A 111,931-nucleotide genomic window follows, 5' to 3' on the forward strand; every position below is an offset into this window, starting at 1 on the left:
GCTGCTCGCCGACGGGCCGCGCGGCGTGCTGGTCACCCTCGGCGCGGCCGGCAGCCTGGTGGTGACCGGGGCGGGCGCGGAGCGGGTGCCCGCGCTGAAGACGGAGGTCGCCGACACCACGGGCTGCGGCGACGCGTACTGCGCCGGCTTCCTCACCGGCCTGCTGCACGGCCGCGACGTGACGGACGCCGCCCGCTGGGGCACGGCCGCCGCCGCCCGCGTCGCCACCGGCCTCGGCTCCGACGCCGGCCTCACCGACCTCGACTCCACCCTCGCCCTCCTCTCCTAGCCCCCTTGAGGACCCCTCCATGACTTCAGACGCCGTCCTGCGGCAGCGCGCCGCCAAAGTCGTCCCCGGCGGCATGTACGGCCACCTCAACGCGGCCATCTTCGCCCCCGGCTACCCCCAGTTCTTCGAGCGCGGCGAAGGCTGCCGGCAGTGGGACGTGGACGGCCGCGGCTACATCGACTTCATGTGCAGCTGGGGCCCGGTGGTGCTGGGCCACCGGCACCCGCGCGTCGAGGAGGCCGCCGCCCGCCAGGCCGCGCTCGGCGACTGCCTCAACGGCCCCGGCGAGATCATGGTCGAGCTGGCGGAGCTGCTGGTGGACACCGTGCCGAGCGCCGACTGGGCGATGTTCTCCAAGAACGGCACGGACGCCACCACCCAGGCCCTCATGGTCGCCAGGGCCGCCACCGGCCGCACGAAGGTGCTGATGGCGCACGGCGCCTACCACGGGGCCGACCCCTGGTGCACGCCCTCCCCGGCGGGCACGACGCCCAGCGAGCGGGCGGACCTGGTCGAGTTCACCTACAACTCGCTGGAGTCCCTGGAGGCCGCCGCGGCCACCGTCGAGGGCGACGTGGCGGCGATCATCGTCACGCCCTTCAAGCACGACTCGTTCGAGGACCAGGAGCTGGTGGAGCCCGCCTTCGCGCGGGGCGCCAGGGCGCTGGCGGACCGGCTCGGGGCGGCCCTGGTGATCGACGACGTGCGGGCAGGCTTCCGGATCGACCTGCGCGGGTCCTGGGAGCCGTACGGGGTGCGGCCCGACCTGACCGCCTGGTCGAAAGCGATGGCCAACGGCTACCCGATCGCCGCCGTCACCGGGACCGACGCGCTGCGCGGCGCCGCCCAGACGCTCTACTCCACCGGCTCGTTCTGGTTCTCGGCGGTCGCGATGGCCGCCGCCAAGGCCACCATCGAGACGCTGCGCGACGAGGACGGCATCGCCGCCATGGAACGGGCGGGCACGCAGCTCAGGGAGGGCCTGTACGCCCAGGCCAAGGCGCACGGCTTCACCGTCGACCAGACCGGCCCGGTGACGATCCCGTGGCTCAGCTTCGACGGCGACGCCGACCTGTCGGTGGCGATGCACTGGAGCGCCGCCTGCCTGCGCCACGGCGTCTACCTGCACCCCTGGCACAACTGGTTCATGTCGGCGGCCCACACCGAGGCCGACGTGGCGGCCGCCCTGGAGGGCACGGACCGCGCGTTCGCGGAGACCCGCGCCCACTTCGGCTGAGGGCGCGCCGAGGCGGTACCGAGGCCCCACCGAGGCCGCACCGAGGCCGCGCCCGCCGTCCCCGTTCGTGGCGGGGACGCGGGCGCCCCCGCTCCCGAAAGCTCCTTCCGTCCGGCCGTTCCTGTACGGGGCCCGGCTTGATTGGAGGATTACGGCGAATAGCCTGTAACTATGAGGAAGCGGACATGATCAACTGGGTGGGGTTCGTGCCCGCGGCCCTCATGGTGTCGTTGATCCCCGGGGCCAACCAGCTGCTCGGCCTGCGCAACGCCGTGCGGCACGGCGCCCTGTACGCGCTGGCCGGGGTGCTCGGCCGGCTGGCCGCGTTCGTGATCTTCATCGGGCTGGTGGTGGCCGGGTTCGGGACGATGCTGGCCACCTCCTCCACCGCGCTGACGGTGCTCAAGTGGTTCGGCGTCGCCTATCTCGCGTGGATCGGCATCGCCACCCTGCGGCGGGCGGCCAGGGAGCCGGTCGCGCAGGCCGAGCTGGGGCGGGCCGCGGACAGGGGTGTGTGGCCGGTGGTGGCCGGCGAGTTCGGGGTGGCGATCAGCAACCCGAAGGCGATGCTGCTGTTCGCCGCCCTGCTGCCCCAGTTCACCGGCGGGCCCGCCGCGGACCTCGACGGGCAGCTCGCCCTGCTCGGCGCGGCCTACCTGCTCGTCGAGCTGGTCGTGGGGCTCGGCTACATCGGGCTGGGCAGCCGCATCGGCGCGACCGGCCTGCCGGCCAGGACCCGGCGCCGGGTCGATCTCGGCACCGGCGCCTGCTTCCTGGGCCTGGCCGGGCTGCTCGCCGCCGACGACCTCGGCTGAGCCGCCTCCGGCCGCCGTCTGGGGGACGGCGGCCGGGCGGCCTGAGAAACGGCGGCCGGGCGGCCTGAGGAACGGCGGCCGGGCGGCCTGAGGAACGGCGGCCGGGCGGCCTGAGGAACGGCGGCCGGGCGGCCTGAGGCGGGCTCGACGACGGCCGCTCAGCGTCCGGGCGGCTCCGGCGGCGCGTCCGAGGCGCGGCGGCCGGACTCGGAGGCGGCCCAGGTGAAGACGCCCTTGGCCATGAGCGAGAGCTCGTTCGCCGCCCGGGCCGAGAAGACCTCCGCGCGGACGCGGTGCACGCCCGCGTCGTCGGGAGCCGCCAGGGCGGCCAGCTCCGCCAGATGCCCGGCCAGCCGCTCGTCGCCGTCGGACAGGGCCTTCAGCGCGGCGTCCGCGAGGGCCCCGGGACCGCCCGCCAGCCCGGCCACGGATCTGGCCAGCACCGCCTCGGGCGCCGGTTTGAGATGGGCGGGGTTGCCGTCGTACCAGCCGCCGTAGAGCCGCCACAGATTGCGTACGACGAACTCCGGCTCGTCATACCGCGCCCGGAGGTAGGGCCGGTCGGACAGGTGCGCCGGCGGGCGTACCGCGTGCACGATCTCGTCGAGCCGCGCGCCCGCGTTGAGCAGGCCGAGCGTCTGCGTGACGAGCGAGTCCAGCCACTCGGCCGTCTCCAGCAGCGCCTGCCGGATGCGGTCGCGGCCGAAGATCGGGGCGCCATGGCCGGGCAGCATGATCTCGGCGTCCATGGCCGCCATCCGGCGCAGGGCGTGCACCCATTCCCGGGGGTAACGCTGCGCCTTCTGCGGGTTGCCGCAGTTGGGCGTCACCCAGATGAACAGGTCGCCGGGCAGCAGCAGGCGGTGCTCGGGCACGTACCCGATGGTCGCGTCGTCCGTCTCGCCCTTGGCGTGGGACAGGTCGAAGGTGAGCGCGCCGCGCCGCACGGTGAGCGTGTCGGTGTAGGTGACGTCGGGGTGGCGGTAGGCGGTCGGCCAGCGCAGGCCGGGCGCCTGGAACTGGCGCTGGTTGATCACCGCGTTGTAGCCGCTGGTCAGCAGGTACCGCTCGAAGCGGTCGCCGACCGCCCGGTGGGCGTAGACGGTGGCGCGCGGGCCCTCCTCCTCGAACGGCCCGGTGCCGAAGACGTGGTCGATGTGGCCGTGCGAGTAGAAGGCGGTGGTGAGCGGCGCCCGGGACCAGGCGCGGACGTCCTGGTGCAGCCGGCCGGCGGAGAAGGGGCTGCTGGTGTCGAAGAGCAGCAGCTCGCCCTCCGTCTCGAAGACGATCACGTTGCCGAACCCCGGCCACCAGCCCAACCCGTCGGTGATCGTGACGACGCCCTCGTCCTCCAGGCCGGCGTCGGCGATGCTGTCGTCGGACTCCCCGAGCCACACCCGCTCCGCGTACTCCTCAATCATGTGCCCACTCTGCTTCTAGAATCTCGTTCCAGCAAGTCATCACGGCAAGGTCACGTCTCGATCGCACCCCCTTGACGCGCGTCGGAGCCCCTCCGTACGTTGCGGGGCAAACGTTTAGGAAACTTTCCTAATCTAGGAGCCCTCATGACCCACCCGGGTGAGATCACGCGGCGTCAGCTCTTAAGGCGGATCGGTATGACCGCGCTCGCCGCCGGCCCCGGCGCGGGCGTGCTGAGCGCCTGCGCCACCGCCGGCACGGGCGGAGGCGAGCCGGCGGCCACGCCGTCCACCTCGCTCCCGGCCTCGGCGGACCCGCGCAACCCGTTCGGCGTGGACGCCAAGAAGGCGCTGGAAGTGGTCATCTTCAGCGGCGCGTACGGCGACGCGTACGCCAAGGAGGTGCACGAGGCGCTCTACAAGCAGGCCTTCCCCGGCGTCACCGTCACCCACACCGCCACCCAGGAGATCGGCACGCTGCTGCGCCCGCGCCTGGTCGGCGGCGACGCGCCCGACGTGATCAACAACTCCGGCCCCAAGTCGATGGACCTGGCCGCGCTGGCCGCCGAGGGCCACCTCGCCGACCTGACCCCGCTGTTCGACGCGCCATCGGTCGACGACCCCGCCAAGAAGGTGCGCGACACCGTCACGCCGGCCGTGCTCGCCAACGCCCTGGTCACGGGCAAGAACCTGGTGCTGAACTACACCGTCTCCCACCGGGCGCTCTGGTACAACGCCAAGCTGTTCGCCGCCAAGGGCTGGAAGGTGCCGGCGACCTGGCAGGAGTTCACGGCGCTGGGGGAGACGGCCAAGAAGGAGGGCATCCTGCTCTTCGCCTACCCCGGGCAGAAGGGGCCGTACTACCAGCTCTGGAACGTGCTCTACACCGCCGCCAAGATCGGCGGCAACCAGGTCATCCTCGACATCGACAACCTGGTGGACAACGCCTGGACCGCCGAGCCGATGCAGCGGGCGGTCACCGTCTGGGTGGACGTCCAGACGAAATACGGCGACAAGGCGTACTTCGGCCTCGACCACACCCAGACCCAGATCAAGCAGCTCCAGAACAAGGTGCTGTTCTATCCCGTGGGCTCCTGGATCGAGAACGAGATGGTCAAGGACATCCCGGACGACTTCGAGTACGCCATCGCCCCCATCCCCGAGGTCACCGGCGCCGACAAGATGCCGTACGGCGCCATCCAGGTGGGCGTGGGCGAGAACTTCGTGGTCGCCGCCAAGGGCGAGAACCCGCAGGGCGGCCTGGAGTACCTGCGCATCATGCTCTCCAAGGAGGGCGCGCGCCGCTTCACGGAGAAGACCAAGAACGTCACCGTCGTCAACGGCGCCGCCGAGGGCGTGGACCTGCCCGCCGGCCTCCTGAGCGCGGCCAGGGCCCAGGACAAGGCGGGCCAGAACATCATCACCGAGGCGCGCTTCGAGGGCTGGTACAAGGAGCTGTTCGACTACGGCACCGAGCAGATCAACGTGGTGATGGCCGGCCGGATCACACCCGCCGAGTTCTGCGCCCGGATGCAGAAGAAGGCCGACGACGTCAAGAAGGACGACGCGATCACCAAGCAGACGCGGAGCCAGTAGCCGATGGAGCGGTTGCGCAAGTACGGGTTCGTCGCCGGGTTCCTGGCCGTCCCCCTCACGCTCTACACGGTCTTCGTGATCAGCCCCTACGCCCAGGCGTTCCAGCTCTCGCTGACGAGCTGGAACGGCTACAGCTCGATCGTGCGGTACGTGGGGCTGGACAACTTCGGCCGGCTGTTCGGTGACGAGGTCTTCTGGCGGGCCCTGCGCAACCACGGCATCCTGCTGCTGGCGCTGCCGCTCACCACGATCGTCATCGCGCTGTTCCTCGCCTTCCTGCTCAACCTCGGCGGCGGCACGCGCGGGGCCGGCATGCGCGGCGTCTGGGGGTCGGGGTTCTACCGGGTGGTGTTCTTCTTCCCCCAGGTCCTGGCCGTGGCCGTGGTCGGGGTGCTGTTCCAGGCCGTCTACCGGCCCGACGAGGACGGCGTCATCAACGGCGTGCTGGCCCGGTTCGGCGTCGCGCCGGTCGGCTGGCTCACCGAGCCGGACCTCGCCCTGTGGTCGATCATCGCGGTGATGGTCTGGCAGGCGGTCGGCTTCTACGTGGTGCTGTTCTCGGCGGGCATGGCGGCCATCCCCAAGGACTACTTCGAGGCCGCCGCCCTGGACGGCGCCAACCGCGTCCGGCTGTTCTTCTCGATCACGCTGCCGCTGCTGCGCGACACCGTCCAGGTCGGCTGGATCTACCTGGGCATCGCGGCCTTCGACGGGTTCGCGCTCATCCAGGTGCTGGCGGGGGAGAAGGGCGAGCCCGACGGGGCCACCACCATCCTGCCGATCACCATCTACAACACCGCCTTCTCCTACCAGAAGGTCGGGTACGCGTCCGCGATGGGCGTGGCGCTGTTCTTCCTCACCGTGACGTTCGCGGTGCTGACGTTGCGTACGACCAGGCGCGAGAGGGTGGAGCTGTAGAGATGGCCCCGCGGACAACGGCCCCCCGGCGCATGGACCGGCCCCGGCCGGGCGTGCTGAGCGGGCTCTCCCACGTGGCGCTGGCGGTCTGGGCCCTGCTGATCATCGTGCCGCTGCTGTGGACGTTCCTCGCCTCGTTCAAGAACAACACCGAGATCTTCGGCGACCCGCTGCAACTGCCGGGGGCGTTGCGGCTGGACTCCTGGGGCCGGGCCTGGGACAAGGCGCACATCGGGCAGTACATGCTCAACACCGTCATCGTCGTCTTCTTCGGCACGGCGGGCACCATGCTCTTCGGGTCGATGGCGGCGTACGTGCTGGCGCGCTACCGCTTCGTCGGCAGCAGGCTCGTCTACTACTACTTCGTGGCCGGCCTGGCCTTCCCGGTCTTCCTGGCGCTCGGGCCGCTGTTCTTCGTGGTCAGGCAGTTCGGGCTGCTCAACTCGCACGTGGGGCTGGTGCTGGTCTACATCGCGTACTCGCTGCCGTTCACGGTGTTCTTCCTGGCGGCCTTCTTCCGCACGCTGCCGGCGGCCGTCGCCGAGGCGGCCCTGATCGACGGCGCCTCGCACACCCGCACGTTCTTCCAGATCATGGTGCCGATGGCCAGGCCCGGCCTGGTCAGCATCACGATCTTCAACGTGCTCGGGCAGTGGAACCAGTATCTCCTGCCCCTCGTCCTCCTCGCCGGGGCCCCGGACAAGTGGGTGCTCACCCAGGGCATCGCCCGGATCTCCACCATGGCCGGCTATGAGGCGGACTGGCCGGGCCTGTTCGCGGCCCTGTCCATCACCATCCTCCCCGTCATGGTCGTCTACATCATCTTCCAGCGGCAGATCCAGTCGGGCCTCGGCTCCGGCGCCCTGAAGTGACCTTGCGTCGTCCGGCCCGGCTCCCGGCGGGGGCGCGGGGAAACGGGACACCCCAGGATGCGATGACCGTACGTATCGGGGCGGTCACTCGTTAGAGTGGGTGACCTCTCGGAGTCCTCATGCCGGAGGGACTCCAACCGTGGGGGGTCTCATGCGCGTGCCCGCATCTCTGCTCGTCCTTCTGACCGCGCTGGCCGGAGGCTGCGCCGGCCCGCCGGCCCCGGTCCAGAACGTCAAGACCGCGCCCGACGAGACGATCAATCTCCACTCCGCCGGGGAGTTCACTGAGGGCGACACCGCGGCCATCGCCCACGACCGCAAGCTCGCCCCTCAGGGCGCGCAGGCCAGCGTCACCGTCGAGTCGGGCCGCGGGGAGACCCGCACCTCGCTGGTCGTGGAGGGCCTGCTGCCCGACCGCCGCTACGGCTCCCACCTGCACGCCAAGCCCTGCGGCAAGAAGCCGGCCGACTCGGGCCCGCACTACCAGCACCACCCGGGCCAGATCAATCCGCAGAGCGAGGTCTGGCTCGACTTCACCACCGACGGCGAGGGCGTGGGCCGCTCCAGCGCCCGCCAGAACTGGGTGCTGGAGCGTGACAAGCTGCCCGGCTCGCTCGTCATCCACGCCAAGCCCACCGTCACCTCCGGCCCCCAGGCTGGCCAGGCCGGCGACCGCGTCGCCTGCCTGACCCTGAAAGAGGACGCCTGAGACCCCACGCCGTCCCGCCGGCGGCCAGGACCTCCCGCCTGGGGGCGGTCCTGGCCGGGCGGGAGAGCAGGGTCAGGCGTGCCCGGCGGGGATGGCGCCGAGCCGGCCCGCCTTGAAGTCCTCGAACGCCTGCACCAGCTCCGCCTTCGTGGAGACGGCCAACTGCCCGCCGTGCAGCGGGCGCCGCTCCTCGCCCACGGTCCCGCGCTGGCGGTCATCCACTGCGTGTCGCCGTTGGTGATCGTCCCGCCGCCGCCGTTGGAGTCGAGGTGGTGCATCACGCCGTCGATCATGTACGTGACGGCCTCGAAGCCGCGGTGCGGATGCCAGGGCGTCCCCTTGGGCTCGCCCGCCGCGTAGTCGACCTCGCCCATCTGGTCATCATCACGAACGGGTCGAGGTACTCGGGCTTGATGGCGGCCGGCGCCCGGCGCACCGGGAAGCCCTCGCCCTCGAAGCCGCTCGGCGCGGTCTCGACGGCGAGCACCTTGCGACCCGGCGTCCCGGCCGCCGGCTCGGGCAGGCGGGGGAGGGTGAGCGGGTTCTCAACGGTCACGGCGGGCATGTCGCGCTCCTTGCAGCGGAATCTGCCCGCCACAACCCGATTTATTTTCAACTATTCCACCCGCTGAAACGAACCAGGCCCACCGGCCCGGCAGGCCGGGCGGCGGAGCGGGAGCGGGCGGCTCATTCCCCGTGGTAGAGCCGATCGAGGTCCACGAGCTGGATCCGGCCGCCGCTCCCGTCCGCGGCCTCCCGGAGCGGCGGCATGAAGCCCGCGCCGCTGAACAACGTGATGACGTTCGGCGCCCGGCCCTGGGCCCGCAGCACCGCCGCGATCCGCTCCATCCGTTCGAGGTGGGCCATGCCGATCGTGTCGCCCCACTTCGCCTCGCCGATGGCCAGGACCTCGCCGTCGGCGCCCATGGAGACGAGGTCCACCTCGTGGCCGGTCCGGGAGCCGGTGTCGTGCACCACCCCGGACAGCACCTGCACGGCCATGCCGCCGAGCGTTTCGTCGGCGGCGAAGGAATGCGCCCAGGTCCTGCACATGTGCTCGAAGACCGGTCCCGCCACGGCGCTGCGGAAGCGCGGTTGCGCGGCCTCCCACAGGCGGGCGGTCCGGCCCGGCCGCACCTGTTCGAGCTGGGCGTACACCGGCCTCATGACCGAGTGGTAGAAGCGGACCAGCGGCTCGGTGATGCGGTAGGCCGAGCGGTTGCGCCGGAACGCGTCCGGCTCGACGGTCAGCAGCCCGGCGTCGGCCAGGACGGTCAGGTGGTGGGAGATGTCGGTCGCCTTGCGCTCGATCCTGCTCGCGATGGAGCCCCGGGTGCAGTTGCCTTCCGCGACCGCGGCCAGGACCGTGTGGTAGAGCCCGGTGTTGGTGAGCGTCGGATCCTCCGCCAGCAGGGCTCTGACCTCGCGGAACAGCGGGCTGGCGGGGCTGAGGACGTGCTCGATGACCCAGTCGTCGAAGTCCTCCCGCCGTGCCGGGGCGGCTCCGCGCAGGAACTCCGACTTGTACGCGAGCGTCCCTCCCACGATCAGGTACACCATCGCGGCGAGCCGGAGATCGTCCAGCCCCCAGAACTCGCGCGCCGCGCGATAGTCGAACGTCGGCACGATCAGCTCCAGGGAAGCCCGGCCACGCAGCGGGGCGCTGCCCATCAGGAGATTACCCATGAAGGAGATCGACGAGCCGCACAGCAAGATCCGCGCCCTGGACTCGACCCGTTCCCTTCGCCTGGGCGACAGGGCCCGCTGCACCAGCGACGGCAGCTCCGGCGTCCCGTGCACCAGGTAGGGGAACTCGTCGATGACCACGGGCACCGGACGCTCGGCGCCGAGCGAGAGCAGCGCGTCGATGGCGTCCTCCCAGTGCGCGAAGCGGATGCTCCCGGGCGAGCCGACGTGGCGTGCCACGGCGTCGCCGAGCTGTCTGAGCGCCTCCTGGCGGGGCACGGCCTCCGTCGCGGAGTAGGAGAAGCCGCCGGTGGCCTCGCACAGGGCCTCCAGCAGGAACGTCTTCCCCTGCCGTCGCCGCCCTGACACGACGCCGAGGCTCGCCCCGGGCTCCTCGTCCGAGGCGAACCGCGTGAGCTGCGCCCACTCCCAGGTGCGGTCGAACATGTCCGCGGGCTTCGGATACGGCATGAGGTGGCCTCCTTTTAGGAGTGCAATTATAAGAAGTGCACTCCTAAAAGGGGTGGGATCTCGTGGGGACGGCAGGTCATGGGTGGTGGCCCCGGCCTGGGGCGGCCTGACCGGGGCGGGGCCAGCGATCGCGGTAGGCCAGGCGGCGGAGCAGGAGTTCGGCCGGGCCGCGGTGGCCGATCCGGCGCATCAGGTCGGCGAGGGAGAGCGACAGCAGCCAGGTGGCCGCCGCCACGGCCGTCGCGCCGGCCAGGCCGAGGTCGTCCTGCAGCCCCAGCCCGTACGGGAAGAAGACCAGCACGAACACGACCGACTGGAAGAGGTAGAGGCTCATCGACCGCCGGCCGAGCGCCTCGACCATGGTCGTGAGCCGGGCGCGCCGCCGGGCCGCGCGGATCGAGACGAGGGCGAGCAGGGCCGCCAGGCCGATGCCGCCGGCGTAGCCGGTGAGGGGCTGCGCCAGCACCGCCGCCCACAGCGCCGCCGGGGACGGCCGCGCCCACAGGCCGGTCTGGACGAGCGCGGCCGGCACGGAGCCGGCGACGGACACCACGGTGGTGATCACGGTGACGCGGATCAGGAGGGCGCGGTGGCGTACGGGCTCCTCCAGGAAGCGGCGGCGCGCCGCCCACATGCCCAGCGCCACCCCGGGCACCACCCCGACCAGGCCCACGGCCAGCACGAACGGCCAGGCGGCGAGCCGCCCGGCGAACAGCTCGCCGAAGCCCTGCCCGCCCGCGGCGATCCCGCCCGCCGTGTACGTCGAGACGCCCCGCGACATCGCGAACCACATGCCCGTCGCGACGGCGGCGGTGGCGGGCACCAGGGTGAGCCCCGCCGTCCACAGCAGGGCGGCGTCACGGCGCCGCAGCAGGCCGGTCAGCAGGACGGCGGCCAGGCCGTACACGGCCAGGATGTCGATCGGCACCAGCAGCGCCGTGTGCGCGAACCCGATGGCCATCAGCCACCACCCGCGCCGGCGCAGCAGCCTGCGCGCGCCCGGCCAGTCGCCGCCCGAGCGGTCGAGCCGCCGGTCGAGCAGCTGCACCAGCGCGTAGCCGAACAGGAAGGCGAACATCGGCCGCGCGTGGTTGTTGACGAAGAGCAGGTGGAAGACGTCGGTGACCGTGTTGAGCAGCGCGGGGCCGCGATCGACGTCGGTCACGAACAGCGGCGCGTGCGCGAACGCGATGGTCAGCAGCATCGTGCCCCGGGCGAGGTCCGGAGCCAGCGCCCGCCCGTCCGGGCGGGCGGCGGGGGCGGCGGCGGGCGTCCTGGCCGGCGCCGCGATCGACGTGGTCATTGTGCGTCCTTCCCGAGTCCGGGTATGTCAGCCGGCGGCCTCCGCGCCCCTGGCCGCGTGCACGATCTTGCGCAGCGCCGTGGCCACCGGCTCGACGGGCTGCGACAGCTGCTCGACGCGCTCGCGGTAGCGGTGCACCTCGCGCTCGCCCGGCACGCCCTTGACCTCGGCCGCCACGGCCAGCGCCGCCAGGACGCGCACGTCCTGGTCGAGCCGTGCGACCGGCCGGCCGCTGCGGACGGCCCTGCTCACCTGCTCGGCGAGCCGGCGCGACAGGTACGCCTTGCGCAGCGTGATCCGCTCGACCGGGAACCCCAGGAACCGGTGCCGCTCCACCCGGATCACCCGCTCGGCCGCCAGCTCGTGGCGGACCACGCGGACGGCCTTCGCGCGGTCCTTGCCCACCCAGTGCCGCCACGAGCGGGGCGGCGACGTGGCGATCTGCTTCCAGACGATCGCCCGCAGCGACCCGGGCGGGGCGCCGGACGGGGCGGCCAGCGCCCGCGCCTTGCCCGCGTCGTCGGCCAGGCTGCCGGCCAGCAGCAGCTCGGCCAGGGCCGCCGCGCGCAGCAGGTAGCCCAGCGTGCCCCGGCCGGCCTGCCGCCCCTTGCGCAGGTCGAAGGCCAGCAGGAAGGCCGAGCGCGCCAGCGGGTCAGCCTGCTTCACTCGCGTCTCCATCCGCCCGCTCCCGTTCTTCTTCCTCGTCGTCTTCAGGGGTCTTGCGCGGCCTGCCGCGCGGGCGCATCCGCCCCACCCCGTCGGGCAGCCGCCCGGCCTCCGACAGCGCCCTGCGCAGCAGGAACTCGATCTGGGAGTTCGTGCTGCGCAGCTCGTCCGACGCCCATCTGGCCAGCGCGTCGTGCACCACCGGGTCGAGCCGCAGCAGGATCTTCTTCCGCTCCACGGTGATTACTGGTAGAGCGTGCCGGCGTTGACGACGGGCTGCGTGTCACGGTCGCCCACCAGCACCACGAGCAGGTTGCTGACCATGGCCGCCTTGCGCTCCTCGTCGAGCTCCACCACGTCGTGCTCGGCCAGCTTCTCCAGGGCCATCTCGACCATGCCGACCGCGCCCTCGACGATCCGCTGCCGGGCCGCCACGACCGCGCCCGCCTGCTGGCGGCGGAGCATCGCGTGGGCGATCTCGGGCGCGTAGGCCAGGTGGATGATGCGCGACTCGATGACCTTCACCCCGGCGGAGGCCACCCGGGCGCCGATCTCGTTGGACAGCTTCTCGTTGATCTCGTCGGCGTTGTCGCGCAGCGACAGCCGCGGCTCGCCGTGGGCGTCGTAGGGGTAGCTGCCGGCGATGTGCCGCACGGCCGTCTCGGCCTGGATGGCGACGAACTCCACGAAGTCGTCCACCTCGAACACGGCCTGCGCGGTGTCCTGCACCTGCCAGACCACCACGGTCGCGATCTGGATCGGGTTGCCGTCGGCGTCGTTGACCTTGGTCACGTCGGTCTCGTGGTTGCGGATCCTCGTGGAGACCCGCCGCCGCACGGTGATCGGGTTGACCCACTGGAAGCCGGGGGTGCGCAGGGTGCCGACGTAGCGGCCGAGGAGCTGCACGACCCTGGCCTCGCCCGGCGCGACCGCCGTGAGACCGAAGAGCATGACGAAGCCGGTCAGCCCCACCAGGCAGCCCGCGAGGAGCAGCCACCCGCCCGCCTGCCCGCCCCCCGAGGCGAGCACCGCGATGCCGGCGATGATGCCCGCGATCCCGGCCAGGATCAGCAGCGTCGACACGCCCAGCATCGTGAACCCGCCGGCCGCCTTGACCGGGCGCTCGTGGGTGTGCGGCGCGGGCATGTCCACGACGGTGCCCTCAAGCGCGACCCCGCCCGAAGTGTTCGCCATCGTCCCTTCCCTTCTCCGTGTGTGACTTCACCTTGCTAGCAACGTGATATCACTTTTCCGGCGGCATGGAAAGGCCGCGCACGCCACGGGTGCGTGCGCGGCCATGCCGTACGGGGGTCGGGACGGGGCTGCGGGGCGGCGGGGCTGGGACGGGGCCGCCGGGGGCGGCCCCGTGGCGTCCGTACAGCCTGAGGTTGGGCGGCGAGCTCGCCTCCAGGTACGCGGGCAGCCCCGCCCCGTCGGCCCGCGCGAGCCCCCGGCGCAGCAGGACGGAGCCGAGCCCCTGTCCCTGGCGGTCCGGCCGCACGCCCAGGAACTGCAGGTACCAGTGCGCGCGGTCGCCCGGGTGCCGGGCCGCCGTGATCTCCAGGAACGTCCTCAGCCGCGCCGGCAGGTACGGCGGCGGCGCCTCACCGTCCGAGCCGTCGCCCGGGATCACGGGGAGCCAGACGGCGGCCGCGGTGTCGTCCAGGACGTCGAGCCCGCCGGCCGCGTCCGACTCCGCGACCACGGACTCGAACAGCGGGGCGGCGACGGCCGGTGAGAGCCAGGTCATGACGGGGTCGGCGGCGAAGGCGGCGGTGAGCACGCGCACGGCCCGCTCCCGGACCTCGTGCTCCGACACCCCTCCATCAGCGCCGGCGGCCGAGCCGGAGTCCAGGCCGGGACCCGAAGCAGAGCCGGCGGCCGAGCCGGAGTCCAGGCCGGGACCCGAAGCAGAGCCGGGGCCCGGGCCGGGGGACGCCGTTCCGGTGCTCATTCCGCGCCCTCCATCTGCGGCATCGGCGCCTCCGCCGCCGCGGCGGCGGCGTTCTCCAGGAGGCGGCGGCGCTCGTCGGGGCCGACGTAGCGGCCGGCGGCGACGACCGCGTGGATGCGCCGGGTGTTCGTGATGTCGGCCAGCGGGTCCGCGTCCAGCACGACCAGGTCGGCCAGCTTGCCCGCCGCGACCGAGCCGGAGGTGCGCTCGCGGCCGAGGAACCTGGCGGGTTCGAGCGTGGCCGCCCGGAGGGCGCGCAGCGGCGTCAGCCCCGAGCCGACCAGGAACTCCAGCTCCTCGTGCAACGCGAAGCCCGGGAACAGGCCGGGGGTCACCGCGTCCGTGCCGGCCAGCAGCCGCACGCCCGCCTCGTCCATCGCGGCCACCGCCGCCCGCCGGTGCTCGAACAGCGTGCGCCGCCGGGCCTCCTCCTCGGAGCTGCGCCCCCCGCCGTAGAAGATCTGGTCACGGACGAACGACCACATGCCGGGCGTGTCCGGCGTCATGTACGTCAGGCGCTCGTCGTCCAGCCGCATCCACTCCGGCAGGTCCACGGTCGCGTGCATGACGAGCGTCGGGCAGTAGGCCACGTCCTCGGCGACCATGCGCTCGAACAACGACGCCGCCGAGGCCGCGCTGTAGCGGCTCACCGACTCCCACTCGACGGCGTTGACCTGCCGGAACCAGTCCGCGTAGTAGAAGCCGGGCTGCGGCGAGATCCGCGCCATCGCCGCCTCCATCCGCTCCACGTCGCCGGAGGTGGCCGGCCACAGGCCGTGGACGTGCTCGAAGGAGCGCTGGCCCGCGCCGATCTGCTCCCGCAGCGGCACCAGGTCGGAGCGGTGGCCGACCACGGTCATGTCCTGCCTGGCCGCCTCCTCCAGCAGCGCGAAGTAGGGCTCCCTGGCCAGCCGGGAGTACACCTTCACGAAGTCCGCGCCGCCGTCCTTCGTCTCGTGCACCGCGCGCCGGGCCTCCTCCGCGGTCGCGGCCCGGATGATCGGCGCGTCCGTGGGGATGTCCTCCCACAGGGCGGGGGAGCCGTCCACGATCGGCCCGGCGATGACCGAGCGCGGCCCGAGCATCTCGCCGGACGACGTGCGCCGCCGCCACTCGTGCAGCAGCGGCTTGCCCCACATCTCGCGGACCGTGGTCACGCCGTTGGCAATGTAGAGCGCGGGGAAGTGCCGCTCGTCGTCCACCCCCGACTCGCTGTGCACGTGCATGTCGGTCAGCCCGGGGATCACGTACCGGCCGGTCAGGTCGTGGACGCGGGCGCCGGGCGGGATCACGACCAGGGACGCGGGGCCCACTTCGGCGATCGTGCCGCCGGAGACGAGCACGGTCTGGTCGGGCAGGGACGGCCCCCCGTCGACGTCGATCACGGTGACATGGGTGAGAGCCAGGGCTCTGTCGTCGGAAATCATGTCTACACCGTATGGACGGGCGCACCGGTGGGCCCGTGATGCCAGCACACTTCCTCGACCGTACTGCTGGCAGGGCCTCCCGCGCCCGGGCGCGGGAACGGAGCGCCCTCCTCCGCACTAGTACAGTACGGCGCATGGAAGAGGACGACGACGGCGGACGGCCGGCCCGGCGCGTGGTCGCCGAGCTGCGCAGGAGGATCGCCGAGGGCCGGCTGCGCCCCGGCGACCGGGTGCCCTCGACCCGGCAGATCGTGCGCGACTTCGGCGTCGCCATGGCCACCGCGAGCCGGGCGCTGGCCCTGCTGCGCGCCGAGGGCCTGATCGTGACGACTCCGGGCTCGGGCAGCGTGGTCCGGGCCCCCGAGCCGCGCGCCCCGCGGCTGACGCCCCGCGAGCTGACGCGTACGCGGGTCGTCGCGACCGCCATCGCGATCGCCGACCAGGAGGGCATCGAGGCGGTCTCCATGCGCGGCCTGGCCGGCCGGCTGGGCGTGACGCCCATGTCGCTCTACCACCACGTCGCCGGCCGCGACGAGCTGGAGCTCCTGATGATCCGCACGGTGTTCCGCGCCGAGCCGCTGGCCGGCGTCGCCCCCGAGGGGTGGCGCGAGCAGCTGGAGGAGGTCTACCGGCTGCAGTGGCGCCTCTACCGCCGCCACCCGTGGCTGGCCGAGCTGCTGTCGCTGACGCGGCCGCCCCTCGTGCCCGAGGCGATGGACCACAGCGAGCGCACCCTCCGGGCGCTGGCCGAGCTGGGCCTGGCGCGTGACGAGCGCAGGCGCGCGGCCCTCGCCCTGCCCGCGCTCGTCCGCGGCCTCGCCCTGACGGCCGTGGGCGAGCTGCGCGCCATGCGCGAGACCAGCATGCGCACGACCGAGTGGTGGGCGGCGATGGAGGGGGAGGTGGTGCAGCAGTTCAGGTCGGGCCGCTTCCCCTATCTCGCGGCCGTGGAGCAGACCGTGGCCACCGACGACCTGGACGAGCTGTTCGAGCACTCCTTCATGCGCTACCTCGACGGCCTCACCCTGCTCGCCGGGGCTCAGCCGTGCGAATAGACCACGATCGACACCGCGATGTACTGCACCAGGTACGCGGCGATGGTGAAGGCGTGGAAGACCTCGTGGAAGCCGAACCAGCGGGGCGAGGGGTCGGGGCGGCGCAGGCCGTACACGACGGCGCCGGCGGAGTAGAAGACGCCGCCGACGGCCACCAGCACGACGGCGGCCACGCCCGCGCCTTCGAGGAGCTGCGGCATGACGAAGACCGCGGTCCAGCCCAGGGCCAGGTAGAGGACCGTGTAGAGCCAGCGGGGGGCGTTCATCCAGAACACCCGGAACAACACGCCGGAGAGGGCGCCGCCCCAGATGACCGAGAGCACCGCCACCCTGGGCGCCCCGTCGAGCGCCAGCAGGGCGAACGGGGTGTAGGTGCCGGCGATGATCAGGTAGATGTTCGCGTGGTCGGCGCGGCGCAGGAGCTCGGCCAGCCGGGGGCCGAGCGTGCTGCGGTGGTAGGTGGCCGAGATGCCGAACAGCAGGGCCGACGTGATGGCGTAGACAGCGGAGGCAAGCCGTGCCTGCAAGGTGGGGCCGAGCGCCACGAGCACGAACCCGGCGATCAACGTCACAGGTAGTGCTCCGGTGTGCAACCAGCCTCGCAGTCTGGGCTTGACGGCGATGGTCGTCATGAAACCTACGGTACCGTAGGTTAGGGCAAAGAGGTCAGAGGCCACTGAAGAAGCGGGCGGCGATGGGGACGGCCGCCGAGCGGCCGGAGCCGCCGTTCCGGACGAAGACGCAGAAGGCCAGATCGTCGCGGTAGCCGATGAACCAGCCGTGCGAGGTCTGGCCGTCCACCTCCGCCGTGCCGGTCTTCCCGGCCACCCCCTCCGGCAGCCCCGCCCCGCTCGCGGTCCCGTGGTCCACCACGGCCGCCATCATGTCCCTGAGCGCCGCGGTGACCCCCTCGTCCATCGGGACGTCCTTGTGCGGGACGCCGTCGATGGCGCGTACCTGCTCCTCCGACAGCAGCCGGGGCGAGCGCCAGGTGCCGCTCTGGACGGCGGCGGCCAGCGCGGCCATGCACAGCGGGGTGGTGACCACCTCGCCCTGGCCGATGGAGTTGAGGGCGAGCAGGTCCAGGTCGTCGGTGTCGGGGACGGCGCCGCAGCTGCCGCCGATGCCGGTGGCGTAGGACCGGCCGAAGCCCCACTCGTCCGCCGCCGCGCGCAGCTCGTCCATGGTCAGCTTGGTGGTGGCCTGCTCGATGAACGTGGTGTTGCAGGAGTGGGCGAACGCGTCGGTGAAGCTCACGGTGCCGTGGTCCGCGTCGTCGGCGTTGTGGTAGGAGGCGTGGAACGGAATCTGGTACGAGGCGGGGCAGGCGAGCTGCGCGGTCGGGTCGAGCCCGCTCTTGAGCAGCGCCGCCGCGGTGATCACCTTGAAGACCGAGCCGGGCGCGAACACGTCGCGCACGGCGCTGTAGTTCCCGCCGAGCCGGTCGGCCAGGGCGAGGATCTCGCCGGTGCTCGGCCGGATGACGATGATCGCCGAGTCCTCCGTCCCGTCCAGGGAGCGGGCGGCGGCGGCCTGCACCGGCCGCGACAGCGTGGTGCGCTCGACGTGGGCCTCGGGCTCGCGCGTCAGCAGCGCCTTGTCCGGTTGCCCCGGCACCTTGGACAGCAGCACCCAGCCGCGGTGGACCTGCTCGAACTCGGGCTTGAGCGGGTTCAGGTACGCCTCGGCGTAGCTGTCGTTCGGGATCCTGGCGCCCTCGCGGGTGACCAGCTCGACCCGCGACGACTTGGTCTCCCCGAGCTCCAGCGTGCCGCCGTCCTTGAGCAGCGGGTGCAGGGTCTCGGGGCTCCACAGGACCTTCCACGCCCGCTCGCGCACGGCCAGCCGCAGCGTGCTGCCGAACGGCCACTCGCCGAACTCGGCGAGCACGCGCACCCCGCTGAACGCCACCTCGGCGGTTCCGTCGCCCGTGCTCTTCACCGGGCCGGGGGTGAGCCGGAGGGCCTCGACGTGCAGCTCCTCGCTCAGCTCCCGGTGCCGGGCGATGAAGTCGGACGGCGGCCGGTCCACCAGCCGCGCCATCTCCATCAGGTCGCCCTCGCGCCAGGAGTCGAAGTACGCGGCGGCCGTCTGCGCGGCGCTGCCCTTGACCCGGTTGGCCGCCACGACGGCGAAAGCACCCGCCCCGACTACCGCGGCGACCGCGATAACGAGCACAATCAGCCTTCTCCGTCGCATACGGTTTCTCCCGGGGAGGGGATCAGAGGTGGCACGTGGACAGCGGGAACCGATGCCTGGCAGTTACCCGGTGACGTTCGGCGAGGTCGAACTTCTCCGGGACCTGGACAGGCAGGACGGCTGGGTGCTGTCCAAAGATGGCGTACCTCAGTCGTACATAGATCTACAAGACCCGACATTTCTGGAATTTGAGTATGTACGACTCATGGCGGATGTGATCGACCTTTTGCCAGACGGGCCGCTGAGCTGCGTGCACGTGGGCGGCGGCGCCTGCACCATCCCCCGCTACGTCTCCGCCACCCGCTCCGGCTCCCGGCACATCGTCATCGAGCCCGACGGCCTGCTGGTCAACCTGGTCCGCGAGCAGCTCGACCTGCGCTCGGTGCCCCGCCTGAAGGTCATCGTCGCCGGCGGCCGGGAGGGCACGGCCAAGGTGTGGGACGAGACGGCCGACCTCGTCGTCCTCGACGCCTTCACCGGGGCGACGATGCCGGTGGAGCTGGCGACGACGGAGTACATGGGCGACATCGCCCGCATCCTGCGCCCCGACGGCACCCTGCTGATCAACCTCGCCGACGGCAAGGGCCTGGCCTTCGCCAAACGCCTCCTCGCCACGGTGACCGGCACCTTCCGGCACGTGGCGCTGCTGGCGGAGCCGGGCATCATGCGGGGCCGCCGCTTCGGCAACCTGATCGTGGCGGCCTCCCGTACGGGCCTGCCGGTGGACCTGCTGACCCGGCGGGCGGCCGGCGGCCTGACGCAGGCGAGATGCGTGTACGGGGAGGCGCTGACGAACTTCATCGCCGGCGCGGCGCCCATCCAGGACGGCGACCCGGTCATGGCCCCTGTGCCACCACCGGCCGTCTTCGGCTGACCCCACTCGCCCACCCCAATCCCATGTACCGGGTGGGCCTTTGGGACCCCGCCCCGAAAAGGGCTTCGCGGCGGGGCGCCTGGCCGCTGGAAACTCACCTCGAAGGGGTCTCGCGGTCGGCTTGGGCTGTGCTGGTTCGGGTCCCGCTTGCCTTGCGTGACACACCCCTTGACTCCGGGCGTTGTTGAGCTGACCATCGAGTGGTCTGCAACACTCTGCAACAGTGAGGGGCCGATGGTGAAGATCACTCTCGTGGCAGGAGACCCCGACTCGCAGCCCCAAGGGTCCCCCACGCTCTACAAGACCGACCGTGGGTCATGGCTCGTACAGGGATGGGTCGTCACCGACCCGGACGCGCTCCGGGAGATGAACATCCCCGAGGGCGAGGCCGCGGTCGAGATTCCGGACAGGCTCGTTCCCTTCTTTCGCGAAGGCGAGTGATGGGACTCTCGTACGAGCAGTTCAATGCGCTCTTCACGCAATTCGACCGGTCCGCCATCCACTTGGAGATGCGGGACTCCTACGGCACCGAGGTCGAGCTCCCGCACATGGCGAAGTGGGCGGTCGGCGAGCCGGATGACCTCGAATGGCTGCGCGACTGGTGCGACCTGGTGCGCGACGGCACCGAAGCCGGGAAGACGTTCAAGCGCGCCCACGTCGTCTCCGAGCCGCTGAGCGACTATCAGCGCTGGTCGCACAGCGTCATGCAGCCGCACCTCAACGCCGGCTGCGAGGTGCGCTGGGTGCCGCGACGGCTGGTCTCTTCCATCGCCTTTCCGGGCAACGACTTCTGGTTGTTCGACAGCCGCCTGGTGGTGTTCCACCACTATGCGGGCAACGGCCGGAACATCGACTTCACCACCTCGACCGATGCTCACGACGTGCGCCTGTGCATGTCGGCGTTCGAGGCGGTCTGGGGGCTGGGCATCCCGCACGCCGAGTACAAGCCGTCCTGAACGGCGAGAAGATCGTTCAGTGACCAGCTCGGCGCAGCAGGCGCGGCAAGCCTTCGGTGAACGTCTACGAGAGATCCGCTTGGCCGCGGGTCTCTCGGGACGGCAGCTCGCAGTGGCAGTCGGGATCCATTTCACCAAGGTCAGCCGCGTGGAGCATGGCAGGCAGACCCCCACGGATGCCGAGATCCGCGCATGGTGCTCCGCCTGCGACGCCAAGGACGAAGCGCCCGGTCTGATCTCCCAGGCGCGGCAGGTCGATTCGCTCTACCGCGAATGGCGCAGGCAGGCGCGTACGGGCCTGCGCCGGCTCCAGGAGGACATGGCGACGCTCTACGACCGCACCAGGCTGTTCCGCGTCCACGAGCATTGGAGCATCCCCGGCCTGCTGCAAACAGCCGCGTACTCGATCGCGAGCATGGCCTACTGGGCTCAGCTCCTCGACCTCCCCGACGATCGTGAAGAGGCGACCGCGGCCCGACTGACCCGCCAGCGCATCCTCCGGGAGGGCGATCACCGGTTCGTGTTCCTGCTCGCCGAGCAGACCTTGAGAACCCGTGTCTGCTCAGCCGAGGCCATGCTTGAGCAGCTCGACCGGGTCATGGCGGCCATCGCCCTGCCCAATGTGTCGATCGGGATCATCCCCGCGGAGGCCGGCCTGGGAGCCCACACGCAAACCGCCTTCTGGATCTTTGATGAGCGTCTCGTCAAGGTCGAGACGCTGACGGCAGCGCTCGACATCTCCCGGCCTGAGGAGGTGCACATCTACCTGACCGTCTTCGAGCAGATGGCACGGGCCGCCGTCTATGGCGATGCGGCGCGGTCGCTGATCCTGCGGGCGCGGGACGGAATTCTGCAACAACCTGAAACATCGTAGAGCGAAGCGCTTCGGCCGTTCTACCGTTCCGTACATGGACAGTCACGGGTCCGGTCCTCCGATGCGAGCGTCCTCTCCGTTGCCGGGCAGGGGCGCGACCGCGAGCAGGCCGGCCGGGTTCGACACCGTGAGTGGATGAGCGGATGGCGACAGCACCGCATGTCCGCGTGGCGCATGGCGATGAGCAAGGGGAGCGGTTCGTGCCTGATCAGAGCGGTTATGACCCGTCCTGGATCGACGACAAGGAGCCGGTCACCGTGCAGGACATCCGGCTGTTGCATCAGCAGGCGCTGGATGCCGGTTGCGATCCGGACGCCCTGAGGCGGGGCTTGGAGGCCGCGGTCCGGGAGGCGGGCGGGATGGAGGGGCTTGCGCGCCGGTGGACGCATCGCAACGAGATGCGCCGCCTGCTGGGTGAGTTCAGGGCGCAGATCCGCCGTTACCGCCGGCCGCCTGCGGATCGGGCCGGGACGGACGACGACAGGCAGCGGCTCCGCGACCTGGTGGCCCGCTATCCGGACCTGGCCCGCGAGGCTCTCGGCGGCGGCGAGGTCCCTCCGACCGGAGGGCCGGGTGGTCCCGCCCATGCGGTGTGGCGGGTCACCTGCGCGGACGGCCCGGTGTTGGAACAGTCCGCCGGGCCACCGGCCCCACCCTGTGGAGGAAAGAAGGGTGGGGCCACCGAGCGCCGCCCCCGGAGGGCTTGGGTCGCGCCGCGGGACTTCGACCGGTCCTGGCGCTCGCTGCGACCGGGCCGTACGCACTCCGGGGGCGGCGCCCTGCGGCCGCAGGAGAGCAGCGGGCGCGGGCGCGCACGCGTGCCGGGGACGGGATCGCCGATATTTGACCTGCTGCTGGTCTGTTCGAGGGCACAGGACGGAAAGGCAGACCAGCATGGGGGAATTGTCTCGGACGTGGTGGCTGCTGCTCATACGCGGCCTGCTGGCCATCGTCTTCGGCGTGCTGGCCCTCATCTGGCCCGGGATCACGCTGCTCGCGCTGGTGGCCTTCTTCGGCGCGTACGCCCTCGTCAGCGGGCTGTTCGCGCTCTTCGCCGGGTTCCGGCACGGGACCCGGTCGAGAGCCTGGCTGATCGTCTCCGGGATCATCGGGATCCTGGCCGGCATCGTGGCGCTCGTCTGGCCGGGCATCACCTCCCTGGCGCTGCTCTACGTCGTGGCCCTCTGGGCGATCTTCACCGGCGTGTCCGAGATCGTGGCCGGGATCGAGCTGCGCAAGGTCATCGACAACGAGTGGCTGTTCATCATCGGTGGCGCGCTGTCGGTGATCTTCGGCGTGCTGCTGCTCCTCTGGCCGGGCGCGGGCATGCTGAGCCTCGTCTGGCTGATCGGCGCCTTCGCGATCCTGTACGGCATCGCCATGATTGCCTTGTCGCTACGCGTGAAGAACTTCACTCCGGGTGCAGGCGTGCCGTAAATTTTGTATATGTACCGGCGTTCTGCGAGAGGAACGTCAGGCCCGACCCTCTGTGGAGGCGCCATGGACGTACACACCCGCCTTGCCCGCCACCTGCTCGTCGACGGTTACCGTCTCGTGCTCGACCTGGAGCTCAGCCACGGATCGTGGCTCGTCGACGCCCGTGACGGGCGACGCTACCTGGACTTCTACACCTTCTTCGCCTCGGCCCCGCTGGGCGTGAACCCGCCCTTCGACCCCGACTTCGTCCGGCTGCTGGGCCAGGTGGCGCGTAACAAGCCGGCCAACCCCGACATCTACACCGAGCACCTGGCCGACTTCGTCGACACCTTCGTCCGCGTGCTCGGCGACCCCGAGCTGCCGCACCTGTTCTTCGTCGAGGGCGGCGCCCTGGCCGTCGAGAACGCGCTCAAGACCGCCTTCGACTGGAAGAGCCGGCGCAACGAGGCCGCCGGCCGCTCCCGCGACCTGGGCACCAAGGTCATGCACCTGACCCGGGCCTTCCACGGCCGCAGCGGCTACACGCTGAGCCTGACCAACACCGAGCCGGGCAAGACCGACCGCTTCCCCAAGTTCGACTGGCCCAGGATCGACGTGCCCGCCATCCACCTCGGCGACGTCGAGGCCGCCGAGGAGCGGGCGCTGGCCCAGGCCAGGGCGGCGTTCGAGCGCGATCCGTACGACATCGCCTGCTTCATCGCCGAGCCCATCCAGGGCGAGGGCGGCGACAACCACATGCGGCCCGGGTTCCTGCGGGCCATGCAGGACCTGTGCCACCGCTACGACGCCCTGTTCATCCTCGACGAGGTGCAGACCGGCGGCGGCACGACCGGGAGCGCGTGGGCCTACCAGCAGCTCGGCCTGCAGCCGGACGTGGTGGCCTTCGCCAAGAAGGTGCAGGTGGGCGGGATCATGGCGGGCCGCAGGGTGGACCAGGTGCCCGACAACGTCTTCCGGCAGAGCGGCCGGATCAACTCCACCTGGGGCGGCGGGCTGGTGGACATGGTGCGCAGCCGCGGCATCCTGGAGATCATCGAGCGCGAGGGGCTGATCGAGCGCGCCGCGACCATGGGCGACGTGCTGCTCGAACGCCTGTCGAAGCTGGAGGCCGAGCGCCCCGGGGTGGTCTCGAACGTGCGCGGCCGCGGCCTGATGTGCGCCTTCGACCTGCCCGACCAGGCCGCCCGTGACGCGCTGGTGACGCGGCTCAGGGAGGAGCACGGCGTCCTGGTGCTGCCGTGCGGCCCCCGGTCCGTACGCCTGCGGCCCGCCCTGAACATCCCCGACGCCGACCTGGACCTCGGCCTGGCCGCGCTCTCGGCGGCGCTGGAGACCCCGGAGCCCTGACCCCGGGGAACCCTCGGGCGGTCTACTGCGTGACGCTGGCCCTGCTGCGGTGGGGGCCGGCGTACCGCCAGAAGAAGTTGAGCAGGACGCTGACCCGGTTGCGCCCGCCCAGCAGGTAGGCCACGTGAATGAAGATCCACACCAGCCAGGCGGGCAGCCCGCGCATGGTCAGGCCGTTCTCGAGCTGCAGCACCGCCTCCGCCTTGCCCACCGTGGCCATGATCCCCGGATCGCGGTACGCGAACGGTCGCACCGGCCGGCCCTTGGCCGCAGCCGCGATCTGCCGGCCCACGTGCTTGCCCATCTGGATCGCCGGCTGGGCGAGCTGGGGCGGCGCGTGGGGCGGCCCGGCCAGGTCGCCGGCGACGAAGATCTCGGGATGCCCCGGCACGGTCAGCGCCTCCGTGACCGTGACCCGCCCGCCCTTGCCCTGCTCCAGGCCCCACGAGGCCACCTCGGGCGGCGCGGTGACGCCCAGCGCCCACACGGTGACGTCGCTGGGCAGCCGGGTGCCGTCGGACAGCACCACGGCGTCCGGCTCGACGGAGGCCACGGTGGAGCCCAGCCGCAGGCGCACGCCCCGCTTGCGCAACGCCTCCGCCGCCGCGTCGCGCAGCCGGGGCTTGTACGGCGCCAGCACGTAGTCGAACCGCTCCACCAGCGTCACGCTCGTCCGGTCGGCCCGGATCTCGGGATGCGTCAGCGGGATCGTGTGGCGGCGCAGCTCGGCCAGCGTGCCGGCCATCTCGACCCCGGTCGCCCCCGCGCCCACCACGACGACGTGCGTGCTCTCGCGCCGCCCGGTCGCGGTGTCCTCCAGGTAGTGCTGCAACCGCCGCCGCAGCCCGGCCGCGTCGCCCAGCGAGTAGATCGGCAGCGCGTTCTCCGGCGCGCCGGGCACCTTGAGCCAGTTGGTGGTCACGCCGGTGGCCAGCACCAGGTAGTCGTACTCCAGCGCGCCGCCGTCCTCGAACTCCACCCGCCGCTCCTGCGGCAGCACCTTGCTCAGCGCCGTACGCCGCGCCCGCACGTTGGGCCACTTCGCCGCATAGGCCCTGATCGGGTATGACACGTCAGAGGTGCCCATCCCGGCCGTGGCGACCTGGTAGAGGAGGGGCTGGAAGGTCGCGTACGGGTTGCGGTCGACCAGCGTCACCAGCGCGCCGCTCCTGGCCAGCTCTCGTGTGGCGGCCAGCCCGGCGAAGCCCGCACCCACGACGACGACCCGCGATCTTTGCACCATGACAAGTCCTTCCCCTTCGACAGTGTCATGGATGCCTATGGCACCACCAGCTTCTCTTAAACCATCCCTGCGGCAGGCCCTGCCCGGGGTAGGGGCGGTTAGCGTGACCCGGGGAAGGAGATCGCCACATGTCTCAGCAGGTGACCACCATCGAACGCCTCGGCCGCCGGATCGCCCAGCGGCGCGAGACGCTGGGCCTCACGCAGGAGGAGCTGGCGCGACGCTCCGGGGTCGAGGCCGGCTACCTCGCCTGCCTTGAGGGCGGTCCCGGCCTGCCGGTGCGCGACGCGCTCGCCCGGCTCGCCGAGGCCCTGGAGACGACCGTGGAGGGACTGCTCGGCGAGGTCGCCGAGACCCCCTCCGGAGCCGGCCCGGCCTCGCCCCACCCGGACCTCGTCGCCCTCGACGAGGCGGAGTGCCGGCACCTGCTGGAGCCCGGCGGCGTGGGCCGGATCGCCTTCGTGGGCCGGTACGGGCCGACCGTGCTGCCGGTGAACTTCCGGATGAGCGAGGGCGCGATCGTCTTCCGCACGGAGCCGGGCGGGTCGACCGACGAGGATCTGCGCACGGGGATGCAGGACGTGGAGTACAAGGTGGCCTTCGAGGTCGACCGTATCGAGGAGCTGACCCGGGGCGGGTGGAGCGTCCTGGCGCAGGGCTCGCTGCACCACGTCACCGAGGAGGACGAGCGCGCCTCCGCCGCCGCCACCGGGGTGGAGCCCTGGGTGGGCGGGCAGCGCGAGCAGTACCTCAAGATCGTCCCCACCCGCCTGACGGGCCGGCGCATCAAGCCCGGCTGACGCCCCGCGACCCGGGCGTGCCGCGATCCTCCCCGGGCCTGGGCCCGGGCGTGCCGCAGGCCCTCCTCGGGTCCGCCTGGACGGCGGGGGAGGAGGGCGTGAGCGGTGACACCGATCGCGGCGGTCAGCGTGGAGCCGGCCGGGGCGGTTATTGGCGGCGGGACAGCCACAGCCCGATGGCCGTGACCCTGGAGTCCACGCCGAGCTTGGCATAGATCCGGTTGACGTGGTTCTTGACTGTCTTCTCGCTGAGAAACAGTCGCTGCGCGATCTGCCCGTTGGACTGACCTGTGGCGATCAGGTCCATGACCTCGGCCTCGCGCTTGCTCAGTGACGTGATCACGCTATGGATAGCTGCGTCGTCGACTCTCATCCGGCCTCCGGGGGCGCGCAGACGGTCAGATCGCCGATGGCCCCCGTGCTGCCGGCGTTAGCGTTAGACAGCGAGCATAACCCGCATTGTCATGTTTTGGGGCCACTTGCGCCGGAGAAAACGGCAGCCGGCCAGAAACCCGCAATCCCCGAGAACCCCGCGCCCCGGGCGATCGGCGGCGGAACCACCCCGGCAGCGACCGTGGAAGCACAGGGCAGAGGCGGCGGAGGCGCGCCGGCCGGGAAGCGGCGGCGGCAGGAGCGGAAGCGGAAGCGCATCGACCGGGAAGCGGCAGCGGCGGCCGAAGCGCGCCGGCCGGGAAGCGGCGGCGCTGGTGGAACGGCGGCGGTGGTGGAACGGAAGCGGCGACGGCGGGAAAAGGCGGTGGCCGGGGAAACGACAACGGCCGGTCCCGAAGGACCGGCCGCTCGCCCTGGGGTGAGTGAAGGGACTTGAACCCTCGACATCCAGGACCACAACCTGGCGCTCTGCCAACTGAGCTACACCCACCATGGCCACCCACTGCGTGGTGGCACAGGAAAAGTGTAGCGGGATTCGGGAGTCTTTACGCCACTCGATTAGCCGCTGACACGCTCGGCGAGGGCTCGCGCGGTCGTCGAATCGGGCCCGGGCTGGCCCACGAAGACCGCCGCGCGGTAGTAGCGCAGCTCCCTGATGCTCTCCGTGATGTCCGCCAAAGCCCGGTGTCCGCCCTGCTTTTCCGGCGCGGCGAAGTAGACCCGTGGGTACCACCGGCGCACCAGCTCCTTGATCGACGAGACGTCGATCATCCGGTAATGCAGATAACCATCCACCCCGGGCATGTCGCGCGCGATGAACGTGCGATCGGTGCCGATCGAGTTGCCGCACAGCGGCGCCTTCTTCGGCTCGGGCACGTGGCGGCGGATGTAGTCGAGCACGAGCGACTCCGCCTCCGCCAGCGTCACGCCGCCGGGCAGCTCGGGCAGCAGCCCGGAGGCCGTGTGCATCTCGCGCACGACCTGCGACATCTGCTCCAGCGACTCCGGCGGCGGCTTGATGACCACGTCGACGCCCTCGTCCAGTTGGTTGAGCTCGCTGTCGGTGATGACGCACGCCACCTCGACGAGCGCGTCGCGACTCAGGTCGAGCCCGGTCATCTCGCAGTCGATCCAGACCAGCAAGTCACTCATACGATCTCCTCGCCCAGCGGCTCGGAGCAATCCGCCCGCTTGTTACCCTCCCAGCCTAGTGCCACCGGTCAGGCGGGCTTGAGCGAGCCGAGAACCTTGCCGACCACGTCGGTGCCCAGATTGTCGGGCACGGAGACGTACACGACCGCCGGGCGCTGCCCGTCACCGCGATCCATGAGCACGATCGCCCCGTTCTCCTTCTTCCACTTGTAGCCGTTCTGCTCGGAGATCTTGGTGAAGTCGAGCTCGAACTGCAGCACCCACCCGTCCCGGTCGCCGATCTTCATGGCCTTGTCCTCGACGATCCTGCTGCCGTGGGCGGGCGAGTAGTACTGGGTGGAGAACTGCAGGAACATCGTCTTGGCCGTGTCGCTCATGCTGGAGACCCCGGTGTAGGGGTAGAGCTCGTTGAGCTCGCCGGTGTAGACGTTGCCGACCCAGTCGGACTCGCCCTCGTAGTTCTCGTGCGAGGTGGCGCCCACGGCGGCCGTCCACTGCTGCTCGGCCACGTTGCCGTTGTTGACCGAACGGGGCTCGGGCACCGTCCAGTCCTCGGGCACCTCGAAGGAGACGCCGGCCTTCGGGTCGGTGACGCGGCCGCCGGCCGGCTGAGGGAACGGGGGCAGGGTGGGCATCGGCTGCCGGGAGGGCGGGCCCTGCGAGGGCGGCTCCTGAGTGGGCGGCTGCCGCGGCTCGAAGGTGTCGGCCGGCATCGGCCGCGCGGCGGTGTCGCCGCCGCCCCTGTTGACGAAGACGAGCCCGGCCACCACGATCAGCGCGATCACGACCAGCGCCGCCAGCCCGCCGAACACCCAGGGCATCGGGTTGCTCTGCTTGGGCGGTGGCGGCGGCGCGTATCCGAACCCGGGCCCGGACGGCTGCGCGCCGCTCCACTGCGGCTGCGGCGCGGGCCCCGGAGGCGTGGAGCCGCCCGGTCCGCCCGGGCCGCCCGGCCCGCCGGGCGCCGTGGTCGTGGTGGGCGTGGTGGGTGCGCCGTAGGCCCCCTGCCCGGAGGTGGGCGAGCCGTACTGGAGCGTGGGGTTCGCCGGGGTCACCGGCCAGCCGGGGCCGGTCGGCGGCTGGGGCTGGGGGCCAGCGGACGACCGCTGGGTCGGGGGCTGTGCCTGGGCCGGCCCCTGCTCCTGCGCGTGGGTGGCGTCCGTCCACTGGGTGCCGTCCCACCAGCGGAGCTGGGGCTCTCCGTAGGGGTCTGGGTACCAGCCCGCGGGGGTCTGCGTGGTCATGGTCGCCAGATTAGTAAGAACCGCTTTGAGATGCATTGCCGACGAGTGATCAAGGACCACCCGGCGCCCCTGCCGGGCCGCCGCCCGGCGGGCCGGCGTGTGTCCGCCCGGTCAGCACTTGTACGTGAAGCTGGCCTTGTCCGTGCGCACCGGCCCCGGCGCGACGATGCGGAGCGTGGCGGTGGCCTTGACGCTGCTCCTGCCCTCCAGCGTCCACCGCAGCGGCACCGTGTACGACGTCTGGTTCTCCTTCGTACGCAGCGTCCCCTTGACGACCTCCTTGTCCAGGTTCTTGCGCCATTCGTAGACGATCTCCCCGGCCGCCCCGTTGGTGACGACGGTCCCCGTGATCTGGACGGCGCTGCCGCAGCCCTGCGTCTTCTTCGGCGCCACCACGTTGATCGACTTGACCGCCAGCTCCGGCGCGTTCCCCAGCCGGAACCAGGCCAGGATCGCCCCCGCCATGATCACGGCGAAGACGGCGGTGGCCAGCACCGTGCGCCGTCGCCGCGCCCGCGAGGCCCTGGCCTGCCGCCCGCCGGGGCGGTGCACGGTGGCGGCCTCCTCGCGCCCGGCCCGCCAGATGCGCTCGGCCGGCGTCTCGGCTCTCGGCTCGGCCGCGCCGATCCCGGGCCCGAAGTGCGCGGGAGCCTGCCCCGCCCCCTGCCCGGCCCCATATGCCGCGGCCTGACCCGCCCCCTGACCGGCGCCCTGTCCCGGGACCGTCCCCGCCGTGTGGCCGGGCACGTGCAGGAGCGTGACGATGTCGCCCTCGTCGCGGGCCGGCGCCGGGGCCGGCGGCCGCCCGTACGACGGGGACTGCGCGAACGCCGACCGGCCGCGCGCCGCCACCGCGAGCCCGTCCCTGCTGATCCGGCCGCCGGGCAGCCGCCCGCGCTCGTTGACCAGCAGGTCCCGCGCCGGCCCCAGGCCCAGCGTGCCCGCGGTCGCCGCGGCCCGCTCGAACAGCTCGGCCGCCTCCGGCGAGCCGCCGCCGAAGGAGGCGGCCAGGCCGCGCGCCAGCGAGGCCCAGCCCGCCGCGTCGCGCTCGCGCGGGGAGACCCGGGCGCGGATGGCGTCCGACAGGCCGCGCTCCGACAGCAGCGAGACGCCCTCGGCGGTGATCACCACGGTGCCCGGGTGCACCGAGCCGTGCGTGACCCCGGCCGCGTGCAGCGCCAGCAGCGTCTGAGCGGTCTCCACCAGCAGGGACGCCGCCGCGCCCGGCTCGACGGGCCCGGCCGCCAGCAGGTCGGCCAGGGTGGGGCTGACCGCCTGCGCGGTGAGCAGCCACACCTGGTCGCCGGCCGCGACCACGTCCGCCACCGGGATCAGGCCGGTCAGCCCGGCCAGCACCAGCCGCTGGTCGGTCATGACCGCCTGCACGACGCGCTCGCGCACGCCGGGCAGGCCGATGAGCTTGGGGTCGAACAGCAGCGCGCCCGCCCTGCGGCCGTCGGGCGAGATGGCGTCGATCCAGTTGCCGAGTTCGGTCATCCAGGTGTGTTCGGTGAGCCGGAATCCGGCGATATCGGGTGAAGGGTTGTTCATCGCCGTTGCCCCCCGGCGCGTCTTAGCGCTTCCTTCTGTGGCGGCCCGCCATGCGGCGTCTCACCGCCAGTGTGACCGGAAGCGCGCCCGTCGTCACCAGGCCGAGCGCGAGCAGTGCGCCGGCGGCGTCGGCCCCCGACGCCTCCCCGCCCGTGCGGCCCGGCCCGGCGACGGTGAGGGTGGGCTGCTCCTCGCCTCCGGTACGGGTCGGCTCACCCGCGGTCAGGGTGGGATCCTGGCTGCCGCCCGGCCCCTCGCCCGTGGGAGTCTCGGAGGGCGGGTCGGTGGGGGCGGGCCTGGGCCGCGTCGGGGCGACGGTCGGCGCCGCGGTCGTGGGCGTGGCCGACGGCGCGGGCCTGTCACGCTTCGCCTCGTCCACGTTGCCGCTCAGCTCGGGGTCGGCCGACGGCGTCGGCGTGGGCGTCCTGGACGTGACCGGCTTCCGGGTTCTGGGCGGCGTACGCACCGGGCGGGGCGTGGCGCTCCTGGTGGGCCGCGCGGTCGTCGGCGCGGCGGACGGGGGCGCCGCGGTCGGGGGAGCCGCGGTGGCCGGCTCGTCCGTCGGGGTGGGCTCCGGCGTGGTCTCGTCCAGGGTGGGCGGCGGCTCCTCCGCCGGCTCCTCCGTGACCTCCTCCGGCTCGGGCGTGGCGGGCTCGGTGGGCTCGGTGGCGGTGGGCGAGACCTCGCTGGTCTGCGCCTGCAGCACCGGCTCGTCGGAGCCGGAGGTCAGGACCAGCACGGTCGCGGCGACCAGCACGCCGACGCCCACGACGGCGACCGCGATCTTGGCGGGCAGCTTGCGCAGCAGCCGGGCCGGCTCGCCCAGGCGGGTCCGGGCGAGCGAGGTCGTCGTCCGGGCCGGCTCCTCCAGCGCGCTCGGGAACAGCAGCACCAGCAGGCCCGCCAGCGCGGCCAGCCGGCGGCGCCCGCGCTCCTCCCAGTCCTCGCCGTACGCCTCGGCCGCGACGGCCTCCAGCTCGGTCAGGAACGCCTCCGCCGACGGCGGCCGGCCGGCCGGCTCCTTGGCCAGGCCGCGCTCGACCAGGCCGCGCAGCGGCTCGGGCACCTCCTCGACGGGCGGCGGCGCGGTCTGGTGCTGCCGGGCCAGCGCCGCCATGTTGGCCGCCCGGTACGGGCGCGTGCCCGTCAGGCACTCGAAGAACACGACCGTGGCCGCGTACACGTCGGTCGCGGGCCCGGCCGGCGCGCCCGACCACTGCTCGGGCGCCATGTACGGCGGCGTGCCCGCCGCATCGGCCTCCTCCCCGGCCCTGACCGCGATGCCGAAGTCCACGAGCTTGCTGGTGCCGTCGCCGCGCACCATGACGTTCTCGGGCTTGAAGTCGCGGTGCACGACGCCGATCGCGTGGGCCGAGGCCAGGCCCCGCAGCGAGCCCTTGAGCACGGTCAGCGCCGCCTCCGGCCCGGTCGGCCCCTCGGAGCGCAGCAGCTCGCGCAGCGACACGCCGTTGACCAGCTCCATGACGATGGCCGCGCCCCGGCCGGTCTCGACATAGTCGATCAGCCGGGCGTGGTACTGGCTCTGCAGCGTGGCCAATAACCGCGCCTCGTGCCTGAACCGGGCCACGAACCCGACGTCCGACCTCAGCTCGTCACTGAGGTACTTGATCGCCACCTCGGCGCCGTCGTGATCGCGCCTGGCCAGGACCACCCGACCGGCCGCACCTGAGCCCAGCTCGCGGACCTCGGTGTAGCCGGGGACCCCCCATGGCCCATCACCGTACATAACGGTCTCCTCTGGAGTTCCTTGGGCCCCCACCCTCATCAAACGGTCCGTAGCTTAACCAGAGGGCACCGCTTTCCCGCTACAGATGTCGCTAGATGCGGATAAATGTCACTCAATGGTGCCAGGCGCGTCGGGGTTCTCCGTCCCGCGCGGCGTCTCCCGCGGCGTCTCCCGAGGTGTCTCCCGGGGTGTCTCCCGCGGTGTCTGCTTGGGAGGCTTGGGAGACTCCTTGGGCGTCACCTTCGGGGCCGGCGTCGGGGTCCGGGTCTCCTCGGGAGGGTCGGTGGGCGGGCACGCGGCCGTCGAGCCGCCGCGTGCGGCCCCGCCGCTCGCCGCCGCCGGGTTCGTGGCGGCCGTCACCGACCACCGCGAGCCGCAGGGCAGTTTGGCCCGCAGGGTGAAGGTCCGGGTGTAGGAGGTGCCGCCCGACAGGGTGACGGTACGGGTGTCGCCCGCGCCGCCCGCCGAGAGCCGGACGGTGAGGCGTACCGGGCCGGTGTTCCCCGTCGTCACGGTCACCGGCGCGCTCAGCCCGCCGTCGGTGCCCACCCGGCCGACCGAGACCCGCAGCACGCGCGGCGGGCAGGGGGTCGTGGCGCGCGCGGTCGCGGTCCTGCCGCCCGCCGTCACCTGCGCCGACAGCGCCGCGCCGCAGGAACGGGAGCCGAAGGCGTGGGTGAAGGCCCGGCCGTAGGAGGTGCGTCCGGACAACGTCGCCGTACGGGTGGCGACCGGGTCACCGTCGACCGCGAACCGCACCCGTACCGGGATCTCGCCGGTGCCGCTCGCGGAGACCAGCACCCTGGCGGTGGCGGCGCGGGCCGGCGCGGCGGGCACGGAGAGCCGCACCCCCAGCCCGAGCACGGCCGCGGCCGGCGCCGTGGTGGGCGGCCTCGTGGTCGGAGGCCGGGTGGTGGGCGGCCGCGTCGTCGGAGGCGCCGTGGTGGGCGGCACGGTGGTCGGAGGCGCCGTGGTCGGCGGCGCGGTGGTCGGCGGCCGCGTCGTGGGCGGCAGCGTGGTCGGTGGCCGGGTGGTCGGCGGTGCCGTGGTGGGCGGTCGCGTCGTGGGCGGCTGCGAGGTCGGTGGCCGGGTGGTCGGCGGCGTCGTGGTGGGTGGGCCTGTCGTGGGCGGCCGGGTGGTCGGTGGTGTCGTGGTCGGGGGCCGGGTGGTGGGTGGCTGGGTTGTCGGGGGCCGGGTGGTCGGGGGCCGCGTCGTGGGTGGCCGGGTGGTGGGGCGGGTGGTCTCGGGGCCCGGAGGTGCGGCGGTCCGCGGGTTCCGGCCGGACGGGCCGGTCTCCGGGGAGGGCTGCGGCACAACCTGCGGGACCTCCGGCCCCGGCTCCTGGCCGGTGTCCGGGCCGGCCCCCGGGTCGGGCTCGGGTTCCGTCTCGGGGGCGGTGACCGGGCCGGTCTCCGAAGGCGTAGAGCCGCCGGTGGTCTCCGGGGCGGCGGCGGGCGCGGTCGAGATCAGGCTCGGCGGCCCGGCCGCCGCCGCGCCCACCGCGGGCGCCGGCGGCTGCCGGTTGGCCAGCACGACCACCACCGCCGCGGCCGCCACGGCGCTCACCGCGCCGCCGACCGCCAGCCGCCGCAGGTTCGTCCGCACCAGCCGCCGCGCGTGCCCGCCGGCGTCGCGGAACACGGTCCTGGCCAGCGACGTGGCCGTCTCCGCCGGGCCCGTGGCGGGCGGGGGCAGCAGCAGGGCCAGCAGGGCCACGAGCGCGGCCAGCCGCCGCCTGCCCCGCTCCTCCCAGTCCTCCCCGTACGCCGCCCTGGCCACGGCCTCCAGCTCCGCCACGAACTCCAGCGCGCCGGCCGGCCGCCCCGCCGGGTCCTTGCTCAGCCCGCGCCGCACCAGCTCCCGCACCGGCTCGGGCGCGTCATGGAAGGGGACGGGGGCGTGGACGTGCTGGTAGCCGAGGACGCTGGGCTCGGTGGACCGGTACGGCCGGTGCCCGGTCAGGCACTCGAAGAAGACGGCGGTGGCCGCGTACACGTCGGTCGCGGGCGAGGCGGGCCGCCCCTCCCACAACTCCGGCGCCATGTACGGCGGCGTGCCCTCGCGCCGCGCGGCGGTGCCCTGCCGGACGGCGATGCCGAAGTCGACGAGCTTGCTGATCCCGTCGTCGCGGACGAGCACGTTCTCCGGCTTGTAGTCCCGGTGCACCAGCCCCAGGGCGTGCGCCGTGGCCAGGCCCAGCAGCGAGCCCTTCAGCACGGCCAGCGCCGCCTCGGGCTCGGTGGCCCCGTGCTCGCGCAGCAGCGCGCGCAGCGACACGCCGTTGACCAGCTCCATCACGATGGCCGCGCCGCCCACGTCCTGGATGTACTCCCACAACGTGGCGATGTTCGGATCGCGCAGGGTGGTCAGCAGCCGCGCCTCGGACTGGAACCTGGCCAGGGAGGCGGGGTCGCGTGACAACTCCTCCGACAGGTACTTGATCGCGACCCTGACGCCGGTCGCGTCGTGCACGGCCAGCGCGACGCGACCGCTCGCGCCCGCGCCGAGTTGCTTGATCTCCGTGTAACCGGGAGCGCTCCACTCCATCTGCCTCTCCCATCAGGAGCCGGCCCACCTGATGAGACGCGTGATCAAGCAGTCGGGTTTTCCAGGTGGCTTCCGGACTTATGGAACTACTCCCGACGGAGGATGTGAACCGGCGTGTCGATACCTTCTGGGAGCACCGAATCGGGTTCGGGCGTGCCCCATGAGGTGACCAGCGGCAACACCCCGGCCCACACCGGCAGGTCGTAGTCCTCCTCCTCGTCCTTCGGCCCGCCGCGCCGGATCTTGACCGACGCCTCCTCCAGCGACAGCGCCAGCACGGCCGTGGCGGCCAGCTCCTTGCGCGAGGGCCGCCGCACGTAGTCCCACTGCCCCGGCGCGAGCTGCTCGGACAGGGCGCGCAGGCCCTCCAGGCGCTCGCCGGGGTCGGTGACCTGGCGGGCCCTGCCGTAGATCATGGCCGAGCGGTAGTTGACGGAGTGGTGGAAGATCGAGCGGGCCAGCACGATGCCGTCCAGGTGGGTGACGGTGACGCAGACGTCCGTCTCCTCGCCGGCGCGCAGCGACCTGGCCCCGGTGGAGCCGTGCAGGTACAACGTCTCGCCGATGCGGCCGTAGCCGGTGGGCACGACCATGGGGTGGCCGTCCACGACCACGCCCAGGTGGCAGATCAGGCCGGTGTCGAGCACGTCGTACAGGTCGCTCCTGTCGGTGCTGCCGCGCTGCTTCTCGCGGCCGAGCGTGGTGCGTGCGGTGGTGGAGAGCATGATTCGACCGTACGGAGGAAGTGGACCTATCCTGTAGGGCCACTATCCGCCCCTTCGTAGAGACCACTTTCGTGCGCACCCACGTTGACCTGCCGGTCTCGCTCTCGCGAGACTCGGCCGAACCGCTCACCGCGCAGCTCGCCGGCTGGCTGCGCCGCGCCATGCTCGACGGCACCCTGGCCTCGGGCGAGCGCCTGCCGTCCACCCGGGCCCTGGCCGCCCAGCTCGCGGTGAGCAGGACCGTGGTGACGGAGGCGTACCAGCAGCTCTACGCGGAGGGCTGGCTGGACGGGCGGCATGGCTCCGGCACGTTCGTGGCCGACATGGAGCAGGCGCCCAGGCCGCCGGAGCGCGGCGCGTACGTGCCCGCGCCGCCGCCGCCACCCGCCGACGTCATCAACCTCACGCCCGGCGACCCGTGGGTGCGCGACTACGACGCCGCGGCGTGGAAGCGGGCCTGGCGCCGGGCCGCGGAGCTGCCGCCCGGCGACTCACCCGATCCCTACGGCCTGCCGCGCCTGCGCGAGCTGCTCGCCGACCATCTCAGGCGCGCCAGAGGCATGGCCGTCGGCCCGGAGAACATCCTGGTCACCAGGGGCACCGGCAACGGCCTCGACCTGTGCGCGCTGGCCCTGCTCGCCCCGGGCGCCAGGGCCGGCGTGGAGGACCCCGGCTACCGGGTGGCGCGCACGGTGTTCGCGGCGCGCGGCGCGGAGGTGGTGCCCTGCCCGGTGGACGAGGACGGCGTGATCGTCGACGGCCTCCCCGGCGACCTGCGCGTGCTCTACACCACGCCCGCCCATCAGTACCCGCTGGGTGGCCGGCTGCCGATCCCGCGCAGGGAGCGGCTGCTGGCCTGGGCGCGTGCCACGGACGCGACGGTCGTGGAGGACGACTACGACGCCGAGTTCCGCTACGACGTCGCCCCGCTGCCCGCGCTCTACGGCCTCGACCCCTCCCGGGTGGTGCTGCTCGGCACGCTGTCCAAGATCCTCGCCCCCGACGTGGGCGTGGGCTGGCTGGTCGGCGAGCCGGGGCTGCTCGCCCGGATCGCCGGGCTGCGCGAGGCGGTGGGCGACCGCACCAGCGGCCCCGTGCAGCAGGCCGTGGCGACCCTGCTGGAGCGCGGCGACCTCGACCGGCACCTGCGCAGGATGCGCCTGGAGTACGCGCGCCGCCGCGCCGCCGTCGTCGAGCTGCTCGGCCCCGTCTGCCGCCTGCGCGGCGACACGGCCGGGCTGCACGTGCTGGCCGAGCTGCCCGCGGACATGGTGCCGGCCGTGGTCGAGCGGGCCGCCGCGCGCGGCGTCCTGCTCGACTCGACCCGCCGCCACCATCACGGCGAGCCGCGCCTGCACGGCCTGGTGATCGGGTACGGCTCCGCCTCGCTCACCGACGTCCGGCGCGGCTGCCGCATCCTGGCCGGCCTCATCCGTGAGGCCCGGTAGCGGGGGGCTCCAGGCGGCGCAGCACGGGCAGGGAGCGGGAGGCGTACATCGGGTCCACCGGCAGCACGTGCCGGGCCCACCAGCGGGCGGCGGAGGGGTCGGGGGAGTGCTCGGTGACGTGGGGGGCGTAGTCGTCGTACGCGGGGTCGTACAGGTAGCCGGTGGACACCCCGTGCCGCTCCAGCTCGGCGATGGCCGCGTCCCTGTCGCGCACCAGCAGCGGCACCCGGAACAGCGGCCGGTCGAGGTCGTCGCGCACGGCGGGCGCGACTGTGGGCAGCTCGGCCAGCCGGCGCACGCCCTCGACGCGGCGCGCCCGGTCGCCGGGCACCTTGGCCAGCCGCCTGGACTGGTACCAGCGGGCCACGCGTCCCCGGTGGGCGCGGTAGTCGTGAAGGTCGGCGCGTACCCAGGGGTCGAAGGGCGGCAGTGCGGGGGCCTGCGCGAGCGCCTGGCCGAGCTCGTCGGCGTTCAGCGGGATGCGGTAGCCCTCGCGCGGCTCCTGCATGCCGAGCCGGCGCGCCAGCGCGAGCGCGGGGCGGACGAGGCCGAGCCTGAGCGCGGCCTGCCGGGCCATGGAGGTGGCCACGCTCCACAGGTCGGCGCGCAGGGAGCCGGGGGTCAGCAGCTCGTCGCGGGCGCGCGCCAGCTCCTTCAGGTCGGCCTCGCTCTCGACGGCCAGCACGCCGCCGGAGCCCGCGCCGGGGTGCTTGGACAGGCTGAAGACCGACGCCTGGCCGAACGTGCCCAGTGGCCGGCCGCCGAGGTCGGTGTCCATGGCGTGCGCCACGTCCTCGATGAGGATCTTGCCGGAGAGCGCGGGGGCGTCGTCGGGCAGCCCGTACAGGTTGGTCGTCAGCACCGCGTCCACCAGGCCGAGGTCGACCCGCGAGACGTCGATGTTGCCATCACGGGGCGACAGCGGCGCGATCACCGGCCGCAGGCCCGCCGCCAGCACGAGGAAGAGGATCTCGTCGGCGGAGATGGGGGACATGAGCAGGCGCTGCCCCGGCACGCACCAATGACGTAGTGCCAGATAAAGACCGAGCCTGTTGGACGGAAGCGACAGACAGTGACGACCTGTACGCTCTGCGAGCTGTTTCACCCTTGTAGGACAGTACGCAGTCTTCCGTAGGTTTTCAACGCCTTGTCGGCCGTTTTGAGCAATACGGGGTTGGCCATGACCGTGGCGCGGGTCTTGCGCACCGGCACCCGGATCATCCAGTGCACGCCCGCCGCCGGGCTCGCCCTGGCGACGCGGCCCTCGGCCACCTGCAGCTCGCCGGTCTTGAGCTTGTCTTTGTACTCCTTCGGGCCCCGGCCCATGTCGATGAGCTGGATCCCCGACTCGGCGGCGCGCTCGGCCATCGCCAGGTGGTGGATGAGGCCGGGGGAGTATTTCGCGAACTGGGGGTCGTAGGCGGGGAACCAGCCGACCAGCGTCGTGCGCGTGCGCAGCCCGAAGTGCCCGGCCACCGGCCGGTCGCCGGCGTAGACCATGTCGAGCACCCCGGCGAAGCTCTCCGACTGCGTGGCCAGCAGCCGCTCGACCAGCTCCACGATCCACTGGTGGGCGAAGCGGTCGGTGCGGCCGGTGCGGCGGTACTGGTCGGTCTTCCAGCCCAGCAGCGTGCGCAGGGGCTCCAGCTCGGTGGTCGCGTAGTCGTGGCGCACCGGCCCGGCGTCCCGGTCCAGCTTGCGCGACTTGGCCAGCGTGGACTTGTACGTTTTGCCGGAATTCGCCCGCAATGTCTGTGTGTAACGTTCCCAACCGTCACGCAGGTCGATGACGGGCGAGGGGTGTCTTTCGTGCCGCTCGTTGAGCAGCGGCTGCCCGGAGACCAGGTGGTCGAACTCGTAGACCGCCAGGCCGCACTGCTTGATCAGTCGCAGCGGATCGAGGTCGAGCCCCTTGGCGTAGACCAGCCCCTGGGCGTCCGTCAGCCCCGCCGCGACGGGTTTGCCGATGCCCAGCGGATGTCGCTCGAAGGGGAAGAACCCCACGATGTCGGGGCCGTCGTGGAGGACGGCGACACGTACGTGCTCTCGCAGCTCCCCCACTGTGAGGGTGAATTCGGGAGACAGGAAGGGGTTGTCGAAGGCGGTGTCCGCTTCCTGCAGGGCACGCCATCGGCTCACTTCCGATTGGCTCAGCTCACGAGGCAGGGCAAGGGTGACGCGCATGGGCTCCTACTGTCGACACGCACTCGCTGTCCAAGCATGAGGGCAGGGGTGTACTGCCAGGGTAAAGGATCTCACCACTTCTTATCGACGCAGGTACGGAACGTTACGGAACTCCCAGCCTGTCTTCAGGACCGAGTGACGTTCTAATGTGTCCCCATGACCGTACCTGGCATCGACCACCCCGGCCTGGTCGCGTGGATGGGCAGGCACGTGCCCGACGCGGGCGAGCCCCAGTCCGTCTCGCTGATCTCGGGAGGCAGGTCGAACCTGACCTATCTGGTCGAGACCGGGGAGCGCAGGCTCGTGCTGCGCCGGCCGCCGCTGGGCCACGTGCTGCCCACCGCCCACGACATGCGCCGCGAATGGCGGGTCATCTCGGCGCTCGCGCCCACGCCCGTGCCGGTGCCGGAGCCGGTCGCGTTCTGCGGCGACGAGGACGTCATCGGGGCGCCGTTCTACCTTATGGGTCACGTCGAGGGCGTCGCCGTACGGACGAGGGAGCAGCTCGGCGACCCGGGCCCCGAGCGCACGCGGCGGCTGTCGGAGCGGCTGGCCGAGGTGCTGGCCGCCATCCACGCGGTGGACTACCGCGAGGTGGGCCTGGGCGACTTCGGGAAGCCGGAGGGCTACCTGGCCAGGCAGCTCGACCGGTGGTGCCAGCAGTGGGAGCGCTCGAAGACCGCCGACCTGCCCGAGTACGACCGGCTCGTCGCGCGGCTGCGCGAGCGGCTGCCCGCCGAGGCGCCCGGCACGCTGGTGCACGGCGACTACCGGCTGGACAACACGCTGCTGCGGCCGGGCGACCAGGAGATCGTGGCCGTGGTCGACTGGGAGATGTCCACGCTCGGCAACCCGCTGGCCGACCTGGGGCTCACCCTGACCTACTGGCACGACCTCGGCACCGACGAGCGGGACCGGCTGCCGGTGGCCGGTGACGTGACGGCGGCGCCGGGGTTCATGAACGTGCGCGAGTTCGCCGCCCACTACAGCAAGGTGTCCGGCCGCGACATTTCAGACCTCGGGTTCTATGTCGCCTTCGGCAACTTCAAGCTCGCGGTCATCCTGGAGGGTATCCACGCCCGGTTCCGGCAGGGTAAGACCGTGGGGGAGGGGTTCGACGGCATCGGCGCCGCCGTGCCCACGTTGGTCTCCCGCGCGCACCGCATGCTCGACCAGCCCTGACCTCCCCACGAGGCCGGCCCCGACCATCCCCGTCACAAGGAGCGTCATGAGCACTGTTGCACTGATCACCGGAGCGGCGAGCGGCATCGGCGCCGCCGTGGCGCGCCGCCTGTCGGCGGGGGGCGTCAAGTGCGTCCTCGTCGACCTCGACGGGGAGGGGGCCGAGCGGCTGGCCAAAGAGCTGGACGGCGCGTGGCTGGCCGCCGACGTCAGCACCGAGGAGGCCTCGCTGGCGGCCGTCGCGCTGGCCGAGGAGCGCTACGGCCGCCTCGACCTGGTGCACCTCAACGCCGGCATCACCGGCCGGGTGGACCTGGCGGACTTCGACCTCGCGCGCTACCGCCAGGTGGTCGGGGTCAACATGGACGGCGTCGTCTTCGGCGTGCGCGCCAGCGTCCCCCTGCTGCTGCGCTCGGGCGGCGGCGCGATCGTGGTCACCTCCTCGCTGGCCGGGCTCGTCGGGTTCTCCGGCGACCCCATCTACACGATGACCAAGCACGCCGTCGTCGGCCTGGTCAGGGCGCTGGCCGAGCCGCTGGCCGCCCAGAACGTGCGCATCGGCGCGGTCTGCCCCGGCTTCACCGACACGCCGCTCGTGGCCGAGGCGCGGGAGACGTTCGTCAACGCGGGCTTCCCCCTGCTCGACGCCGAAGACGTGGCCGCCGCCGTCGAGTCAGCCTTCTACGCCGAGACTCCCGGCACGCTGCTCATCGTGCAGCCGGGCCGCCAGCCGGTGCCGTACCGGTACGCGGGGGTGCCCGGTCCCGCGGGAGGACAGAAGCCGCCGAGCACTGATTGACGGCGAGTCACGCGCAAAGCGGGACCACTAACGTGAGAAGGGCCGAGCTGCTGCTCGGCCCTTCTCACGTTGCGAACCTTGTAGGTTCGTGGTCACCCTTTGTGTACACGTTTCGCGAGGACGAGGAGCGTTCAGTGATTCCGACCGACGGCCGACACGCGCGACGGCGATCGCCCTGGCCGATCGCACTTGGAGCGGGCATTCTCGCGATCGTGCTGGTGGCGGGCATCATGGTCTACGCCGCGATGCGGAAGGAGGAGCGCAGCGGGTTCACCGGCAGCGAGGTGGCCACCCAGCAGCCCACCCAGCCCGCGCCGCAGCTCGAAGAGCCCCCCGCGCTGCCCAGCTGGCCGCGCTGGGGCGTCACGCACACCCAGTTCAGCGCCGACACCGAGTCGGGGGAGGTCGTGGAGCAGGCCAGGGGCCTGCTCGGCCGGGTCCCGATGCTGCAGAACCAGCACATCATGGGCTGGGGCGTGGGCAACCCGGAGCCCAGCCCCGGGCAGTACAACTTCCGCGACCTGGACCGGCGGCTGACGTTCATGTCGTCGTCGCGGGCGGTGCCGGTCATCACGCTGTGCTGCGCGCCCGACTGGATGAAGGGCGGGCAGGCCGGGCGTACGGACTGGAGCAAGAACCACACGGTCGCGCCCGAGAAGGAGCACTTCGACGACTTCGCCAAGCTCGCGGTGCGGGTGGCCAAGCAGTACCCGACGGTCAAGCACTACCTGGTGTGGAACGAGTTCAAGGGCTTCTGGAACAGCGACACCAACGCGTGGGACGCCGCGGGCTACACCGAGATGTACAACAAGGTCTACAGGGCCTTGAAGAAGGTGAACAAGGACATCCAGGTCGGCGGCCCGTACGTGCCGATCGACAGCTACGAGCGCGGCCCGCGATCGGAGCTGAGCGGGCCGTGGGGCACCGTCGACCAGCGCGCGCTCGACGCGGTCAAGCACTGGATCGCCAACAAGGAGGGCGCCGACTTCATCGTCGTGGACGGCGCGTCGATGCCGAAGGGCCAGGAGAACCTGCCCGACGACTTCGGCGCGCAGGCCAAGTTCAGCGCCATCACCGAGTGGCTGCGCAAGCAGAGCGGCGACCTGCCGATCTGGTGGGCCGAATGGTACGTCGAGCCGGACAACTCCCAGTGGAGCGAGGAGAAGCGCACGGCCGTGCAGGCGACCGCCCTCATGGAGTTCGCCAAGAGCGGGGTCACCACGGCGCTGTACTGGAACCCGCAGAGCAAGGACCGGGGCGACTGCCCCGGCTGCCTCTGGCAGCCCAAGGTCGGCGATGAGATGCCGATGGCCGGGCTGCTCAGCGGGTTCACCAAGTGGTTCCCCACCGGGGTCGAGGTGCAGGAGGTGCGGACCTCCGACCCGAAGGTGCGAGTGCTGGGCCAGCCGCGCCAGCTCGTCATGGTCAACACCTCCGACCGGGAGGTCACGGCCACCGTGGACGGGCGGCAGGTCACGCTGCGGCCGTACGAGATCAGGTGGTCGGGGCGCGGTGGCGCGTGACCCCGCGCTCGTGGCGGCGGAAGACCGCCCAGCACGCCGCCAGGGCGAGGGCGAACACCGGCAGCCAGGCCAGCCGGGCCGCCACCCAGGCCGCCGAGTCCGGGGGCGTGTGCAGGCCCGGCAGAGCGCGGCCGGTGAGCAGGCCGAGGGCGGTGACGGCGATCATGGCGGTCTGGTGCCAGAGGAAGATCGTGATCGCCGACAGGTTGACCAGCGCCGTGGCGGCCCAGGCCAGGGGCCGCCGCAGCGCGCGGCGCAGCGGGCCGAGCAGCAGCACGGCCGCGCCGCACTGGGCCAGGCCGAAGGTGACGGCGGCGAGCGTGGGCGGGTCGAGGTTGGAGATCGCCGCGCCCGGCACGCCCACCATGGCCACCGGGTAACCCGCCCACCCGATCAGCCCGGCCGTGGCGGCGCCGCCGCCGAGCAGCAGCGCCCACCCGGTGCGCGGCCCCGGCACCGCCCACCCGCCCCGCTCTTCGCCCGCCCCGGACGCGCGCCGGGCGCCGCCGCCGCCCCAGGCGACGCCCAGGCAGTACGGCACCAGCCAGCCGGCCGGCACGTTCACCCAGCCCAGCCAGGCGGGCCCGCCCAGGCCGAACCGCAGCAGGTCGACCAGCGCCACGACCGCGAGCGGCCACGCCGGGTGCAGCCGGGCGGCCAGCGGGGTCGCCGCCGTCAGCACGGCGAAGATCAGCAGGAACCACAGCGGCGACCACACCAGCTTGACCAGCGTGCGCACGCTGTCCAGCCCGACCCCGCCGGCCGGCAGCACGAGCGCGATCACCGCCCAGACCGCCGGCACGGCCGCCACGGGCCGGAACAACCGCGCCAGCCGCCCGCCGACCCAGCCCGGGTAACCCGCCCTCTGCCCGCTACCGGTTGCCTGCCCGCCACCGGTCGCCTGCCCGCCACCGGTCGCCTGCCCGCTACCGGCTGCCTGCCCGCCACTTGCCGCCCGCCCACCGCCCGCCGCGTTGCCGCGCGAGGCCCGGTCGTGGCCCGCCGCCCGCAGGCCCCTGCCCGCCACCATGCCGCCCACCAGGAAGAACACCGCCAGCGTCTGGAAGACCCAGGACAGCGGGGCGAGCTCGGGGAGCGCGCGCAGCGGGCTGGCGGCGCGCACCGTGCCGCTGTCGGCCACCAGCGCCGTCACCAGCCAGTGGCCCAGCACCACGCCGGCGATGGCCAGCGCCCGCAGCCCGTCCACGCCCCGGTCGCGCGTCGCGGGGGTGGCCGCGTCGATCCGGGCGAGCAGGTCACGCATGCGCCGCCCACCCCTGCGGGCGAGCAGCTCACGTATGCGCCGCCCGCCCCTGCGGGCGAGCAGGTCACGCATGCGCCGCCGTCCCCGATACGATCGCGGCGACGGCGCGCAGGAACGGCGAGCCCGGCCGCAGGTAGTCGCTGTGCCCGCCGTCGCCCGCCGGGACGACCCGGGCGCCGGACTCCGGCGAGACCGGGTCCAGGCCGAGCCCCAGGGTGACGAAGGGCAGCCGGAGCCGTACGTGCGGCACCTCGGCGATCCAGTCCCGGGAGCCGCGCGCGGCCCACACCGGGGCGGAGGTGCGCAGCGGGGCGCCGGTGCCGGTGCCGGGCGCGCCGTACAGGACGATGTTCGCCACGTCGCCCAGCCCGGCCGCGGCCCGGCCGCAGACGACCGCGCCGTAGGAGTGGCACAGCAGCGACACCCGCGCGGGCCCCAGCTCCCGTACGAGCGCCAGGAGCGCCGGGCCGGCCTCGTCGGCGCGGCCGGTGGTGAGCAGGGCCGCGTCGAGCGGGCCGGGGGGCCGGTAGCCGAGCCACGCGACGACGGCGGCCCCCTCGCCCAGCTCAAGCGACAGGGCCAGGGCGTCGGCGCGCAGCCGGCCCTGCCGGTCGAGGCCGGTGTCCGAGCCGGGCACGAGCACGGCCACCCGGCGGGCCGCCGCCAGGTCGCCGAACACCTCGGCGGCCCGGCCCCCGTCGCGCCCGTCGAAGAACAGGAAGCGCCGCCCCGGCTCCGCCATCGCGCGCAGCGACCGCGCCCGGCGCGTCTGCCCGTGCGCGGCGGCCGTGCGTTCGGCCGCGCGGATGTCCTGGCGGACGGCGGCGTACCGCGCCTCGGTCAGGCCCGCCGGAGGGCGGGCCGGCGCGGGGGCCGGGACCGCGGAGCCCGACAGCGGCGCGGCCACGGTGGCGGCCATCGTGGCGGCCAGCGCGCCGGTGGCCAGCGTGGGGAGCAGGGTGTGGCGTAGGCGGGAGAGCATGCGCCGAACGCTAGGGATCGCACCCTGTCGTCGGCGTCCCACCAGGGAGTGGATCGGCGAGGTAGCTCTGGAGTACTACGGGGATGAGGAGCCCGCGCGGCCCTGGGCGCGCTCACGGGCCCGCAGCGCGCCCCCGCCGGGTTTCGGGTCTGCCCCAGTACGTCAGAGCGCGCAGCAGCCACTCCACCGGCCCGTACCGGTGCCCTCTGAGCCACCACCGGCTGACGACGACCTGGGCGGCGAAGACGGCCAGCGCGATCAGCACCTCCAGCGCCGGGCTGACCCGGTCCAAAAGCGCCAGCCCGTACCCGGTGAAGATCAGCGAGCAGATCAGCGACTGGGCGAGGTAGTGGGACAGCGCCATCCGGCCGGGGGCGGCCAGCGCCCGCCCGAGCCGCGGCAGGTGCGGCAGCGCCCGCAGGAACGTGGCCGCGTACGCCGCCGCCAGCAGCGGCGCCGTCACCAGGTCCACCGCCTCGCCCCAGAACTTGTGCGGCGTGTGGTTCCACACCGACATGGTGTGGACGAACGAGCCGGCCAGCCCCACCGGGAACCCGATCCACTGCAGCCTGCGCAGCGTCACCGTGTGCGCGGGCAGGTCGCGCAGCGCCCCCAGCCTGCCGACCGCCAGCCCGATCAGGCACGCCGCCAGCACGGCCGGCCCCTGGAACAGCACCCGCAGCACCAGGATCCACGACAGCTTGCGCAGGTGCTCGGAGACGATCTCCGCGATGCCGCCGCCCAGCGCCGAGTTCGACGCGGCGGCCTCCCGCGCGGTGTCCGCGACCGTGGCCGAGGGGTCCAGCCCGGCCATGGTCAGCACCGCCAGCAGCACGAACCCGAGCGCGAGCAGCAGCGTCAGCCCGGTGGCCACCAGCACCGCCGTGCGCGGCCGGATCCGGCGCAGGATGAGCAGGGCCAGGCCCACGGCCGCGTACGTGGTCAGGATGTCCCCGGGGAACAGCAGCACGGCGTGCGCCAGCCCGAGCAGCGCCAGCCCCGCCAGCCGCCGCAGGAACATCGGCGTGAACGGCAGCCCCCGCCGCTCCGCCGAGTCGGTCTGCAGCGTGAAGCTGTAGCCGAACAGGAACGAGAACAGCAGGTAGAACTTGTTCTCCGCGACCAGCGTCACGACCCACCGCACGCCCCAGTCCAGGGGCGCGTCGAACGCGGGCTCCGCCAGCCCGGCCATCCGGTAGCCGGAGGCCAGGAAGGCGATGTTCACGACGAGGATGCCCAGGAGCGAGAAACCCCTCAGGGCGTCCACGGAGGCGAGCCTCGTGGTGGTGCGTCGTGTGTCGGCCTGTGCGGGATGTGTCTCCTGTGTCCTCATCGGAGAGCATCATCCCGCACAAGCTGAGAGTTTCCTGGGAATTCAGTTGTTTTGCGCGATATAGATGAATCTCTCGATGATCACCGCGAGCGCCACCACGAAGGAGGGCACCGCCAGGAACAGCAGCCGCCTGCGGGCCTTCGGCGCCCGGTTCGGGCCGTTCAGCCGGATGATCTCGTAGCCGAAGAGCGCCACCCACGTCACGCCCAGCGCGCCGATGCCCACGGGCGTCCACGGCGAGGTGGGGTCGCCGCGGCCCTTGTAGGGGTTCGGTTCGGGGATCTCGGTGCCCCGGACGAACGTCTTCCAGGTGTAGAGCGCCGCGTCCTCGTTGGAGAAGACCCGCTTCAGGTCGGGCGACTTGTCCAGCGCCGCCCGGAACCTCTCACCCCAGTCCGCCGGGAAGCCCTCGTTGAGCTGCAGATAGCTCACCTGGCCGCGGCTCACCATCAGGTACGAGTTCCGTTCCGCCTTCTTCAGCGCCGCCACGGCGTCGGAGATCTTCGTCGGGTCCTTGTGCACCAGCGCCTGGAGGTTGAAGCTGACCTTCTCCACGTCCCGCTCGCCCCACGGCAGCGTCGGGGTGACCTGGGGGCCTTCCTCGGGCACCAGGTAGAGCACCCGCGCGCTGGGCTTGTCGTGCTCGTAGACGTAGTGCAGGGCGGCCACCTCGCCGGTGGTGACCCGCTCGAACTTCTCGTTGCCGTACCTGGCCACCAGGAACGCCATCGCGAACACGACCGCGAAGCACGCCGCCAGCACCAGCGAGACGCGCTTGGTCAGCTCGGGGTTGAAGCGCACGTTCCGCTTGCGCAGCGGCACGGTCTCCTCGCGCACGTCCGCGCTGTCGGCCGGCAGGTTCGGGAAGAACGCGTACGCGGCCAGCAGGCACGCTCCCGGCAGCGCGAACATGTAGATGCGCAGGCCGATCTCGCCGCCGTAGCTCTGCAGCGCCAGCGCCAGCACCGGCACGCACAGCAGGATCAGCGCCGAGCGGTCGAACACCCCGCGCCGCAGCCGCCGGAACAACCCCACCGCGGCACAGCCCAGGATCACCGCGAGGATGCCCAGGCGGGCCTGGAGCACCAGCGCGTGCGCGGGGTCGGCGCCCTCGATGCGGTCGCCGGTGTTGCTCTGGATGTTCTGGAAGATGTTGCCCAGGCCGCCGAAGATCGTGTCGATCTGGCTGGCCCAGAAGCCGACCGTCATGTAGCTGATCCACGCCAGCACGATCAGCCCGAGGAAGAACGGCAGCGCCCAGGTCAGCGTGGTCCGCTTGAAGATCAGGAACGCCGTCACCACGCCGAGCATCATGAACGGCGTGATCTGGTGCGAGGCCACCGACGCCAGGAACAACGCCACCAGCATCATGAGCATGAGCAGCTTGTCGGCCCGGAACATGCCGGTGTTGGCCAGCTCGCCCGGCGTCATCGCGTCCAGCCTGCCGATCCACTTGCGCAGGCCCTTGGGCGGGACGGGCTTCGTGCGCGGCTCCACCCGCCCGAACCAGCGCAACAGGATCGCCACGAACGCCAGATAGAGCGCGAAGGTGAACCCTTGGGGCGAGAAGTAGTCCTGCCCGATCCACTGCACCAGCACGAACAGCAGCGCCGCGAACCACCGCGCCCGCGTGGTGGCCACGACCTGGCGCAGGATCAGCACGAACGGCAGCAGGTAGAGCAGGTTCGACAGGAGCGGCGTCCACTGCAGGATCGTCGTCATGTCGGTGATGCCGGCGGCCTTGGTCACGAACGCGAACAACGCGAAGAAGCCCGGCCAGCCCATGCGGGCGTCGATGCCGATCGCCGTCTCACCGGTCCTGCCGATGAACTCCACGAACCCCGCGTGGATGTACGCGGTCGGGAAGCGCGGCTCCTCGGCCACCAGCGCGCCCGCGCCGTGCAGGGCGAAGGTGATCGCGGCGATCTGGAACAGCAGCAGGAACTTGCGGTCGGTGCTCTGGGTGACCGTGACGAAGAACGACACGATCATGATCAGGATGGCGATGAACGCCGTGGCCGGCAGCGCCGAGATCAGCCCGAGGCCGTCGATGTCGGCCGGGTCCACGCCGCGCAGGGGGCCCGGGGGGACCTTGAGGGCGAGGACGTACATGATCAGGCCCTCGAGGACCAGCAGCACGGGCAGCCACTTGGGCGCGCTCGCGATCAGCGCCCCCAGCCGGCCGCCCCGCGCACGCGGCTTCCCAGGCGCCTGCCGCGCCACCGCCGGCTGCGCCCCCACCTGGGGGTGCGCCACCTGCTGGGGACCACCCGGCTGAGGCCCGGAGGGCTGGGGTCCGCCCGGCCCGCTCGGCCGGAACCCGCCCGGCCCGGACGGCTGCGGCCCGCTCGGTGCGCTCGGCTGCGGCCCGGCGGGCTGAGGTCCGCTCGGCTGAGGTCCGCCGGGCTGGAGCCCGCTCGGCCCGGCGGGCTGAGGTCCGCTCGGCCCGCTGGTCTGGGGCCCGCTGGTGTGAGGTCCGCTCGGCTGGGGTGCGCCCGGCTGGGGTGCGCCCGGTTTCGGGGTGGTCTGTGGTGGTGCGCCCTGTGCCCCCGCCGGGCCCTGCGTCCCTGCCGGGCTCTGGGTGGTGGTCCCGTCCGTTCCCGGTGTCTGGGCCGGGGGAGTCTGCACGAGGTTGGCCAGCGCCTGCGACCCGACGACCTTCCGTCCGGCCCCGCCGGCCCCACCGGTCGCGTCACCGGCCGGCTTCTCGGGGGAGGGCTGCGTGCTCATGGGCTGCGTACCCGCCGTCGGCCCCGCGGCGGCGGCTCCGGCCGCGCCGGACTTCGTGCCGGGCGCGGGCTGAGGCCCGCTGGGCGGCTGGGCGCGCGGCCCCGGCTGGGGGCCGCTCGGAGGCTGCGTACGCGGCCCCGGCTTGGCGGGGGCAGGGGTGGACGACGCCGAGGCGGCCTCCTCGGCCGTCGGCGCCTTCCCGATGTGTACGGGCCCGGGCAGCCGGACGGCCGTGGTCTTCTCCGCGTCGGACTCGGCGGCCTTCCCGGCGGCGCCGCCGGACTCGGCGGCCTTCCCGGTGGCGCTGGCGGACTCGTCAGCCTCGGCGGCCTTCGCGGCACCAGCCTCGGCGGCCTTCCCGGCGCTGTCGGAAGTCCCCTCGCCCGGCTTCGCCGCCCCCTCGTCCGAAGTGCCCGAAGTGCCCGAAGCGTCGGCACCCGAAGCGTCCGAGCTGTCCGGAGCACCTGGAGCGCCGGAAGCGCCCGAAGCGCCGGAGGCACCCGAAGCGCCCGGAGCACCTGAAGCGCCCGGAGGCGGGGAGTCGAACGTCAGCTTGGGGATCACTCCCGTAGCTTCCGGATCGAAGGGCACCTCTGACTCCTCCTTGTCGTCGTGCACGTCTGAGGAGCCGGTAATCCCCTTTGTCATGCCATCGCCGTCCCGTTGCCTCACGCTGACCATCATGAAGCCCCGGACGACCCCTGAGTGACAGTCGACCTACCACTTTCACCGATTTTGAGAATTTTGCGTAGATTTCCAAAGATCAATATTGCGAGAAGCACCTCGCTGAAGAGCAGGCCGTAGCCGACCGCGTTCACCCCGAAGTAGGGGAACAGCGCCACGGTGGAGACCAGCACCAGCACGGCGAGCCCGATCTGCACGACGGCCAGCGTCCGGGCCTGGCTCTGCGCCCGCAGCGCGCTGAGGTAGACCTCGATCAGCACCCTGGGCAGCACCGCCAGCGCCATCAGCCGCAGCAGCGTGGTGCCCTCCTCCGCGAAGGCGGGGCCGAAGATGCGCAGGATCAGCGGCGCGCCGAGGATCGCCACCGCGATGAGAGGCGTGACGATCAGGAAGGCCCGCCGCAGCGCCTGCCGGCAGTTCAGCGCCAGCGCGTCGCGGTCCCAGGAGTTCTCGACGGTCAGCGACACCGCCATGTTCATGGCGAGCAGCTCGATCATGCTGGCCAGCGTGTGCGCCATCGAGAAGCGCCCGAACGTGGCCTCGCCCACCTGCGTGGCGATCACCACGGGCACCAGGTAGACGATCGCCAGGATCGACAGCGTCCCGGGGAAGTCGCCCGCCAGGAACCTGCCGATCTCGCGTAGTCTGGGCGGTTCCTGGCCGGCGTCGGCCTGTCTGACGTGCCGGGGCACGATCACCCCGAAGATCAGCCAGTTGATCGGGATGAGCGCGAGCGCGGTCGGGATCACCCACGAGACGAAGATCCCGCCCGACGGCAGGGCCCCCGCCAGGGCCACCAGCAGCCCCATCTTGACCAGGCCGAAGACCAGGTTGTTCAGCGGCACGAACGTGGCCCGGCGCAGGCCGGTCAGCACCACGTCCTGGAGCGTGAACACGGCCCAGACCACCACGGAGGCCAGGAAGAACAGCCCCGGCCCGAACCCGCCGAGCACCTGGTACGTCTGGCCCCACATCGGCAGCGTCAGCAGGAAGCCGAGCGCCGCGACCCCGCCCGTGGCGGCGGCCAGGCCGTAGCCGCGCAGGATGAGCTCCGGCGTGCGGCGGCCCCCCACCGGCAGGAAGCGGGCCAGCGCGCCCACGAAGCTCAGCGCGGTCAGCGACGCGAACAGCCGCATCGCGGTGATCACGGCCTGCCCGCGGCCGAACTCCTCGGGCGTGTAGAAGTGCGCGGCCAGCAACCAGTAGCCCATGCCGAGCACGCCGGTGATCACGGTGTTGGCCATCAGCGCGTAACCCTGGAGGAACAGCGGGTTACGCAGATCGCGCAGGACCTTCCCCCAGAGGCTAGACATTTCCGCGCACCCGCTGCAGCCCGTACCTCGTCCTGCGGACGACCGCATACCCCTTGGTGAGGATGCGCTCGCGCATGTAGATGAGAGGTACGGCGTTGCCTTCGACGGCGCGCTTGAACATGTTGATGGTCGTGTTCTTGCCGACCGTCAACCGGGGGATGGCGAGCATGTCATGACGATCGGCGGCGATCGTGTTGCTCACGGCGCAAGCGGCGAAGTATCCGGCCTTGCGCACTTCGCGGCGTACGCGGGCGCTGGAGTATCCGTAGGGATAGGCCATGGTGGCGACCGGCGTGCCGATCTTCTCCTCCAGCAGGCCCTTGTTGCGGCGCAGCTCCTGCCGCAGGTCCTCGGTGCGGAGCTGGTCGAGCTGCGGATGGCTGTGGCTGTGGCCGCCGATCTCGATGCCGGTCTGCGCGGCCTCGCGGGCCTGCCCCCACGACAGCATGTCGTCGAGGGGGCGGCCCGCGGCGTCCTTGCCCGCGTCGGAGACCCAGCCGCTGGTCAGGAAGACCGTGGCCGGGAAGTTGTGGCGCTCCAGCAGCGGCAGGGCATGGCTGTGGAAGTCGGCGTAGCCGTCGTCGAACGTCACGACGATCGGCTTGGCCGGCAGCGACAGCCCGTTGTTCTTGTTGAACCTGGCCACCAGGTCGCCGAGGGTCAGCGGCGTGAAGCCGCTCTCCGACAGGTAGGAGAGCTGCTCGGCCAGGTCGGAGGGCCGCACCGCGTGCGGCTTGGTCTCGTCGTTGGGCCGGTCGGTGACCGAGTGGTACATCAGGATCGGTACGCGGATCATGGCCGTGCCACCTTCAACCGTACGGAGCCGACGACGTAACCCCAGGTCGTCCAGGCCAGCCCGACCACGATCGCACCGGCCCGGCCGAGGCCGCCCAGGTCGCCGCGCAGGGCCTCACCGACCCCGCGCAGCGCCCCGAGCGGCAGCGTCTTCAGCGCGTGCGCGCGCTCGCTGGACAGCCCGTCCTGGGTGCCGACCTCCCGCGTGACCAGGGCCTTCGACAGCCCCTCCGCGTAGCACCTGGACCTGAAGTAGGCGAACCGCTCGCGCTGCCTGGACACCTTGTGCCCGATCACCGCACGCGGCTCGAACAGCATGACCGAGCCGGGCCTGCGCTGGCTCAGCCTGATGCAGAACTCGGTCTCCTCACACCCCAGCGGGCGCGACTTGCGGCCCTGCACGCTGCGGCCGATGCCGCTGTGGAAGCCGCCCACCTCGGACACGGCGTCGCGCAGGAAGGCGGCGTTGCCGCCCATCACGTTGCGGATCGGCGCCCTGACCGCGGGCATGCCGCGGTAGGTGCAGCCGACCGTCCAGTCGAACTCGTACGGGAACCACCCGGGCCGCTTCCCCGACGCCCACAAGGGGTCGGTACGGCCGCCCACGCCGACGACACCGGGTTCCTGGAAGCCCTCCTCCAAAGCCTCCAGCCACCCCGGATCGGCGACCGCGTCATCGTCGAGAAAGGCGACGATCTCGCCGTTGGCCGTGGCCACCCCGGTGTTCTTGCCACCCGACAGCCCCTGCTCGTGCGTGTTCTCCACCACGATGGCCTGTGGATACTCGCGCTTGAGCTTGAGGTGCAGGTCCGGGTTGTGATCGACCACCAGGATCAGCTCGTGTGCCGGGCGCGTCTGCTTCTCGACCGACTCGACTGCCTGCCTGATGTCCTCCCACCGCTCCTCGGTGTAGACGCAGATGACAACAGACGTGTTCACAAAGATCCCTTTTTAAGCGACGCCTCGGTCAGCGGCTGGGGTGGCGGCGGGCTCGGGCTGAGGGGGAGTGGGCTGGCGACGCCACTCCTTCAGGATGGTCTTGAGCACGCGGAAGCCGTCTCGCACGACGTGCAGGTTGCTCTCGCCGTGGATGCGGTTGCGCTCGTGGCTGGGCACCTCGTGCACCTTCAGCCCGGCCTTGGCCGCGCGCACGTTCATCAGCGTCTCCACCTCGAAGCCGTCGCAGTCGAGGTTGAGCACGTCAAGATGGCGGGCCCAGAACGCGTTGTAGCCGTAGCACAGGTCGGTGTACTGGGTGCGGTACATCACGTTGACGATGCCGGTCAGCACCTTGTTGCCCAGGCGCCGGTTGAGCGTCAGGTCGTCGCTCCCGCCCCCGGCGGCGTAGCGCGAGCCCTTGACGAAGTCGGCGCCGGTCACCAGCGCGCCCACGAAGTTGATGATCTCGCGGCCGTCGGTCGACCCGTCGGCGTCGATCATCACGATGATGTCGCTGGTGCAGGCGGCGAAACCGGCGGACAGGGCGTCACCCTTGCCCTTGCCCTTCTGGGTCACCACCTTCACGTTGGGCCGCAACCGCTTGGCCACCGCCACCGTGTCGTCGACGGAGTTGCCGTCGACGAGCACGATCTCGTCCACCCACTGCGGGATGGTGGCGAAGACGTGGGGCAGGTTCTCCGCCTCGTTCATCGCCGGCACGACCACGCTGACCGTCGGGGAGATGGCCAGGTGCGGCGTGACCGGGGTGAAACTCGAGGGCGGCGGCATCGACCGCAGGGGCGAGGTGTGGGCCTTGCCGTTGTGCTTGGTTATCTCGGGACTCATGGCGAGGGAAATCCTTCCGGGACCCCGCGCTGCGAGCCGGACGAACCCACCCCGGGTGCTGCGGGAATGGCGAAACCGGCGAACGTTGCATCGAAGGGTCCTGTGTGAGGGTTGTGCTGCTGGTGCCGGGGGGTCGGGGGTGGGAGCGCTCTAGCGTGCTCCCGTGGGTTCCTGACTGACTGCGTTGGGTGACTCCTGACGTTGCATCGAGGTGCGCACCCGACCGAAGCCCTTCAGGACGCGGTCGGCCGCCTTATAAAGAGACGGTCGGTCCATGACAATTGTTCGGGCCTTGTTGAAAGGAGTTCGGCCCATCCAGTGGACGGCCGCCGAAGCGGACGGTCGCGAGACGCGACCCTCCGCGACGTAGAGGACGCCGCTCTTGAGCCAGTCCTTGTACTCCTTGCCGCCCTTGCCCATGTCGACCATGTGCAGGCCCGCGTTCGCGGCGGCCTCGGCCATCTGCAGGTGGTGGACGATGCCCGGCGAATAACGGGCGTACTCGGTGTCGTAGGCGGGGAACCACCCTACAAGCGTGGTCGCCGTACGGAGGCCGAAATGCCCCGCGACCGGTACGTCACCGGCATAGAGCATGGTCAGGACACCCGCGAAGTCCGATGAGTTCTCGGCATGCATCATGTTCGTCAGCTCGACGATCCACGGCTGCGCGAACCTGTCGACCCGGCCGGTCCGCTGATACTGGTCGGACTTCCAGGCCAGGAGGGTGCGCAGCACCTCGGGGTCGGCCGAGGACCACTCGAAGCGCAGGTCGCCCTGCTCCCTGCCGAGCTTGCGCTCCTTGTAGCGGACGGTCTTGAGGTTCTTGGGCGAGTTGGCCTTGACCTGCTCGATCCAGGCCTCGAAGCCGGAGGTGAAGTCCATCACCGGCGCGGGCCGGACGTCGGCCTCGTAGTCGGCGAAGGTCGGCTGGCCCGCCACCAGGTGGTCGAAGTCGAAGACGCTCAGCTTGCAGGCCCGCAGCAGGGCCTTCGCGTCGAGCTTCAGCCCCGGGACGGAGATCAGGCCGTGGCAGGTGGTGAGGAAGCCGCCGAGCGGTTTGCCGATGCCGAAGCTGTGCCGCTCGTAGGGGAAGAACCCCACGACGCCGCTTCCGTCGGAGATGACCGCCACCCTCACGTAGTCACGCAAACGGTCCATCGCCACGGCGAACTCGACCGACAGGAACGGGTTGTCCAAGCTGGGGTCGGCCTTCTGGAGCTCCCGCCATCGGGCCCGCTCCGAGTCCCCGAGGTCTCTCGGCCGAACTACCTGGATGTTCACCTTGCCCTGGCCCCCTGTTCGGTCTGCATGCTCTTCCCCCGGTACAACACCCGAAGCACGTACATGAACCCTCCGAGCACGGCGACCGTCGCGACACCCGCCCGGGGCGACCACGCGTTGAAGAGCAGCATGGCCTCGGCCAGAAGCACGTTGAGTACGAGACTCGCCGCGGCTCCTACGGATAGGGCGGCGAGGGGGTCACGATCACGCAACAGTCCCACCACTGCCGCCCCTGGTACGACCAGGAGGAACAAGGAGATGAGGAACGGGCGCAGCGGTGTGTCGATATCGAACAGCGCGATGACCGCTCCCGCGATGCAGGCGAGCGCGACCAGCCAGGCCAGCGCTCTGCGGTGCTGCTTGAGCATCTCCTGTCTCTCTCCTGCTCTAGCTGGTTGAAAAGCGCGGTTGATCGTCAGTTCATGGGATCAATCCGCGCCCTGACACGTCAATGCCGACGCTTGGCGACCCCATCTGGTTTACCGGCATGCCAAGTTTTCTCCTGTGACCTTCAACACACGGTCACGTGATCGCCATCCCCGGTGAGGTCCCCAAGCACACCAGGATGCCCTATCCGGCCGGGGATCATCGAGTCAGGGCCCGATTTATCCCCGTTTGTCGGCTAAATTTGGGGATCTACCGGCGCTTGGTGATGTATGTCATCACTCATCGGGAAGCTGGGACTCGTCGTCCCGGGCGGCACGCCGGCTGGGCGTTCCGGCCCGATCTTCCGGCTCCTCGGGCTCCTCCGGCGCCGCCGGCTCGCGGGTCGGCAGCCGGGCGGGCGGCGGCTCGTCGTCGTCGCCGTCCCAGGACAGCGCGCAGGTCGTGGTGCCGCCGTTCGAGGTGAACACCACCCGGGCGCTGCCCGTGACCCCGGGGTCGGACACCGTCACCCGCACGCCGGCGGCGCCGCCGGCCTTGACCGACCCGCGCGCCGGGCGCACCCGCACGCCCCGCGAGGCCGTCGCCGTCCAGGAGAGCGCGGCGCCCCGCGCGGTGAGCCCGATCTCCGCCTCGCCGCCGATGACGGTCCCCGGGCACGTGATCCGCAACCGGCCGCCCGCACCCCGCCGCGTGGGCGTCGCGGCGGGTTCGGCGCCGCGGCGGCTTGGCGTGGCGGCGGGGCTCCTGCGCGGGGCGGCGGGCCGGGTCCGGGCGGAGGGGGCGGGGCTCGGGGACGTCCCGGGCGGCTCCTCCCCGATCACCGGCTCACCGGTGGGGTTCCCCTCGTCGGGAGAGCCGGGGAGACCGGAGGTGTCGGGGGAGCCGGGGAGGCCGAAGGGGTTGGGGAAGGCGGAGGTGCCGGGGGAGCCGGCGAGGCCGGGGGAGGGGAGCGGGCGCAGGGCCGCGCTGTCGGCGCCGCCGGAAGTGCCCGTGGCGCCCGCCGTCCCGCTCTCGTTGTACACCACGATCGCGCCGGTCCCCGTCAGCAGCGCCGCGCCCGCCAGCAGGAGCGGCGCGAGCGCCGGCGGCCGGCGCCGGCGGCGATCGGCCGGCACGGGGAACCCCGACCGGCCGAGGTCGTCGCCCCGGCCGGTGATCAGCACCCGGGTCCGGTCCAGCTCCGGCCGGCCGCAGGCGCCGATCACCCGCCGCCGCAAGGAGATCGGCGGGTACGCCACCCGCACCAGGTCCAGCAGCCGCGCGGCCGAGACCTCCCGGGGGCGCCGCCCCGCGCACACCTCGCACCCGCCGACGTGCCCCGACACCCGCCGCCGCAGGCCCGGGCTGAGCGGTCCTTCCCAGGAGTCCAGCAGGGCCGACAGGTCCGGGCAGTGCGCCCGGCCGGTCCTGGCCAGCACCACGGCCGCGGCGGAGTTCTCCAGGTGGTCGCGGGCCCGGCTCAGCCTGGCCGCCGCCTGCCGGGCGGTCAGCCCGAGCACGGCCCCGGCCTCCTGCGGGGTCAGGCCGTGGCGCAGCGACAGTTCGAGCACCTCGCGCGCGCTCCGGCCCAGCTCGCCGAGCACCTCCCTGACCAGCCCGGCCAGTTCGGGATCGTCCTGCCGCCCCAGGTCGGGCAGCGGCAACGTGCCCGCGGGGCCGCCCGGCCGGGTCGAGGGGCGGCGGGACGTCCGGGCGCGTACCTGGGACCGGGTCAGCGCGTACAGCCAGGCTCTGAAGCGGCGCGGATCCCTGAGCCGGGCCGCGCATCCCTGCGCCGTGACCAGCGCGTCGTGCACCAAGTCGGCCGCCAGGTCGGACGCGCCGCACAGGAAGTGGGCGTAGTCGTGCAGCCGCTCCCCGTAGGAGTCGTAGAGCGCGGCCGGGGCGGCGGGGTCGGCGCGGCGCAGAGCCTCGGCCAGCTCCCGGTCGGCGGTGCGTCGGACGGACGGCCAGCCTGGCACGGACTACCTCCCCGCGGGTCGGACGGGCGCTCAAGCCCCACGCGGAGAGGACGCGGCGTCGATCGTCCGGGTTCGCCCCCCATGCCCATCGGGGAAGGCGGGGGGGGGGTATGCCCCGGGGGGCCGCCGGCGTGGGGGGGGGGGGGGGGGGGGGTCTTCCCCTCTGCTTGCCCTGCTTGGCGTCCGGCCCGAACGCGATGAGCAGGATGCTGATCGGCCGCTTCGGGTTGTAGGTCTTCTTCAGGTACTGCAGCAGCTCGGCGTTGCTCACGCCGCCGTCGGGGTCGTCGTTGCCCGCGCCGTCGGTGAGGATCAGGAGGGTGTTGACCTTGTCCTCCTGGTAGCTCTCGGTCAGCTGGCCGTAGGCCGCCTTCACCGTGTCGTTCAGCCCGGTGTCGCCCGTCGCCTTGGCCTGGAGCTGGGCGAACGTCCTGACCAGCAGCTCCTTGCGGAGCGTGCCGTCGATCGACTCGGCGAGCGGCCCGACGGAGACCAGCTCCTTGTAGTCCTTGCCCTGCCCGTCCATGTGGGTGGAGAACGACCACAGGCCCATCTCGGAGCCGGGCGGGAAGAGCGCCAGGCCCTCGGTGGCGATCCTGTTGATGGCCTGCATGCGGGTCATGTTCGTGCCGGGCACGGGCAGCGCCATCGTGCCGGAGACGTCGAGCAGGGTCAGCAGGCGGGTGCCCAGGTTGAGCCTGGTCCAGGTCTGCACCATGCGCGTCACGGTCGCGCCGTCCGGCGGGTCGAGCGCCGCGGGCGTCTCGGGGGTGAACCCCTTGTCCTCCGACAGCACGTCGCCGGCCTTGCCGTCGGTGCCGCGGAACCCGGCCTCGCGCAGGATCTTCTTGGCCGGCTCGGTGGTCAGGTCCTGCTTGAAGTCCGCCGCGGCCTTGAGCACCTGCGGGTCCTTGGCCAGGATCGTGACCGGATAGTCCAGGCTGAGCGTGCCCTCCTCGGGATAGAGGGCGACCACCGGCGACTCGGGCTTCTTCTTGTTGTGGGCGTAGATGGCCTGCTCGGAGGTGACCCCGACCGGCACCCTGCTGCCCGACTTGACCGTGAGGCTGGCCAGCAGCGCCGTCGAGTCGGTGGCGAGCTGGCCCGACAGCTCCTTCAGCGCGCCCACCAGGGCCTTGTCCTGGCCCGACTCCTTGGCCGTGCCGGCCGCGGCCAGCAGCGCCGCCAGGCCGGCGGAGTTCTTCTGCGGGTCGAGGGCGAGCACCCGCACCTTCTTGCCGGGGCCGTCCACGTTGGCGACGTTCGCCGCCGAGATCATCGCGCCCCAGCTCGGCCGGAGGGCGTCGGACAGCTTCGCCGCCGACGCCTTGGCCGCGGCCAGCACCACGGGGGAGGACGCGATCGACCCTTCGACCTGCGGCAGCTCCCCGCCCGACGCCGTCGCGCGCATGCTCTCCATGAGCAGGCTGGAGTCGGCCACCCAGAAGTCGGCCTTCGCCTTGCCCGCCACCACCGCGTTCGCGGTCCTGGAGGCCGCCTCCTTGGCCACCGTCACTTCGACGCACTTGCTGTCGATCGAGTGCATGGCCTTGTTATAGTTGCCAGCGATCTTGTTGAGCGCGGGCTGGATGTCGGGGGTCGCCACGACGCGCAGCGGGAGCTTGCCGCCGGAGCAGTCGTGGTCGCGGTTGAAGATCACGAACGCGGCGACGCCGAGGAGCACGGCCAGGGCGACGGCCCCGGCCAGCGGCACGAGCACCCGGCCGCGGCTGCTTCTGGCGCGCCGGCGCGGTGGAGGCTCGCTGGCTCTGTATCCGCCGTCGAGATCGTCTGTGCGGTGTCGCCCCACGATGTCCTCTTAGGTTGTCCTCTTAGGTGTTCTTTGCGACCTTCCGGAGACCCTAGCGGGAGATGCTCCGCAATACTTCCGGAGACGATACTCGGTGCGGTCTCTGTGGCAAAACACCCCTTTTGGTGCGACGATTACATCCTGTGGCGGTCAATGGTGGCAAACGTGACCGCGCCAGGCCCGCCTTCCCTCCCGTACGGCGACCGCCGCCAGCGCCACCGCGACCATCGGATCCACCCACCACCACCCCACCGTGTTGAGCCACAGACCGGCCAGCACGCCGGCCGCCATGGCCCCGCAGAGGAGGTTCTGCGTGCCCTCCCCGCACGTCGCCGGCGACGCCAGCCGGGTGCCCAGCCGCCGCTTGACCGCGCCCAGCACCGGCATGCTGACCAGGCTGAACGACGTCACCACGATCCCCAGCACGCTCGGCGCGGCCCGGTGCCCGTGGTCGAGGTCGTGCGCGACGTGGATGACGAGATAGGGGGCGAGCAGCCAGAAGCTCACCGCCACCGCTCGCCGCGCGGTGATCTCGGCGCTCGGGGACAACGTGCGGGCCCCGGTGAAGCGCCACACCACGATCAGGCTGGCCGCCGCCTCCACGACGGCCGACAACCCCCAGCCGATGAGCGCCACCGAGTGCGCGGCCAGCCCCGCCGCCAGGCCGAGCGTGCTTTCCACGCCCAGCCAGGCCAGCGTCGCCACGGAGAGCGAACGAGCGGCGCGCGCGGCGCGCAGCCATTCGGCCGACGCGGCCGGATGCTCATGAATCCGCTGATCAGGCACCATGAACCCCCGAACTCCCGGCTATGCCCGGCCGTCGACAGCGATCTGTACGGTACCCACTACCGAACGTGACCCCGTCTGGCCGCGGCAAAGCATGGTCAAGGTTGCCCCCGCATAATGATCAACGACAGAAGGGGGCCGTCCGTGCCGTTCACACCCAGCCACATCGCCGCCGTGCTGCCGCTGATCGCCTCGCGCCGGATGCGCCGGTTCGTCGATCCGTGGGCGCTGGCGCTCGGCGCCATGGTGCCGGACCTGCCGGTCTTCCTGCCGTTCCTGCCGGACTACTCCGACTGGCACTCCTGGCTGGGCGTGGTCACGATCGACCCGCTCGCGGTGCTGATCCTGCTCCCCCTCTTCCACCTCGTCCTGCGCGACCCCCTGATCGCGCTGCTCCCGGCCGCCCTCGCGGGCCGCGCCGCCCTGCTCATCCCCGACCGGCTGCGCGTGCTCCCCATGGCCGTGGGCGGCGTGCTCGGCGCCGCCACCCACGTGCTGTGGGACTCCTTCACCCACTCCACCGGGCCCGCCGAGTGGGGCGCCTGGCTGTCGGTCTCCGTCTTCGGCGTGATCAGGCTCTTCCGCCTCCTGCAGTACGCCTCCTCCGCGATCGGCCTGGCCGTGGTGGTGTGGTGGGGGTGGCGCGGGCTGACCAGGATGGCGGCGGCGCCCGTGCCGGAGCGGCTGCGCCTGACGCGCCGCGCCCGCTGGACGGTCCTGGCGGCCTCCTGCGCGGGCGTCCTGTCGGGCGCGCTGTTCTGGCCTCTCATCGACGAGCCCAACCCGAAGTTCGGCATCGCCTCCGTGATCACCAAGACGGGCGCGGGCACGGTGATCGGCCTGGCCCTGGTCCTGCTCTGCTACGCGCTGGTCTGGCAGGTCAGGCGGCGCGTGGCAGTATCGACTCGTGCTTGAGTACGTGACCGACGCCGACGACCCCCGCCTCTCCGACTACACCCGGCTCAGGGACGTGGAGCTGCGCAAAAGCCTTGAGGCCGAGCGCGGCCTGTTCCTGGCCGAGGGGGAGAAGGTGATCAGGCGGGCCATCGGCGCCGGCTACCCGATCCGCTCCGTCCTGACCACCCGGCGCTGGCTGGCCTCCCTGGAGGACGTCCTCGGAGACGCCACCGTCTACGTCGTCAGCGACGAGGTCATGTCGGGCATCGCGGGCTTCCAGGTGCACCGCGGCGCGCTGGCCTCGATGGAGCGCCTGCCGCTGCCGTCCGTGGAGAGCCTGCTGAAGGGCGGCGCCCGCCGCCTGCTGGTGCTGGAGGACCTCGTCGACCACTCCAACGTCGGCGCGATCTTCCGGTCGGCCGCCGCCCTCGGGGTGGACGGCATCATCCTGTCCCCCCGCTGCGCCGACCCCCTCTACCGGCGGGCGGTGAAGGTCGCGATGGGCGCGGTCTTCTCGATCCCGTACGCGCGCATGGACGACTGGTTCACCGGCCTGACGCACCTCCGCGACGCAGGCTTCCGCACCCTCGCCCTGACTCCCGACCAGAGCGCCGCCCCCATCGACGAGGCCGCGCTGGGGGAGCGGGTGGCGCTGCTGCTCGGCGCGGAGGGCGACGGCCTGTCCTCCCACTGGCTGCACGAGGCTGACCTGGCCGTGTGCATCCCGATGAGCGCGCAGGCCATGGACGCGGGTGTCGACTCCCTCAACGTGGTGGCGGCGGCCGCGATCGCCTGCCACGGACTGATGCGCCGCGCCGGCTGACCCGAAAGCGCGCCGGTATCAAAAGCGCGCCGGCACCGAAAGCGCCGATATCGAAGGCACGCCGGCACCGAAAGCGTGCCGGCACGTGCGCAAACCCGCGCGGGGCGTTTAACGCCGTGCCATGGGGCACGGGCAGACACCACGTCAGCGTGAGGAGAAGGTATGAAGCCGGTGGAGAAGGCCACTTCGGTAGGAATGGGACTGGTGAGCGGCGCCCTGGCGGCGTCGCTGTTCAGGCAGGTGTGGAAGCTGGCCTCGGGCCGGGACGACGCGCCGGAGGCCGACGACCCCGACCGCACCTGGACGGAGGTCCTCGTCGCCGCGGCGGTGCAGGGCGCGATCTTCGGCCTGGTCAGAGCCGCCGTGCATCGTGCGGGCGCCCGCACCTTCCAGCGCCGCAGGTGATCGCCCTCAGCGGGGCGGGCGCACGGACCTTCCGGCGCCGCAGGTCCGCCCCGCGCGGCGGGGTGCGCGGACCTTCCGGCGCCGCAGGTGATCGCCCCGGGCGGCGGGGTGCGCGCGGACCTTCCGGCGTCCCCATTGCCGCCCCGGGCGGCCGGGCGCGCTGGGTGGTGCCGTCAGGACTGGTCGTCGGCGAGCCAGTCGGGATAGCGGTCGATGTCGTGGATGACCGGGTCACGGTCGATGGGCCGGTCGCCCGCGGTCTCTCTGATGTGCCGCTCGACGTGGGACACCTGCCGCTCCGTCGTGATGAGCGTGAGCTGCCAGGCGGTGTCGTCGTGGCCGGGAGCCGGGTTCGGCACTTCGGCGATGTCGATCGACGTCGCCAGGCCCGTCAGAAGGATGCCGTGCGCGAGCGCGGCGGCCCTCTCGTGGCCCTCGATCGTCGTGCGGACCTCGAAGAATTCCGCCATGGGGGTTGTCCTTAGTGGAGAGGTGTGGGCCTCACCCTACCTGCGGAAACAAGAGTGGGGCCCGATTTCGCGGGGAATTTCCGCATAGTCCCCTCGTGCAGCGGAAACCGCGTGGAACGCGGCCACCCCGCCGTTCTCGATGATGCAGACTGTAATCATTTGATGACGGAAACGGTCGTGCCGGGGGCGCAGGCCGGAGGGGGACTGCATGAACGTGGCCTGGATCATCGCACTCACCGCCGCGACGGCCCCTCTGAGCCGGCCACCACAGCTCACGGAGCCGGCGCGGTGGCCCGCGGGCTCCCCGGCCCCGGTGCGAACGGTGTCCGAAGGATCGGCCTGGAACCGGCCGGCGTCTCTGGGGCGGCCGGCGTCTTTGGGACGGCCGGCGCGAAGGGCGTCCGAAGGGCCCGCGTGGGACGTGCCGGCGGCTCTGGGCCTGGGGTGGGCCCTGCCCGCACGGCCGGCGCCGGCCGGGAAGAGCGCGCTGACCTGTGCCGCCGCGACCCCCTCGGGCCGGCCTTTGACCTTCACGCCCAGGATCGGCCTGACGCCGCGGCGGGTCGGGGCGCGCGGCCACCTGGAGCTCACCGGCTGCACCTCGCCCGACGGCACGGCCGCGTTCCTGCGCTCGGGATGGGCCAGCGTGAAGGCGACCGCGCAGGCGTCCTGCACCAGCGCCCGCCAGGTGCGCGGCAGCGCCGTGATCACGTGGTTCGGCGTGACCGGCCGCCCTGTCGGCACCTCGAAGCTGCGCGTCAGGGCGGACCGCCTGGTCGCGGGAGAGCCGGCCGACACGCTGCTCAACGGGACCGTCGCGGCCGGGTGGCTGGCGGGGGAGCGCGTCGTGGGCGGCATCACGCCCCCCGCGACCCTCCTGGGCTGCGCCACCCGCGGCCTGGCCACCCTCCCCGGCCGCGGCCACATCACCTTCGGCTGACCAGAACCCTTGTCCGGCCCGGGGCGGCCGGGCGGTCAGGGCAGGGGTCAGCCCAGGGCGAGTTGTCCGCCCGCGTGGTCGAGGAGTCTCTCGGCCGTGGAGAAGCGGCGCTCGTCCTTCGACTCGCCCAGCAGCACGCCCACGATCCGCACCCCGTCGCGCTCGCCCGCGAACAGCAGGCAGTGCCCGGCCGCGTTCGTGTAGCCGGTCTTCACCCCCAGCACCCCGTCCGCCCGCGAGAGCAGCTTGTTCGTGTTGCGCCACGTGTGCGCCCGGTGCACGGCGGTCTTGGCCACCTTGTGCGTCCGGGTGCCGACCACGGTGGTGAACAGGTCGTTCTCCAGGGCGTGCTGCGCCAGCTTGGCCTGGTCGACGGCCGTGGAGTAGCCGCCGTTGGCGGGCGTGGGCATGCCGTCGGCGTTGGTGTAGCGGGTGTCGGTGAGGCCGAGGGCGCGGGCGGTGCGGTTCATCTTGGCGACGAAGGCCGTCTTGCCGGGGCCGTAGTGCCGGGCCAGCGCGTTGGCGGCGTCGGCGCCGGAGGGCAGCATGAGCGCGTACAGCAGGTCCCTGACCGTGAAGCGCTCGCCCTTGCGCAGGCCGGCCGTGGCGGCGCCGCCGCGGGCGGCGTATGTGACGTCGGTGGCGGTGACCTTGACCGTGTCGCCCGGCCGCGCCTCCTGGAGCACGACGTACGCCGTCATGATCTTGACCAGGCTGGCCACCGGCACCCGCTTCGTCTCCCGCTTGCCGAAGTGGACCGTTCCGACGGAGTCGATGACGTACGCCACCTTCGCACTCACGGCCGGCTCCTGCGCGGCCATGGCGGGGGAAGAGAACCCCACAACCAAGGCGACTACGACAGAGCCCATCAAACGACCAATACGCATGCTCATCATGGTGACAGGAGATCAAGGCATCGTTTGCCGAACTCGGCCATGCGTCTCGATCAGATGGGGGTAAATCATTGATAGATCCGATATGGCGGGGGGTGCAGCCATGGCAGGAAGATTCGTCATCAGCGAGGACGGGCAGGGCGGATACCGCTTCGCGCTCGTCGCGAACAACGGGCAGACGCTCGCGGTGGGCGAGGGCTATCCGAACAAGGTGGCCTGCGTGAACGGCATCGAGACCGTGCGCAGGAACGCCCCGGAGGCCCCCATCGACGACCAGAGCGGCAAGGGTCCGCAGGGGAACTAGGAGTCGGGCCTCCGGCGTCGGCGGGTGGCGGCTCGGCCCGGGGGTTCTAGGAGGTGAGGGCCTCGTGGTCGGCGGCGCGCCGCCGCTTCTGCCTGCGCCGGAAGGCGAGCCAGCCCACGAGCGCGACCGCGAGCACGGCCACCGCCGCCGCCGTGATCGGCGAGCGCTGCGCCAGTTGCAGCCAGCCCCACAGGACCGCCATGCCGCCGAACCACCACAACGGCGCCCAGGTCAGGCAGCCCAGCGCGCTGGCGACGACGTACCAGGGATAGGAGACGCGCAGCGCGCCCGCGACCCAGGGCAGCGTGTGGCGCAGCATGGGCACCCAGAAGCAGCCGTAGACGGCCAGCGCGCCCCAGCGTTCGACGACGCGCTCGACCTTCTCGATGCGCTCCCGGCCCACCTTGACGCCGACGCGCGATTCGTAGATCTTCTCGCCCAGCTTGCGCCCGACCCAGTAGTAGACCTGGAAGGCCCCGAACAGGGCCACGATCAGGATGGCGCCCACCAGCCAGTACGGCAGCCCCAGCCAGAACGGCTCGGACGGAGCGGGAACGGCTATCACCGCAGGCCGCATGACACCACTCCTTCCGAACCCTTAGGTCAGGCTTACCTTAGTTTACGGTGCAGGCAAGTGCCACACGCCCCCTGCAAGCGCCCGCAAGTAACCGACAACCGGCACGCAAGCACCCCGTTTCACTCTATGAGTGAGCCAAAGGGGTGATGACCATGCCGACGAGAAGCGCAGCCGTCCTGACCAGCGGGACCGCGACCGCCGCCAAGCTGCTCGCCGCGGCCCTCGCCTTCGCCGGCGCGTACGCCGGCCTGTCCGCCTACGGCAGCACCGGCACGGCGGCCGCGCCCTCCGCCGCGCCCTCCGCCGGGATCTCCGCCAGGCCCGCCGCCGCCGTCACGCCGGCGGCCCGCGAGCTGCCCGTCACCGCCCCGGCCGGCGAGCACACCGCCCCGGCGCGCAGTGGCGTGATCACCATGAGCGTCGTGCCCGAGCCGGGCCCCGGCTGCGCCAGGTCGTACCCCGCCCGCAGCCTCGTCGTCAATCCCGGCCCGGGCCGCACGGTCTCCTACCACTGGCGGCTGGCCCGCTGGAGCCCGGCGACCCGGCAGTGGCGCGCGTACCTGGTCGATCACGGCGGCTTCGCCGCCCCCGAGCGCGCCGTCGAATGGCGGCCGAGGATCACCGCCAACCCGGGGTGGTACCGCATCGAGCTGGTGGTCAAGGGCGCCGCGACGGTCAGGAGCGACCGTTTCCAGGTGAGCTGCTGACCGAGCGCCGCGCCGCGTCCACCCAGCGCGGCACGCCCACCCGCTGGGCCACCTCCAGCGCCTTCTCGTAGTGCTCGCGCGCGGCGTCCGGCTGCCCCAGGCGGATGGCCAGGTCGCCGAGGGTCAGCGCCACCGGCCACAGCGCGACCACGCCGGTGCCCGCGCCCGCCACCCGGTCGGCGAACGGCTTGAGCTTGTCGTAGCAGTCGACCATCCGCTCGCGGTCGTCGAGCAGCATCCCGGCCAGCGCCCGCCAGGTCATCACCAGCTCGTACAGGAAGTCGGGGCGCACCGGCGGCCTGGTCGCGGCCACGGCCTTGGCGTCGTTGAGGTGCCCGGCCGAGGCCAGGGCCAGCGCGTAGGCGTCGAGCGTCCACTTGGCGCCGCGCAGGTGGGCGTCGGCCAGCGGCTCGACCATCTCGGCCGCCCGCCCCGCCACCAGGTGCAGGCAGAACGTCGTGATCAGCGGCAGGTCCTGGCGGCCCTCCAGCATGCCCGCCCGCGCCGACACCCTGGCCGCCTCGCGGTAGGCGCGCTCGGCGCCCTCGTAGTCGCCGGCGATCATGAGCCGCTGCCCGGAGTACCAGACGACGACCGCGGCGGGCGCGGACAGGTCGTACTGCTTGGCCAGCCGGTCGGCGGCGGCGGCGTGCTCGTCGGCCGCGGCGAACTCGCCCCTGGCCGCCGCGCACTCCAGCAGCACCAGGTGGGCCAGCGCCTGCGTGGCCATCTGCCCCGAGCGCTGCGCGACCTCCAGCAGCTCCCTGCCGATGCTCTCGCGCGAGTCGACGGCCGGGATGTCGTAGGACTGCCGCAACCGGGCGCTCAGCGCCGCCGCGATCAGCGCCGGGTCGCCGTTCTGCCGGGCCAGCTCCAGCGCCTCCAGCGAGGCCTGCCGCCCGCGCTCGGGCGAGGAGGAGCCCTCCAGCTCCAGGGCCAGCGTGGTCAGCAGGCTCGCCCGCAGCCGCTGCTCGCCCTGGGGCAGCTCCATGAGCGCCTTCTCGGTGACGTCCACGATCTCCCACGCGGTGCGGGTGAAGTCGCGCGCCATGCCCTTGTGCGGCACGGCCAGGGAGGCCGCCACCTTCGCGGTGATCTCCAGGTCGCCCAGCGGCAGCGCGGCGTCCATGGCCTTGCGGCGCAGCAGCCGCGCGGCCGTCATGTCGCCGCACAGCGCCAGCGCCCTGATCTGGCGCAGCATCAGCCGCAGCCGCTCCTTGGCCCGCTCGGGCTGCTCGCCCTGGTCCTCGGTGCGGGACCGGTCGAAGGCCGCGATGGCCTGCTCCCACAGGGAGGCCGCCTCGCGGTGCGCGAAGCGCCGCTCGGCCTGCTCGGCAGCCAGCCCGGCGTAGTGCACGGCCTTGCCCGCCGCGTCGGCCAGGTAGTAGTGGTGGGCCAGCGCCGCCACGTCGGAGGGCGCGTGCTGCTCGATGACCGCCGCGACGGCGGCGTGCAGCCGGGTGCGGCGCAGCCGGGAGGCGTCGGAGTAGATCGTGTCGCGCACCAGGTCGTGGTCGAAGCGCAGCAGCCCCGGCCCCGGCTCGGTCACCAGCCCGGCCAGCAGCGCCGCCTCGACGGCCTCGATCACCGCCTCCTCGTCGCCCGCGACGGCGATCAGCACGTCGAGGTCGACGTCGCGGCCGATCACCGCGGCCTGCAGCAGGATCTGCTGCGCCCCGGCGGGCAGCCGCGAGATGCGCCGCCGCAGCACGTCGCGCACGCCGGAGGGCACCCGCGAGAGCACCTCGGTGGCGCTGGCCCGGTCGGCCGCGCCCTCGGCGTCGAGCAGGCGCACGGTCTCGCGGACGAAGAACGGGTTGCCGCCGGTGCGCTCGACGATCGACTCGACCGCGTCCTCGTCGATCTCGCGTACGCAGGTGGCCCTGACCAGCTCGGCCACCGCCTTCGGGTCGAGCCCCGACAGCCCCACCCGGACCGGGCCGAGCCTGGCCAGGGCGGCCAGCACGTCGGACTGGCGGTCGTCGAGCTCGCTCTCCCTGCACGTCACCACGAGCAGCACCCGGCTGGTCGCCAGCAGGCTCGGCAGCGCGCGCAGCAGGGCGAGCGTCTGGTCATCGGCCCAGTGCAGGTCCTCCAGCGTCAGCAGCACGGGGCCGCGCCGGGCCACCCCGGCCAGGTAGCCGCCGACCGCCCGGTGCAGCCGGAAGCCGCCCGACGCCTCGTCCTCGTCGGGGTCGGGCGCGGCGTCGTCGATCAGCGGCGCGAGGAGCTGCGCGTATTCGCCGGCGCCGGTCGTGCCGATGAGCGTGCGCAGGATCTCCACCCAGGCCCAGCCGGGCGGGGTGGCGCTGGAGTCGGGGCAGGCGCCGGAGGCGGTGATCCAGCCGTCGGCGCCGAGCCGGCCTTCGAGCTGGCGCAGCAGCGTGGTCTTTCCCGCGCCGGCGACGCCGGCCACGATCGCGACCTGGAAGCGGCCCGTGCGGGAGGCGGCCGTGGTCAGCCTGGCCAGCTCGGCGTCGCGGCCGACGAACGGCTCGGGCTCCAGCGGCGGCGGCTCGACGGGCGCGGCCGGGCGCGGCGGCCAGGTGTCGGAGACGGGCGCGGCGGGCCTCGGGGCCCGCGCGGGCGCGGCCAGCTCCAGCTCGGGTGACTGGGCCAGGATGTCGGACTCCAGCTTGCGCAGCGCGGGGCCCGGGTCGATGCCGAGCTCGTCGGCCAGGATGTTCCGCGCCCTGCGCAGCGCGGCCAGCGCGTCGCCCTGGCGGCCGCAGCGGTAGAGGCCGAGCGCCAGCAGCCGCCAGCCCTCCTCGCGCAGCGGGTGCTCGGTGGTGAGCGCCTCCAGGTCGGGGACGGTCTCGGCGTGCAGGCCGAGCCGCAGGCCGGTGTCGGCGTGCCGCTCGCGGGCGACCAGGCGCAGCTCGGTCAGCCGGTTGACCTCGGCCTCGGCCCACGGCTGGTCGGCGAAGTCGGAGTAGGGGGTGCCGCGCCACAACCCCAGCGCCTTCTCCAGGCGGCCGCGCGCGGACTGCGGGTCGCCCTCCTCCAGGTGCTCGCCGGCGGCCCGGACGAGCTGCTCGAACCGGAGCGCGTCGACCTGGTCGGAGGCCACGCGCAGGGCGTAGCCGCTGGCCACCGTCACCAGCAGCCGGTTGGGGCCGCCGCGCGGGCGGCCGGGCTCCAGCACCCTGCGCAGGCGCGAGATGTAGACCTGCAGACCCGACTGCGCGCCCTTCGCCGCGTCGTCGTCCCACAGGTCGTAGAGAAGCGTGTCAACGGGCACGACCTGGCCTCTGGCCACGAGAAGCCGGGCGAGGACGGCCCGCTGCCGCAACCCGCCGAGGTCGAGTTCGTCGTCGTGTTCGTACGCCTCGACTGGCCCCAGAACTCGGAACGCCACCATGTCAGCCGCCACGCTATGCGGGCCTGCGAATCACGCACAAGGCCCGTGGTCGATTAGCACGCGATGGGTTTGGGATTGTCACTGAGTGGCCTTCGAGATCGCGGACGGGGGCTCCGCGCCGGCGTTCCGGCCGTTGCGCCTGCGCAGGAGCGCCCATGCGCCCAGTGCCAGGCCGCCGAACGGGATCTCGATAGTGTAAGTCCAGAAGCCGAAGAGCAGTGCGGCGGCGGTCGCCGGGGCGGCGGCCACGCCGAACGCGGTGGTGAGCAGCACCACGACCCCGCCCTCCATGATGCCCGCGCCGCTGGGCGTGATCAGGGCGCTGGTGAGCACGCGCGACAGGGCGAAGACGGCGATCGACTGGGCCAGGCCGGGCCAGGCGCCGGTGACCTGGAGGCAGACGGCCATGATCGCCCACTGGAAGCCAAGGAAGAACACCATGCCCAGCGACAGCCCCGCCCACCGGGTCCGCACGACGCCCGCCGTGTCGGCGCGCAGCCGGTGGAACGCCTCGGAGGCGTGGAACCTCAGCCGCAGCAGCCGGGTCACCGCGTCGATGCCCTTGCCGAGCCAGAGCGCCGCGCGCTCCCAGTAGAGCGCGACGGCCACGACCACGCAGAGCACGAGGATGGAGATCGCGCCCGTCCAGCCCGCCTTGGCCACGGTCGCGTTGGGCGCCTGCCCGGCCATCAGCAGCGCGATGATCCCGACGGCGGGCAGGATGAACCGGAACAACGTGTTCCACACGCCGCTGACCAGCGTCATGACCACGAAGGCGCGGCTGGTGAAGCCCCAGCCCTTGGTCATCGCCCACGACAGCGCCACGCCCACCGCGCCGCCGAACGGCAGCAGGTTGCTGACCGCGCTGCCGGCCGCGTTGAGCGCCAGGCCCTGGAGGTTGTTCAGCCCGGGCAGGGAGTTGGTCAGCACGAACGTGTACGCCAGCAGGCTCAGCAGCCACAGCCCGGCCATCAGCGTGATCTCGCCGGCGTCGAGCGTGCCGAACACCCTGCCGATCTCGCCCCAGGAGACCGGCTTGCCGGTGAGCGCCTGCACGATCTGCGGCAGGTAGACCACCAGCAGCACGGCCAGGCCGAGCGACAGCACGGACAGGGCGATCTGGAGCCACTTGTTCTTCATCGGAGTCCAGTCTGCCGGGTTCCGGCGGGCGGCCTCGTCGTTCTGAAGGACTAGGTGGGCCACCGGTCGAAGGGATGAGTGAGGCGGGCGCCCGGGGGGAGGTCGCGGCGGACGAACCACTCGGTGCCGAAGACGTAACGGTAGAGGGGGCGGGGGACCTTCAGCATGACGGCGAGGGTGCGGTCGCTGTCGCCGCCGCTGGCCTGGGAGGCGTGCGCGGCCATGGAGGCCCGCTTCTGCCTGGTGTATTTCCGGACGTTGACGCGGTGGGTGATCACGTCACCCGGTGAGTACGCGCTCTCGAACGTGCGCACGTCGAACTCCGGCGGGAACGTGTAGAACCGGCCCGCCACCCGCAGCAGCCACAGCAGCGGGTCACGGTTGACCGTCGCCTCCAGGACGATCTCCGTGCCCGCGATCTCCGCCGCCCGCTTGCCCACCCGGTGCACCTGCACGTGGTCGGGATGGCCGTAGCCGCCCGCCGGGTCGTAGATGGCCAGCAGGTCGGCCCGCTCTTCCTGGAGGATCGCGGCCAGCGCCTTGGCGGCCTCCTCGCTGTCGGCGTCGATGAAGGCGTTGTCGGGCCGCTCCTCGGCGACGCCGCCCTTGGGGCTCAGCCCCGAGTCGCCGTAGCCGAGGCACTCGACGCGGGCGCAGCCGAGCAGCGCGGCCGATTCGTACAGCTCTTTGAGCCGGGTCTCGCCCAGCGCCTCGCCGGGCGCCATCTCGGCCAGGCCGCGCTCGCCCGCCGTGGCCACCACGAGCACCACGCGGTGGCCCTCGGCCGCGAGCATCGCCATGGTGCCCGCCGTCAGCAGGGCCTCGTCGTCGGGGTGGGCATGGAAGAACACAGCGGTACGTGGAGGCACAAGCCCAGATTAGTGTGGGAGGCGTGCGGATCTTTCACGTGAGTGACTGTTACCTGCCGCGTCTCGGGGGGATCGAGGTCCAGGTCGCCGACCTCGTGCGCACCCAGCGGGAGGCGGGACACGAGGTGTCGGTGGCCACGGCGACCAGGGGGGAGCCGCTGCCCGGGGTGCACAGGATCGTCGCGAGGATGCCGTTCGACCTGCCCGTGCACCCGTTCGGGGTGGGCCATCTCACACGCCGGATCACCTCCGGCCGGCCCGACGTGGTGCACGTCCACGCGGGCGCCGTCTCGCCGTTCGCCTGGCAGGGCGTGCGCGCCGCGTTCCGCGCCGGGGTGCCGTGCGTGGTGACCGTGCACAGCATGTGGGACCCGGTCACGCGGGCGCTCTACCGGCTGCTGCGGCTGGCCTTCGGCTGGCAGCGGTGGCGGCTGGTGGCCACGACGGTCAGCAACGCCGCCGCCGTCCCGATCCGCTCGGTGGCCGGGCCGGGGGTGCCGGTGCGCGTGGTGTCCAACGGCCTCGACCTGTCGGGCTGGGCGCCGCCGCCCGGCGAGCCGGGCGCCCGGGAGGGCGTGCACGTCGTGGCGGTGGGCCGGCTGGCGCCGCGCAAGCAGCCGGTGCGCCTGCTGAAGTTGTTGCGGGACGCGCGGGCCCGGGTGCCCGCCACGATCCCGATGCGGGCCACGATCGTCGGCGACGGGCCCGCCCGCGGGCAGATGGAGCGCTTCCTCGACCGGCACGGCATGGCCGGCTGGGTCTCGCTGCCGGGCCGCCACACCCGCGAGCAGATCGCCAAGGTGCTGGAGACGGCCGACGTGTTCGTGGCGCCCGCGCCGCGCGAGTCGTTCGGCATCGCGGCGCTGGAGGCGCGGGCCGCCGGGCTGCCGGTGGTGGCCAGGGCGCAGAGCGGCGTCGCCGACTTCGTCAAGGACGGCACCGAGGGCCTGCTCGGGCGCACGCTGGGCGACCTGTCCAGGGCGGTGGCGAGGCTGTGCGTCGATGCCCGGCTGCGCGAGTCGATCGCCGCGCACAACCGGTCCACGCCGCCCGCGGCGGGCTCGTGGGCGATGGTGCTGGAAGGGTTCGAGCGGGCGTACGAGCAGGCGATCCACGCTCAGGGCCGGCGCAGCGCCAGGTAGCCGCCGCGCGCGAGGACCCGCGTGCCCTCATCGGGCGAGAGGCCGTGACGTCCGCCCCCACGGACGCCACGGCCGTCTCTCCCGTCACGGACGGCGAGCCTCGAAGGGCTCACTCCGCCCGCTGGACGCGACCGCCGCCCCTGCCTGCCCCCCGCAGGCGGGCGCACGACGGCCGCGAGCCGATCAGCTGCAGGCCGAGGTGACCTTGGCCTGGATGTCGGGAAGCTTGCCCATCGCCTCCGTGGCGGCGGCCGGGTCGTCGGCCTTGATGCCCTCGAAGAGGGACGCCATGTCGGTCAGCGCGCTGGCGAGCTCGCCCTCGTGCTTGCCCGCGAGGGCCTTGAGCTTGTCCGCGGTCTCCTGGCTCGCCTTATCGATGGCCTTGACGTCCGTGGCCGCGGTGCCCATGGAACTGCTGAACTCGTTCGTGATCTTGTTGAGCTCCTGGGTGAACGAGACGCAGTCGACGGCCTGGCCCACCGCGCCACAGGCGGTGGTGAAGCCGGCGAGGATCAGCGTCGCTGCCGCGACGGCGAGGCGACGACGAGGGGGAGTCATGTAGTGCCCTTCATTGGTTTCCGTACGAAAGGCATGTTACGGACGTCCGCTTGATCGTCACTTGCACCCCACTAACACCACAGGTGTCAGGCGGGCGTAAAGCCGTGCGGCAGGTTCCGGCAGCGGCGGTTCCAGGAGCCCCCGGTAGGCGACGAAGTCTCGACGTAGACCTGCCTGGCCAGGCGGGAGACGCCGGGGCTGTGCCACAGGGCGGGCGTGTGGGCGATCTGATATTCAGGGTCTCAATAAAGGGAGACGCTATGAGGGTAATCGTGATCGGCGCCGGCGTCGCGGGGCTCGCCCTGGCGCGCGGCCTGCTCCAGGAGGGCCACGAGGTCGAGGTGTACGAAGAGGCGCCCGACCTGCGCACGGCCGGTGGCTCGGTCACGCTCTGGCCCGGCAGCACGGCCATACTCCGCGAGCTCAAGGCCGACTACGCGGGCGTCGGGCGGCGGCTGGAGACCCTGGAGTCGTGGGCCCCGGGCGGGCGGCGGCTGCTCACGCTCGACCTGACCGTGCCCGAGCGCCGCTACGGCCACCCCGTCGTGCACGTGGCCCGCAGAGAGCTGGTGGAGCTGCTCTCCGACGGCGTGCCGGTGACCTACGGGGCGCGGGCCGAGCACGTGGTGCCGGAGCGGGCCGAGGCGCGGCTGGCCGACGGCCGCACGGTCCGCGGCGACGTGCTGGTGGGCGCCGACGGCCGCCGTTCGGTGGTGCGCGCCGCGCTGCACGGCGACGACCGCGCGAAGCTGAGCGGCTGGGTCACCTGGCAGGGCTTCACCACCATGCCGACCGCTCTGACGGAGGACCACCGCGCGGTGATGGTGGCCGGCGGGCAGGGCCTGTGCGGGCTGATCCCGGCCGGCCGGGGGCGGCTGTTGTGGTGGTTCGACGTCCGGGCGGCCCCCGGCGGGCCCTTCTGGGCCGACGACCCGAAGGTGGTGGACCGGCTGCGCGAGCGCTTCGGCGGCTGGGCCGACCCGGTGCCCGGCGTCCTGGAGTCGGTCGGGGACGTCGACTTCTTCCCCCACCACAAGCAGCCCATCCCCGACCGCTGGGGCCGGGGGCCGACCACGCTGGCCGGCGACTCCGCGCACACCATGCCGCCGACCATGGCCCAGGGCGCCAACCAGGCGCTGGAGGACGCCTGGCTGCTGAGCCGGTCGCTGGCAGATCTGCGCGCGTACGAGCGGGCCAGGGCGAAGGTGGCGCGCAGGCCCGCCAGGCTGGCCGGGACGGAGCTGACCGACCGGCAGGGGCCGATCGTGCGGCTGCTCTCCGACAGGTTCGCCACCTGGGTGTACACCGCCCAGCTACGCCGCTACAGCACCTACCTCTTGACAGCCCCCTGAGGCCGCCTGACGATGTCGCATATAGAGCAACTCGCTGCGTAATACGCAACAAGGGGTGTCGGTTGACCACCACGTCGAGCTTGATCTCCACGCTTCCCGGCCGCGCCTACACCGACCCCGAGATCTTCGCCGAGGAGCAGGAGCGGATCTTCGAGAGCCTCTGGTTCTGCGCCGTCAGGAGCGCGGACCTGCCCGGCTCGGGCGCGTTCAGGACGGTGCAGGCCGGCCGCGAGAGCGTGATCGTCGTGCGCGGCCGGGACGCCCGCTTACGCGCCTTCCTCAACGTCTGCCGGCATCGCGGCGCCCGCCTGTGCGCGGAGGAGGCGGGCGAGGTCAAAAGGACGATCAGGTGCGCGTACCACGCCTGGTCCTACGACCTCGACGGGCGGCTGGCCGCCGCGCCCAACCTGGCCAGGATGCCCGACATCGACCGCGTCGCCTACGGCCTGGTCCCCGTGCACCTGCGGGAATGGCTCGGGTACGCGTGGGTGTGCCTGGCCGGCGAGCCGCCCTCGTTCGAGGAGACCGTCACCTACGCGGCCACCGAGCGCCTGGGCGACCCGGCCGCCATCGAGCGCTACCGCGTGGACGAGCTGGCCCTGGGCCGCCGCATCGTCTACGACGTCCGGGCGAACTGGAAGCTGCTCGTCGAGAACTTCATGGAGTGCTACCACTGCGCCACCATCCACCCGGAGCTGACCGCCGTGCTGCCCGAGTTCGCCGGCGGCTACGCGGCGCAGTACTACGTGGGCCACGGCGCCGAGTTCGCCGAGCGGGCCGAGGGGTTCACCGTGGACGGCAGCGCCGGGTTCGGCAGGCTGCCCGGAGTCTCCGACGAGCAGGACCGCCGCTACTACGCGATCACGGTCAAGCCCCAGGTGTTCGTCAACCTGGTGCCCGACCACGTGATCCTGCACCGCATGTTCCCCATGGCCGTGGACCGGACCGTGGTGGAGTGCGACTGGCTCTATCACCCGGACGTGATCGCCGCGGGGGCCGACGTGTCGCCGTCGGTCGAGTTGTTCCACCGGGTCAACGAGCAGGACTTCGACGCCTGCGAGCGGACCCAGCCCGGCATGTCGTCACGGGCCTACCGGGAGGGCGGCGTGCTCGTGCCGAGCGAGCACCACATCTCCCTGTTCCATCAGTGGGTGAACCAGCGCCTGCGCGGATAGCGCACGGTCAGGCCGCCGTATTTCGCCCTGCCGGTGATCACCACGTGGAGGACGCCGGGCCGGGGCCTGCTCGGGACCTTCGTCGTGGACGACTGCCCCCAGTCGGCCTGGAAGCCGTCCACGTTGGCCACCGCGCCCTCCGGCAGGACGATCCTGGCGGAGCCGTAGGTGAGGTCGAGGTCGATGTCCACCACCTGGTGGGGGATGACGGCCGTGGAGAGGTCGAGATCGACACTGCCGTACTTGGAGGCCACCCGCAGCCGCCTGGGCACCGCCCAGTCGCCCGAGCGCTTGACGGCGCCGTTCTTCGACTCCAGCTCGACCACGTCGCCGACCTGCGGCTGGTCGACCGGCAGGTCGGTGGTCAGCGCCAGCAGATCGCCGTAGGTCTTCGCCGTCAGGGCCGACTCGAGCCGCTCCTCGAGCTCCGGCTGGGTCAGGCGGCCCTCGGAGAACGCGTGCTGCAGCAGCTCGGCGGTGCGCTCCCGGTCGTCGTAGGAGACCCGCATCTGCAATTCCGACATATCTTGAGCATAGATTCGCGACCGTCGGAACGGGAGGGCGAAGGCGGACGGAACCGGTCAGAATGGGAGCTGCTTGCCGGAGGGAGTGCGGAGGTCGAGGGGCGTCTGACGGGGGAGCGGGCGGGGGCGGCGGACGAGCTGAACTCTCTTCACACCATGTAGCTACCCCAACGGATTGCCGAGAACTCATCAACGTTGGGTAGCGTGAAGTCTGATGTTGGCCGAACCGTTCGTGCACCCGGCGCTCTTCTACCGGGATGACGGGGAATACGTCGCCGCCACCACGGCTTTCGTCCGTGCGGGCCTGGCCGCGGGCGACCCCGTCGCCATCGCCGTGCCCGGGCCGAACCTGAAGCTGATCCGGGCCGAGCTCGGCGCGGCGGCCGACGACGTGCTCATGCTCGACATGCGCGAGGCCGGGCGCAACCCGGGGCGCATCATCCCCGGCGTGCTGCGGGCCTTCGCCGACCGGCATCCCGACCGCCACGTCCGCATCATCGGGGAGCCGATCTGGGCCGGGCGCACCGCGACCGAATATCCGGCCTGCGCCCAGCACGAGGCGCTGATCAACCTGGCCTTCACCGGGCGGCGGGTCACGATCCTGTGCCCGTACGACATGGTGGGGCTGAGCCCCGACGTCATCCGCGAGGCGGAGCTCACCCACCCGGTGCTCGTCGACGCGGCCGGCGAGCGGGCCAGTGCCGGCTACGCGCCCGAGCTGGTCATCGACGGGCACAACCGGCCGCTCGGCGAGCCGGGGGCGTTCGTCTCGCTGCACTTCGACCGCACCAACCTGTCGGCCGTGCGGGCCGTGGCCGGCGGGGAGGCCGCCGCGCTGGGCTTCGCCGACGAGCGGCTCGACGACATCCGGCTGGCGGTGGCCGAGCTCGGGGCCAACAGCCTCGACCACGGCGGCGGCTCCGGCAGGCTGCGGGTGTGGGTCGAGGAGGGGCGGCTGGTGTGCGAGGTCAGCGACGCGGGGCACATCACCGACCCGCTGGTGGGCCGCAGGCCGGTCGACCCGCGTGACGCGGGCTCGCGCGGCCTGCTCATCGTCAACCTCCTGAGCGATCTCGTACGCGTCCACACCCGCGCCGGCGCGACCACCATCCGCGCCTACTTCGACGTCCCCGGCGGCCCCTGACCCCGAGCGCGCGGGGTGCCGCCACCTACCCCCACCCTGAGGGGGGAGACCCTACCCGGGGTCACGTCCACGCAGGTCACCGGCCACGCCTAGGGGAAGATCAGACCAAGGTATTAGGGGTTGGTTCAGGGCCGCTTCGGGCGCATCTCCGATGTTCGCAAAGCCCGCATTCCACGAGCTTGGTGGCATGAAGGCTTTGCTTGTCAGCGGTTTCGCGGCCATCGGCGCCGGCAGTGGCGCCATGCTCACCCTGCACGCCGAATCCGACCTGGACCCGTTCCACAGTGTGATCAGCGAGTACGTGTGGCAGTCGGCCGGCTGGTTGCTGCCCGCCTCTCTGACGTTGTTCGCCGTGGGCGCCACGCTGATCGCCGAGGCGATGCGCCGGGCGGGGATGAGCCGCTGGATCGTGGCACTGCTGCTGGCCTGGGGGGCGAGCATGTTCCTGATCGGGGCCTTCCCGACCGATCGGCCCGGCGTGCCGCTGTCGCTCTCGGGCGGCATCCACCGTTACGCCGCCTTCGCCGCCTTCCTGGTGATGCCGCTGGCGGGGCTGCTGCTGGCCAACGCGAAGATCCGGTACGCCCCGGCGATGCGGGTGCTGAGCGCGATCGCCCTGGGCGCGTTGCTGCTGGTCGTGATCCCGTACGTGGTGCGCATGTTCGGCATCCCGCTGACCAACGACGACATCCCGGCCGGGCTGACCCAGCGGCTCGTGGTCGTCACCGAGCTGGGCGTGCTGGCGCTGGCCGGGATGTCGATGCTCGGGCACTCGGTGCGGCGCGGCGTCTCCCCGGCCCTGGCCTGACCGGGAGCGCCGCAGGAGTGAAACCCGCCGATCAGGAAAGAGGTAGGCCCCGACCTCTTGTTCTGGGAGTGACTGAGATGACGATTCTGATCGCGTATGACGGGTCCGAGGACGCCAAGGCCGCCATCGCCTTCGCGGGCCGGCTGTTCAGGGGTGAGCACGCGGTCGTGCTGACGGTGTGGGAGCGGCTGGCGATGACCTCGGCCAGGGCTTCGGCCGGGCTCATGGTGGCCATCGACCAGTCCGGGGCCGAGGACGAGGCGATCGGGCAGGCGATGAGCGAGCTGGCCGGGCACGGCGCCGAGCTGGCTCGCGAGGCCGGGCTCGACGCGACGCCGCGCTGCGACGTGGACTCGGTGGCCGTCTGGTCGACGATCGTGGACGTGGCCGACGAGCTGGACGCCACGCTCATCGTGACCGGCACCAGGGGCCTGGGCGGGGTGCGCTCGCTGCTGCTCGGCAGCACGTCCGACCGGGTGCTGCACCACGCCCACCGCCCGGTCCTGGTGGTCCCCGGCCCCGGCAAGCGGACCTGACCACCCCGCCGGCCCGGCTCCGGAGGAAGGTGTTCATCCGGGCGTTGGTGCGGGCCGCCGGTGGGATGCGGCAGAGTGGGAGCCTCCTGAGGCGGGAAGGGAGGCCAGGCGTTGCCCGAGGAACTGGCCAGGCGGCTCGGCACCACCGACGCGGTGGTCGTCGGGCTGAGCGCGATGATCGGCGCCGGCGTCTTCGCCGCGTTCGCCCCGGCGGCCGCGGTCGCGGGCGACTGGCTGCTCGTCTCGCTCGCGCTGGCCGCCGTCGTGGCCTACTGCAACGCCACGTCCTCCGCCCGGCTGGCCGCCCTCTATCCCGAGTCGGGCGGCACCTACGTCTACGGCAGACGCCGCCTGGGCCCGTTGTGGGGCTACCTGGCGGGCTGGGGCTTCACGGTCGGCAAGACCGCCTCGTGCGCGGCCATGGCGCTCACGTTCGGCGCCTACGTCGCACCCGGCCTCGAACGCCCCCTGGCCGTCGCCGCCGTGGCCGCGCTGACGCTGCTCAACCTGCTCGGCGTGCAGCGCTCGGCCGGGGCCGCCCGGATCATCGTGACCTTCGTGCTGGCCGTGCTGCTCGCGGTGGTCGTGGCGGGGCTGACCGGCGACGACGAGATCCGTTTCGGCTGGTTCGCCTACGAGCCCCTGCCCCAGGACCCGTACCCGTTCGAGGTGGGGAGCGTGTTGCAGGCGGCGGGGCTGCTGTTCTTCGCCTTCGCCGGCTACGCCCGGATCGCCACCCTGGGCGAGGAGGTGCGCGACCCCGCCCGCACCATCCCCAGGGCGGTCGGCATCGCGCTGGGCATCACGCTGGTCGTCTACCTGCTCGTCGCGCTGGCCGCGCTGCGCACGCTCAAGCCCCTGCTGCTGGCCCAGTCCCGGGCGCCGCTGTCCGACCTGGTCAAGGAGGCCGGCTACGGCTGGCTGGCGCCGGTGGTGGGCGCGGGCGCGGCGGTGGCGGCGCTGGGCGCGCTGCTGGCGCTGCTGCTGGGCGTCTCGCGCACGGTGCTGGCCATGGCGCGCGAGCGCGACCTGCCCGGCGCGCTGGCCGTCGTGGACCCGGCGCGGCGCGTGCCCAGGCGGGCCGAGCTGGCGGTGGGCGGCGCGGTGATCGTGCTGCTGCTGGTGGCCGACCTGCGGGAGGCGATCGGGTTCTCCTCGTTCGGGGTGCTGGTCTACTACGCGATCGCCAACGCGTGCGCGCTGACGCTGGGGCGCGAGGAGGGCGCGCCGCCCCGCGCCGTGCCGGTGGCGGGGCTGGTGTTGTGCCTGGTCCTGGCGGCGACGCTGCCGGCGGCGTCGGTGGTGGCCGGGCTGGCGGTGTTCGCGGCCGGGCTGGCGATCTACGCCCTGCGCCGAAGACACCCGGCCGGCTGACGACCGGGCGACCTCGATGATCGACGACTTCGTCCGCGACCTCACCGCAGGCATCGCCGACACCGGGGTGAAGGCGGCCTTCCTCAAGTGCGCGATCGAGGCCAAGGGGCTCACCCCGGGCGTCGAGCGCATCGCGCGCGCCGTGGCGCAGGCCCACGTGCGCACCGGCGCGCCGATCACCGTGCACACCAACGCGGTCGCGCAGAGCGGGCTGATCGCGCTGGACCTGTTCGCGAAGGAGGGCGTCGACCTGCGGAAGGTGGTGGTCGGGCACGCGGGCGACAGCAACGACCTCGACTACCTCATGCGCCTGGCCGACACCGGCGCGATCCTCGGGATGGACCGCTTCGGGCTCGACGCCTACAACCCCACCGAGCAGCGGGTCGCCACGATCGCGGCCCTCTGCCGGCGGGGATACGCCGACCGGATGGTCCTCAGCCACGACACGGCCTGCTTCATGGACTACTTCGGCGGCGCCTGGGAGGAGACCCGCCGTACGCTCGCGCCGAACTGGCGCTACGATCACCTTCACGACGACGTCTTGGCCGCACTGCGCGACTCGGGCGTGACCGATGACCAGATTGAGCAGATGCTGGTGTTCAACCCGGAGCGCTACTTCACCTAAAGTGGGTGGATCGGGAGAGCAACGCGGGTAGGTGGAGCTGGGTGACTTCGGAGCAGGCCTTGTCGATCAGCCTCGGACTCCAGGGACCCTGCGTCATCGCGCGGTTGACGGGGGACTTCGATTTCGGGTCCGCGGCCGAGGTTCGCGACCGCGTCACCAAGGCCCTCGACCTCACCCAGCCGCCGCTGCTCGTCATCGACATGCAGGCGGTCAGCGTCTGCGACTCCTCCGGCCTGTCGGTGCTCGTCTACCTGCACAAGGCCGTCACCGCCTCGGGAGGCCGGCTGCTGCTGTCGGGGCTCAACGGCAGGTGCAAGCACCTGTTCGCGATCACCGCGCTGGACAAGTTCTTCGACATCCGCAGCACGGCCGAGCTGGCCATCGCGGAACTGAACGAAGCCGGGAATTCGCCGCCGTTTACCGGGTAGTTCCCGGACATGTCGGCAGAAGAGCCCGATCTGCTTGGTATGTACCTCGACCAGATCGGAAAGACCCCCTTGCTCTCCGCCGCGGACGAAGTGGATCTCGCCCGGCGGATCGAGGCAGGCCTGTACGCGGGCCATCTGATCGAGCGTGGTGAGGGCACGCCAGAACTCGAACGCGTCGCGCTCGATGGCAAGCGCGCCAAAGACCTGCTGATCAGGTCCAACCTCCGGCTCGTGGTGGCGGCCGCCCGGCGCTACTCCTACCGGGGGCTGCCGCTGCTCGACATCATCCAGGAGGGCAACCTCGGGCTGATCAGGGCGGTGGAGAAGTTCGACTACACCCGGGGATACAAGTTCTCCACGTACGGGATGTGGTGGATCCGCCAGGCCATCGAGCGCGGCATCCACGACAAGAGCCGCACCGTGCGGCTGCCGATCCACGTCGCGGAGGAGCTGGCGCGGCTGATCAGGGTCGAGCGGCAGCTCGCCACCGAGCTGGGCCGCGAGCCGACGGACGCCGAGCTGGCAGGGGCGGCCGAGCGGTCGCCGGGGCAGGTCGCGGCGTTACGCCGGCTCGGCCAGGACATGGTCAGTCTGGACATCCCGGTGGGCGAGCACGGCGAGGGCCGGATCGGCGACATGATCGCCGATGACGACGGGCTGCAGGTGCAGGAGTTCACCGAGCGCCGCGCGCTGAGCGCCGAGCTGCGCCAGGTCGTCACGACGCTGCCGCCCCGGGAGGCGTTCGTGATCAGGCAGCGGTACGGCCTGACCGGTCAGGAGGCGCAGACGTACACCGAGATCGCCGAGCATCTCGGGCTCACCAGGGAGCGCATCAGGCAGCTGGAGCGGCAGGCGCTGCGGCGGCTCAGGCAAGGGGGGCCGCTGCTGGCGTGGGCTTCGTGAGCCGGGGCGCCCCGGGCGGAAACGCCGCCGAAACGCGGCGTGCTGTTGCATGTGCGGTCGAACGGCCGGTCGTGGAGACGCGCGAGCGGGGCCTGGGAGGTCTTGCGTCAGAGGGACCCGGCCGGCCGTTCACCAAGCTCAACGCCCGTCTCACGGTCAACGGGCGGAGCGTGGGCTCCTGCTATGACAACGTCGGCACGATCGGGGCGCGCAAGGTCCGCTACGCCTCCTGCACCGTGCGCACGGGCTCGCTGGTGCGGATGTGGAACAACCACCTGGACGGCGCCGGCTTCAGGTATGTCGCCAGGACGCACGTGTCGTACAGGTACTACCGCTGAATGACGGCAGGGGCCGGGCCGGTGCGGCTCGGCCCCTGTGGGCTCACGCGGTGACGAGGAGCGCCACTCCGATCAGCACCACGACCGGGACGACCCACATCACGGCCTCCACGGCGAACTCCTTGTACATCGCGAACGTCTCCTTCGGGTGAGGGCGGGGCAAACGTCACTGCGCAGCATAGCCGTCCCCGCCGGTAGCTCGGTCCCGGCCGTCAGGCGGTGACCGCGCCGTCGGAGGCGGAGCCGACCGTGGCCACGTACTTGGTCAGCACCCCCCGCTCGACCGCCCGCTCCGGCCGCCGCCACGCGGCCCGGCGCGCGGCCAGCTCCTCCTCCGGCACCAGCAGGTCGAGGGTGCCGGCCGCGCTGTCGATCACCACCTGGTCGCCGTCGCGCACCAGCGCGATCGGCCCGCCGTGGTACGCCTCCGGCGCCACGTGCCCGATCACCAGCCCGTGCGAGACCCCGCTGAACCGGCCGTCGGTGACCAGCGCCACCGAGGTGCCCAGGCCCCGGCCGACCAGGGGGCCGGTGATCGAGAGCATCTCGCGCATGCCGGGGCCGCCGGCGGGGCCTTCGTACCGGACCACGATGACGTCGCCGGCCACGATGCGGCCCTGCTGGATGGCGACGTAGCAGTCGGCCTCGGAGTCGAAGACCTTCGCGGGGCCCTCGTGGCGGAAGTCGTCCTTGCCGCCCAGCTTGAGCACGCAGCCGTCCGGCGCGAGCGAGCCGCGCAGGATGGCCAGCGCGCCGCGCCGCTTGAACGGCTTGTCCGCCGTCGCCACGACCTGCTGGCCCGGCGTCTCCCGCGCCTGCGCCGCCACCTCGGCCAGCGAGCGGCCGTCCACCAGGGTGGCGTTCTCGCGCAGCAGCCCCGCCTCCAGCAGGCGGCGCACCACCAGCGAGGTGCCGCCGGCCCGCCACAGGTCCAGGGCCGTGGCGTCGCCGCCGCTCGGCTTGAGCCCGGTGATGATCGGGACCTGCCGGCACACCTCGCCGATCCGGTCGATCTCCAGCGGCAGCCCGGCCTCCCGCGCGATGGCCAGCAGGTGCAGGACGGCGTTGGTGGAGCCGCCCATGGCCGCCACTGACACGATCGCGTTGTGCAGGGCGTCCTCGGTGAGCACGCGCGAGGGGCGGGCGTCGCGGGCCAGCGCCTCCATGGCGATCTCCCCGACCCGCCGCGCCGCGGCGTCCTTCTCCGCGGCCACCGCCGGGATGTCGCCGACGCCGAACGGCGCCAGGCCGAGGAACTCGGCGACGGTGCCCATGGTGTTGGCGGTGTACTGGGCGGCGCAGGTGCCCGCGCCCGGGCAGGCGTGCCGGGCCAGGTCGTCGAGGTCGGCCTGGTCCATCCGGCCGACCTCGCGCTCGCCGAGCGCCTCCCACATGTCCTGGATCGTGACGTCGCGCCCGCGCCAGCGGCCGGGCATCATGCTGCCGCTGTAGAGGACCACCGACGGCACGTCCAGCCGGGCCAGCGCCATGATCGCGGCCGGCACGGTCTTGTCGCAGCCCACGATCGCCACCAGCGCGTCGAAGCCGTGCGCCCGGCCCATCAGCTCGATCGAGTCGGCGATGACCTCCCGGCTGATCAGCGAGGTGCGCATGCCGGGCGTGTGCATGGTGAGGTTGTCGGAGACCGCGATGGTGTTGAACTCCATCGGCAGCCCGCCGGCCGCCCGCACCCCCTCGGCCACCCGGGCGGCCAGCTCGCGGTGGGTCAGGTTGCAGGGCATGGTGCCGGTCCAGGTCGAGGCGATGCCGACCACGGGCCGGCGCATCTCCTCCTCCGACATGCCCATGGCGTACAGGTGGGAGCGGGCCGGTGCGCGGTCGGGGTCGTCGGCGATGCTCAAGAGGAATCCTCCGATGTACGGTTTTCGGCATCCTAATGATCCTGTGCCCGCTTCAGCCGGTGATCCCCGGCCCCCCTCACTGCTCGCGCAGGCCCCACGGCGAGCCGTACTCGACCAGGAGGTCCAGGAACGGCCGGGGCTCGAACGCCTCGGGGCCCAGCACGCCCGCGCCCTTCCAGACCCCGCCGGCCAGCAGCTCCAGGGCGATCACCGGGTTGACCGCGGTCTGCCAGACGACGGCCTGGGAGCCGTACTCGCGCATCGACCACTGGTTGTCCACCACGTGGTAGAGGTAGACCTCGCGCGGGCGGCCGTCCTTGACGCCCTTCACCCAGGTGCCCGCGCAGGTCTTGCCGCGCATGCGGTCGCCCAGCTCGGCCGGGTCGGGCAGCACGGCGGCGACCACGTCGCGCGGCGACACGCGGGCGGTGCCGTTGTCGGTCCTGACCGCGACCGGCTCGGTGCGGTCCACGCCGAGCGCGTGCAGGGTCTTGAGGGTGCCGATGAACTCCTCGCCGAGGCCGTACTTGAACGTCACCCGCTGCGCCGGGATCCACCGGGGCACCAGGACGACCTCCTCGTGCTCGACGTTCACGCACTCCACGGGGCCGATCCCGTCGGGGAAGTCGAAGATCTCGGGCTCGCTGAACGGCTCGGTGGTGTACCAGCCGCGCTCCTTCTCGTAGATGAGCGGCGGGTTGAGGCACTCCTCGATCGTGGTCCAGATGGAGAAGGAGGGGGCGAAGTCGTAGCCGTCCACGGTGAGGTTCGCGCCGTCCCTGATGCCGATCTCCTCGATCTCGTCGAAGAGCTCGTCGGCGGCGTACCGGGCGAAGACGTCGGCCAGGCCGGGCTCGACGCCCATGCCGACCAGCGCCAGCCGGCCCTTCGCGGCCCAGGCGCCGGCCCGGGCGAACTGCTCGTCGCCGAGCTTGACCCCGACCTCCTCGTACGGGCGGTCGGGGTGCGGCTTGGACATCGACAGGGCCATGTCGAGGTAGTCGACGTCCGAGCGCAGCGCGGCGTCGAACAGCGGCAGCACGAAACGCGGGTCGGTGGCGTTGAGCAGCACGTCGCAGCGGTGCTCGGCCAGCAGCGCGGCGACGGCGTCCGTGTCGGCGGCGTCGATCCTGGCCGGGGTGAAGCGGCCGGCCCGCTCGCCGAGGGCGGCGACGGCCGCCTTGGCGCGGGGGAGGTCGTAGTCGGCGACCACCATGTGGTCGAAGAACGGGCGGCGTGCGGCGATCCGGGTGATGGCGGTTCCCACACCGCCTGCTCCCACTAGAAGGATACGCATGACGATAAATCCCCTTTTTACAGCTTTTGGGGGGTGTGTCGTTCATCCAACGCCCGTAGGCTCATCAACGTCAATGGCGTTGGCATAAGGAGGGCGGGTTCGATGGCCAAGCGGGTGGTGCCCGAGGCGGCGCGGCGCCGGCGGCGTCCCACCAAACAGGGACAGGTGCTCACGCACGCGCACATCGTGGAGACCGCGCTGCGGATGTTGCGCGAGCACGGCGCCGCCGGGCTCACCGCCCGCCGCCTCGGCCTCGCGCTCGGCGCGGACGCCAGCACCGTCTACCGGTACTTCCGGGGCATGGACGACCTGATCCTGGCCATCGCCGACGAGCTGTTCGGCCACGCCATGGCCTCCTTCACGCCCACCGGCGACTGGCGGGCCGACCTGCGCGAGCTGGGCCTGCGCATCCACCACGCCTACCTGGCGCACCCGCAGGCCGCCGTGCTCACCGCCAGCCGGGTCACCGGCCGGCCCAACGAGGTGGCCAGCGACGAGATGATCCTCGGCGTGCTGCGCGGGGCCGGGTTCGACGACGCGGAGGCGGTGCGGATCTACCACGCCTTCATCGACCAGAGCCTGGCCTTCGCCATCCTCGACGCCGCCACGCTGGCCCTGCCGAAGGCGGCGCGGGAGGCCGACGAGGAGGTCTGGCGCGACACGTACGCGCGGCTGCCGGCCAGCACCCATCCCCACATCGCCGCCACCGCGCCGCTGCTGGTCGCCCGCATGAACGACAGCGCCTACCCGGCCGCGCTCGACATGCTGCTGTCCAGCGCGGCGGCCCGCCTCGCGGCGGCGCACGCGGAACGCAGCGGGACCACCGGCCGGGACGATCCGGCCCGCTGAAGGGCCGGGAGTTCCGGCCGGGCGATTCGCGCGGTGACGGGCCGGAACTTCCGGCGCGTCCGGGTGGGTGACGGGGTAGGCCCCGGAGCATGCCGGAAGGACATCTGATCCACCGCCACGCCCGCGAGCAGCACGCGGACCTGGCCGGACACGTCGTGCGCGCCTCGGGGCCGCAGGGGCGCTTCGACGCCCGGCCCTACGACGGGCGGGCGCTGCGCGCGATCGAGGCGGTGGGCAAGCACCTGCTCTACCACTTCGACGACGCCCCCGCCGTCCACGTGCACCTGGGCATGCGTGGCCTCTTCCTGCGGTACGGCGACCCGGCCACGCCGCCCCGCGGCGGCACCCGGCTGCGGCTGGCCACGGACGAGGTGGCGTACGACCTCATCGCCCCCTCCCGCTGCGAACCGCTCGACGACCAGGGCGTCGAGGCGCTGCGCGCCTGGCTGGGGCCCGACCCGCTGCGTGCCGACGCGTCGGAGGAGGAGGCGGTGCGGCGGCTGACCGCGTTCCGGGGGCCCGTGGGCGCGGCCGTGCTCGACCAGCGGGTGTGGGCGGGCATCGGCAACGCCTGGCGCGCCGAACTTCTCTTCCTCACCGGCCTGCACCCCGGCGCCCGCGACCTGGACGCCGGCGCCGCCGGGCGGTTGTGGGCGGCGGCGGGGTCGTACATGGCGCTGGGGCGCGACGCCGGGCAGGTGGTCAGCGACCCGGCCGCCCCCGACGAGCGCTGGGTCTACAAGCGGGAGCGCTGCCGCCGCTGTGGCGCCGCCGTGGCGAGCTGGCAGCTCGCCTCCAGGACCGCGTACGCCTGCCCACGTGACCAGCCCGGGTAGCCTGGACGTGACATGGCCACCACGAACCGTGACCCGCTGCTGGACATCCGCCGCATCTACGTCGAGCCCGCCGCCGCGCAGCTGCCGCGCGGGCGGGAGATCCTCGCCCGTTTCCCCGGCGCCGAGCTGGTCGAGGTCGAGAGCCACCACCGCATCCCCGAGCTCTACGGCGACGAGGCCAACGTCGCCCGCTGGGTGCGCATCAAGACCGAGGCCCTCGTCCTCGGGGTCAAGAAGTCGCTGACCGCGCGCCCCAACGGCCGCTCGGCCGACTTCATCGCACCCTCCACCGCCAACGGCTGCGCGATGGCCTGCGCCTACTGCTACGTGCCGCGCCGCAAGGGCTACAGCAACCCGATCACGGTCTTCGCCAACATCGACCAGATCCTCGGCTACGTCGAGCGCCACGCGGCCCGGCAGGGCGTGAAGCCGCGGCCCGACCAGATCGACCCGCACGCCTGGGTCTACGACATCGGGGAAAACTCCGACTGCTCGCTCGACGCCACGGTCTCCGGCAACGTGCGCGACCTGGTCGAGCTGTTCGGCCGCCTGCCCAACGCCAAGGCCAGCTTCGCCACCAAGCACGTCAACCGTGACCTGCTCGGCTGGGAGCCGCGCGGAGGCACGCGGGTGCGCTTCAGCCTCATGCCGGCGGCCGACTCCAAGCTGCTCGACATCCGCACCTCGCCGATCGCCGATCGGATCGAGGCCATCAACGACTTCGTGGCCGCCGGATACGAGGTGCACGTCAACTTCAGCCCCGTCGTCGTACGCGACGGGTGGCTGGCCGACTGGGCCGAGCTGCTCGGCCGGCTCGACGACGCGCTGAGCGCCGAGGCCCGCGCGCAGCTCGCCGCCGAGGTGATCTTCCTGACCCACAACGACCGGCTGCACCAGGTCAACCTGGGATGGCATCCGAAGGCGGAAGAGGTGCTGTGGCGGCCCGAGCTGCAGCAGGCCAAGCGGTCGGAGACGGGCGGCTGGAACGTCCGCTACCGCAACGGGCACAAGGGGCGTTACGTGGCGGCGCTCACCGGGCTGATCGGGAAGCGGCTGCCGTACTGCCGGATCCGGTACGCGTTCTAGCGCTCCTGAGCCGGCCGTTCCTGAGCCGGTCGCTCGCCGAGTTGCCTGCTGAGCCGCTTGTTGAGGGAGGCCAGGGAGTCGTCGGCCATGAGGGCGGGCAGGCGGGGGGCCTCCTCGTCGACCCGGCGCACCACGGCGGCGTGGCCGCCCTGGTGGCGGGTCCAGGCGCGGACGACCTCCGGCATCGCCGCGATCGCCTCGTCGGAGAGGATCGCCTCCCTGGGAAGCCACTGGGTCAGGAACTGCGCGGCCCGGTCGGGGCTCCACCACAGCGGCCGGTCGCCGACGAACTCCATCAGCTTCCCGAACGCCTCCCGCGCACCCGGCAGATCGGGCAGATCTCCCTCGAACCCATCAGCCTCCGCCCGGTCGGCCGCCTGTGTCCGGCCGGCCTCCTCCGCCTGGCCGGTCACCTCCGCCCGGCCGGGGCCGTGGTCGGGGGCGGGGGTATGGGCGGGTGACGTGAGGGCGTGGTCGAGCACGGTGCGGGCGCGGGTGATCGCGAGCGGGCGCACGGCCGGCAGCGTGTCGGCCACCTGGGCCCCCATGACGCGATCGGTCAGCTCGAAGGCGTCCAGGACGCGTGCCGCCACGGTCTCGGGGCGTGCCGGGCGCAGGTCCAGCCCGTTGAGGAACTTCTCCTCCTCGACCAGCGCGTCCACGGCCAGGCCGCCACTGGGCTGGTCGATGCCGACGACGAGGACGTGCGGCTCCTTGCCGTTGTCGTAGCGGAAGGACAGGACCGCCAGGACCTGCTCGCCGTAGGGGTCGGCCTTGCCGTACCAGGCGGCGTCGCAGCCCACCCGGCCCATGCGCCGCACCCACCCGGGCAGGCTCTCGACCACCCCGGCCCCGGCGGCGGCATACGGCCCGCCACCCTCCGGGCCGCTGTCCTCCGGCTCGCCGCCTTCCAGGCCGTTGCCCTCTGGCCCGCTCCCCTCCGCCGGGGCGGCATCTGACAGGCCGCCCTTCGGGCCGTCGGTGGCGGTCGGTCCGGTTTCGGGCGGGGCGCTGCCGGCCGGGCTCGCGGCCGGCGGGGCGGGGGTGGCGGGGCGGTGGAGCGCCGCCAGGGCGGCGAGGGCGAGGCGCGCCTCCTGGCCGCCGTCCTCCGCCGCCCGCCGCAGGAACGCCTCCACCTGCCCGGACGCCTCAAGCCCGGCCGCGAGCCGGCCCGCCCACAGCTCCGTCCGCAGCGGAGAGCGCCATCTGAGCAGGTCGCGGGCCTGGGTGATCGCCGTGTCGAACGCAGTCGTGCTCACCCTTGAACCGTATCGTCACCGCGGTTCCGCTCTCAGGAGCACCGGCCCCCGGAGGTCTCCTAGCGGTTGTCGCCGCCCAGGCCCGCCTTTCTCAGGGCCTCGGCCATCGCGCCCGACGGGGCGGGCCGGTCCTGGCGGCGCTGGCCGCCGCGCTGGCCGTCGCCGCGCCCGCGCTGGCCCGCGCCGCCGTTGCCGCGCTGCCCGTCGCCGCGAGCACCGTTGCCACGCCCGCCGTCACCCCGGCCGCCCTCACCCCGGCCGCCCTCACCCCGGCCGCCCTCACCCCGGCCGCCCTCACCCCGGCCGCCCTCACCACGGCCGCCCTCGCCACGGCCGCCCTCACCGCGGGCGCCGTCGCCCCGGCCACCGTTGCCGCGGCCGCCGCGGGCGCCGTCGCTACGGGGGCCGCCCTGGCGGCCGGAGCCCTTGCGGGGGCCCTCGCCGCCCTGCTGCGGCGTCGTCTCGTCGTCCAGCCGCAGGGTCAGCGAGATGCGCTTGCGCGGGATGTCGACGCTGAGGACCTTGACCCGGACGATGTCACCGGGCTTGACCACGTCGCGCGGGTCCGCCACGAACGTGCGGGACATGGCCGAGACGTGCACCAGGCCGTCCTGGTGCACGCCGACGTCGACGAACGCGCCGAACGCCGCCACGTTGGTGACCACGCCCTCCAGGATCATCCCGTCGGCCAGGTCGGAGATCTTCTCCACGCCCTCCTTGAAGGTGGCGGTCTTGAAGGCGGGACGCGGGTCGCGGCCGGGCTTCTCCAGCTCGCGCAGGATGTCGGTGACGGTCGGCAGGCCGAACGTGTCGTCGGTGAAGTCGTCGGGCCTGAGCGCGCGCAGCGCCGCCGTGTTGCCGATCAGGGACTTCAGGTCGGCCTTGGCGGAGGTGAGGATGCGCCGCACCACCGGGTAGGCCTCCGGGTGCACGCTCGACATGTCGAGCGGGTCGTCGCCGCCGCGGATGCGCAGGAAGCCCGCGCACTGCTCGAACGCCTTGGGCCCGAGCCGGGGCACGCTCTTGAGCGCGGCGCGCGTCCGGAAGGGGCCGTTGGCGTCGCGGTGACGGACGATGCTCTCGGCCAGCGTGGAGCCGATGCCCGACACGCGGGTGAGCAGCGGCGCCGAGGCGGTGTTGACGTCGACCCCGACGGCGTTGACGCAGTCTTCGACCACCGCGTCGAGCGAGCGGGAGAGCTTGGACTCGGCCAGGTCGTGCTGGTATTGGCCGACGCCGATCGACTTGGGGTCGATCTTGACCAGCTCGGCCAGCGGGTCCTGGAGCCGCCGGGCGATGGAGACCGCGCCGCGCAGCGACACGTCGAGCTCGGGCAGCTCCTGCGAGGCGTAGGGGGAGGCGGAGTAGACCGAGGCGCCGGCCTCCGAGACCACGATCTTGGTCAGCCCCGGCATGTGCTGGACCAGCTCGCCGGCCAGCTTGTCGGTCTCGCGCGAGGCCGTGCCGTTGCCGATGGCGATCAGCTCGACGCCGTGCCGCTGCGCGAGCGCGCCCAGCACCGCCAGCGACTGGTCCCACTGCCGCTTGGGCTCGTGGGGGTAGATGGTGGCGGTGTCGACGACCTTGCCCGTGGCGTCGACCACGGCGACCTTGACGCCCGTGCGCAGGCCCGGGTCGAGGCCCATCGTCGGCCGCGCGCCGGCCGGGGCGGCCAGCAGCAGGTCGCGCAGGTTGGCGGCGAACACCCGCACCGCCTCGTCCTCGGCCGCCTGCCACAGCCGCATGCGCAGGTCGATGCCCAGGTGCACGAGGATGCGGGTGCGCCAGGCCCAGCGCACGGTCTCGGTGAGCCACTTGTCGGCCGGGCGGCCCTGGTCGGAGATGCCGAACCGGGCCGCGACGCGCATCTCGTAGTCGGGGCTGTCGTCGGGCTCCAGGGTGACGGAGAGGATCTCCTCCTTCTCCCCCCGGAACATCGCCAGGATGCGGTGGGAGGGCAGCTTCGTGAACGGCTCGCCGAACTCGAAGTAGTCGGAGAACTTGGCCCCCGCCTCCTCCTTGCCCTCGCGCACCTTCGACACGAGCCGGCCGCGGCTCCAGAACTGCTCGCGCAGGCCGCCGATGAGGTCGGCGTCCTCGGCGAAGCGCTCGATGAGGATCGCCCTGGCCCCTTCGAGGGCGGCGCCCGCGTCGGCGACGCCCTCGGTCACGAAGCCCTCGGCGGTCGCCGCCGGGTCGAGCGTGGGATCGGCCAGGAGCTGGTCGGCCAGCGGCTCCAGGCCCAGCTCGCGGGCGATCTGCGCCTTGGTGCGCCGCTTGGGCTTGTAGGGCAGGTAGATGTCCTCGAGCCTGGCCTTGGTCTCGGCCGCCATGATCTGCTCGCGCAGCTCGTCGTCGAGCTTGCCCTGGGACTCGATGGACTCCAGGATCGCCGCCCTGCGCTCCTCCAGCTCGCGCAGGTAGCGCAGCCGCTCCTCCAGCGTGCGCAGTTGCGCGTCGTCGAGGGCGCCGGTGGCCTCTTTCCGGTATCGCGCGATGAACGGCACGGTCGCGCCGCCGTCGAGCAGATCGACGGCCGCCTGCACCTGCCCGTCGCGTACGCCGAGCTCTGCCGCGATCCGCTGGTGAATAGAGAGCACTTGCCTGCCTTTCGATGGTCCCGCCGGTCAATTGTGCAGGACGACGCCGTCCTTCATGACCAGAGTGCGCGCAGGGTGAACGACCACGGCCTCCGCCGGGGAGGCCTGGGCGATGCGGCCGTCGCGGACCATGAGGTCGGCAGGCGCTCCGGGGCCCCGGGGGAGCCCGCCACGGAGCAGCACGTCGGTCATGCCCAGCACCCTAAAGGGCGGGGCCGACGATTTCCCTGCCCGTGGCGTGACGGTTCCGAAGGCTTTCGGGTGCCCGCCGTACGGGTGTGCCCGCCGTCACTCGACGACCAGCTCGACCGGGATGTCGCCGCGGGTGGCGTTGGAGTACGGGCACACCTGGTGGGTGGCCTCGACGAGCTCCCGCGCGACCTCGGGCGCGATGCCGTCGGGCAGCTCCACCCGGAGCGTGGCGTCGAGCTGGAAGCCGCCCTTGCCGTTGGGCGACAGGCCGACCTCGGCCGTGACGGCGCGCGTCGGAGACGTCGACCTGCTTGCCGGCGGCCACGAACCGCAGCGCGGAGGCGAAGCAGGCGGCCCCTTCGTCAACACGGCGGCGGCGCGGGTCGGATGGCGGCGCGGGTCAGATGGCGTCGAGGTGGGCGACGTTCGCGACGTCGGCGGGGTCGCTGCTCGGGCGCCCCTCCAGCCAGGCGTCCAGGATCTCGTCGAGGACCACGTCGGAGGTGAGGCGGAGGCTGAGCGCCAGCACGTTGGCGTCGTTCCACTTGCGGGCGCCGTCGGCGGTGTAGGCGTCGACGCACAGGGCGGCGCGCACGCCGGGCACCTTGTTCGCGGCGATCGACGCGCCGGTGCCGGTCCAGCAGCAGACGACCGCCTGCTCCGCGCGGCCCTCGCTGACGTCTCTGGCGGCCAGCTCGCACGCCCACGCCCAGTCGTCGCGCTCGCCGTCGTTGAGCGCGCCGTGCGTGACGACCTCGTGCCCCCGCCTGCGCAGCTCGGACACGACCCGCTCCGCCACGCCGTCCTTGCTGTCGGCGGCCACCGAAATCCGCATGTGTCCCTCCCGGTCGGCTCCTCGCTCCACAGTATGAGGCGGCACGGGGCCGCGAGACTGGCGCCACGAGGCGGTATGTGCTTGGTTGTGGCGGCATATGAGTATTGACGAGAACGATATTCCGGCTCTCGCCCGGGGATGCGCCGTGCTGGGCACCGGAGGCGGGGGCGGCGTGCGCACCGGGTCGCTGGCGGCGATCGCGGCCGTACGGCGGCACGGCCCGGTGCCGCTGGTCAACCTGGCGGACCTGCCGGACGACGCGCTGGTCGTGCCGATGTCCGGCATCGGCGCCCCGACCGTCAGCCACGAGATGATCCACGGCGAGGACGAGCCCAGACGCCTCGCCGAGGAGGTCGAACGGATCTTCGGCCGCCCGCCGGCCGCCCTCATGTCCGCCGAGATCGGCGGGGCCAACGGGGTCGCGCCCGTCGCCTGGGCCGCCCAGCTCGGCGTGCCGCTGCTCGACGCCGACGGCATGGGACGGGCCTTCCCCGAGGTGCAGATGATCTCGATGTACGTGGCCGGGCTCGCGGCCGACCTCGTGATCATGTCGGACGTCGCGGGCAACGTGGTCACCATCCGCCCGGTCGACGGGCTCTGGTCCGAGCGCATCGCGCGGGCCGTCTGCGTGGCCGCCGGGTCGCACGCGCTGATGTCCGACTACGTGCTGACCGCCGGGCAGGCCAGAGGGGCGGTCATCGAGGGCACGGTCACCCGGGCCCTGGAGATCGGCCGGGCCACGGAGGGCACGGCGGACCCGCTCGGCGCGCTCCGGGAGGCCCTGGGCGCCGCCCGGCTGATCACCGGCAAGCTGACCGACGTGGAGCGGCGCACGGCCGGCGGGTTCGTCCGCGGGAGCGCCACGATCGAGGGCACGGGTGCGGACCGCGGCCGCCGCCTCACGCTGGAGCTGCAGAACGAGAACCTGGTCGCCGTCGAGGACGGCCGGACGCGCGCCATGGTGCCCGACCTCATCACCGTCGTGGACACCGAGACCGCCGCCGCCGTCCAGACCGAGAGCCTGCGGTACGGGCAGCGCGTCACGGTGCTCGCCTGGCCCTGCGACCCGCTCTGGCGCACCCCCAAGGGGCTGGAGACGGCCGGGCCGCGGGCCTTCGGATACGACCTGGACTACGTACCCGTCGAGGAGCTGACGGCGCATGGCTGAGCTGCGGATCGGGATCGACGTCGGCGGCACGAACACCGACGCGGTCGTGCTCGACGCGGGAGGCCGGGTGATCGCCAAGGCCAAGCGCCCGACCACCCCGGAGGTGACCGGCGGCCTGCGCGCCGCCCTCGACGCGGTGCTGTCCGACCTGGAAGGCGGCCCCCGGCCGGGCGACCCCACGGCGAGCGGCCCCACGGCGAGCGGCCTCCCGGCGGGCGGGCACGGGGCGGGCGGGCACGGGGCGGGCGGGCACGGGCGGCGGGCGGGGCGGGAGGACGTCACGCGCGTCATGCTGGGCACCACGCACGCCACCAACGCGATCCTGGAGCGGCGCGGCCTGGGCCGGGTGGCCGTGCTGCGGCTCGGCGCGCCCGCCACCACCGCCGTGCCGCCGCTCTCCGACTGGCCCGGCGACCTGCGCGAGGCCGTCTCGGCGGGCGAGGCGATCGTGCCCGGCGGCCACTACGTGGACGGCCGCGAGATCGCCCCGCTCGACCTGGACGCCGTCCGCCGCTTCCTGGACGGCGTGCGCGCCGACGCCGTGGCCGTGACCGGCGTGTTCAGCCCGGCGGACGACGCGCACGAGCGGCGGGTCGCGGAGCTGGTCAGGGCCGAGTACGGCCTGCCGGTGTCGGTCAGCCACGAGATCGGCTCGCTCGGCCTGCTCGAACGCGAGAACGCGACCGTGCTGAACGCCGCCCTGTACGGCGTCGCCGCCCACGTCACCGGCGCCCTGCGCACGGCCCTGGCGGAACGGGGGCTCGGCGCGCGGCCGTACCTGGCGCAGAACGACGGCACGCTCATGACGCTGGAGCACGCCGCCCGCCTGCCCGTCTCCACCATCGGCTCGGGCCCGGCCAACTCGCTGCGCGGCGCGGCGTACCTGTCCGGCGTGGCGGACGCGGTCGTGGTGGACGTCGGCGGCACCTCCACCGACCTCGGCGTGCTGGCCGGCGGCTTCCCCCGGGAGTCGGCGGCGGCGGTCGAGATCGGCGGGGTGCTCACCAACTTCCGCATGCCCGACATCCTGGCCATCGCCCTGGGCGGCGGGACCGTGCTGCGCGGCACGCCCGGCTCACGCGCCGCCCACGCCGGGCCCGTCCGGCGCGGCGTGCGGGTCGGGCCCGACTCGGTCGGGTACCGGATCGGCCGCGAGGCGCTGGTGTTCGGCGGGGCGACGGCCACGATGACGGACGCCGCCGTGGCGGCGGGCCGGGTCCCGCCCGGCTCCGAGGGGTGGCGCGAGCGGCTGCGCGCCGCCGTCCAGACGCTCGACGCCTCCCGGGAGGCGGGTGACATGTCGGAAAGAATGGCAGACATTCTGGAAAGCGCGGTTACCCTGGCGGACGAGATGATCATCGATGCCGTGGACCGGATGTCCCTCGGCAGGACCGGCCGGCCCCTGGTGGCGGTGGGGGGCGGCGCGTTCCTGCTGCCCGGCCGCGTCCCCGGCGCGGGCGAGGTGATCCGCCCCGAGCACGCCGAGGTGGCCAACGCCGTGGGCGCCGCGATCGCGCTCGCGAGCGGCAGAGTCGATACGATCTTGCCTGCGGGCGACGGCCGGTCGGCGGCGATCGAGGGCGCCAAGGAGGAGGCGCGGGCCCGGGCCGTGGCGGCGGGGGCCGACCCCGCCGGTGTCGAGATCGTGGACCTCCTCGAAGTGCCGCTCAGCTATCTCTCGGAGCCCGCCGTGCGGGTGCACGTCAAAGCCGCCGGACCCCTCGCCCGGTGACACACATCGAAAGGATCCCCCCACCATGCGCTGGCACAAGCGTCTGCTCGTCGCCGGGGTAGCCGGTCTCCTGGCCCTGACCGCCTCCGCCTGCGGGGGCGGCCAGGTGCGCGGCGCCGGCGGCACACCCCAGCCCCCGGCCGGGGCGGGCAGCGGCAGTCCGGCAGAGCAGAGCACCGGGCAGGCCAACGACGCCACCTTCGTCTACGCGCCGAGCTCCGAGGTGATCACCGACTGGGACCCGGCGCTGTCCTACTCCAACGAGATCGTCGCCCTGTCGAACATCTACGAGGGCCTGACCAGGTACGACTCCGAGGAGCAGCAGGCGAAGCCGCTCCTCGCCACCGAGTGGACGTCGGCGGCCGAGGGCAAGGAGTGGACGTTCAAGCTGCGGCAGGGCGTGCGGTTCCACTCCGGCGCCACCCTGGACGCCGAGGCCGCCAAGAAGGCCATCGAGCGCACGATCGCCAAGAAGGGCGGCGCGGCCTACATCTGGGACCCGGTGGACCGGATCGACGCGGTCGACGCGGGCACGCTGAAGTTCACGCTCAAGTACGCCGCCCCCCTCGACCTGATCACCTCCTCCGGCTACGCCGCCTGGATCTACGACGTGGACGCCGTGGACCCCGGCGGGAAGAAGACCGCCGGCACCGGGCCGTACACGATCGACTCCTGGCAGAAGGGCAAGGAGACCGAGCTGACGCTCAAGGCGTACGAGGACTACTGGGGCGGCTGGAAGCCGGAGCAGTACAGGAAGGTCGCCTTCCGCGTCACCCCCGAGATCACCACCGCCTGGCAGCTCCTGCGCCAGGGCGAGGTGAACTTCGTGCGGCGGCTCAACCCGCAGCTGATCAAGCAGGCGGCGGACACCGAGGGCGTGCAGACCGTGCAGTCGCCGTCGTTCCAGAACCTGCTGGTGCTGTTCAACACCGCCCAGGGCCCCACCAGGGACGTCAGGGTGCGGCAGGCGCTGCAGCTCGCGATCGACTACGACGGCCTGCTGGCGGCCATGGAGGGCGCGGGCGTCAAGGCCAGCGGCCTGGTGCCGAAGGGGCTGCTCGGCCACAACGCCGGCATGGAGCCGAAGCAGGACCTGGCCAGGGCGCAGGAGCTGCTCGCGGCGGCGGGGTACGGCCCGGACAACCCCGAGCTCAAGCTCAGCCTGACCTACGGCATCGGCGACGAGGACCAGAAGCTGCTGGTCACGCTGCTCAGCTCGACGCTCAAGCAGCTCAACATCACGTTGCAGGCAAAGCCCATGAACTGGGGCGCGCAGTGGGACCTGGGCAAGAAGAAGGGCCAGGACATCTTCGTCATGTACTGGTATCCGGACTATCCGGACGCCTACTCCTGGTTCCTCAACGTGTTCAAGAGCGCCGACAAGGCGCAGTTCAACCTGTCCTACCTGAAGAACGCCGAGATCGACGCGGGCATCGACAAGCTGCCCGCCCTGACGGCCACCGACCAGCTCGCGGCCGACGCCGAGTTCGAGCGGCTCCAGCGGCAGATCATCGAGGAGCAGGCGGCGGTCGCGGTCCCGTACGTGCAGAACTACCAGCGCGCGCTGACCTCCGACGTGCAGGGGTATGTGGAGAACCCGGCGTATCCGAACGTCGTCTTCTTCCACGACCTCCGGCGCGCCGGCTGACCGTGCCGCGCTTTCTGGCCCGCCGGCTCGGCCAGGCCCTCCTGGTCGTGGCCGGCGTGGTCGTGCTCACGTTCGCGGTCATGCGGCTGGTGCCCGGCGACCCGGCGGTGGCCTTCGCCGGGCCGAAGGCGACGCCCGAGCAGCTCGCCGCGGCCAGGGCCAGGTTCGGGCTCGACGACCCGCTGCCCGTGCAGCTGTGGAACTACGTGCGCGGCCTGCTCGCCGGCGACTGGGGGATCAGCCTGCGCACCCGCCGGCCGGTGCGCGACGACCTCTACCTCGCCTTCCCGGCCTCGCTGGAGCTGGTCGGCGCGGCACTGGCCGTCGCGGTCGCGGCGGGCATCTCGCTCGGCGTGCTCGCCGCCCGCCACAACAGGCGCCTGCCGGACCTCGGGGTGCGCCTGGGCAGCGTGCTGGCCGTCTCCGTGCCGGTCTTCTGGCTGGCCCTGGCGATGCAGACGGTCTTCGCCGGCAACCTCGGCTGGTTCCCGGTCGCCGGTGAGTACGACTCCTCCCTCGACACCACCAGTCCCCTCACCCTCTGGACCAACATCACCATCGTCGACGCCCTCATCACCGGCAACTGGCCCATCTTCACCAGCACGCTGTGGCACCTGGTGCTGCCGGCCCTGGTCGTGGCCGCCTACCCCACGGGCGTGATCGCCCAGATGACCAGGGCCGCCCTCATCGAGGAGTCGGGCCAGGACCACGCCAGGCTGGAGCGCGCGCTCGGGTTCGGCGAGACGTCGATCCTGACCAAGTTCGCCCTGCGGCCCGCGCTGAACCCGGTCCTGTCGCTGATCGCGCTGGTCTTCGCGTACGCGATCGTCAACGGCTTCCTCGTCGAGGCCGTCTTCAACTGGCCGGGCCTGGGCCGCTACGCCGCCGACTCGATCCGCTCCCTGGACACCCCGGCCATCGCGGGCGTCACGCTCCTGGTGGCCCTGGTGTACGTGCTGGCCAACCTGGTCGTGGACCTCGTCCAGGGCTTCGTCGACCCGAGGACGAGGGCCCGATGACGGACGTGACGCCGCTGGGCCGCAGGCTGCCCCGGCTCCCCGACGGGTTCGCCGCGCTCGGGGCGGTGCTCATCGTGGCCGTCGTCCTGGCGGCGGTGCTGGCGCCGTGGCTGGCGCCGTACCCGCCGGACGAGCCGCGCCCGCTGGAGCGGCTGCTGCCGCCCAGTGGTGCCCACTGGTTCGGCACCGACCAGGTCGGCCGGGACGTGCTCACCCGCATCCTGTACGGCGGGCGCACCTCGCTGCTCATCGCCGGGGCCGTGCTGGGCGTCTCGGCGGTGGCCGGGGTCGCGCTCGGCGTGGTGGCCGGCTACGCGGGCGGCCGGGTCAGAGACGTCATCATGCGGGTCACGGACGTGTTCCTGGCCTTTCCGGCGCTGCTGCTGTCGCTGGCGCTGGCGGTGGTGCTGCAGCCCGGCGTGAACACCGTGATCCTGGCCATCGCGGTCACCTGGTGGCCCTGGTACGCGCGGCTGGCCGCCTCCGTGGCCGCCTCGGTCGCCACCCGCCCCTACGTGGACGCCGCCCGCTGCCTGGGCGTGCCGGCCCCGCTGATCATCCTGCGGCACGTGCTGCCCAACTCGCTCACGCCGGTCCTGGTGCAGCTCTCGCTGGACGTGGGCGGGGTGATCCTGACCTCGGCGGCACTGTCGTACCTGGGGCTGGGCGCGCAGGAGCCGGTGGCGGAGTGGGGGCTGATGGTGCAGCAGGGGCAGACGCTGTTCAGCACGAACTGGTGGGTGGTCACCTTCCCGGGGCTGGCGATCCTGGTGACGGCGTTCGCGTTCAACGTGCTGGGCGAGGGGCTGCGCAACGCGCTGGACCCGCGAAGGGCGGTGCGATGATCGAGGTGCGCGACCTGAAGGTGCGTTACGGCGGGCGGCTCGTCGCCGACGTGCCCGAGCTGGACGTGGGCGCGGGGGAGTGCGTGGCGATCGTGGGGGAGAGCGGCTCGGGCAAGTCCACGACGCTGCTCACCCTCCTCGGCCTCACCCCAGATGCCGAAATTTCAGGACACGTACGGGTGTGCGGCGTGGACGTGCTCACGGCCTCCCCGCGCGCGCTGCGCGAGATCCGGGGCGCGCGGGCGGCCCTGGTGATGCAGTCGCCCCAGGCCGCGCTCAGCCCCGCCACCCGCCTCGGCGTGCTGATGCGCCGCGCGCTGCGGCTGCACGGCAGGGACGGCTCGGAGCAGGCGATGGCGCGGGCCGTGGCGGAGGTCCTGCTCGACCCGGAGATCCTGCGCCGCTACCCCCACGAGATCTCCGGCGGCCAGGCCCAGCGCTTCGCCATCGCGCTGGCCGTCGCCCTGGGCGCGGAGGCGATCCTGGCCGACGAGCCCACCAGCGCGCTGGACGTGACCGTGCAGGCCGAGGTGATCGGCGTGCTGCGCCGGCTGCGCCGGGAGCGGGGCCTGGCACTGCTGATGGTCTCTCATGACCTGGCCCTGGTCTCCACGATCGCGGACCGGGTGCTGGTCATGAAGGACGGCGCGGTGGTGGAGTCGGGGCCCGCCGCCACCGTGCTGGCCGAGCCCGCCCACCCCTACACCCGCGAGCTGCTGGAGGCGCTGCCGTGACCCTGCTGAGGGCCGAGAGGGTGACACTCGGGTACGGGGGCCGCCCCGTCGTCCACGACGTCAGCCTCGGCGTCACCGAGGGCGGCGTGGGCCTGATCGGGGAGAGCGGCTCGGGCAAGACGACGCTGGCCCGCGCGTTCCTGGGCCTCCTCACCCCCATGTCCGGAAATATTTACTACGGCGATCAAACACTGAAAAAGGCGAACCTGAGGGCGTTCCGCAGGGACGTGCAGCCCGTCTTCCAGGCCGAGGCGCTCGACCCCAGGATGCGCGTCGGCCGCTCGATCGCCGAGGCGCTGCCGCGCGCCGCCCGGGCCCGCGTCGGCGAGCTGCTCGAACAGGTCGGCCTCGACCCCGCCCTGGCGGCCCGCCGCCCGCACGAGCTCTCGGGCGGGCAGCGCCAGCGCGTGGTGATCGCCCGCGCCCTGGCCGTCGGCCCCCGCCTGCTCATCCTCGACGAGCCCACCAGCGCGCTCGACGTCACCGTCCAGGCCAGGATCCTCGACCTGCTGGCGTCGCTGGAGACCGAGCGCCTGCTCATCACGCACAACCTGGCCGTCGTGGAGCGCCTGTGCCGCACCTCGCACGTGCTCTTCGCGGGCCGCGTGGTCGAGTCGGGCCCCACCGCGCGGCTCCTGGCGAACCCGGCCCACCCGTACACCAGGGCGCTGCGAGACGCCGTGCCCAAGCTAGGCGGCGCCCCGCCCGAGGCGCGCGGCAGGACGGAAGCGGTCCCCGCGGCGACCGGCTGCCCGTTCAGGCTACGCTGCCCGCTGGCCGTGGCCGCGTGCGAGCAGGCGCCCGCGCCGCGGGACCTGGGAGGCGCGGGAGGCACGGGAGGCATGGAAGGCCGCCGGGTGGCCTGTCACCGGGCGGAGGACGTGCTCTCCGCCTGAGTCTTCAGGTACCCGGACATGTCGTCGGCGAGCTTCTCCAGAAGCCGGGCCAGCTCCGCCCGCTCCGGCTCCGGCCAGTCGGCCAGCACGGCCTCGAACCACTGCGCGGCGGCCCTGCGGCAGGCGAGCGCCGCCGTGCTGCCCTCGTCGGTGAGCGCGATGCGCCAGGCCCGGCCGTCGTCGGGGTCGCGGACGCGCTCGACCAGCCCGCGCCGCTCCAGCGCGGCCACGTGCCTGGTCACGTGCGGGCTCTCCACCTGAAGGCTCTCGGCGATCTTCCCGATCCTGCGTGGCTCGTCCGCGTCCAGCAGGTCGACGAGGATCTGGACGTCCGGCCGGTCCAGGCGGATGCCCGCGGCCTGGGTCAGCCGCTCGTGCGTCTTGGCACGGTTGAGTGAGGTCGCGAGCCGCCGATAGGACTCGACCGTTCGGTGCAGACTCTCGTCCATCCGCTTGATTACCTAACTTAAGTATGTATTATCGATGCTCGGTTACTTACCCAAGTTATCTAAAGGAGCCGACATGGCGACAGTCGTCGCGCCCGCGTCGCGGGTCACGACCAGCCGGAACCCCTGGCCCGCGGTGATCTCACTGGCCTTCGCCGCCTCCATCGCCGCTCTCCAGAACACCGCCGTGGTCCCGCTGCTTCCCGTGCTGCAACGGGAGCTGAACACGTCGCTGAGCGCCGTGAGCTGGACGCTCACGCTGAGCCTGCTGGTCGGCGCGGTCGCCACGCCGTTGTTGTCGCGCTTCGGCGACATGTACGGCAGGCGCCGCATGATCCTCACCGCCCTGGCGCTGCTGGTGATCGGCTCCGTCATGGCCGCGCTGGCGACCTCGCTGGCCTGGCTCATCGTGGCGCGCGTGCTGCAGGGCTTCGTGTCCGCGCTGGTGCCGCTGTCGATCGGGGTGGTCAGGGACTCGCTGCCCAGGCAGCAGCTCGCGACCGGCATCGGGGTGCTGAGCGCGACCATGGGATTCGGCAGCGGCGGCGGCATGATCCTGGCGGGCCTCGCCTCCGGCGACTACCACGTGGTCTTCTGGATCACCGGCGGCATCTCGCTGGTGGCGGGCATCGTCGTGGCCTTCCTCGTGCGCGACTCGGCGCCGCCGGTCAAGGGCCGCCCCGACCTGGCCGGGGCGGCGCTGCTGACCGCGTGGCTGGTCGCGCTGCTGCTGGCCGTCAGCGAGGGCGGCTCCTGGGGCTGGACCTCGCCGGGCGTGCTGGGGCTGTTCGGCGCGGCGGCCGTGCTGGCGGTCGTCTGGGTGCTGGTCGAGCGCAGGGTGGCCGAGCCGCTGGTGGAGATGGCGATGCTGGTGCACAGGGGGACGGTCGGTGCGACGGTGTCCTCGTTCCTGCTCGGATTCTCGTTCTTCACCCTGCTGACCGGCATGTCGGGCTTCGCCCAGGCGCCGGCGGCGGCGGGCGGGCTCGCGGCCACCGTCCTGCAGGTCGGCGTCTACCTGCTGCCGAGCACGCTCTTCATGCTGGTGATCTCGCTGTTCGCGGGCCGGATGATGCGCAGGCTGCCGGCGTCGGCCATGGTGGCGATCGGCTCGGGGGTCACCGCGCTGGCCGGGCTCTGGCTGGTGGTCCAGCACACGGCGCCGGCGCACCTGTACGTGGCGTCCTCGCTGATGGGCGTGGGCCTCGGCGTCGGCTACGCGGCGCTGGGCACCATGGCCGTGGAGCACGTGGCCCCGGACAGGACCGCCGTGGCGGCGGGGGTGAACGCCCTGGTCCGCATCGTGGGCGGCAGCGTGGCCGGCGCCGCGATCGCCGCCGTGCTCGCCGCGGGCGGCGGCTACCCCTGGGTCTTCGGGACAGCCGCCGGAGCGGGCGTCGTGGCCGCGCTGTTCGCGGCCGGGTACGGCTACCTCAACCGCAGGCCGGTCACAGCGCCTTCAGGCCACTGATCACTTCCAGCAGCACCTTGGCGTCCGGGGCGGGCGGCGGCAGCTCGACCTGCACGAGTTGCTGGGCGTGCAGGTCGCCGACCAGCACCCGGACCACGCCGATGGGCAGGTTCAGCTCGGCCGCCACGTCCACGAGCCGGGTGGGCTGGGTGCACTTCTGCAGGATGATCAGATGCTCGGGATCGAGGCCGCGGGGCGGCGTCAGGCCGCCGGCGGTGATGATGACCGCGATGAGGTCGATGGCCTCGCTCGCGGGCACCGTACGGCCCCTGGTCAGCAGGTAGGCGGGGACGATCGGACCGGCGTCCTCGTCCAGCCAGCGCTCTTCAGTCACTTCGCACCACCCGCATGGGGCGTTCGGGCTCCTTCTTGGGAGCCTCGGCCTCTGGTTCGGCCACGTGCTCTTCCGGGATCAACACGATCGCGGTGGTCCCTCCATATGGTGAACCGCGCAACGTCACGCGGATGTCATGCCTGGCGGCCAGGCGGGAGACGACGAACAGGCCCAGCCGGTCGCTGTCGGCCAGGTCGAACTCCGGTGGGCTGGCCAGCCGCTCGTTGTACTCGGCCAGCTCCGCTGCGTCCATCCCGAACCCGCGGTCCTCGACCTCGAAGGCGAAGCCCCGCGCCGCCGCCTCGCCGCGCACGATGACCGAGGTGTGGGCGGGGGAGTAGACGGTGGCGTTCTCGATCAGTTCGGCGATGAGGTGGATCACGTCCCCGACGACCGGCCCGGCCAGGCGCTGGCCGGACATCGGCTCGACGACGACCCGCTGGTAGTCCTCCACCTCGGCCGCCGCGCCGCGGGCCACGTCGAGCAGCGGCACGGGCCGGCTCCAGCCCCGCCCCGGCGTCGCGCCCGACAGGATGATCAGGCCCTCGGCGTGGCGGCGCATGCGCGTGGTGAGGTGGTCGAGCTTGAACAGGTCGTCGAGCTGCTCGGGGTCGGTCGTGCGGTGCTGCATGTCCGCGAGCTGGATGCGCTGGCGGTGCAGCAGGGTCTGGCTGCGCCTGGCCAGGTTGCGGAAGACGTGGCCGACGCCCTCGCTGAGCTGCGCCTGCCCGACCGCGGCCTCCACCGCCGTCTGCTGCACGGTGGAGAACGCCTGGCCCACGTCGTCGATCTCGACCGTGGTGCTGGCCACCGACAGCTCGGGCATTTCGACCTTCTCGCCCTTGCGCAGCTTGGCCACCACGTGCGGCAGCCGCTCCTGCGACACCTCCAGCGCGGCCAGCCGGAGCGCGCCGAGCTCCCTGGAGAGCCGGTCGCCCATGCGCAGCGAGAACGCGATCGACACGATCACCAGCGCCAGCGCCGTGCCCGCCAGCAGGAAGGCCCGCGACAGCACCTGGTCGGCCACCGGGTCGGCGCGCTCGTTCAGCAGCGTGCTGGCCCGCATCTGGGCCTGGTTGAACGCCTTGGCCAGCCCCTCGGTGGTGCTGAGCCAGCCCAACGGCGTCTGACCGGCGATGATCTGGTCCTCCATCATCCGCATCCGCTGGTAGGCGGGGGAGGCGATGATGGCGACCTGGGGGTCGCGCAGCTCCGGGTCGAGCTCGGCCAGGTTCTGGTCGATGAGGAAGCGCCGGTTGCCGGCGATCTGCGTGAACAGCCGGCGCTCGGCGGCGTTCACGGCCCCGAGCCCGAGGGCCTGCTCCCTGGTCAGCAGCTCCTTGGCGTAGCTCATCTCGATGACCACGCGCGACTGCTCGTAGATCGGGATGTCGTCGATCAGCGCGACCCGGCGGTGCAGGCCGAACAGGGTGTCGATGATGGAGACGTACGACTCCACGGTGTGCAGACGGTCGGACAGGCCCGCGTCGATCTCACCCCGGATCGAGTCGAGCCTGTCCAGTTGCGTGTACACCGCGTCCACCTGTGTGCTGATCTCTTCCGATCTGTCCTTGGAGTTCCTGGAGAGCTGCTCGAACGAGGTCTTCGCGGCGTCGGTGCGGGTGCGCTGCGTGGCGACGGCGGTCTTGTCCGCGACGTCGCGCAGGAGCTGGGCGGAGAGGAGCCGCTCGCGCTGGATCTCGCCGATCAGTTTGTACGCGGGAAGGCGGAGATTCGTCCAGACTGTCTTGTACTGACGCAGCTCCAAGCTCTCGCTCGCGGTGACGGCGGTGATGACCCCCCACAACACCACCATGGAGGCCAACGGGACCAGGAGTAGTCCGATGATCTTCATGCGGATCGTTCGGCTACGACCCATGGCACCTCACTCCGGTCGGTCCCCTGCTGGCAACCCCGGACGGGACAAGCCCCGAGAATAGCAATTCGATCACCAGAATGCCCAATTTTTCGGGACTTTTGGACACGTGAGTCCCTCTAGGCTTGATCCTGAAGTAGTTTTCCCGGGAGCCCCATCGGTCACAGAGGAGTCGCGTTGCGCCGTCTACTCATAGCGGCCGCCGCGCTGGTCCTTCTCGTGGGCTGCTCGACGCCCCCCGAGCCCCAGCGGGCGCCGGCCGGGGAGTCGCCGTTCGTCTACGTCAAGAACACCGACATCATCACCGAATGGGACCCCAGCCGCTCCTACTCCAACGAGATCATCGCCTTCCAGAACGTCTACGAGACGCTCACCTTCTGGAACCCGGTCACCAGGAAATCCGCCCCCCGCCTGGCCACCTCGTGGCGCTCCTCGGCCGACGGCCGGACGTGGACCTTCTCCCTGCGCCCGAACGTGACCTTCCACACGGGCAGGCCGCTGGACGCCGAGGCGGTCAAGTCCTCCGTCGAGCGCACCATGCGGGCCAGGACAGGCGCCTCCTACATCTGGGACGCCGTCTCCTCCATCAGGGTCGAGGGGCCGCTCACGGTCACGTTCGCGCTGAAGTACCCGGTCCCGCTGGACCTGGTGGCCTCCGCCGGGTACGCGGCCTACATCTACGACACCAAGGCGGCGCCCGACCTGGCGAAGTGGTTCCGGGAGGGCCGGGACGCCGGCTCCGGGCCGTACACCGTGGCCCGGTGGGACAAGGGCAAGGAGGACGAGCTCACGCTCAAGGCGTACGACGGGTACTGGGGCGGGTGGCGGCGGCCGCACTACAACACGATCAGGTACCGTGCCGTGCCCGACACCGAGCGGGCGTACCGGATGTTGCAGAGCGGCGAGGCGAGCTTCGTGGACCGGCTCGACCCGCGGCTGTTCGCCCGCGCGTCGGCCGCGCCCGGCCTGCGCACCTCCGACCGGCCCTCGTTCACCACGGCGATGCTGCTGTTCAACACCGCGGCCGGGCCGATGAAGGACATCCGCGTCCGCAAGGCGGTGCAGCAGGCCATCGACTACCGGGGGCTGGTCAAGGCGCTCAAGGGCTCGGTGATGCCCGCCAGCGGCGTCGTGCCCGAAGGGCTGCTCGGCCACGTGCCCGGCCGCGTCCCCAAGCAGGACCTGGCCGCCGCCACCCGGCTGCTGCAACGGGCCGGCTACGGGCCCGGCGGCCGGCCGCTGCGCCTGCGCCTGACCTACGGCGAGGGCGAGGCCGACGAGGAGGTGCTCGTCAGACGGCTACGGGCCACGCTGCGGCAGCTCAACGTCACGCTGGAGGCCAGGGGCCTGCCCTGGAACGCCCAGTGGGAGCAGGGCAAGACCCGCGGCCAGGACATCTTCGTCATGTACTGGTGGCCCGACTACGCCGACGGCTACTCCTACTTCGGCCAGGTCTTCCACAGCGCCGACCCGCCCGTCATGAACATGACGTACCTGAACGACCAGACCCTCGACGCGCTGCTCGGCACCATCCCCGAGCTGACCGTGACCGACAGGCCCGCGGCCCAGCGCGCCTACGAGCAGGCCACGGCCCGGGTGCTCGACCAGCGGGCGGCCGCCGCGCTGCCGTGGGTGGTCAAGGCGCGGCGGGCCTACCTGGGCGGCGTGCAGGGCTATGTGGACAACCCCGCCTACCCGGACGTCGTCTTCGTCTACGACCTGCGGCCCTCGGGCTGAGCCTGGCCCTCGACCCGCTCGCGCAGCCGGGCCCTGATCTCCTCGGGGGTGTAGGCGCGGCGGCGGCGCTCCGCGCGCGCGATCACCGCCCCCGTGGCCGCCACACCCATGATTCCCGCCAGGCCGAGCATCTTCCACCAGCGCATGTTGCCTAGGCTAGCCCTGTGCTGACTCTCGACGAGGCCGTCAAGGTGACCAGGACCGGCGATCTGTGGGTCTTCCGCGGCCGGTCGGCGCCCGACCGCGCGATCCAGACGATGACCAACAGCCCGGTCAACCACGTCGGCATGGCGATCGTGATCGAGGACCTGCCGCCCATGATGTGGCACGCCGAGCTGGGCAAGTCGCTGCTCGACCTCTGGTCGGGCACCCACCAGCGCGGCGTGCAGCTGCACGACCTGCGCGCCGCGGTGACCGTCTGGGCCGACCGGTACGGCCAGCGCGCCTGGCTGCGCCAGCTCGACCCCGAGGCCACCCCCGAGATGGAGGACGCCGCCCTGCGCACGGTGGCCAGGCTCGACGGCACCCCCTTCCCCTCCACCGCCCGGCTGGCCGCCCGCTGGGCCAAGGGACGCCTCCCGGCCCTGCCGCGCCCCCACCTGCCGGGTCTGGCCCACCTGCCGGGCCTGGCCCGCCTGCCGCGTCTGCCGCGTCTGCCGCTCGTGCGGCGCGGGAGCCGGGAGGAGCGGACGCTGGAGAGCGCCTACTGCGCCGAGGTGGTGGCCGTCACCTACGAGGAGATGGGGCTGCTGCCGGGCGGGCGCCGCCCCAACTGGTACGACCCCGGCAGGTTCTGGAGCGGCGACGACCTGGAGCTGCTGCTGGGCCGGCGGCTGGGCAACGAGATCACCGTGGGCGTGGAACGCACCCGCCCGTGACCCCCTCGAACGGGCCCCCGCCCGTGACCTCCTCGAAGGCGCACCCGCCCGTGACCCCCTGGAAGCGCACGCGCCCGTGACCCCTCGAACGGGCCCCGCCCGTGACCCCTCGAACGGGCACGCGCCCGTGACCTCCTCCACCCCCTCGAAGACCGGGAACAGCATGGACACCGCGGACACCGTCAACATCGCCCTCGTCGGGGTGGGCAACTGCGCCTCCTCCCTGGTCCAGGGCGTCGAGCACTACCGCGACGGCGACGCCCCGGGCCTGTCCAACCCCGTCTGCGCCGGCTACCCGATCTCCCGGGTGCGCTTCACCGCCGCCTTCGACGTCGCCCGCGCCAAGCTCGGCCGCGACCTGTCCGAGGCGATCTGGACCGCGCCCAACAACTCCAGGAAGTTCGCCGACGTGCCCCGCCTCGGCGTCCCCGTCGTCGAAGGCGTCCTGGCCGACGGCGTCGGCCCCGGCTCGGCCGCGCTGGTCGAGCCGCGCGGCGGCGCGACGCCCGGAGACATCGCCGCCCACCTCAAGGAGACGGGCAGCAACGTCGTGCTCAACTTCCTGCCGACCGGCGCGCAGCGGGCCACCGAGCTGTACGCCGAGGCGGCCATCGAGGCCGGCTGCGCCTTCGTCAACTGCATGCCGGCCGTGCTCGCCCGCTCGCCCGAATGGCGCGGCCGATTCGCCGCGGCCGGGCTGCCGCTGGTGGGCGACGACCTGAAGAGCTCCTTCGGCGCGACGCTCGTGCACCGCGCCCTGGTCGAGGCCCTGACCGGCAGCGGCGTCCGGCTCACCGGCGGGCACCAGCTCCTCGGCGGCGGCAACATGGACTTCGTCAACCTGGAGGACCCGGCCCGCATGAAGGGCAAGAAGGCCACCAAGGCGACGGGCGCGGGCACGGCCACCCACGTCGGCGCGCAATACCTGCCGTTCCTGGACGATCGCAAGGTCGCCTACATCCGGCTGGACGGCGAGGGGTTCGGCGGCTCGCCGCTGGAGCTGGAGCTGCGCATGGTCGTCGAAGACTCTCCCAGCGCCGCCGGCAACGCCCTCGACGCCGCCCGGCATGCCAGGGCCGCCCTGGAGCAGGGCGCCGGCGGGCTGCTGGAGGAGGTGTCCCGCACGCTGATGAAGGCGGTCTGACGGGCCGGCGGCCCGGACGGCGGCGGCTCGCCGGTCCGGGAGGAGGCCGGTCCGAGGGCACGCGGGCCGCTACCGGCTGCACGACCTCATCGCCCTCTCCGTCCCATGCCTATCCGGTACGCCCGGCTTGCGGCATGCTGGGCGGATGCGGAGTCCGGTGAACGCGCTGACCGCCCGATGGGCCGCAACCTGCGCCGGGGAGTCGTTCGTCATCTCGGGGGTGGGCGTGTGGCCGCTGCTGGCCCTGCTCGCCTCGGCCGCCGACGGGCCGGGGCGGGCGGAGCTGGAGGAGGCGGTCGGGATCGACGCCGCCCGGGCCGCCCCGGCGGCGGCGGAGGTGCTGCGGAGCCTGAACGGGCCGGCCGTCGGGGCGGCGCTCGGGCTCTGGTTCGCCCGCTCCCTGCCGCTCAACCCCTCCTGGCTCGCCGGCCTGCCCGGCGGCTCGCCCGAGGCTTCACCCGGCGGTCCCCACGGCGGTTCGCCCGGTGCCTCGTCCCCCGGCCCGTCCGACGCTCCGCCCGGCGGCCCGCCCGGCGGCCCGTCCGGCGGCCCGTCCGGCGGCCCGTCCGGCGGCCCGTCCGGCGGGCTGCCCGGCGGGCTGGCCGGCCGGCTGGACGGCGATCCCGCCGTGGACGGCCCGCGGCTCGACGCCTGGGCCTCAGAGCGGACCGGCGGCCTCATCCCCGCGATGCCGATCACGGTGACCGAGGACACGCTGCTGGTGCTGGCGGGCGCGCTCACCGTCAGGACGCGGTGGCTGCGGCCGTTCGAGGACGGGTACGGCACGTTCGAGAGCGGCCCGTGGGCCGGGCGCGACCTGGCCGTGCTGCGCCGCAGCACCACGGCCGTCGACCGGCTCCGCGTCGTCGCCACCCCGTCCGGGCCCTTGACGACGCTGCGCGTCCTGGGCTCGGGAGGCATCGACGTACACCTCGCACTCGGCGCGACCGCCTCGCCCGCCGAGGTGCTCACCGGGGCCATCGCGGCGCTGCGCGGCGGCGTCGCGGCGCTCCCCCTGGAGGAGGGGCCGGGGGTGAGCGTCGGCCACGTCCAGGCCGCCGAGCCCGACGAGCGGCTGGAGGTCACGCTGCCCCGCTTCACCGTGCGGGCCACCCAGGACCTGCTGCGCCTGCCCGAGGTGTTCGGCCTGGCCACCGTCACGGACGCGAGCCGCGGCCACTTCCCCGGCATCAGCCCCGCGCCGCTGGCGATCAGCCAGGCCGCCCAGGCCGCCGTCGCCGTCTTCGGCGCCACCGGGTTCGAGTCCGCCGCCGTCACGGCCGTCGGCGTCGCCGTCGCCGGGGCGATGGAGCGCCTGCCGTACCGGGCCAGGCGGGTGTACGTCCAGTTCGGCCGCCCGTTCGCCTTCCTCGCGGTGGAGCGCCACACCGGGCTGATCCTGACCGCAGGCTGGGTCGCGGACCCGGATACGGCGGAGTCGGTGGCAGGCTAGGGGCATGCGCCTGGCTACCTGGAACGTGAACTCCGTCAAGGCACGGCTGCCCCGCCTGCTCGCCTGGCTGGCCGACACCGCGCCCGACGTCGTGTGCCTTCAGGAGACCAAATGCCCGGCCGAGGCGTTCCCGGCGGCGGAGGTGGCCGAGCTGGGCTACCTGACCGCGGCCCACGGCGACGGCCGCTGGAACGGCGTCGCGCTGCTGTCGAAGGTCGGGCTGACGGACGTGACCCCGAGCTTCCCCGGCGAGCCCGGCTTCGGCGAGCTCGACGGCGTCGGCGCGGCCCGCCCCGAGGCCCGCGCCATCGGCGCCACCTGCGGCGGGATGCGGGTGTGGTCCCTGTACGCGCCCAACGGCCGCGCGCTCGACTCGCCCCACTACGCCTACAAGCTCGACTGGTTCGCCGCGCTCAGGGAGGCCCTCGCCCCCGAGGTGGCCGCCGGGCCGGTGGTGGCCTGCGGCGACTACAACGTGGCCCCGACCGACGCCGACGTGTGGGACGCGTCCCTGTTCGCCGGCTCCACCCACGTCACGCCGGCCGAGCGGCAGGCGCTGGCCGACCTGCGGGCGCTCGGGCTCCATGACGTGGTGCCGACGCCGATGAAGGGGCCGCATCCGTTCACGTACTGGGACTACCGGGCCGGGATGTTCCACCAGAACAAGGGCATGCGCATCGACCTGGTCTACGCGAGCACGGACGTGGCGGAGCGGGTGCGGTCGGCGTACGTGGACCGCGAGGCCCGCAAGGGGAAGGGCCCGTCCGACCACGCTCCGATCGTGGTGGACCTGGAGCCATAAATAGAGGCACAAATCGCTTTCGCCCTAGTATTCTGTGTTTTCAGATGTTTCGGGGGCGTTAAGGAGCAACAAGGACCACGAGGGGTCTCCGTGGAACCTGCAGACGGTCGCGTCATCCTGTTCATCATGATCGGGCTCGCCGTGTTCGCCCTCGGCCGCCGCTTCCAGAACATGATCACCATGCGCCAGGTGTGGAAGCAGAGTGCCAGGCAGGTCATGGCCAGGAAAGAAGTCGCTCACAACGCCGCGAAGTCGATGATCGGGATCACGCTGCTCGCGATCTTCGTCATCTGGCTCGCTCTCAACCTCAACCGCATCATGTAGGACGTACCCCGCCCCGCCTCACCGTGCCGGCGGAACGGGGCGGGACACGACGAGAACACCTCGCGCCGCGCGCCACCTCCACCAGGGGGCGCGCGGCGCCGTCCGTTCCAGGGGGTTCACCGTGCGGCGGTGGCGCGGCGGAGGGCCCAGGCCGTGAGGACGGCCACCCCCGCGGCCGCCAGCCCGACCGCCCGCGTCAGCCGCACGGCCCGCCGGATGTCCGCCACCTCCGGCCCCGGCCCGTCACCCATCGTCGGGCGCTCCTCGACCCTGCCCTCGTAGACGTTCTTGCCGCCGAGGGTGACACCGAGCGCGCCGGCGAACGCCGCCTCGCACCGCCCGGCGTTCGGGCTGGGATGCCGGTGCCCGTCGCGCCGCAGCACGGCCCGCGCCTGCCCCGGATCCGGCCCGGTCAGCACTGTGAGCACGCCCGCCAGCCGCGCCGGCACGTAGTTCGCCACGTCGTCGAGCCGCGCCGCCGCCCAGCCGAACCGCTCGTAGCGGGGAGAGCGGTGCCCGATCATGGCATCCAGCGTGTTGATCGCCCGATACGCCAGCATCCC

General features: G+C 72.5%; 107 protein-coding genes, 1 tRNA gene and 2 pseudogenes (2 of these 110 only partly in view). 54 read left to right on the forward strand and 56 right to left on the reverse strand.

The window, feature by feature from the left end; all coding sequences use genetic code 11:
- The 3 genes from IO39_RS30555 to IO39_RS30565 form a co-directional block, all read left to right on the forward strand.
- Positions 1-289: the 3' end of a carbohydrate kinase family protein gene (locus tag IO39_RS30555; protein ID WP_043630205.1), read on the forward strand. It extends 629 nt beyond the left edge of the window; 289 of the gene's 918 nt are visible here — the last part of the coding sequence; its start codon lies beyond the left edge, outside the window; its stop codon occupies positions 287-289.
- Between the two features lie 19 nt (positions 290-308).
- Complete coding sequence (locus tag IO39_RS30560) at positions 309-1,526, forward strand: aminotransferase class III-fold pyridoxal phosphate-dependent enzyme (RefSeq protein ID WP_043630208.1); 1,218 nt, start codon at positions 309-311, stop codon at positions 1,524-1,526.
- A 185-nt stretch (positions 1,527-1,711) separates the two neighbouring features.
- On the forward strand, positions 1,712-2,341 hold the full coding sequence (locus IO39_RS30565; RefSeq protein WP_043630209.1) for a LysE family translocator: 630 nt from the start codon (positions 1,712-1,714) through the stop codon (positions 2,339-2,341).
- Positions 2,342-2,499: 158 nt separating this feature from the next.
- Here the strand turns inward: IO39_RS30565 and IO39_RS30570 are convergent, their stop codons facing one another.
- Positions 2,500-3,762, reverse strand: coding sequence for an alkyl sulfatase dimerization domain-containing protein (locus tag IO39_RS30570; RefSeq protein ID WP_052423565.1), 1,263 nt, complete (start codon positions 3,760-3,762; stop codon positions 2,500-2,502).
- 195 nt (positions 3,763-3,957) lie between these two features.
- On the opposite strand from IO39_RS30570, the gene ngcE reads away from it, so the two are divergent.
- The 4 genes from ngcE (at position 3,958) to IO39_RS30590 (ending at position 7,854) form a co-directional block, all read left to right on the forward strand.
- Positions 3,958-5,355 carry an N-acetylglucosamine/diacetylchitobiose ABC transporter substrate-binding protein gene (ngcE, locus tag IO39_RS30575; protein ID WP_245642391.1) on the forward strand — a complete coding sequence of 466 codons (1,398 nt, stop codon included), beginning with the start codon at positions 3,958-3,960 and terminating at the stop codon, positions 5,353-5,355.
- A 3-nt stretch (positions 5,356-5,358) separates the two neighbouring features.
- Positions 5,359-6,273 carry a carbohydrate ABC transporter permease gene (locus IO39_RS30580; RefSeq protein ID WP_043630212.1) on the forward strand — a complete coding sequence of 305 codons (915 nt, stop codon included), beginning with the start codon at positions 5,359-5,361 and terminating at the stop codon, positions 6,271-6,273.
- 2 nt (positions 6,274-6,275) lie between these two features.
- On the forward strand, positions 6,276-7,145 hold the full coding sequence (locus tag IO39_RS30585; RefSeq protein WP_043630214.1) for a carbohydrate ABC transporter permease: 870 nt from the start codon (positions 6,276-6,278) through the stop codon (positions 7,143-7,145).
- 157 nt (positions 7,146-7,302) lie between these two features.
- Positions 7,303-7,854 (forward strand): superoxide dismutase family protein, encoded by a 552-nt coding sequence (locus IO39_RS30590; protein WP_169789147.1) that lies wholly within the window; start codon positions 7,303-7,305, stop codon positions 7,852-7,854.
- A gap of 72 nt (positions 7,855-7,926) precedes the next feature.
- Here IO39_RS30590 and IO39_RS56180 read toward each other — a convergent pair whose 3' ends face one another.
- The 9 genes and pseudogenes from IO39_RS56180 to IO39_RS30630 form a co-directional block, all read right to left on the reverse strand.
- Positions 7,927-8,076 (reverse strand): hypothetical protein, encoded by a 150-nt coding sequence (locus IO39_RS56180; protein ID WP_169789143.1) that lies wholly within the window; start codon positions 8,074-8,076, stop codon positions 7,927-7,929.
- 38 nt (positions 8,077-8,114) lie between these two features.
- Positions 8,115-8,228, reverse strand: a pseudogene (locus tag IO39_RS58095) (pirin family protein); the annotation flags it as partial.
- Positions 8,229-8,541: 313 nt separating this feature from the next.
- Complete coding sequence (locus tag IO39_RS30600) at positions 8,542-10,011, reverse strand: AAA family ATPase (RefSeq protein ID WP_043630215.1); 1,470 nt, start codon at positions 10,009-10,011, stop codon at positions 8,542-8,544.
- Positions 10,012-10,087: 76 nt separating this feature from the next.
- Entirely contained in the window at positions 10,088-11,314 is a 1,227-nt protein-coding gene (locus IO39_RS30605; RefSeq protein WP_084773754.1) for a DUF418 domain-containing protein, read from the reverse strand.
- Between the two features lie 27 nt (positions 11,315-11,341).
- Positions 11,342-11,980 (reverse strand): GPP34 family phosphoprotein, encoded by a 639-nt coding sequence (locus tag IO39_RS30610; RefSeq protein ID WP_043630217.1) that lies wholly within the window; start codon positions 11,978-11,980, stop codon positions 11,342-11,344.
- Entirely contained in the window at positions 11,967-12,218 is a 252-nt protein-coding gene (locus IO39_RS30615; RefSeq protein WP_043630219.1) for a type II toxin-antitoxin system antitoxin, read from the reverse strand. Before IO39_RS30615 ends, IO39_RS30610 begins: the two co-directional genes overlap by 14 nt.
- A gap of 5 nt (positions 12,219-12,223) precedes the next feature.
- Positions 12,224-13,174, reverse strand: a complete 951-nt coding sequence (locus tag IO39_RS30620) for an SPFH domain-containing protein (protein WP_043630220.1) — start codon at positions 13,172-13,174, stop codon at positions 12,224-12,226.
- A gap of 49 nt (positions 13,175-13,223) precedes the next feature.
- A complete protein-coding gene (locus tag IO39_RS30625) occupies positions 13,224-13,934 on the reverse strand; it encodes a GNAT family N-acetyltransferase (RefSeq protein WP_084773757.1) in 711 nt (236 codons plus the stop codon).
- Positions 13,931-15,361: an amidohydrolase family protein gene (locus IO39_RS30630; protein WP_043630222.1), complete on the reverse strand. Its 1,431-nt coding sequence runs from the start codon at positions 15,359-15,361 to the stop codon at positions 13,931-13,933. The genes IO39_RS30625 and IO39_RS30630 overlap by 4 nt, the downstream gene beginning before the upstream one ends.
- Before the next feature lie 134 nt (positions 15,362-15,495).
- Between IO39_RS30630 and IO39_RS30635 the strand changes: the two genes are divergently transcribed.
- Entirely contained in the window at positions 15,496-16,416 is a 921-nt protein-coding gene (locus IO39_RS30635; RefSeq protein WP_043630224.1) for a TetR/AcrR family transcriptional regulator C-terminal domain-containing protein, read from the forward strand.
- Here IO39_RS30635 and trhA read toward each other — a convergent pair.
- Both trhA and IO39_RS30645 read right to left on the reverse strand, forming a co-directional pair.
- Entirely contained in the window at positions 16,401-17,048 is a 648-nt protein-coding gene (trhA, locus tag IO39_RS30640) for a PAQR family membrane homeostasis protein TrhA (RefSeq protein ID WP_043630225.1), read from the reverse strand. The two genes, IO39_RS30635 and trhA, sit on opposite strands and share 16 nt — an antisense overlap.
- Before the next feature lie 34 nt (positions 17,049-17,082).
- The gene (locus IO39_RS30645) at positions 17,083-18,594 is read right to left on the reverse strand and encodes a penicillin-binding transpeptidase domain-containing protein (protein ID WP_169789148.1); all 1,512 of its coding nucleotides are present in this window, start codon (positions 18,592-18,594) and stop codon (positions 17,083-17,085) included.
- Between the two features lie 73 nt (positions 18,595-18,667).
- On the opposite strand from IO39_RS30645, the gene IO39_RS30650 reads away from it, so the two are divergent.
- From IO39_RS30650 to lat, 6 genes are all read left to right on the forward strand, one after another.
- Complete coding sequence (locus IO39_RS30650) at positions 18,668-19,489, forward strand: spermidine synthase (RefSeq protein WP_043630228.1); 822 nt, start codon at positions 18,668-18,670, stop codon at positions 19,487-19,489.
- A gap of 234 nt (positions 19,490-19,723) precedes the next feature.
- Positions 19,724-19,930: a hypothetical protein gene (locus tag IO39_RS30655; protein ID WP_052423568.1), complete on the forward strand. Its 207-nt coding sequence runs from the start codon at positions 19,724-19,726 to the stop codon at positions 19,928-19,930.
- Positions 19,930-20,445, forward strand: a complete 516-nt coding sequence (locus IO39_RS30660; RefSeq protein WP_043630229.1) for a DUF6879 family protein — start codon at positions 19,930-19,932, stop codon at positions 20,443-20,445. Before IO39_RS30655 ends, IO39_RS30660 begins: the two co-directional genes overlap by 1 nt.
- 19 nt (positions 20,446-20,464) lie before the next feature.
- Positions 20,465-21,319, forward strand: coding sequence for a helix-turn-helix domain-containing protein (locus IO39_RS30665; protein WP_043630230.1), 855 nt, complete (start codon positions 20,465-20,467; stop codon positions 21,317-21,319).
- An 894-nt stretch (positions 21,320-22,213) separates the two neighbouring features.
- On the forward strand, positions 22,214-22,756 hold the full coding sequence (locus IO39_RS30675) for an HdeD family acid-resistance protein (protein WP_043630232.1): 543 nt from the start codon (positions 22,214-22,216) through the stop codon (positions 22,754-22,756).
- Positions 22,757-22,819: 63 nt separating this feature from the next.
- The gene (gene lat, locus IO39_RS30680) at positions 22,820-24,103 is read left to right on the forward strand and encodes an L-lysine 6-transaminase (RefSeq protein ID WP_043630233.1); all 1,284 of its coding nucleotides are present in this window, start codon (positions 22,820-22,822) and stop codon (positions 24,101-24,103) included.
- 22 nt (positions 24,104-24,125) lie between these two features.
- On the opposite strand, the gene IO39_RS30685 is transcribed toward lat, so the two are convergent.
- A complete protein-coding gene (locus tag IO39_RS30685; protein WP_043630234.1) occupies positions 24,126-25,346 on the reverse strand; it encodes an NAD(P)/FAD-dependent oxidoreductase in 1,221 nt (406 codons plus the stop codon).
- Between the two features lie 128 nt (positions 25,347-25,474).
- On the opposite strand from IO39_RS30685, the gene IO39_RS30690 reads away from it, so the two are divergent.
- Complete coding sequence (locus IO39_RS30690; protein ID WP_043630235.1) at positions 25,475-26,146, forward strand: helix-turn-helix domain-containing protein; 672 nt, start codon at positions 25,475-25,477, stop codon at positions 26,144-26,146.
- Positions 26,147-26,294: 148 nt separating this feature from the next.
- On the opposite strand, the gene IO39_RS30695 is transcribed toward IO39_RS30690, so the two are convergent.
- The 8 genes from IO39_RS30695 to IO39_RS30730 all read right to left on the reverse strand — a co-directional run bounded on the left by IO39_RS30695 (position 26,295) and on the right by IO39_RS30730 (position 35,505).
- Positions 26,295-26,519 carry a helix-turn-helix domain-containing protein gene (locus tag IO39_RS30695; RefSeq protein WP_043630236.1) on the reverse strand — a complete coding sequence of 75 codons (225 nt, stop codon included), beginning with the start codon at positions 26,517-26,519 and terminating at the stop codon, positions 26,295-26,297.
- A gap of 434 nt (positions 26,520-26,953) precedes the next feature.
- Positions 26,954-27,029: transfer RNA gene (locus tag IO39_RS30700), tRNA-His, on the reverse strand.
- A 68-nt stretch (positions 27,030-27,097) separates the two neighbouring features.
- Positions 27,098-27,691: an oligoribonuclease gene (gene orn / locus IO39_RS30705; protein ID WP_043630238.1), complete on the reverse strand. Its 594-nt coding sequence runs from the start codon at positions 27,689-27,691 to the stop codon at positions 27,098-27,100.
- 68 nt (positions 27,692-27,759) lie between these two features.
- Positions 27,760-28,935, reverse strand: a complete 1,176-nt coding sequence (locus IO39_RS30710; RefSeq protein WP_043630239.1) for a DUF2510 domain-containing protein — start codon at positions 28,933-28,935, stop codon at positions 27,760-27,762.
- 111 nt (positions 28,936-29,046) lie between these two features.
- Positions 29,047-30,486: a protein kinase family protein gene (locus IO39_RS30715; RefSeq protein ID WP_043630240.1), complete on the reverse strand. Its 1,440-nt coding sequence runs from the start codon at positions 30,484-30,486 to the stop codon at positions 29,047-29,049.
- A 22-nt stretch (positions 30,487-30,508) separates the two neighbouring features.
- The gene (locus IO39_RS30720; RefSeq protein ID WP_043630242.1) at positions 30,509-32,233 is read right to left on the reverse strand and encodes a serine/threonine-protein kinase; all 1,725 of its coding nucleotides are present in this window, start codon (positions 32,231-32,233) and stop codon (positions 30,509-30,511) included.
- 108 nt (positions 32,234-32,341) lie between these two features.
- The gene (locus IO39_RS58100; protein ID WP_052423569.1) at positions 32,342-34,780 is read right to left on the reverse strand and encodes a protein kinase domain-containing protein; all 2,439 of its coding nucleotides are present in this window, start codon (positions 34,778-34,780) and stop codon (positions 32,342-32,344) included.
- Between the two features lie 86 nt (positions 34,781-34,866).
- Positions 34,867-35,505 carry a pyridoxamine 5'-phosphate oxidase family protein gene (locus IO39_RS30730; RefSeq protein ID WP_043630244.1) on the reverse strand — a complete coding sequence of 213 codons (639 nt, stop codon included), beginning with the start codon at positions 35,503-35,505 and terminating at the stop codon, positions 34,867-34,869.
- Between the two features lie 71 nt (positions 35,506-35,576).
- Here IO39_RS30730 and pdxR point away from each other — a divergent pair, with 71 nt between their 5' ends.
- The gene (gene pdxR / locus IO39_RS30735) at positions 35,577-36,953 is read left to right on the forward strand and encodes a MocR-like pyridoxine biosynthesis transcription factor PdxR (RefSeq protein WP_043630246.1); all 1,377 of its coding nucleotides are present in this window, start codon (positions 35,577-35,579) and stop codon (positions 36,951-36,953) included.
- On the opposite strand, the gene IO39_RS30740 is transcribed toward pdxR, so the two are convergent.
- Positions 36,934-38,058, reverse strand: coding sequence for a DegT/DnrJ/EryC1/StrS family aminotransferase (locus tag IO39_RS30740; protein ID WP_043630249.1), 1,125 nt, complete (start codon positions 38,056-38,058; stop codon positions 36,934-36,936). The genes pdxR and IO39_RS30740 overlap by 20 nt on opposite strands.
- Positions 38,055-39,092, reverse strand: a complete 1,038-nt coding sequence (locus IO39_RS30745) for a GNAT family N-acetyltransferase (protein WP_084773766.1) — start codon at positions 39,090-39,092, stop codon at positions 38,055-38,057. The genes IO39_RS30740 and IO39_RS30745 overlap by 4 nt, the downstream gene beginning before the upstream one ends.
- Positions 39,093-39,293: 201 nt before the next feature.
- Between IO39_RS30745 and IO39_RS30750 the strand changes: the two genes are divergently transcribed.
- The 3 genes from IO39_RS30750 (at position 39,294) to IO39_RS30760 (ending at position 42,641) form a co-directional block, all read left to right on the forward strand.
- A complete protein-coding gene (locus tag IO39_RS30750) occupies positions 39,294-40,319 on the forward strand; it encodes a phosphotransferase family protein (RefSeq protein ID WP_043630252.1) in 1,026 nt (341 codons plus the stop codon).
- Between the two features lie 46 nt (positions 40,320-40,365).
- Positions 40,366-41,118, forward strand: a complete 753-nt coding sequence (locus tag IO39_RS30755) for an SDR family oxidoreductase (protein ID WP_043630254.1) — start codon at positions 40,366-40,368, stop codon at positions 41,116-41,118.
- 212 nt (positions 41,119-41,330) lie between these two features.
- Positions 41,331-42,641, forward strand: a complete 1,311-nt coding sequence (locus tag IO39_RS30760; RefSeq protein ID WP_245642395.1) for a GH39 family glycosyl hydrolase — start codon at positions 41,331-41,333, stop codon at positions 42,639-42,641.
- Here the strand turns inward: IO39_RS30760 and IO39_RS30765 are convergent.
- From IO39_RS30765 to IO39_RS30815, 11 genes are all read right to left on the reverse strand, one after another.
- Positions 42,613-43,977, reverse strand: a complete 1,365-nt coding sequence (locus IO39_RS30765; RefSeq protein ID WP_211267228.1) for an acyltransferase family protein — start codon at positions 43,975-43,977, stop codon at positions 42,613-42,615. The genes IO39_RS30760 and IO39_RS30765 overlap by 29 nt on opposite strands.
- Complete coding sequence (locus IO39_RS30770) at positions 43,970-44,887, reverse strand: alpha/beta hydrolase (protein WP_043630258.1); 918 nt, start codon at positions 44,885-44,887, stop codon at positions 43,970-43,972. Before IO39_RS30770 ends, IO39_RS30765 begins: the two co-directional genes overlap by 8 nt.
- 112 nt (positions 44,888-44,999) lie before the next feature.
- Positions 45,000-46,154, reverse strand: a complete 1,155-nt coding sequence (locus IO39_RS30775; RefSeq protein WP_245642397.1) for a DUF418 domain-containing protein — start codon at positions 46,152-46,154, stop codon at positions 45,000-45,002.
- Between the two features lie 108 nt (positions 46,155-46,262).
- The gene (locus IO39_RS30780) at positions 46,263-48,476 is read right to left on the reverse strand and encodes a hypothetical protein (protein WP_052423570.1); all 2,214 of its coding nucleotides are present in this window, start codon (positions 48,474-48,476) and stop codon (positions 46,263-46,265) included.
- Between the two features lie 1,154 nt (positions 48,477-49,630).
- Entirely contained in the window at positions 49,631-50,947 is a 1,317-nt protein-coding gene (locus IO39_RS30785; RefSeq protein WP_052423571.1) for a lipopolysaccharide biosynthesis protein, read from the reverse strand.
- Entirely contained in the window at positions 50,940-51,743 is an 804-nt protein-coding gene (locus tag IO39_RS30790; protein ID WP_043630263.1) for a polysaccharide deacetylase family protein, read from the reverse strand. The genes IO39_RS30785 and IO39_RS30790 overlap by 8 nt, the downstream gene beginning before the upstream one ends.
- Entirely contained in the window at positions 51,740-52,681 is a 942-nt protein-coding gene (locus IO39_RS30795) for a glycosyltransferase family 2 protein (protein WP_043630267.1), read from the reverse strand. Before IO39_RS30795 ends, IO39_RS30790 begins: the two co-directional genes overlap by 4 nt.
- A 12-nt stretch (positions 52,682-52,693) precedes the next feature.
- Positions 52,694-53,527 (reverse strand): glycosyltransferase family 2 protein, encoded by an 834-nt coding sequence (locus IO39_RS30800; RefSeq protein WP_043630270.1) that lies wholly within the window; start codon positions 53,525-53,527, stop codon positions 52,694-52,696.
- 150 nt (positions 53,528-53,677) lie between these two features.
- Positions 53,678-54,724, reverse strand: coding sequence for a GNAT family N-acetyltransferase (locus IO39_RS30805; protein ID WP_342671454.1), 1,047 nt, complete (start codon positions 54,722-54,724; stop codon positions 53,678-53,680).
- Between the two features lie 80 nt (positions 54,725-54,804).
- Positions 54,805-55,176: a hypothetical protein gene (locus IO39_RS30810; protein ID WP_043630275.1), complete on the reverse strand. Its 372-nt coding sequence runs from the start codon at positions 55,174-55,176 to the stop codon at positions 54,805-54,807.
- A 294-nt stretch (positions 55,177-55,470) separates the two neighbouring features.
- The gene (locus tag IO39_RS30815) at positions 55,471-57,156 is read right to left on the reverse strand and encodes a sigma-70 family RNA polymerase sigma factor (RefSeq protein WP_043630278.1); all 1,686 of its coding nucleotides are present in this window, start codon (positions 57,154-57,156) and stop codon (positions 55,471-55,473) included.
- Between the two features lie 524 nt (positions 57,157-57,680).
- On the opposite strand from IO39_RS30815, the gene IO39_RS58105 reads away from it, so the two are divergent.
- Positions 57,681-58,091, forward strand: a complete 411-nt coding sequence (locus IO39_RS58105; protein WP_043630280.1) for a hypothetical protein — start codon at positions 57,681-57,683, stop codon at positions 58,089-58,091.
- Here the strand turns inward: IO39_RS58105 and IO39_RS58110 are convergent.
- Positions 58,037-58,966, reverse strand: a pseudogene (locus tag IO39_RS58110) (ABC transporter substrate-binding protein); the annotation flags it as partial. The gene IO39_RS58105 and the pseudogene IO39_RS58110 sit on opposite strands and share 55 nt — an antisense overlap.
- Positions 58,967-59,116: 150 nt before the next feature.
- Positions 59,117-59,755, reverse strand: coding sequence for a cation diffusion facilitator family transporter (locus tag IO39_RS30830; protein ID WP_052423572.1), 639 nt, complete (start codon positions 59,753-59,755; stop codon positions 59,117-59,119).
- Positions 59,756-59,896: 141 nt separating this feature from the next.
- Here IO39_RS30830 and IO39_RS30835 point away from each other — a divergent pair, with 141 nt between their 5' ends.
- The 3 genes from IO39_RS30835 to IO39_RS30845 all read left to right on the forward strand — a co-directional run bounded on the left by IO39_RS30835 (position 59,897) and on the right by IO39_RS30845 (position 61,877).
- Positions 59,897-60,667: a DUF4184 family protein gene (locus IO39_RS30835; RefSeq protein WP_043630285.1), complete on the forward strand. Its 771-nt coding sequence runs from the start codon at positions 59,897-59,899 to the stop codon at positions 60,665-60,667.
- On the forward strand, positions 60,660-61,472 hold the full coding sequence (locus IO39_RS30840; RefSeq protein WP_043630288.1) for a TrmH family RNA methyltransferase: 813 nt from the start codon (positions 60,660-60,662) through the stop codon (positions 61,470-61,472). The genes IO39_RS30835 and IO39_RS30840 overlap by 8 nt, the downstream gene beginning before the upstream one ends.
- Before the next feature lie 162 nt (positions 61,473-61,634).
- Positions 61,635-61,877, forward strand: a complete 243-nt coding sequence (locus IO39_RS30845) for a DUF4235 domain-containing protein (protein WP_043630291.1) — start codon at positions 61,635-61,637, stop codon at positions 61,875-61,877.
- Between the two features lie 173 nt (positions 61,878-62,050).
- On the opposite strand, the gene IO39_RS30850 is transcribed toward IO39_RS30845, so the two are convergent.
- A complete protein-coding gene (locus IO39_RS30850) occupies positions 62,051-62,347 on the reverse strand; it encodes a hypothetical protein (RefSeq protein WP_043630293.1) in 297 nt (98 codons plus the stop codon).
- Between the two features lie 421 nt (positions 62,348-62,768).
- Here IO39_RS30850 and IO39_RS30855 point away from each other — a divergent pair, with 421 nt between their 5' ends.
- Complete coding sequence (locus tag IO39_RS30855) at positions 62,769-63,287, forward strand: hypothetical protein (RefSeq protein WP_157549102.1); 519 nt, start codon at positions 62,769-62,771, stop codon at positions 63,285-63,287.
- A gap of 47 nt (positions 63,288-63,334) precedes the next feature.
- Here IO39_RS30855 and IO39_RS30860 read toward each other — a convergent pair whose 3' ends face one another.
- Positions 63,335-64,183: a D-alanyl-D-alanine carboxypeptidase family protein gene (locus IO39_RS30860; protein ID WP_043630298.1), complete on the reverse strand. Its 849-nt coding sequence runs from the start codon at positions 64,181-64,183 to the stop codon at positions 63,335-63,337.
- 100 nt (positions 64,184-64,283) lie between these two features.
- Between IO39_RS30860 and IO39_RS30865 the strand changes: the two genes are divergently transcribed.
- Positions 64,284-64,484, forward strand: a complete 201-nt coding sequence (locus tag IO39_RS30865) for a YegP family protein (protein WP_043630301.1) — start codon at positions 64,284-64,286, stop codon at positions 64,482-64,484.
- Between the two features lie 46 nt (positions 64,485-64,530).
- On the opposite strand, the gene IO39_RS30870 is transcribed toward IO39_RS30865, so the two are convergent.
- The gene (locus IO39_RS30870; protein WP_052423574.1) at positions 64,531-65,061 is read right to left on the reverse strand and encodes a DedA family protein; all 531 of its coding nucleotides are present in this window, start codon (positions 65,059-65,061) and stop codon (positions 64,531-64,533) included.
- Positions 65,062-65,213: 152 nt separating this feature from the next.
- Here IO39_RS30870 and IO39_RS30875 point away from each other — a divergent pair, with 152 nt between their 5' ends.
- Entirely contained in the window at positions 65,214-65,768 is a 555-nt protein-coding gene (locus IO39_RS30875; RefSeq protein WP_157549104.1) for a hypothetical protein, read from the forward strand.
- Here the strand turns inward: IO39_RS30875 and IO39_RS30880 are convergent.
- From IO39_RS30880 to IO39_RS30890, 3 genes are all read right to left on the reverse strand, one after another.
- Positions 65,737-69,129 carry an ATP-binding protein gene (locus IO39_RS30880; protein WP_043630307.1) on the reverse strand — a complete coding sequence of 1,131 codons (3,393 nt, stop codon included), beginning with the start codon at positions 69,127-69,129 and terminating at the stop codon, positions 65,737-65,739. The genes IO39_RS30875 and IO39_RS30880 overlap by 32 nt on opposite strands.
- A 78-nt stretch (positions 69,130-69,207) precedes the next feature.
- A complete protein-coding gene (locus IO39_RS30885; RefSeq protein ID WP_043630309.1) occupies positions 69,208-70,269 on the reverse strand; it encodes a lysylphosphatidylglycerol synthase domain-containing protein in 1,062 nt (353 codons plus the stop codon).
- A 50-nt stretch (positions 70,270-70,319) separates the two neighbouring features.
- Complete coding sequence (locus IO39_RS30890) at positions 70,320-71,138, reverse strand: PIG-L deacetylase family protein (protein WP_245642400.1); 819 nt, start codon at positions 71,136-71,138, stop codon at positions 70,320-70,322.
- Positions 71,139-71,176: 38 nt separating this feature from the next.
- Here IO39_RS30890 and IO39_RS30895 point away from each other — a divergent pair, with 38 nt between their 5' ends.
- Positions 71,177-72,280 (forward strand): glycosyltransferase, encoded by a 1,104-nt coding sequence (locus IO39_RS30895; protein WP_084773768.1) that lies wholly within the window; start codon positions 71,177-71,179, stop codon positions 72,278-72,280.
- Positions 72,281-72,463: 183 nt separating this feature from the next.
- On the opposite strand, the gene IO39_RS30900 is transcribed toward IO39_RS30895, so the two are convergent.
- On the reverse strand, positions 72,464-72,838 hold the full coding sequence (locus tag IO39_RS30900) for a DUF8711 family protein (RefSeq protein ID WP_043630318.1): 375 nt from the start codon (positions 72,836-72,838) through the stop codon (positions 72,464-72,466).
- A 260-nt stretch (positions 72,839-73,098) separates the two neighbouring features.
- Here IO39_RS30900 and IO39_RS30905 point away from each other — a divergent pair, with 260 nt between their 5' ends.
- Positions 73,099-74,190, forward strand: coding sequence for an FAD-dependent oxidoreductase (locus IO39_RS30905; RefSeq protein ID WP_084773770.1), 1,092 nt, complete (start codon positions 73,099-73,101; stop codon positions 74,188-74,190).
- A gap of 62 nt (positions 74,191-74,252) precedes the next feature.
- Positions 74,253-75,365 (forward strand): aromatic ring-hydroxylating oxygenase subunit alpha, encoded by a 1,113-nt coding sequence (locus IO39_RS30910; protein ID WP_043630321.1) that lies wholly within the window; start codon positions 74,253-74,255, stop codon positions 75,363-75,365.
- Here the strand turns inward: IO39_RS30910 and IO39_RS30915 are convergent.
- Positions 75,335-75,889, reverse strand: a complete 555-nt coding sequence (locus tag IO39_RS30915; protein WP_043630323.1) for a DUF1707 SHOCT-like domain-containing protein — start codon at positions 75,887-75,889, stop codon at positions 75,335-75,337. The genes IO39_RS30910 and IO39_RS30915 overlap by 31 nt on opposite strands.
- A 214-nt stretch (positions 75,890-76,103) precedes the next feature.
- Here IO39_RS30915 and IO39_RS30920 point away from each other — a divergent pair, with 214 nt between their 5' ends.
- The 8 genes from IO39_RS30920 to IO39_RS30955 all read left to right on the forward strand — a co-directional run bounded on the left by IO39_RS30920 (position 76,104) and on the right by IO39_RS30955 (position 82,045).
- Positions 76,104-77,033: a sensor histidine kinase gene (locus tag IO39_RS30920; protein ID WP_043630326.1), complete on the forward strand. Its 930-nt coding sequence runs from the start codon at positions 76,104-76,106 to the stop codon at positions 77,031-77,033.
- Positions 77,034-77,220: 187 nt separating this feature from the next.
- Positions 77,221-77,841: a DUF998 domain-containing protein gene (locus tag IO39_RS30925; protein ID WP_169789149.1), complete on the forward strand. Its 621-nt coding sequence runs from the start codon at positions 77,221-77,223 to the stop codon at positions 77,839-77,841.
- A gap of 77 nt (positions 77,842-77,918) precedes the next feature.
- A complete protein-coding gene (locus IO39_RS30930; protein WP_052423577.1) occupies positions 77,919-78,377 on the forward strand; it encodes a universal stress protein in 459 nt (152 codons plus the stop codon).
- Between the two features lie 111 nt (positions 78,378-78,488).
- The gene (locus tag IO39_RS30935; RefSeq protein WP_043630336.1) at positions 78,489-79,751 is read left to right on the forward strand and encodes an APC family permease; all 1,263 of its coding nucleotides are present in this window, start codon (positions 78,489-78,491) and stop codon (positions 79,749-79,751) included.
- A gap of 16 nt (positions 79,752-79,767) precedes the next feature.
- Complete coding sequence (locus IO39_RS30940) at positions 79,768-80,376, forward strand: phosphotriesterase family protein (protein ID WP_043630338.1); 609 nt, start codon at positions 79,768-79,770, stop codon at positions 80,374-80,376.
- Positions 80,377-80,417: 41 nt separating this feature from the next.
- Complete coding sequence (locus tag IO39_RS30945) at positions 80,418-80,804, forward strand: STAS domain-containing protein (protein WP_169789150.1); 387 nt, start codon at positions 80,418-80,420, stop codon at positions 80,802-80,804.
- Between the two features lie 9 nt (positions 80,805-80,813).
- Positions 80,814-81,707, forward strand: a complete 894-nt coding sequence (locus IO39_RS30950) for a sigma-70 family RNA polymerase sigma factor (protein WP_043630342.1) — start codon at positions 80,814-80,816, stop codon at positions 81,705-81,707.
- A gap of 71 nt (positions 81,708-81,778) precedes the next feature.
- A complete protein-coding gene (locus IO39_RS30955; RefSeq protein ID WP_043630344.1) occupies positions 81,779-82,045 on the forward strand; it encodes a hypothetical protein in 267 nt (88 codons plus the stop codon).
- Between the two features lie 212 nt (positions 82,046-82,257).
- On the opposite strand, the gene ilvD is transcribed toward IO39_RS30955, so the two are convergent.
- Both ilvD and IO39_RS30965 read right to left on the reverse strand, forming a co-directional pair.
- Positions 82,258-83,907: a dihydroxy-acid dehydratase gene (ilvD, locus tag IO39_RS30960; RefSeq protein ID WP_043630346.1), complete on the reverse strand. Its 1,650-nt coding sequence runs from the start codon at positions 83,905-83,907 to the stop codon at positions 82,258-82,260.
- Positions 83,908-83,983: 76 nt separating this feature from the next.
- Positions 83,984-85,204 carry a saccharopine dehydrogenase family protein gene (locus IO39_RS30965; RefSeq protein ID WP_043630349.1) on the reverse strand — a complete coding sequence of 407 codons (1,221 nt, stop codon included), beginning with the start codon at positions 85,202-85,204 and terminating at the stop codon, positions 83,984-83,986.
- A gap of 102 nt (positions 85,205-85,306) precedes the next feature.
- Between IO39_RS30965 and IO39_RS30970 the strand changes: the two genes are divergently transcribed.
- The 3 genes from IO39_RS30970 to IO39_RS30980 all read left to right on the forward strand — a co-directional run bounded on the left by IO39_RS30970 (position 85,307) and on the right by IO39_RS30980 (position 87,975).
- The gene (locus IO39_RS30970) at positions 85,307-86,053 is read left to right on the forward strand and encodes a TetR/AcrR family transcriptional regulator (RefSeq protein ID WP_052423578.1); all 747 of its coding nucleotides are present in this window, start codon (positions 85,307-85,309) and stop codon (positions 86,051-86,053) included.
- A gap of 89 nt (positions 86,054-86,142) precedes the next feature.
- On the forward strand, positions 86,143-86,889 hold the full coding sequence (locus IO39_RS30975) for a DNA-formamidopyrimidine glycosylase family protein (RefSeq protein ID WP_043630351.1): 747 nt from the start codon (positions 86,143-86,145) through the stop codon (positions 86,887-86,889).
- A 12-nt stretch (positions 86,890-86,901) separates the two neighbouring features.
- Entirely contained in the window at positions 86,902-87,975 is a 1,074-nt protein-coding gene (locus IO39_RS30980) for a spore photoproduct lyase family protein (RefSeq protein WP_043630354.1), read from the forward strand.
- Here IO39_RS30980 and IO39_RS30985 read toward each other — a convergent pair.
- The 5 genes from IO39_RS30985 to IO39_RS31000 all read right to left on the reverse strand — a co-directional run bounded on the left by IO39_RS30985 (position 87,972) and on the right by IO39_RS31000 (position 92,861).
- A complete protein-coding gene (locus tag IO39_RS30985) occupies positions 87,972-89,234 on the reverse strand; it encodes a hypothetical protein (RefSeq protein WP_043630358.1) in 1,263 nt (420 codons plus the stop codon). The two genes, IO39_RS30980 and IO39_RS30985, sit on opposite strands and share 4 nt — an antisense overlap.
- A gap of 59 nt (positions 89,235-89,293) precedes the next feature.
- Entirely contained in the window at positions 89,294-91,834 is a 2,541-nt protein-coding gene (locus IO39_RS30990) for a Tex family protein (RefSeq protein WP_043630360.1), read from the reverse strand.
- Between the two features lie 27 nt (positions 91,835-91,861).
- On the reverse strand, positions 91,862-92,026 hold the full coding sequence (locus IO39_RS55020; protein ID WP_157549106.1) for a hypothetical protein: 165 nt from the start codon (positions 92,024-92,026) through the stop codon (positions 91,862-91,864).
- A gap of 96 nt (positions 92,027-92,122) precedes the next feature.
- Entirely contained in the window at positions 92,123-92,395 is a 273-nt protein-coding gene (locus IO39_RS30995; RefSeq protein ID WP_211267229.1) for an OsmC family protein, read from the reverse strand.
- 31 nt (positions 92,396-92,426) lie between these two features.
- Positions 92,427-92,861, reverse strand: coding sequence for an RpiB/LacA/LacB family sugar-phosphate isomerase (locus IO39_RS31000; RefSeq protein ID WP_043630362.1), 435 nt, complete (start codon positions 92,859-92,861; stop codon positions 92,427-92,429).
- 97 nt (positions 92,862-92,958) lie between these two features.
- Here IO39_RS31000 and IO39_RS31005 point away from each other — a divergent pair, with 97 nt between their 5' ends.
- From IO39_RS31005 to IO39_RS31035, 7 genes are read left to right on the forward strand one after another with little or no spacing between them, the layout of a single operon-like run.
- Positions 92,959-94,029: an S-methyl thiohydantoin desulfurase family protein gene (locus IO39_RS31005; protein ID WP_043630366.1), complete on the forward strand. Its 1,071-nt coding sequence runs from the start codon at positions 92,959-92,961 to the stop codon at positions 94,027-94,029.
- On the forward strand, positions 94,022-95,761 hold the full coding sequence (locus IO39_RS31010) for a hydantoinase/oxoprolinase N-terminal domain-containing protein (RefSeq protein WP_043630370.1): 1,740 nt from the start codon (positions 94,022-94,024) through the stop codon (positions 95,759-95,761). Before IO39_RS31005 ends, IO39_RS31010 begins: the two co-directional genes overlap by 8 nt.
- A gap of 25 nt (positions 95,762-95,786) precedes the next feature.
- Positions 95,787-97,409: an ABC transporter substrate-binding protein gene (locus IO39_RS31015; RefSeq protein WP_043630372.1), complete on the forward strand. Its 1,623-nt coding sequence runs from the start codon at positions 95,787-95,789 to the stop codon at positions 97,407-97,409.
- A gap of 2 nt (positions 97,410-97,411) precedes the next feature.
- Positions 97,412-98,428, forward strand: coding sequence for an ABC transporter permease (locus tag IO39_RS31020; protein ID WP_043630376.1), 1,017 nt, complete (start codon positions 97,412-97,414; stop codon positions 98,426-98,428).
- On the forward strand, positions 98,425-99,273 hold the full coding sequence (locus IO39_RS31025) for an ABC transporter permease (protein ID WP_043630378.1): 849 nt from the start codon (positions 98,425-98,427) through the stop codon (positions 99,271-99,273). The genes IO39_RS31020 and IO39_RS31025 overlap by 4 nt, the downstream gene beginning before the upstream one ends.
- The gene (locus IO39_RS31030) at positions 99,270-100,007 is read left to right on the forward strand and encodes an ATP-binding cassette domain-containing protein (RefSeq protein ID WP_043630381.1); all 738 of its coding nucleotides are present in this window, start codon (positions 99,270-99,272) and stop codon (positions 100,005-100,007) included. Before IO39_RS31025 ends, IO39_RS31030 begins: the two co-directional genes overlap by 4 nt.
- Entirely contained in the window at positions 100,004-100,903 is a 900-nt protein-coding gene (locus IO39_RS31035; RefSeq protein WP_043630383.1) for an ABC transporter ATP-binding protein, read from the forward strand. Before IO39_RS31030 ends, IO39_RS31035 begins: the two co-directional genes overlap by 4 nt.
- Here IO39_RS31035 and IO39_RS31040 read toward each other — a convergent pair.
- A complete protein-coding gene (locus IO39_RS31040; RefSeq protein WP_052423580.1) occupies positions 100,873-101,352 on the reverse strand; it encodes a MarR family winged helix-turn-helix transcriptional regulator in 480 nt (159 codons plus the stop codon). The genes IO39_RS31035 and IO39_RS31040 overlap by 31 nt on opposite strands.
- 73 nt (positions 101,353-101,425) lie before the next feature.
- On the opposite strand from IO39_RS31040, the gene IO39_RS31045 reads away from it, so the two are divergent.
- Positions 101,426-102,820, forward strand: a complete 1,395-nt coding sequence (locus IO39_RS31045; RefSeq protein ID WP_052423581.1) for an MFS transporter — start codon at positions 101,426-101,428, stop codon at positions 102,818-102,820.
- Here the strand turns inward: IO39_RS31045 and IO39_RS31050 are convergent.
- Positions 102,798-103,154: a DUF742 domain-containing protein gene (locus IO39_RS31050; RefSeq protein ID WP_043630385.1), complete on the reverse strand. Its 357-nt coding sequence runs from the start codon at positions 103,152-103,154 to the stop codon at positions 102,798-102,800. The two genes, IO39_RS31045 and IO39_RS31050, sit on opposite strands and share 23 nt — an antisense overlap.
- Positions 103,147-105,033, reverse strand: a complete 1,887-nt coding sequence (locus tag IO39_RS31055) for a sensor histidine kinase (protein WP_245642405.1) — start codon at positions 105,031-105,033, stop codon at positions 103,147-103,149. Before IO39_RS31055 ends, IO39_RS31050 begins: the two co-directional genes overlap by 8 nt.
- 174 nt (positions 105,034-105,207) lie before the next feature.
- Between IO39_RS31055 and IO39_RS31060 the strand changes: the two genes are divergently transcribed.
- On the forward strand, positions 105,208-106,767 hold the full coding sequence (locus tag IO39_RS31060; protein WP_043630390.1) for an ABC transporter substrate-binding protein: 1,560 nt from the start codon (positions 105,208-105,210) through the stop codon (positions 106,765-106,767).
- Here IO39_RS31060 and IO39_RS56185 read toward each other — a convergent pair.
- Positions 106,743-106,913: a hypothetical protein gene (locus IO39_RS56185; RefSeq protein ID WP_169789151.1), complete on the reverse strand. Its 171-nt coding sequence runs from the start codon at positions 106,911-106,913 to the stop codon at positions 106,743-106,745. The two genes, IO39_RS31060 and IO39_RS56185, sit on opposite strands and share 25 nt — an antisense overlap.
- A gap of 21 nt (positions 106,914-106,934) precedes the next feature.
- On the opposite strand from IO39_RS56185, the gene IO39_RS31065 reads away from it, so the two are divergent.
- From IO39_RS31065 to IO39_RS31085, 5 genes are all read left to right on the forward strand, one after another.
- A complete protein-coding gene (locus tag IO39_RS31065; RefSeq protein WP_211267241.1) occupies positions 106,935-107,645 on the forward strand; it encodes a hypothetical protein in 711 nt (236 codons plus the stop codon).
- Between the two features lie 163 nt (positions 107,646-107,808).
- Positions 107,809-108,789 (forward strand): inositol-3-phosphate synthase, encoded by a 981-nt coding sequence (locus IO39_RS31070; RefSeq protein ID WP_157549108.1) that lies wholly within the window; start codon positions 107,809-107,811, stop codon positions 108,787-108,789.
- 145 nt (positions 108,790-108,934) lie between these two features.
- Positions 108,935-110,242 (forward strand): serpin family protein, encoded by a 1,308-nt coding sequence (locus IO39_RS31075; RefSeq protein WP_043630396.1) that lies wholly within the window; start codon positions 108,935-108,937, stop codon positions 110,240-110,242.
- 4 nt (positions 110,243-110,246) lie between these two features.
- Positions 110,247-111,044: an exodeoxyribonuclease III gene (locus IO39_RS31080; protein ID WP_043630399.1), complete on the forward strand. Its 798-nt coding sequence runs from the start codon at positions 110,247-110,249 to the stop codon at positions 111,042-111,044.
- 90 nt (positions 111,045-111,134) lie between these two features.
- The gene (locus tag IO39_RS31085; RefSeq protein ID WP_043630401.1) at positions 111,135-111,368 is read left to right on the forward strand and encodes a hypothetical protein; all 234 of its coding nucleotides are present in this window, start codon (positions 111,135-111,137) and stop codon (positions 111,366-111,368) included.
- A gap of 116 nt (positions 111,369-111,484) precedes the next feature.
- Here IO39_RS31085 and IO39_RS31090 read toward each other — a convergent pair whose 3' ends face one another.
- Positions 111,485-111,931: the end of a cobalamin biosynthesis protein gene (locus IO39_RS31090; RefSeq protein WP_043630405.1), read on the reverse strand. It continues 498 nt past the right edge of the window; the window shows 447 of its 945 coding nt (coding positions 499-945); its start codon lies off the right edge, out of view; the stop codon is at positions 111,485-111,487.

It is taken from the genome of Nonomuraea candida (assembly GCF_000725485.1).
Classification (GTDB): Bacteria; Actinomycetota; Actinomycetes; order Streptosporangiales; family Streptosporangiaceae; genus Nonomuraea; species Nonomuraea candida.

Excerpts from the sequence above, each read along its gene's own strand:
- IO39_RS30860 (WP_043630298.1), bottom strand. The coding sequence starts at position 64,183 with ATGATGAGCATGCGTATTGGTCGTTTGATGGGCTCTGTCGTAGTCGCC.
- IO39_RS31055 (WP_245642405.1), bottom strand. The coding sequence starts at position 105,033 with ATGGGTCGTAGCCGAACGATCCGCATGAAGATCATCGGACTACTCCTG.
- IO39_RS30800 (WP_043630270.1), bottom strand. The coding sequence starts at position 53,527 with ATGAGTCCCGAGATAACCAAGCACAACGGCAAGGCCCACACCTCGCCC.
- IO39_RS30600 (WP_043630215.1), bottom strand. The coding sequence starts at position 10,011 with ATGCCGTATCCGAAGCCCGCGGACATGTTCGACCGCACCTGGGAGTGG.
- IO39_RS30750 (WP_043630252.1), top strand. The coding sequence starts at position 39,294 with ATGACCGTACCTGGCATCGACCACCCCGGCCTGGTCGCGTGGATGGGC.
- IO39_RS30695 (WP_043630236.1), bottom strand. The coding sequence starts at position 26,519 with ATGAGAGTCGACGACGCAGCTATCCATAGCGTGATCACGTCACTGAGC.
- IO39_RS30940 (WP_043630338.1), top strand. The coding sequence starts at position 79,768 with ATGATCGACGACTTCGTCCGCGACCTCACCGCAGGCATCGCCGACACC.
- IO39_RS55020 (WP_157549106.1), bottom strand. The coding sequence starts at position 92,026 with ATGACCGACGTGCTGCTCCGTGGCGGGCTCCCCCGGGGCCCCGGAGCG.
- IO39_RS30870 (WP_052423574.1), bottom strand. The coding sequence starts at position 65,061 with ATGCGGCCTGCGGTGATAGCCGTTCCCGCTCCGTCCGAGCCGTTCTGG.
- IO39_RS30850 (WP_043630293.1), bottom strand. The coding sequence starts at position 62,347 with ATGGCGGAATTCTTCGAGGTCCGCACGACGATCGAGGGCCACGAGAGG.
- IO39_RS31070 (WP_157549108.1), top strand. The coding sequence starts at position 107,809 with ATGGACACCGCGGACACCGTCAACATCGCCCTCGTCGGGGTGGGCAAC.
- orn (WP_043630238.1), bottom strand. The coding sequence starts at position 27,691 with ATGAGTGACTTGCTGGTCTGGATCGACTGCGAGATGACCGGGCTCGAC.
- IO39_RS31040 (WP_052423580.1), bottom strand. The coding sequence starts at position 101,352 with ATGGACGAGAGTCTGCACCGAACGGTCGAGTCCTATCGGCGGCTCGCG.
- IO39_RS30905 (WP_084773770.1), top strand. The coding sequence starts at position 73,099 with ATGAGGGTAATCGTGATCGGCGCCGGCGTCGCGGGGCTCGCCCTGGCG.
- IO39_RS31015 (WP_043630372.1), top strand. The coding sequence starts at position 95,787 with ATGCGCTGGCACAAGCGTCTGCTCGTCGCCGGGGTAGCCGGTCTCCTG.
- IO39_RS30965 (WP_043630349.1), bottom strand. The coding sequence starts at position 85,204 with ATGCGTATCCTTCTAGTGGGAGCAGGCGGTGTGGGAACCGCCATCACC.
- IO39_RS30950 (WP_043630342.1), top strand. The coding sequence starts at position 80,814 with ATGTCGGCAGAAGAGCCCGATCTGCTTGGTATGTACCTCGACCAGATC.
- IO39_RS30875 (WP_157549104.1), top strand. The coding sequence starts at position 65,214 with ATGCCGACGAGAAGCGCAGCCGTCCTGACCAGCGGGACCGCGACCGCC.
- IO39_RS31000 (WP_043630362.1), bottom strand. The coding sequence starts at position 92,861 with ATGCGGATTTCGGTGGCCGCCGACAGCAAGGACGGCGTGGCGGAGCGG.
- IO39_RS30625 (WP_084773757.1), bottom strand. The coding sequence starts at position 13,934 with ATGAGCACCGGAACGGCGTCCCCCGGCCCGGGCCCCGGCTCTGCTTCG.
- IO39_RS30580 (WP_043630212.1), top strand. The coding sequence starts at position 5,359 with ATGGAGCGGTTGCGCAAGTACGGGTTCGTCGCCGGGTTCCTGGCCGTC.
- IO39_RS30685 (WP_043630234.1), bottom strand. The coding sequence starts at position 25,346 with ATGGTGCAAAGATCGCGGGTCGTCGTCGTGGGTGCGGGCTTCGCCGGG.
- trhA (WP_043630225.1), bottom strand. The coding sequence starts at position 17,048 with ATGACGACCATCGCCGTCAAGCCCAGACTGCGAGGCTGGTTGCACACC.
- IO39_RS31005 (WP_043630366.1), top strand. The coding sequence starts at position 92,959 with ATGAGTATTGACGAGAACGATATTCCGGCTCTCGCCCGGGGATGCGCC.
- IO39_RS58105 (WP_043630280.1), top strand. The coding sequence starts at position 57,681 with ATGTGGGTGGAGAACGACCACAGGCCCATCTCGGAGCCGGGCGGGAAG.
- IO39_RS30565 (WP_043630209.1), top strand. The coding sequence starts at position 1,712 with ATGATCAACTGGGTGGGGTTCGTGCCCGCGGCCCTCATGGTGTCGTTG.
- IO39_RS56185 (WP_169789151.1), bottom strand. The coding sequence starts at position 106,913 with ATGCGCTGGTGGAAGATGCTCGGCCTGGCGGGAATCATGGGTGTGGCG.
- IO39_RS30655 (WP_052423568.1), top strand. The coding sequence starts at position 19,724 with ATGGTGAAGATCACTCTCGTGGCAGGAGACCCCGACTCGCAGCCCCAA.
- IO39_RS30925 (WP_169789149.1), top strand. The coding sequence starts at position 77,221 with ATGAAGGCTTTGCTTGTCAGCGGTTTCGCGGCCATCGGCGCCGGCAGT.
- IO39_RS30720 (WP_043630242.1), bottom strand. The coding sequence starts at position 32,233 with ATGTACGGTGATGGGCCATGGGGGGTCCCCGGCTACACCGAGGTCCGC.
- IO39_RS31075 (WP_043630396.1), top strand. The coding sequence starts at position 108,935 with ATGCGGAGTCCGGTGAACGCGCTGACCGCCCGATGGGCCGCAACCTGC.
- lat (WP_043630233.1), top strand. The coding sequence starts at position 22,820 with ATGGACGTACACACCCGCCTTGCCCGCCACCTGCTCGTCGACGGTTAC.
- IO39_RS30765 (WP_211267228.1), bottom strand. The coding sequence starts at position 43,977 with ATGCGTGACCTGCTCGCCCGCAGGGGCGGGCGGCGCATACGTGAGCTG.
- IO39_RS30635 (WP_043630224.1), top strand. The coding sequence starts at position 15,496 with ATGGAAGAGGACGACGACGGCGGACGGCCGGCCCGGCGCGTGGTCGCC.
- IO39_RS30785 (WP_052423571.1), bottom strand. The coding sequence starts at position 50,947 with ATGTCTAGCCTCTGGGGGAAGGTCCTGCGCGATCTGCGTAACCCGCTG.
- IO39_RS30730 (WP_043630244.1), bottom strand. The coding sequence starts at position 35,505 with ATGCTCTCCACCACCGCACGCACCACGCTCGGCCGCGAGAAGCAGCGC.
- IO39_RS31030 (WP_043630381.1), top strand. The coding sequence starts at position 99,270 with ATGATCGAGGTGCGCGACCTGAAGGTGCGTTACGGCGGGCGGCTCGTC.
- IO39_RS31025 (WP_043630378.1), top strand. The coding sequence starts at position 98,425 with ATGACGGACGTGACGCCGCTGGGCCGCAGGCTGCCCCGGCTCCCCGAC.
- IO39_RS30975 (WP_043630351.1), top strand. The coding sequence starts at position 86,143 with ATGCCGGAAGGACATCTGATCCACCGCCACGCCCGCGAGCAGCACGCG.
- IO39_RS58100 (WP_052423569.1), bottom strand. The coding sequence starts at position 34,780 with ATGGAGTGGAGCGCTCCCGGTTACACGGAGATCAAGCAACTCGGCGCG.
- IO39_RS30920 (WP_043630326.1), top strand. The coding sequence starts at position 76,104 with ATGTTGGCCGAACCGTTCGTGCACCCGGCGCTCTTCTACCGGGATGAC.
- IO39_RS30570 (WP_052423565.1), bottom strand. The coding sequence starts at position 3,762 with ATGATTGAGGAGTACGCGGAGCGGGTGTGGCTCGGGGAGTCCGACGAC.
- IO39_RS30770 (WP_043630258.1), bottom strand. The coding sequence starts at position 44,887 with ATGCTCTCCCGCCTACGCCACACCCTGCTCCCCACGCTGGCCACCGGC.
- IO39_RS30845 (WP_043630291.1), top strand. The coding sequence starts at position 61,635 with ATGAAGCCGGTGGAGAAGGCCACTTCGGTAGGAATGGGACTGGTGAGC.
- IO39_RS30830 (WP_052423572.1), bottom strand. The coding sequence starts at position 59,755 with ATGGTGCCTGATCAGCGGATTCATGAGCATCCGGCCGCGTCGGCCGAA.
- IO39_RS30690 (WP_043630235.1), top strand. The coding sequence starts at position 25,475 with ATGTCTCAGCAGGTGACCACCATCGAACGCCTCGGCCGCCGGATCGCC.
- IO39_RS31010 (WP_043630370.1), top strand. The coding sequence starts at position 94,022 with ATGGCTGAGCTGCGGATCGGGATCGACGTCGGCGGCACGAACACCGAC.
- IO39_RS30605 (WP_084773754.1), bottom strand. The coding sequence starts at position 11,314 with ATGACCACGTCGATCGCGGCGCCGGCCAGGACGCCCGCCGCCGCCCCC.
- IO39_RS30880 (WP_043630307.1), bottom strand. The coding sequence starts at position 69,129 with ATGGTGGCGTTCCGAGTTCTGGGGCCAGTCGAGGCGTACGAACACGAC.
- IO39_RS30980 (WP_043630354.1), top strand. The coding sequence starts at position 86,902 with ATGGCCACCACGAACCGTGACCCGCTGCTGGACATCCGCCGCATCTAC.
- IO39_RS30865 (WP_043630301.1), top strand. The coding sequence starts at position 64,284 with ATGGCAGGAAGATTCGTCATCAGCGAGGACGGGCAGGGCGGATACCGC.
- IO39_RS30790 (WP_043630263.1), bottom strand. The coding sequence starts at position 51,743 with ATGATCCGCGTACCGATCCTGATGTACCACTCGGTCACCGACCGGCCC.
- IO39_RS30630 (WP_043630222.1), bottom strand. The coding sequence starts at position 15,361 with ATGATTTCCGACGACAGAGCCCTGGCTCTCACCCATGTCACCGTGATC.
- IO39_RS30660 (WP_043630229.1), top strand. The coding sequence starts at position 19,930 with ATGGGACTCTCGTACGAGCAGTTCAATGCGCTCTTCACGCAATTCGAC.
- IO39_RS31045 (WP_052423581.1), top strand. The coding sequence starts at position 101,426 with ATGGCGACAGTCGTCGCGCCCGCGTCGCGGGTCACGACCAGCCGGAAC.
- IO39_RS30930 (WP_052423577.1), top strand. The coding sequence starts at position 77,919 with ATGACGATTCTGATCGCGTATGACGGGTCCGAGGACGCCAAGGCCGCC.
- IO39_RS31080 (WP_043630399.1), top strand. The coding sequence starts at position 110,247 with ATGCGCCTGGCTACCTGGAACGTGAACTCCGTCAAGGCACGGCTGCCC.
- IO39_RS30710 (WP_043630239.1), bottom strand. The coding sequence starts at position 28,935 with ATGACCACGCAGACCCCCGCGGGCTGGTACCCAGACCCCTACGGAGAG.
- IO39_RS30715 (WP_043630240.1), bottom strand. The coding sequence starts at position 30,486 with ATGAACAACCCTTCACCCGATATCGCCGGATTCCGGCTCACCGAACAC.
- ngcE (WP_245642391.1), top strand. The coding sequence starts at position 3,958 with ATGACCGCGCTCGCCGCCGGCCCCGGCGCGGGCGTGCTGAGCGCCTGC.
- IO39_RS30560 (WP_043630208.1), top strand. The coding sequence starts at position 309 with ATGACTTCAGACGCCGTCCTGCGGCAGCGCGCCGCCAAAGTCGTCCCC.
- IO39_RS30585 (WP_043630214.1), top strand. The coding sequence starts at position 6,276 with ATGGCCCCGCGGACAACGGCCCCCCGGCGCATGGACCGGCCCCGGCCG.
- IO39_RS30620 (WP_043630220.1), bottom strand. The coding sequence starts at position 13,174 with ATGGCGAACACTTCGGGCGGGGTCGCGCTTGAGGGCACCGTCGTGGAC.
- IO39_RS30970 (WP_052423578.1), top strand. The coding sequence starts at position 85,307 with ATGGCCAAGCGGGTGGTGCCCGAGGCGGCGCGGCGCCGGCGGCGTCCC.
- IO39_RS30810 (WP_043630275.1), bottom strand. The coding sequence starts at position 55,176 with ATGCTCAAGCAGCACCGCAGAGCGCTGGCCTGGCTGGTCGCGCTCGCC.
- IO39_RS30915 (WP_043630323.1), bottom strand. The coding sequence starts at position 75,889 with ATGTCGGAATTGCAGATGCGGGTCTCCTACGACGACCGGGAGCGCACC.
- IO39_RS30650 (WP_043630228.1), top strand. The coding sequence starts at position 18,668 with ATGCCTGGCAGTTACCCGGTGACGTTCGGCGAGGTCGAACTTCTCCGG.
- IO39_RS30900 (WP_043630318.1), bottom strand. The coding sequence starts at position 72,838 with ATGACTCCCCCTCGTCGTCGCCTCGCCGTCGCGGCAGCGACGCTGATC.
- IO39_RS30885 (WP_043630309.1), bottom strand. The coding sequence starts at position 70,269 with ATGAAGAACAAGTGGCTCCAGATCGCCCTGTCCGTGCTGTCGCTCGGC.
- IO39_RS30675 (WP_043630232.1), top strand. The coding sequence starts at position 22,214 with ATGGGGGAATTGTCTCGGACGTGGTGGCTGCTGCTCATACGCGGCCTG.
- IO39_RS30755 (WP_043630254.1), top strand. The coding sequence starts at position 40,366 with ATGAGCACTGTTGCACTGATCACCGGAGCGGCGAGCGGCATCGGCGCC.